The organism is Fontibacillus panacisegetis (genome assembly GCF_900102215.1).
Classification (GTDB): domain Bacteria; phylum Bacillota; class Bacilli; order Paenibacillales; family Paenibacillaceae; genus Fontibacillus; species Fontibacillus panacisegetis.
The window spans coordinates 1-112,328 of the sequence record NZ_FNBG01000017.1; the positions used below are offsets into that span (position 1 = coordinate 1).

The 112,328-nt window shown below is 40.2% G+C and carries 104 protein-coding genes, 6 pseudogenes and 1 riboswitch; of the genes and pseudogenes, 24 read left to right on the forward strand and 86 right to left on the reverse strand.

Annotated elements, in window-relative coordinates:
• Positions 1-312: transposase (locus BLS49_RS14520; RefSeq protein ID WP_245742440.1), on the forward strand; the 312-nt coding region annotated here is incomplete at its 5' end.
• On the opposite strand, the pseudogene BLS49_RS14525 reads toward BLS49_RS14520, so the two are convergent.
• The 4 genes and pseudogenes from BLS49_RS14525 to BLS49_RS14540 all read right to left on the reverse strand — a co-directional run.
• Positions 312-1,367 (reverse strand): annotated as a pseudogene (locus tag BLS49_RS14525) (DHA2 family efflux MFS transporter permease subunit); the annotation flags it as partial. The gene BLS49_RS14520 and the pseudogene BLS49_RS14525 sit on opposite strands and share 1 nt — an antisense overlap.
• Before the next feature lie 47 nt (positions 1,368-1,414).
• Complete coding sequence (locus BLS49_RS14530; RefSeq protein WP_091231806.1) at positions 1,415-1,984, reverse strand: TetR/AcrR family transcriptional regulator; 570 nt, start codon at positions 1,982-1,984, stop codon at positions 1,415-1,417.
• A gap of 219 nt (positions 1,985-2,203) precedes the next feature.
• Positions 2,204-2,599: a hypothetical protein gene (locus tag BLS49_RS14535; protein WP_091231809.1), complete on the reverse strand. Its 396-nt coding sequence runs from the start codon at positions 2,597-2,599 to the stop codon at positions 2,204-2,206.
• A 1,054-nt stretch (positions 2,600-3,653) separates the two neighbouring features.
• On the reverse strand, positions 3,654-4,250 hold the full coding sequence (locus tag BLS49_RS14540) for an HD domain-containing protein (protein WP_091231812.1): 597 nt from the start codon (positions 4,248-4,250) through the stop codon (positions 3,654-3,656).
• Between the two features lie 101 nt (positions 4,251-4,351).
• Here BLS49_RS14540 and BLS49_RS14545 point away from each other — a divergent pair, with 101 nt between their 5' ends.
• Positions 4,352-5,026: a tetratricopeptide repeat protein gene (locus BLS49_RS14545; protein WP_091231817.1), complete on the forward strand. Its 675-nt coding sequence runs from the start codon at positions 4,352-4,354 to the stop codon at positions 5,024-5,026.
• Positions 5,027-5,104: 78 nt separating this feature from the next.
• Here the strand turns inward: BLS49_RS14545 and BLS49_RS14550 are convergent, their stop codons facing one another.
• The 5 genes from BLS49_RS14550 to BLS49_RS14570 form a co-directional block, all read right to left on the reverse strand.
• Positions 5,105-5,536, reverse strand: a complete 432-nt coding sequence (locus BLS49_RS14550) for a GNAT family N-acetyltransferase (RefSeq protein WP_091231821.1) — start codon at positions 5,534-5,536, stop codon at positions 5,105-5,107.
• 11 nt (positions 5,537-5,547) lie between these two features.
• Positions 5,548-6,222, reverse strand: coding sequence for a ribose-5-phosphate isomerase RpiA (gene rpiA, locus BLS49_RS14555; protein WP_091231824.1), 675 nt, complete (start codon positions 6,220-6,222; stop codon positions 5,548-5,550).
• Positions 6,223-6,332: 110 nt separating this feature from the next.
• Entirely contained in the window at positions 6,333-7,532 is a 1,200-nt protein-coding gene (bcbE, locus tag BLS49_RS14560; protein WP_091231827.1) for a bacillibactin exporter BcbE, read from the reverse strand.
• 95 nt (positions 7,533-7,627) lie between these two features.
• On the reverse strand, positions 7,628-9,970 hold the full coding sequence (gene helD, locus BLS49_RS14565; protein WP_091231830.1) for an RNA polymerase recycling motor HelD: 2,343 nt from the start codon (positions 9,968-9,970) through the stop codon (positions 7,628-7,630).
• A 189-nt stretch (positions 9,971-10,159) separates the two neighbouring features.
• Entirely contained in the window at positions 10,160-11,182 is a 1,023-nt protein-coding gene (locus BLS49_RS14570; protein WP_091231834.1) for an aromatic acid exporter family protein, read from the reverse strand.
• Positions 11,183-11,310: 128 nt separating this feature from the next.
• On the opposite strand from BLS49_RS14570, the gene BLS49_RS14575 reads away from it, so the two are divergent.
• Positions 11,311-11,787 carry a hypothetical protein gene (locus BLS49_RS14575; protein ID WP_091231837.1) on the forward strand — a complete coding sequence of 159 codons (477 nt, stop codon included), beginning with the start codon at positions 11,311-11,313 and terminating at the stop codon, positions 11,785-11,787.
• Positions 11,788-11,866: 79 nt separating this feature from the next.
• Here the strand turns inward: BLS49_RS14575 and BLS49_RS14580 are convergent, their stop codons facing one another.
• Both BLS49_RS14580 and BLS49_RS14585 read right to left on the reverse strand, forming a co-directional pair.
• The gene (locus BLS49_RS14580; RefSeq protein ID WP_091231840.1) at positions 11,867-12,934 is read right to left on the reverse strand and encodes an AI-2E family transporter; all 1,068 of its coding nucleotides are present in this window, start codon (positions 12,932-12,934) and stop codon (positions 11,867-11,869) included.
• Positions 12,935-13,133: 199 nt separating this feature from the next.
• Positions 13,134-14,216, reverse strand: a complete 1,083-nt coding sequence (locus tag BLS49_RS14585; RefSeq protein WP_091231844.1) for a lactonase family protein — start codon at positions 14,214-14,216, stop codon at positions 13,134-13,136.
• 178 nt (positions 14,217-14,394) lie between these two features.
• Between BLS49_RS14585 and BLS49_RS14590 the strand changes: the two genes are divergently transcribed.
• Positions 14,395-14,757, forward strand: coding sequence for a hypothetical protein (locus BLS49_RS14590; protein ID WP_091231847.1), 363 nt, complete (start codon positions 14,395-14,397; stop codon positions 14,755-14,757).
• A gap of 104 nt (positions 14,758-14,861) precedes the next feature.
• Here BLS49_RS14590 and BLS49_RS14595 read toward each other — a convergent pair whose 3' ends face one another.
• Complete coding sequence (locus BLS49_RS14595; RefSeq protein ID WP_091231852.1) at positions 14,862-15,854, reverse strand: aldose 1-epimerase; 993 nt, start codon at positions 15,852-15,854, stop codon at positions 14,862-14,864.
• A 250-nt stretch (positions 15,855-16,104) separates the two neighbouring features.
• Here BLS49_RS14595 and BLS49_RS14600 point away from each other — a divergent pair, with 250 nt between their 5' ends.
• From BLS49_RS14600 to BLS49_RS14620, 5 genes are all read left to right on the forward strand, one after another.
• A complete protein-coding gene (locus tag BLS49_RS14600) occupies positions 16,105-17,013 on the forward strand; it encodes a C40 family peptidase (RefSeq protein WP_091231855.1) in 909 nt (302 codons plus the stop codon).
• 232 nt (positions 17,014-17,245) lie between these two features.
• Complete coding sequence (locus tag BLS49_RS14605; RefSeq protein ID WP_245742443.1) at positions 17,246-18,154, forward strand: molecular chaperone DnaJ; 909 nt, start codon at positions 17,246-17,248, stop codon at positions 18,152-18,154.
• Positions 18,155-18,235: 81 nt separating this feature from the next.
• A complete protein-coding gene (locus tag BLS49_RS14610; RefSeq protein WP_091231862.1) occupies positions 18,236-19,285 on the forward strand; it encodes a LacI family DNA-binding transcriptional regulator in 1,050 nt (349 codons plus the stop codon).
• Positions 19,286-19,404: 119 nt separating this feature from the next.
• The gene (locus BLS49_RS14615) at positions 19,405-21,846 is read left to right on the forward strand and encodes a glycoside hydrolase family 94 protein (protein WP_091231865.1); all 2,442 of its coding nucleotides are present in this window, start codon (positions 19,405-19,407) and stop codon (positions 21,844-21,846) included.
• Positions 21,847-22,102: 256 nt separating this feature from the next.
• Positions 22,103-23,353, forward strand: a complete 1,251-nt coding sequence (locus tag BLS49_RS14620; protein ID WP_091231868.1) for a methyl-accepting chemotaxis protein — start codon at positions 22,103-22,105, stop codon at positions 23,351-23,353.
• A gap of 429 nt (positions 23,354-23,782) precedes the next feature.
• Here the strand turns inward: BLS49_RS14620 and BLS49_RS14625 are convergent, their stop codons facing one another.
• The 15 genes from BLS49_RS14625 to fabF all read right to left on the reverse strand — a co-directional run bounded on the left by BLS49_RS14625 (position 23,783) and on the right by fabF (position 47,753).
• The gene (locus BLS49_RS14625) at positions 23,783-25,972 is read right to left on the reverse strand and encodes an alpha-galactosidase (protein WP_091231871.1); all 2,190 of its coding nucleotides are present in this window, start codon (positions 25,970-25,972) and stop codon (positions 23,783-23,785) included.
• 123 nt (positions 25,973-26,095) lie between these two features.
• Positions 26,096-26,722, reverse strand: a complete 627-nt coding sequence (locus BLS49_RS14630; protein ID WP_091231874.1) for a GGDEF domain-containing protein — start codon at positions 26,720-26,722, stop codon at positions 26,096-26,098.
• A gap of 46 nt (positions 26,723-26,768) precedes the next feature.
• Complete coding sequence (locus tag BLS49_RS14635) at positions 26,769-29,891, reverse strand: ATP-binding protein (RefSeq protein ID WP_245742445.1); 3,123 nt, start codon at positions 29,889-29,891, stop codon at positions 26,769-26,771.
• 1 nt (position 29,892) lies between these two features.
• Positions 29,893-30,540 (reverse strand): class D sortase, encoded by a 648-nt coding sequence (locus tag BLS49_RS14640; RefSeq protein ID WP_342707203.1) that lies wholly within the window; start codon positions 30,538-30,540, stop codon positions 29,893-29,895.
• Positions 30,541-30,560: 20 nt separating this feature from the next.
• Positions 30,561-31,634, reverse strand: coding sequence for a glycosyl hydrolase family 18 protein (locus BLS49_RS14645; RefSeq protein WP_245742447.1), 1,074 nt, complete (start codon positions 31,632-31,634; stop codon positions 30,561-30,563).
• A 25-nt stretch (positions 31,635-31,659) separates the two neighbouring features.
• The gene (locus BLS49_RS14650; RefSeq protein ID WP_091231878.1) at positions 31,660-33,429 is read right to left on the reverse strand and encodes a polysaccharide deacetylase family protein; all 1,770 of its coding nucleotides are present in this window, start codon (positions 33,427-33,429) and stop codon (positions 31,660-31,662) included.
• Between the two features lie 14 nt (positions 33,430-33,443).
• The gene (locus BLS49_RS14655) at positions 33,444-35,327 is read right to left on the reverse strand and encodes a glycosyltransferase family 2 protein (protein WP_425432152.1); all 1,884 of its coding nucleotides are present in this window, start codon (positions 35,325-35,327) and stop codon (positions 33,444-33,446) included.
• Between the two features lie 22 nt (positions 35,328-35,349).
• The gene (locus tag BLS49_RS14660; protein ID WP_091231884.1) at positions 35,350-36,663 is read right to left on the reverse strand and encodes a nucleotide sugar dehydrogenase; all 1,314 of its coding nucleotides are present in this window, start codon (positions 36,661-36,663) and stop codon (positions 35,350-35,352) included.
• A gap of 20 nt (positions 36,664-36,683) precedes the next feature.
• Positions 36,684-38,138, reverse strand: coding sequence for a polysaccharide deacetylase family protein (locus BLS49_RS14665; RefSeq protein WP_091231888.1), 1,455 nt, complete (start codon positions 38,136-38,138; stop codon positions 36,684-36,686).
• 207 nt (positions 38,139-38,345) lie between these two features.
• Positions 38,346-42,062 (reverse strand): collagen binding domain-containing protein, encoded by a 3,717-nt coding sequence (locus tag BLS49_RS14670; RefSeq protein ID WP_139173141.1) that lies wholly within the window; start codon positions 42,060-42,062, stop codon positions 38,346-38,348.
• 115 nt (positions 42,063-42,177) lie between these two features.
• A complete protein-coding gene (locus BLS49_RS14675) occupies positions 42,178-42,618 on the reverse strand; it encodes a hypothetical protein (protein ID WP_091231894.1) in 441 nt (146 codons plus the stop codon).
• Positions 42,619-43,126: 508 nt separating this feature from the next.
• Complete coding sequence (locus BLS49_RS14680; protein WP_091231897.1) at positions 43,127-44,269, reverse strand: response regulator; 1,143 nt, start codon at positions 44,267-44,269, stop codon at positions 43,127-43,129.
• A 116-nt stretch (positions 44,270-44,385) separates the two neighbouring features.
• Positions 44,386-45,195, reverse strand: coding sequence for a transglutaminase-like domain-containing protein (locus tag BLS49_RS14685; RefSeq protein WP_139173142.1), 810 nt, complete (start codon positions 45,193-45,195; stop codon positions 44,386-44,388).
• A 13-nt stretch (positions 45,196-45,208) separates the two neighbouring features.
• Positions 45,209-45,294: riboswitch (cyclic di-GMP riboswitch) on the reverse strand.
• Between the two features lie 116 nt (positions 45,295-45,410).
• Positions 45,411-46,394, reverse strand: coding sequence for a DUF4349 domain-containing protein (locus BLS49_RS14690; RefSeq protein WP_175471422.1), 984 nt, complete (start codon positions 46,392-46,394; stop codon positions 45,411-45,413).
• 120 nt (positions 46,395-46,514) lie between these two features.
• Positions 46,515-47,753, reverse strand: a complete 1,239-nt coding sequence (gene fabF, locus BLS49_RS14695) for a beta-ketoacyl-ACP synthase II (protein WP_091231903.1) — start codon at positions 47,751-47,753, stop codon at positions 46,515-46,517.
• 185 nt (positions 47,754-47,938) lie between these two features.
• On the opposite strand from fabF, the gene BLS49_RS14700 reads away from it, so the two are divergent.
• Positions 47,939-48,778: a helix-turn-helix transcriptional regulator gene (locus BLS49_RS14700; RefSeq protein WP_091231907.1), complete on the forward strand. Its 840-nt coding sequence runs from the start codon at positions 47,939-47,941 to the stop codon at positions 48,776-48,778.
• A 48-nt stretch (positions 48,779-48,826) separates the two neighbouring features.
• Here BLS49_RS14700 and BLS49_RS14705 read toward each other — a convergent pair.
• The 14 genes and pseudogenes from BLS49_RS14705 to BLS49_RS25900 all read right to left on the reverse strand — a co-directional run.
• A pseudogene (locus BLS49_RS14705) lies at positions 48,827-49,120 on the reverse strand (GNAT family N-acetyltransferase); the annotation flags it as partial.
• Positions 49,121-49,201: 81 nt separating this feature from the next.
• Positions 49,202-49,846, reverse strand: a complete 645-nt coding sequence (locus BLS49_RS14710) for an HAD family hydrolase (protein WP_091232127.1) — start codon at positions 49,844-49,846, stop codon at positions 49,202-49,204.
• Positions 49,847-49,901: 55 nt separating this feature from the next.
• Entirely contained in the window at positions 49,902-50,852 is a 951-nt protein-coding gene (locus tag BLS49_RS14715) for an AraC family transcriptional regulator (protein WP_091231910.1), read from the reverse strand.
• Positions 50,853-50,885: 33 nt separating this feature from the next.
• On the reverse strand, positions 50,886-51,401 hold the full coding sequence (locus BLS49_RS14720) for a hypothetical protein (protein WP_091231913.1): 516 nt from the start codon (positions 51,399-51,401) through the stop codon (positions 50,886-50,888).
• A 21-nt stretch (positions 51,402-51,422) separates the two neighbouring features.
• Positions 51,423-51,824, reverse strand: a complete 402-nt coding sequence (locus tag BLS49_RS14725) for a lipid II flippase family protein (RefSeq protein WP_091231915.1) — start codon at positions 51,822-51,824, stop codon at positions 51,423-51,425.
• A gap of 139 nt (positions 51,825-51,963) precedes the next feature.
• A complete protein-coding gene (locus BLS49_RS14730) occupies positions 51,964-52,275 on the reverse strand; it encodes an antibiotic biosynthesis monooxygenase (protein ID WP_091231917.1) in 312 nt (103 codons plus the stop codon).
• A gap of 201 nt (positions 52,276-52,476) precedes the next feature.
• Positions 52,477-52,815, reverse strand: coding sequence for a cupin domain-containing protein (locus BLS49_RS14735; RefSeq protein WP_091231920.1), 339 nt, complete (start codon positions 52,813-52,815; stop codon positions 52,477-52,479).
• Between the two features lie 121 nt (positions 52,816-52,936).
• Positions 52,937-53,155: a hypothetical protein gene (locus BLS49_RS25350; protein ID WP_245742449.1), complete on the reverse strand. Its 219-nt coding sequence runs from the start codon at positions 53,153-53,155 to the stop codon at positions 52,937-52,939.
• Between the two features lie 21 nt (positions 53,156-53,176).
• Positions 53,177-53,839 (reverse strand): HAD family hydrolase, encoded by a 663-nt coding sequence (locus BLS49_RS14745; protein ID WP_245742451.1) that lies wholly within the window; start codon positions 53,837-53,839, stop codon positions 53,177-53,179.
• A 29-nt stretch (positions 53,840-53,868) separates the two neighbouring features.
• Complete coding sequence (locus tag BLS49_RS14750; RefSeq protein ID WP_091231921.1) at positions 53,869-54,312, reverse strand: NUDIX domain-containing protein; 444 nt, start codon at positions 54,310-54,312, stop codon at positions 53,869-53,871.
• A 163-nt stretch (positions 54,313-54,475) separates the two neighbouring features.
• A complete protein-coding gene (locus tag BLS49_RS14755) occupies positions 54,476-54,886 on the reverse strand; it encodes a DUF2500 domain-containing protein (RefSeq protein ID WP_091231925.1) in 411 nt (136 codons plus the stop codon).
• Positions 54,887-54,948: 62 nt separating this feature from the next.
• Complete coding sequence (locus tag BLS49_RS14760; RefSeq protein WP_091231928.1) at positions 54,949-55,206, reverse strand: DUF2164 domain-containing protein; 258 nt, start codon at positions 55,204-55,206, stop codon at positions 54,949-54,951.
• Positions 55,207-55,218: 12 nt separating this feature from the next.
• Positions 55,219-55,575 carry a VOC family protein gene (locus BLS49_RS14765; RefSeq protein WP_175471423.1) on the reverse strand — a complete coding sequence of 119 codons (357 nt, stop codon included), beginning with the start codon at positions 55,573-55,575 and terminating at the stop codon, positions 55,219-55,221.
• Between the two features lie 153 nt (positions 55,576-55,728).
• Positions 55,729-55,848 (reverse strand): annotated as a pseudogene (locus tag BLS49_RS25900) (avidin-fold protein); the annotation flags it as partial.
• A gap of 220 nt (positions 55,849-56,068) precedes the next feature.
• Here BLS49_RS25900 and BLS49_RS14775 point away from each other — a divergent pair.
• Complete coding sequence (locus tag BLS49_RS14775) at positions 56,069-57,034, forward strand: LacI family DNA-binding transcriptional regulator (RefSeq protein WP_091231933.1); 966 nt, start codon at positions 56,069-56,071, stop codon at positions 57,032-57,034.
• A gap of 94 nt (positions 57,035-57,128) precedes the next feature.
• The gene (locus BLS49_RS14780; RefSeq protein ID WP_245742453.1) at positions 57,129-58,403 is read left to right on the forward strand and encodes an MFS transporter; all 1,275 of its coding nucleotides are present in this window, start codon (positions 57,129-57,131) and stop codon (positions 58,401-58,403) included.
• A gap of 30 nt (positions 58,404-58,433) precedes the next feature.
• Here BLS49_RS14780 and BLS49_RS14785 read toward each other — a convergent pair whose 3' ends face one another.
• From BLS49_RS14785 to BLS49_RS14800, 4 genes are all read right to left on the reverse strand, one after another.
• Entirely contained in the window at positions 58,434-58,916 is a 483-nt protein-coding gene (locus BLS49_RS14785; protein WP_091231937.1) for a GNAT family N-acetyltransferase, read from the reverse strand.
• Positions 58,917-59,270: 354 nt separating this feature from the next.
• On the reverse strand, positions 59,271-60,863 hold the full coding sequence (locus tag BLS49_RS14790) for a sensor domain-containing diguanylate cyclase (RefSeq protein ID WP_091231940.1): 1,593 nt from the start codon (positions 60,861-60,863) through the stop codon (positions 59,271-59,273).
• A 225-nt stretch (positions 60,864-61,088) separates the two neighbouring features.
• Positions 61,089-61,478 (reverse strand): Asp23/Gls24 family envelope stress response protein, encoded by a 390-nt coding sequence (locus BLS49_RS14795; protein ID WP_091231943.1) that lies wholly within the window; start codon positions 61,476-61,478, stop codon positions 61,089-61,091.
• Between the two features lie 70 nt (positions 61,479-61,548).
• Positions 61,549-62,121, reverse strand: coding sequence for a TetR/AcrR family transcriptional regulator (locus BLS49_RS14800; protein ID WP_091231946.1), 573 nt, complete (start codon positions 62,119-62,121; stop codon positions 61,549-61,551).
• Positions 62,122-62,322: 201 nt separating this feature from the next.
• Between BLS49_RS14800 and BLS49_RS14805 the strand changes: the two genes are divergently transcribed.
• From BLS49_RS14805 to BLS49_RS14820, 4 genes are all read left to right on the forward strand, one after another.
• Entirely contained in the window at positions 62,323-63,006 is a 684-nt protein-coding gene (locus tag BLS49_RS14805) for a response regulator transcription factor (protein WP_091231950.1), read from the forward strand.
• 3 nt (positions 63,007-63,009) lie between these two features.
• Entirely contained in the window at positions 63,010-64,014 is a 1,005-nt protein-coding gene (locus tag BLS49_RS14810) for a sensor histidine kinase (protein WP_091231953.1), read from the forward strand.
• Between the two features lie 117 nt (positions 64,015-64,131).
• Positions 64,132-64,893, forward strand: coding sequence for an ABC transporter ATP-binding protein (locus BLS49_RS14815; RefSeq protein WP_091231956.1), 762 nt, complete (start codon positions 64,132-64,134; stop codon positions 64,891-64,893).
• Entirely contained in the window at positions 64,883-66,829 is a 1,947-nt protein-coding gene (locus BLS49_RS14820; RefSeq protein ID WP_091231959.1) for an ABC transporter permease, read from the forward strand. The genes BLS49_RS14815 and BLS49_RS14820 overlap by 11 nt, the downstream gene beginning before the upstream one ends.
• A 151-nt stretch (positions 66,830-66,980) precedes the next feature.
• Here BLS49_RS14820 and BLS49_RS14825 read toward each other — a convergent pair whose 3' ends face one another.
• From BLS49_RS14825 to hemH, 3 genes are read right to left on the reverse strand one after another with little or no spacing between them, the layout of a single operon-like run.
• Entirely contained in the window at positions 66,981-67,862 is an 882-nt protein-coding gene (locus tag BLS49_RS14825) for a PhzF family phenazine biosynthesis isomerase (protein ID WP_091231962.1), read from the reverse strand.
• 18 nt (positions 67,863-67,880) lie between these two features.
• Positions 67,881-68,474, reverse strand: coding sequence for a nucleotidyltransferase family protein (locus BLS49_RS14830; RefSeq protein ID WP_091231965.1), 594 nt, complete (start codon positions 68,472-68,474; stop codon positions 67,881-67,883).
• Between the two features lie 40 nt (positions 68,475-68,514).
• Entirely contained in the window at positions 68,515-69,534 is a 1,020-nt protein-coding gene (gene hemH / locus BLS49_RS14835) for a ferrochelatase (RefSeq protein WP_175471424.1), read from the reverse strand.
• 233 nt (positions 69,535-69,767) lie between these two features.
• Here hemH and BLS49_RS14840 point away from each other — a divergent pair, with 233 nt between their 5' ends.
• The gene (locus BLS49_RS14840; RefSeq protein WP_091231971.1) at positions 69,768-70,307 is read left to right on the forward strand and encodes a DoxX family protein; all 540 of its coding nucleotides are present in this window, start codon (positions 69,768-69,770) and stop codon (positions 70,305-70,307) included.
• A 16-nt stretch (positions 70,308-70,323) separates the two neighbouring features.
• Here the strand turns inward: BLS49_RS14840 and BLS49_RS14845 are convergent, their stop codons facing one another.
• From BLS49_RS14845 to BLS49_RS14890, 9 genes are all read right to left on the reverse strand, one after another.
• Complete coding sequence (locus BLS49_RS14845; protein ID WP_091231974.1) at positions 70,324-71,013, reverse strand: hypothetical protein; 690 nt, start codon at positions 71,011-71,013, stop codon at positions 70,324-70,326.
• 35 nt (positions 71,014-71,048) lie between these two features.
• Positions 71,049-71,570 (reverse strand): GNAT family N-acetyltransferase, encoded by a 522-nt coding sequence (locus BLS49_RS14850; RefSeq protein WP_091231977.1) that lies wholly within the window; start codon positions 71,568-71,570, stop codon positions 71,049-71,051.
• A 20-nt stretch (positions 71,571-71,590) separates the two neighbouring features.
• The gene (locus BLS49_RS14855) at positions 71,591-72,223 is read right to left on the reverse strand and encodes a histidine phosphatase family protein (protein WP_091231980.1); all 633 of its coding nucleotides are present in this window, start codon (positions 72,221-72,223) and stop codon (positions 71,591-71,593) included.
• 92 nt (positions 72,224-72,315) lie between these two features.
• Positions 72,316-72,864 carry a GNAT family N-acetyltransferase gene (locus BLS49_RS14860; protein ID WP_091231984.1) on the reverse strand — a complete coding sequence of 183 codons (549 nt, stop codon included), beginning with the start codon at positions 72,862-72,864 and terminating at the stop codon, positions 72,316-72,318.
• A 46-nt stretch (positions 72,865-72,910) separates the two neighbouring features.
• Positions 72,911-73,315, reverse strand: a complete 405-nt coding sequence (locus BLS49_RS14865) for a DUF1801 domain-containing protein (RefSeq protein WP_091231988.1) — start codon at positions 73,313-73,315, stop codon at positions 72,911-72,913.
• Positions 73,316-73,330: 15 nt separating this feature from the next.
• Positions 73,331-73,543 (reverse strand): helix-hairpin-helix domain-containing protein, encoded by a 213-nt coding sequence (locus tag BLS49_RS14870; RefSeq protein ID WP_091231990.1) that lies wholly within the window; start codon positions 73,541-73,543, stop codon positions 73,331-73,333.
• A gap of 406 nt (positions 73,544-73,949) precedes the next feature.
• Complete coding sequence (locus tag BLS49_RS14880; protein ID WP_091232137.1) at positions 73,950-74,243, reverse strand: GNAT family N-acetyltransferase; 294 nt, start codon at positions 74,241-74,243, stop codon at positions 73,950-73,952.
• The gene (locus BLS49_RS14885; RefSeq protein WP_091231999.1) at positions 74,180-74,470 is read right to left on the reverse strand and encodes a hypothetical protein; all 291 of its coding nucleotides are present in this window, start codon (positions 74,468-74,470) and stop codon (positions 74,180-74,182) included. Before BLS49_RS14885 ends, BLS49_RS14880 begins: the two co-directional genes overlap by 64 nt.
• Positions 74,471-74,614: 144 nt before the next feature.
• On the reverse strand, positions 74,615-75,067 hold the full coding sequence (locus BLS49_RS14890; protein WP_091232139.1) for a GNAT family N-acetyltransferase: 453 nt from the start codon (positions 75,065-75,067) through the stop codon (positions 74,615-74,617).
• Positions 75,068-75,315: 248 nt separating this feature from the next.
• Between BLS49_RS14890 and BLS49_RS25805 the strand changes: the two are divergent.
• Positions 75,316-75,434: pseudogene (locus BLS49_RS25805) on the forward strand (IS3 family transposase); the annotation flags it as partial.
• An 87-nt stretch (positions 75,435-75,521) separates the two neighbouring features.
• Here the strand turns inward: BLS49_RS25805 and BLS49_RS14900 are convergent.
• The 3 genes from BLS49_RS14900 to BLS49_RS14910 all read right to left on the reverse strand — a co-directional run bounded on the left by BLS49_RS14900 (position 75,522) and on the right by BLS49_RS14910 (position 83,420).
• A complete protein-coding gene (locus tag BLS49_RS14900; protein ID WP_091232005.1) occupies positions 75,522-81,374 on the reverse strand; it encodes an S-layer homology domain-containing protein in 5,853 nt (1,950 codons plus the stop codon).
• A gap of 1,024 nt (positions 81,375-82,398) precedes the next feature.
• Positions 82,399-82,860 (reverse strand): GNAT family N-acetyltransferase, encoded by a 462-nt coding sequence (locus tag BLS49_RS14905; protein WP_091232009.1) that lies wholly within the window; start codon positions 82,858-82,860, stop codon positions 82,399-82,401.
• Positions 82,861-82,892: 32 nt separating this feature from the next.
• Positions 82,893-83,420, reverse strand: a complete 528-nt coding sequence (locus BLS49_RS14910; protein ID WP_091232012.1) for a hypothetical protein — start codon at positions 83,418-83,420, stop codon at positions 82,893-82,895.
• Positions 83,421-83,957: 537 nt separating this feature from the next.
• Between BLS49_RS14910 and BLS49_RS14920 the strand changes: the two genes are divergently transcribed.
• Positions 83,958-84,464: a TlpA family protein disulfide reductase gene (locus BLS49_RS14920; protein ID WP_091232018.1), complete on the forward strand. Its 507-nt coding sequence runs from the start codon at positions 83,958-83,960 to the stop codon at positions 84,462-84,464.
• Between the two features lie 2 nt (positions 84,465-84,466).
• Here BLS49_RS14920 and BLS49_RS14925 read toward each other — a convergent pair whose 3' ends face one another.
• Positions 84,467-85,186 (reverse strand): HAD family hydrolase, encoded by a 720-nt coding sequence (locus BLS49_RS14925; RefSeq protein ID WP_091232022.1) that lies wholly within the window; start codon positions 85,184-85,186, stop codon positions 84,467-84,469.
• A gap of 276 nt (positions 85,187-85,462) precedes the next feature.
• Between BLS49_RS14925 and BLS49_RS14930 the strand changes: the two genes are divergently transcribed.
• A complete protein-coding gene (locus BLS49_RS14930) occupies positions 85,463-86,290 on the forward strand; it encodes a MerR family transcriptional regulator (RefSeq protein ID WP_091232025.1) in 828 nt (275 codons plus the stop codon).
• A 36-nt stretch (positions 86,291-86,326) separates the two neighbouring features.
• Positions 86,327-87,346, forward strand: a complete 1,020-nt coding sequence (locus BLS49_RS14935; RefSeq protein ID WP_091232028.1) for a serine hydrolase domain-containing protein — start codon at positions 86,327-86,329, stop codon at positions 87,344-87,346.
• Here the strand turns inward: BLS49_RS14935 and BLS49_RS14940 are convergent.
• On the reverse strand, positions 87,338-88,069 hold the full coding sequence (locus tag BLS49_RS14940; RefSeq protein WP_091232031.1) for an SDR family NAD(P)-dependent oxidoreductase: 732 nt from the start codon (positions 88,067-88,069) through the stop codon (positions 87,338-87,340). The genes BLS49_RS14935 and BLS49_RS14940 overlap by 9 nt on opposite strands.
• A 111-nt stretch (positions 88,070-88,180) precedes the next feature.
• Between BLS49_RS14940 and BLS49_RS14945 the strand changes: the two are divergent.
• Positions 88,181-88,656, forward strand: a pseudogene (locus BLS49_RS14945) (DinB family protein).
• A gap of 102 nt (positions 88,657-88,758) precedes the next feature.
• Here the strand turns inward: BLS49_RS14945 and BLS49_RS14950 are convergent.
• From BLS49_RS14950 to BLS49_RS15050, 20 genes are all read right to left on the reverse strand, one after another.
• A complete protein-coding gene (locus BLS49_RS14950; protein WP_091232036.1) occupies positions 88,759-89,253 on the reverse strand; it encodes a GNAT family N-acetyltransferase in 495 nt (164 codons plus the stop codon).
• Positions 89,254-89,317: 64 nt separating this feature from the next.
• Positions 89,318-90,820, reverse strand: a complete 1,503-nt coding sequence (locus BLS49_RS14955) for a serine hydrolase domain-containing protein (protein ID WP_091232037.1) — start codon at positions 90,818-90,820, stop codon at positions 89,318-89,320.
• A gap of 50 nt (positions 90,821-90,870) precedes the next feature.
• Positions 90,871-91,296, reverse strand: coding sequence for a GNAT family N-acetyltransferase (locus BLS49_RS14960; protein ID WP_091232040.1), 426 nt, complete (start codon positions 91,294-91,296; stop codon positions 90,871-90,873).
• A 151-nt stretch (positions 91,297-91,447) separates the two neighbouring features.
• Positions 91,448-91,966: a GNAT family N-acetyltransferase gene (locus BLS49_RS14965; RefSeq protein WP_245742456.1), complete on the reverse strand. Its 519-nt coding sequence runs from the start codon at positions 91,964-91,966 to the stop codon at positions 91,448-91,450.
• 730 nt (positions 91,967-92,696) lie between these two features.
• Positions 92,697-93,365: a Type 1 glutamine amidotransferase-like domain-containing protein gene (locus tag BLS49_RS14970; protein ID WP_091232045.1), complete on the reverse strand. Its 669-nt coding sequence runs from the start codon at positions 93,363-93,365 to the stop codon at positions 92,697-92,699.
• Positions 93,366-94,000: 635 nt separating this feature from the next.
• The gene (locus BLS49_RS14975; RefSeq protein WP_091232047.1) at positions 94,001-94,627 is read right to left on the reverse strand and encodes a type 1 glutamine amidotransferase family protein; all 627 of its coding nucleotides are present in this window, start codon (positions 94,625-94,627) and stop codon (positions 94,001-94,003) included.
• Positions 94,628-94,740: 113 nt separating this feature from the next.
• Positions 94,741-95,703: a helix-turn-helix transcriptional regulator gene (locus BLS49_RS14980; protein WP_091232050.1), complete on the reverse strand. Its 963-nt coding sequence runs from the start codon at positions 95,701-95,703 to the stop codon at positions 94,741-94,743.
• A 251-nt stretch (positions 95,704-95,954) separates the two neighbouring features.
• The gene (locus tag BLS49_RS14990) at positions 95,955-97,337 is read right to left on the reverse strand and encodes an ABC transporter substrate-binding protein (RefSeq protein ID WP_175471425.1); all 1,383 of its coding nucleotides are present in this window, start codon (positions 97,335-97,337) and stop codon (positions 95,955-95,957) included.
• A 19-nt stretch (positions 97,338-97,356) separates the two neighbouring features.
• Positions 97,357-97,884, reverse strand: a complete 528-nt coding sequence (locus tag BLS49_RS14995; RefSeq protein ID WP_091232057.1) for a DinB family protein — start codon at positions 97,882-97,884, stop codon at positions 97,357-97,359.
• A gap of 107 nt (positions 97,885-97,991) precedes the next feature.
• A complete protein-coding gene (gene fosB, locus BLS49_RS15000) occupies positions 97,992-98,411 on the reverse strand; it encodes a metallothiol transferase FosB (RefSeq protein WP_091232060.1) in 420 nt (139 codons plus the stop codon).
• Positions 98,412-98,413: 2 nt separating this feature from the next.
• The gene (locus BLS49_RS15005) at positions 98,414-98,875 is read right to left on the reverse strand and encodes a VOC family protein (protein ID WP_091232063.1); all 462 of its coding nucleotides are present in this window, start codon (positions 98,873-98,875) and stop codon (positions 98,414-98,416) included.
• Positions 98,876-98,913: 38 nt separating this feature from the next.
• Complete coding sequence (locus BLS49_RS15010) at positions 98,914-99,243, reverse strand: low molecular weight protein tyrosine phosphatase family protein (protein ID WP_175471426.1); 330 nt, start codon at positions 99,241-99,243, stop codon at positions 98,914-98,916.
• A gap of 21 nt (positions 99,244-99,264) precedes the next feature.
• Positions 99,265-99,810 (reverse strand): GrpB family protein, encoded by a 546-nt coding sequence (locus tag BLS49_RS15015; protein WP_091232072.1) that lies wholly within the window; start codon positions 99,808-99,810, stop codon positions 99,265-99,267.
• A 202-nt stretch (positions 99,811-100,012) separates the two neighbouring features.
• On the reverse strand, positions 100,013-100,408 hold the full coding sequence (locus tag BLS49_RS15020; protein WP_091232076.1) for a RidA family protein: 396 nt from the start codon (positions 100,406-100,408) through the stop codon (positions 100,013-100,015).
• Positions 100,409-100,452: 44 nt separating this feature from the next.
• Positions 100,453-101,220, reverse strand: coding sequence for a class I SAM-dependent methyltransferase (locus BLS49_RS15025; RefSeq protein ID WP_091232078.1), 768 nt, complete (start codon positions 101,218-101,220; stop codon positions 100,453-100,455).
• Positions 101,221-101,323: 103 nt separating this feature from the next.
• The gene (locus BLS49_RS15030) at positions 101,324-101,887 is read right to left on the reverse strand and encodes a hypothetical protein (protein WP_091232081.1); all 564 of its coding nucleotides are present in this window, start codon (positions 101,885-101,887) and stop codon (positions 101,324-101,326) included.
• 145 nt (positions 101,888-102,032) lie between these two features.
• Positions 102,033-102,950 (reverse strand): TcaA NTF2-like domain-containing protein, encoded by a 918-nt coding sequence (locus BLS49_RS15035; RefSeq protein WP_091232084.1) that lies wholly within the window; start codon positions 102,948-102,950, stop codon positions 102,033-102,035.
• A 490-nt stretch (positions 102,951-103,440) separates the two neighbouring features.
• Positions 103,441-104,145, reverse strand: coding sequence for a class I SAM-dependent methyltransferase (locus BLS49_RS15040; protein ID WP_091232086.1), 705 nt, complete (start codon positions 104,143-104,145; stop codon positions 103,441-103,443).
• 125 nt (positions 104,146-104,270) lie between these two features.
• Positions 104,271-104,681: a GNAT family N-acetyltransferase gene (locus BLS49_RS15045; RefSeq protein ID WP_091232089.1), complete on the reverse strand. Its 411-nt coding sequence runs from the start codon at positions 104,679-104,681 to the stop codon at positions 104,271-104,273.
• A 171-nt stretch (positions 104,682-104,852) separates the two neighbouring features.
• The gene (locus BLS49_RS15050) at positions 104,853-105,440 is read right to left on the reverse strand and encodes a metallophosphoesterase family protein (protein ID WP_091232092.1); all 588 of its coding nucleotides are present in this window, start codon (positions 105,438-105,440) and stop codon (positions 104,853-104,855) included.
• Positions 105,441-105,921: 481 nt separating this feature from the next.
• Between BLS49_RS15050 and BLS49_RS15055 the strand changes: the two genes are divergently transcribed.
• Positions 105,922-106,842, forward strand: a complete 921-nt coding sequence (locus BLS49_RS15055; RefSeq protein ID WP_091232096.1) for a hypothetical protein — start codon at positions 105,922-105,924, stop codon at positions 106,840-106,842.
• 194 nt (positions 106,843-107,036) lie between these two features.
• Here BLS49_RS15055 and BLS49_RS15060 read toward each other — a convergent pair whose 3' ends face one another.
• The 4 genes and pseudogenes from BLS49_RS15060 to cysK all read right to left on the reverse strand — a co-directional run.
• The gene (locus tag BLS49_RS15060) at positions 107,037-108,983 is read right to left on the reverse strand and encodes a PTS fructose transporter subunit IIABC (RefSeq protein ID WP_091232099.1); all 1,947 of its coding nucleotides are present in this window, start codon (positions 108,981-108,983) and stop codon (positions 107,037-107,039) included.
• Positions 108,984-109,019: 36 nt separating this feature from the next.
• Positions 109,020-109,931, reverse strand: coding sequence for a 1-phosphofructokinase (gene pfkB, locus BLS49_RS15065; protein WP_091232102.1), 912 nt, complete (start codon positions 109,929-109,931; stop codon positions 109,020-109,022).
• Between the two features lie 14 nt (positions 109,932-109,945).
• The gene (locus BLS49_RS15070) at positions 109,946-110,707 is read right to left on the reverse strand and encodes a DeoR/GlpR family DNA-binding transcription regulator (protein WP_091232105.1); all 762 of its coding nucleotides are present in this window, start codon (positions 110,705-110,707) and stop codon (positions 109,946-109,948) included.
• 338 nt (positions 110,708-111,045) lie between these two features.
• A pseudogene (cysK, locus tag BLS49_RS15075) lies at positions 111,046-111,882 on the reverse strand (cysteine synthase A); the annotation flags it as partial.
• Between the two features lie 84 nt (positions 111,883-111,966).
• Between cysK and BLS49_RS15080 the strand changes: the two are divergent.
• Positions 111,967-112,328, forward strand: a 362-nt coding sequence (locus BLS49_RS15080; RefSeq protein WP_175471273.1) for a transposase, incomplete at its 3' end; no start/stop codon positions are given.

Below are 112,328 nucleotides of genomic sequence, written 5' to 3' on the forward strand. Positions count from 1 at the left end.
GAAAAAGTAGCAAAATACCGGCAAAGTGATGCAGGAAAAGCCGCTTACGCCATACGATGCCAAACTATAGAGCGAAGCTTCGCGGATGCCAAAGTGCTCCACGGGCTTCGCTATTGCCGGTTTCGGGGCAGAGAAAATGTACAGATTCAAGCGTTGCTAACCGCAACTGCACAGAACATTAAGAAGATAGCCCTCCACCTTTCCAGAAGGACTATCTCGAATATGCACAAGATTTCGTATAGTATTTTACATCTTCATTTTCATTTTTCTTTCGATACTAAGTTTAAAAGTAGGGGTATCTCAACAGCCTGAAGTACTGTAGTAATCACAAAACCCGGAATGACGAGATATTTCGGCCCATATTTGTCAAACAGCCGCCCAGTTATCGGTGACATAATTCCGTTGACAATTCCGCCGGGCAACAGGACGAGGCCCGCTGCGAAGGCTGTTATCAAAAGACTGCCCTTGAGGTACATAGGCAGCAAAATAGATACCGACAGAATTAACATCATACATAGAAATACCATAAGCAGCCCAATCGTGAACATCGAAAATTTAAAAACACGCAAGTTGAGCATAGGCTGCTCCATTTTAAATTGTCGAATTGAAAATAAAACGAGGCCGATCACACCAGCGATTAAAGGAACAAGCACACCCGGCTCCCCCCAAGCGCCTGCGCCCTCTCCAGCATTACTGAAACCAAAGACGATTCCCCCAAACCCAATGCTTGATAAAATAATGGATAAAATATCAATCCCCGGTTTTGTGATGGTTGATACGTTTTGCATATACACCAGACCAAAGCAGAACGTAAATATAAGCAGTGGCAAACAAATCCAAAATATTGCATTCCAGCTAAAGCTATCTACGATAAGACCTGAAAGTGTCGGTCCAATAGCCGGTGCACACATAATAACTAACCCCATCATTCCCATGATGGTTCCGCGCTTTTCAGGTGGAAAAACAATTAAAATAACGTTTGTCATTAACGGCAACAGCAACCCTGTTCCGATCGCCTGGATTACACGAGCAATAAGAAGAATTTCAAAATTAGGCGATAAAGCAGCAACTACTGTACCTGCAATAGAAAAAATAAGTGATGCGCTAAATAATTGCCTTGTTGAGAACCATTGAAGTAATAAAGCTGAAATAGGGACAAGAATGCCTAATACAAGTAAATAACCTGTAGTCAACCACTGCACGGCGGAGGCGTCAATGTGAAAATCCTCCATAATATTCGTGAAAGCCATATTTAGAGCTGTTTCACTAAAAAGACCGATAAATGATCCAATCATAATCGCAATAGCAATCGGTATAGGTTTGATTTGCTGCTGTTTTGTTTGTTTTGTCTGTGTGTTGGTTTCCAAATTAACACTCCTTTATGTCTGAAAAATATGTAAGCTCCTCTTTATCTCTATCTCTTTAATAAAACAGGAATACATTCCGCCAATTGCTGCAGCGGTTGACTATCTTTATTAATTAATGACCTTGTAACTGCTCCTTCAATCATGGAGTTTATTGTGACCCCTAATTTTTTTGCTAAGTCAGGTTCAAATCCATCCCCAATCAGCTTGCTGCAATAAAGCTCCTCCCATCCTTCTACAGCGGCTTTGCACGTCTCTCTAATCGATTCACTTATCTGGGCAGTTTCAGCAACTAATATACCAATGGGCACACATTCTAATTTTTCATCATTAGTAAAGTCCGCTGCAATTTTTTGAATATGAATTTGGATAGCTTCAATTGCGCTCTCGTATTTCTCCAAGCTGCTCACTATATCATTTTTGATCAAAGCATCCATACGCTTCACTGCTTCTATTGCGAGCTGCTCTTTACCATTAGGAAAATGATAGTACAACGAACCCTTTGGCGCTCCGCTTTCCTTCAGAATCTGATTCAAGCCTGTTGCGTGGTATCCCTGCAAATGAAAAAGACGCGTCGCAACTGACAAAATATTTTGTCTAGAGTCATTTTTACTACTCACCTTAATTGCACCTCAGTTCAAAAATATAACGACTGGTCTACATAAAAATAACAGCTTTTTTACTCTATACAATTTCCTCGTTAAAGTCAATCACCACTTTATATGCAAATTTATGAATAAAAGGGTCCAGTCGGCAAGATGTCAACTGGACCCTTTTATTCTATATCAAAGCCGTTATTTCTATTAGCAAAAAGCTTGTTTCAACGATGCATATTCCGTTTAAATATAAATGGGTTGTGCAATCAGCCCACGCTGCAAATCCAGTTCCTTCTTAGCAGAATCAAACACCTCAAGAAGGTCAGAGCTCCAGAGCAGATTCTCCTGTTTTATGTAAGACTGTAAATCTGCGCAGCTGCGATCAAATGTCTCAATGTACGTGCTCCCCGTCTCCACAAGAAAAGTTCTGGCTTCCTCGGCAATGATCATATAATCAGAGTACAATTTGATTTGTAGACATTTCAGATCCTCAGACAATTTAACCCAAGCAAAAGCGCCGCCTTCAACACATTCGGATGATCCTTGAATGTATTCAATGTTCGAATGAATACATATGAACTCGCGCACCCGTTCTTCTATCCATTTGTAATGTTCTTTCAAGTAATCCATCATCTTCATCGATACACTCCTTTCTCATCAAGTATGAATAAATACGCTCACATATTAAACGCATTTAATAATCGGATTGGAAATTGCATCGCTTAATTTACAGTTAAGTATAAGGGCTTTCAAAATCATTGTATATAAATAATGACAAAAAAGTTACTTTTGTATTAAGAAAACGTCACTTTTATAGGTCTATCATTCCTGTGCCTATCGTTCTGCCAACCAGGCCTATTTTCCCATTTCATCGGTATGAATTGCAGCACCTTCTCCCATCACCAATCTAAATAAAGCTGTACAACTCGGCATAAACAGGGTAACATATTTTCCAAATATTCTCAATATTTTAATTTCAATATTTTTCCAAACAAAAAATAAGAGGCTGCCCCAAAAGTTATCTCAGATAACTTTGAGGGACGCTTCTTGTTTAGCGGTGGAAAGGCAAGATATTTTTAGGAAAGCCTGCAAAAACAACTATGACTACCAGGCGTCACCACCTAGAATGAAAATATGAACCTCCAAATTTCCAAATTGCGCTTTATCGAAATAGTACAGCTAGCTTATTCGTGAGAAGTCAGAGGAGTGCAGCTCGAATACAGTAGAGGAAAAAATCTCCTTTATTTTCAAAAATGGGATGATTTTAAAGAAAATAAAGGAAGTATTTTCCCTTATTCTTACTGAAATTGCCCTAAAATGCCAAAAACAAGCGTTTATCACCAAAATAGAGGAATGAAGTTCCTTTATTTTATGATCTTGAGCGAATTCTGATGGAATAGAGGAACTTTTTCCTTTATTGCTACCGAAGTGCTGAGATAGGCTGAAAACGCCCAACTGTAGCCCATGATGCTTCTGTTTAACACGACACGATCCTAATCACGATTACTTGTGGCATACTCTTTATTTTCGTATAAAATGCAGGAATATGGCGGGATCAAGCGGCGCAGAGATCGTCTTCCTTGCACTGCTATTTCTAGTTTTGACAGTAAACCTACTTTTGGGACAGCCCCTTGTTAACTTAATCGTTTCTTCCTATCGTGTTTTACTGTTGGACATCCTTACCCTCACATTATCACTCTGCCAGGTATCCTTTGACCACAGCATCATGAATCAATCCTGAAGCATACTCATGAAGCTCAGGAACAACTTCGCTTAATTTGGAAATTCGGGCAAGCACCTGTGAGCTCTTAACACCGTGTTTTCTCCAAGCAGCTCCCTCTGTATAATAGTTATGCAGTAGCGGTTGCAAACGATCGATTGCTGCTGCGTAACGCGACTCTGCGGTGCGTTCACTTTCAAATTCTTCCCAGAGTTCAAGCATCTCTTCCTTCTGATCCAATGGCAAGAGACCAAATATCCGGTTTGCTGCTTGCTCCTCCCGCTCTCTTTTATCAAGATACCCTTTTTCATCATAGGCAAACGTATCTCCGGCATCGATCTCGACAATATCGTGAATGAGCAGCATTTTCAAAATACGGGTCATATCGGATAACGGTTCCTTTGCATACTCTTGCAGCAATACAGCCATTACTGCCAGATGCCATGTATGCTCGGCATCATTTTCCTGTCTCGAAGCATCCATCAGCAGTGATTGTCTCAATACCGATTTTAATTTATCGATTTCCCTAATATACTCAACCTGCTGTTGTAGACGCATTATACGATTCATTACTATATGCTCCTTTGCTTTTAAAATCTCTGTAACCATTCTATCGTACGATTTATTTTTTTTATGCTATAATTGGAAAAAATAAAAAAGTGGGGGACCAAATGAGTAAGATTATGTTGTTCTTTCTATTATCTTGGCTAACTGGTAGTCCGATAGTCGCCATTATAGTATTGCTCGTCATTGTGTATTTTCTCGATCGTCGATTTGTTGGAATATTTCCTAGCGTCACTAAACCCTTTCGGCGTTCACGACAAATTTCCAAACTCCGCCAACAGCTAATCGCCAGCCCCTTTGATGTTTCTTCCAAGCGTGAATTGGCTCGACTTCTTTTAGAGAGAAAAAAATTTAGCGAGGCGTATCATCTTCTTCAAGAAGTAAAAGAACACTCCGAGTCTTCAGCCGAATTTTGGAGTGATCTTGGTACAGCGTCCATCGGACTTGGCCGTATCGATGAAGGTGAGGAGCAAATGCTTCAGGCGCTTAGTTTGAATGAACGTGTAAAGTATGGTCAACCTTATCTGCAGCTTGCCTCTGCTTATAGAGACAGCGACACTCAGAAGGCGCTTCATTATGCTTCCAAATTTGGTGAAATACAATCGTCATCCAGTGAAGCATATTATTTGCTGGGAAGTCTGTACCAATCCCTGGGTCACAAACAGGAAGCGAAGCAGGCACTTGATGAGGCATTATCTGTCTACAGAAGTCTTCCGAAATACAAAAAACGTCATGAACGCAAATGGGCTTTACTCACCTTTTTCAAAAAGCAGACAATATAAATTGTCTGCTTGTTTTGTTGCTTTACACAAAACAAGCAGGCCAACAGGCCCGCCAGTTGAAACTGCGATAATTCATAACTACTCAGCTTCTTCTTCAGCTCGATACACACTGCGAAAAAGCTCTCTCCCGTTTTCTAGCCCCTCTGTAAAGCTAGTTACTTCAAAACCAACATTACGATAGAAGTCTGCTCCATCTTCATCTGTCACAGCAAATAGAATATCCGGGTTTTTCTTGTCCAAAATTTCCAATAACAATCCTCGACCGTACCCTTTTAAACGATCCTCAGGTCGAACTGCAAGATGTAAAATCTCCAAATCATTGGAATGATACCTGCACCCAACCACACCGATGATTTCCCCTTCATCCTCCAGAGCATAGAGCTCGTTATCGTTCGTCAATTTATACAAATTGCATACATGTTCCAATTGATCCGTATCAAAAAACACAGCGTATTCTAAAAGCTCTCGTATTTGAGAATCAGTAATTTTATCATTCACTTGCACTAACATGGTATTGCCTCCTACTTCTTCTCGATAACTTCGGTACGACCATCCTCATAGCCTACAACTACCGTGTGTGCTATATCTACGAATAGTCCATGTTCAACTACACCCGTCATCGCTTTTAATTCATCGCCTAACTGCCCAGGTGAAAGAATTTGTCCAAAAGCACCATCGACAATGTAATTTCCGTTATCGGTAACGTAGAGTTCTCCGTCACGCATACGCATTTCGAAAGCAACATCGTAACGGTTCTTCAGTTGCCCCAGCGTCCATTCGTAGCAGTATGGTACAAGCTCAATAGGAAGCTTGAATTTGCCCAAATGCGAAACCATTTTACCACTGTCTGCAATAACAATAAAACGATCACTATTAATCGCAACAAGCTTTTCTCTAAGCAGGGCCCCGCCTCCGCCCTTAATAAGAGCCATCCCGGGATCTACCTCATCAGCTCCATCGATAGCGAGATCAAGACGATTGACATCACCCGCCGTAATGAGCGGGATATTGTATTTCACAGCCAGCTCCTCCGATGCATTGGAAGTTGCAATAGCCTTAATTTTTAGACCTTGACTTACTCGTTCACCGATTTTTTCAATCGCATAAAAAGCTGTGGAGCCCGTCCCGAGTCCCACAATCATTCCATCTTTAACCCACTCCGCTGCACGGTAACCCGCCGCTTGCTTTGCATTCATGTTATACGCCTCCTGTAGGTATGTACTTCAAGTCTGTCAGGGAAACAATCAGCTTATATCATACCAAAAATGCACATAAAAAAGAACAGCGACCGATCCGGTATTCCCGATTACGAGGCACTGGACTGTGGCTGTACCATGAGTAGAAGCAACACAACAGCAACGATAGATACGCAAGCAAAACTAATAAACATTGTCATATGACCTGCGCCCATCAACAGCGACATAATTGGAGGACCCAGAGATACCCCGATAAAACGCATACTGCTATAGATTGATGTAACCGTTCCGCGAAGTCCCTTCTCAATACCTTCAGTAATCAGGGCGTCTGAGCTTGGAAGTACTGTCCCAATCCCAATCCCGCACACAATGAGACAGCCGATTACATAATAAATGTTATTAAAAAAACTAATTCCGAACAAAGCGGCACTAGACATAACAAGACCGATTACACCGCACCATTTCATGAGCAGTTTGTTTTTACCGATTTTTTTACCTGTAAAATAAGAGGCCAGACATAATGCAGCCAATGGGATTGCCAGCACCAGACCCTTTACGATTCCGTCCAGATGATGCTTCTTTTCCAGTGTTTCTGACAAATAGAACAGAACCCCAAAGAGCAGAAACATACAGATACCACCGATTGCAAAAATAGCGTACAACCAGCGGCCTTTTTCCTTGAACACTTCTTTGACCGAATGAATAAACTCTTTCAAGGCTAGTGAAGCTTTACGCTCCGGTTCTTGAACAAGGAAGCTGACAAGCAGCAGAGAAATCAAGCACAGTACAGGGATAGCCAGAAACGGCATATACCAAATCCATGTCCCGAGCAATGCACCAAATATCGGACTCAGTACCTTGCCAAACGTATTGGATGTTTCAATGATCCCAAGACTGTGACTTATCTGCTTTTCATCATCAAACATATCTCCAACCAGCGGTAAAACGATAGGAAAGGCTCCCGCCGCACCAATGCCTTGAAGGAAACGCCCGGCAAGAATAATCCAGTATACGCCCGTTCCATCCATTAACCATGATGCCGCTCCCGAAACCCCTCCGCCAATTCCTGCAATGATTAGGCTCGGAATAATGACAACTTTACGTCCAAATTTATCTGATAAATACCCCGCAACCGGGATCAACAATATAGCGACTACAGCATATACCGTAATCAACATACTAACCTGTAGAGAAGATATCTTGAGCTCCCTTGCAATTTCAGGCAAAATCGGAATCAGCATGGAATTGCCAAGGGTCATTATCAACGGGATTGATGCCAAGGCGAACATGTCGCCTTTTTTGTTATCCATAGTACTGCCACCCTTCCCAGTCAACTTATCTCTAGTCTAGGATAGTGTGGTTGTTTCTTAAAAAAATATTCTTTTCGTATCGTTCAAACATAACATCAATTTTCCTCATACGTTGACTGATCAGCCTCAGAAATGAAGCGACTTGGTAAGCCTAGTGAAAAAATATGAAGCAAATGCATTGCCCTTGTGCATGCAGTGTAGAACAGCTTACGTTCGGCTTCGCGTGTATATTTTTCATTAGAGCCATCATAAATAAATACTGCATCAAACTCGACCCCTTTGGCCAAATAAGCAGGGATGATATGCACCCCTTTTTCAAAGGAAAGCGTCGTCTTCTTAATCAGCTTTACCTGCAGACTAGGTGATAGTGCTTCGTATGCAGCCAGGCTTTCTGCAGCGGTCTTACATATGACTGCAATCATTTCGTAGCCTTCAGATTTAAGGTTGAAAATTTGTCGAATGAGCTCCTCATGCAGTTCAGCCGCATGATTGATCAGTTGAACCACTGGTTTTTCTCCATCTCGGTTAAAAGGTACAATCACCTCTCCCCCCGGTATCATGGAACGTGTAAATTCAACAATTTCCCGAGTGGAGCGATAGCTCTGTACCAGAGTAATCAGTTCGCTCTCTTCCTCGCCGTACAATTCACTCAATGTTGTTGATTGCTGCAGAACAGAGGCATGAGCATAAATCGCCTGATTGAGATCTCCGAGCGCCGTCATGCGTGCACGTGGAAACAGCTTCTTCAAGAAATACAGCTGGAAAGGAGAGTAATCCTGTGCTTCATCAATGATGACATGGCGGATCGTAGTATTGGAACGAAAGCCCAATATAAGCTCCTTCAGATATAGAAATGGAGTCGTATCCTCATAGAACAACTCTCCAGCCCGAATTTTCATAAGAGTCTGCTCACAAATGATATCCCAATCTTCCGGGAGATGCTCTGTGCTTAATTCCTGTATCAGTTCCTGATTTTGAAACAGTTGGCTGTACAGCTTAGTCACATCAACAAAACGCAAATACTTCACCCATCTGCGTAGCGGCTTTAGCCGGTCACTGACTACCATTTTAGCCAAAATTGTCTTCTCATCCTCGTAATCATTAAAGGAATCGCCTTTTCCTCTCTGTTTACGTTTCATACGCTGATATGCTCTCTGATACTCTTCAACATCGAGCAGTTGAATCTGCTCTTCAACCCATGGCTCATCAAGCTCGTTTCTGCCAAAAGCCACTAGTTCTTTTAGGAGCCATTCCTTTAATAATTCACAACGATTTGCCAACGTGATGGCCGGATCAAAGGCATAAAATTTGTGTGCAATCATTTCAGCGCTAACAACTTCCTTCCCTTGAAAACGCAAAGGTCTGAACTTCATTTCCTTACGCTCCAAAAGCCCCCTGTATCGACTTACTACATCCAAGTAGGAGGAAGACGACTTATACCGAATACCGCTAACTCTTGCAGCATAATCGTCATCCATTTCACTCGAAAGTACATATTCAATTTGAATAAACGGGTCCTCAAGCTGGAACTCCCGACCCAGACGATGCTCCAAATATTCCTGAAATGTCGTCTGCTGCATATTTTCTTCGCCCAGCTCCGGCAGAACGGTAGAAACATAGCTGTTAAACATCGGATTAGGTGAGAACAGGATCATTTGATCTGCTTGTAAAGTATCACGATGCTTATATAGCAAATAGGCTACACGCTGAAGCGCAGCTGATGTTTTGCCACTGCCAGCAGCACCTTGAACGATCAGCATACGGCTTTTATCGTTGCGAATGATCCGGTTTTGTTCTCGCTGGATCGTCGCTACAATACTCTTCATTTGAGCATCAGAGCTGCGACTGAGCACTTGCTGCAGCAATCCATCACCAATCGTTACACCTGTATCGAACATCAGTTTAATGTCACGCCCACGGATGACGAATTGTCGTTTTAACGACATCGTCCCTTCAATCGTACCCGAAGGTGTCATGTACGAAGTTGGACCAGGCACGCTATCGTAATACAAATTCGAAATGGGTGCGCGCCAGTCATATACAAGAAATGTCTCGTCTCCTTCTTCAAGAAGCGAGGCGATCCCGAGATAGATAGCTTCTGCTGGTTCACCATTCTCGGCAAAATCAATTCTTGCAAAATAAGGAGATTGCAGCAGTCGTTTCATTTTGCCTAATTCTGCAGATGCATGCTGATGGCTCTTTTCCCGTTCAGAGAGTACCTGGGATTGCTGGCGCAAGCTGGTTGAGGTCTCCCCCACGTCATCTGCCTCACTAAAGTTCATCGTAACCTCATCCCAGAAATCCTTACGCATGGAAACAACGTCGGTTCGAACTTTGCCGACTTCTTGCTCAAGTGTAGATATCTTTCGCAGAATTCGGTCATTAACATACTCTACCCGCAGCTGTTCTTCCTGCCATACTTTATCCTCATTACTCAAGTCGGATCGCCCCTCTTCATGTATCCCGAAATTAAATGTTGACAAATAATTTTGGATGTGTTATATTTATATTGATTGTTTTTTATCCAATTACCTTTGTCTGTTTTTATATTGTACCAATTTTCCATTCTAATTTCAATAAAAGTCCCGCCTCTTTGGCAGGACTTTTTTTTAGTTCTAAAAAGGCCGTTATTTATCCGATACTGCTTGAGAATGGTCAGCCAGACGATTTAATCTTTCCAATTGATGGCCGTATTCATACATTTCAGCCGAAACAATAGATAATCTGAGTACTCCCTCTCGCTGCTCTGCATATCGATCCAGCATTCTGCGCAAAAACTGATCATTTTCGGCTTCGAACTGCTCTGCTTCATCCAAATTTGGCTTTAGCTTATTGTCAAACTTTAGCATGATATGCTCATGGAATTTCGTTAACTTCTCCAGATGCTGGTCGAACTCGTTGTTAAGTTCCGGTGATCGTACCGCCTGAAAATAATGCTGCTCCACCGTATCCAATACTTCATAACCTTTTCGCAGCGTTTTTAACATTTGTTTATAAACAACAAGCTGTCTGCTCTCGCTAAACTTAGGTGTTTTTAGCTGCTTCTGATCCTCTTCCATCAGCTTGAACTTGTCCGCCAGTTTATTAATCGTATCCTCAAGCTCCCTCTTCTCATTCCGAAACACATTTTCCTTGATTTCATCAGATATCGCTGTCCGGAGCAGCAGAGATAATTGATCAAAAGTATCGTGAATTTGCTTCTCATACTGTACTTTTGGCTTTGGAGGATATACGACAATGTTTATTACGAATGCAGATAAAATACCGATAAGTATTAAAACAAAACGGTTAAGTGCAAATTCCCATTGTCCGGACGCTTCCATAATAACGACGACAGTAACAAGCGTAACTCCGATCGTCTTCCCCATTTTTAATCTTAAACAAATCATAATAACCAAAATGCAAACAAGCCCTACTGCTATCGGCTCATTAGAGAATAATGAACCGCCAAGCACCGCCAGTATGGCTCCTAAAGTGTTCGTTTGCAATTGATCCGTTAAATATTTCCATGACCTGTATATGGATGGCTGCATCGCAAATATCGCAGCTACTGCCGCAATGACGGGTGAGGGCAAATGAAGCCAAGTTGCAATATATAGAGCCAAGGTCACTGAAATTCCCGTTTTCAACATTCTGGCCCCAAATGTCATAATAATCCCCCTCTATCTTTCTGTCATCATTATTGATTAACCTAACAACCTGTTATCGTTTCATCTTTTTGTCCAAACTATAGAATGTAAGGCCCAAATAATTCTAAACGAAGAGGTGAAAAAAGTCTATGTATCATCTGAAAACCGCTGCTGTGGCAGGTGGTTTGGCCCTATTTCTAGCTATTGGCCTAACTCCTGCAAGCATCGCTTCCGCACACTCGCAGCTTGATCAGTTTCATCCTCAGCATCACCAAGGCCATTTTCGTGGCGGTCACATTATCAAGGACACTGCAGATTTGACAGGGATCGATTCCAAAACTATCGTAGAGGAAATGAAAAAAGGCAAAACCCTTCAACAAATCGTTCAGACCAATAAAGGCTGGACCGAGGATGAATACATGAAAAAATTGACTGAGACAGTCTCCCGAAATGTTGACAAAGCTTTGAGTGAAGGTAAAATTGATCAAACCAAAGCTAAGCAAATAAAGGCGGAACTGCCAGCAAAGCTAAAAAAAGTAATTAATCGTCCCTGGAAAAGCTCGCCTCCGGGTCATCCTGCAACGGAATACCAGAATAACAAAATCAACTGGTCACAAGCCAAATAAAATGAATAAAAGACGAGAGATTATCCAAACAAGGATACTTTCTCGTCTTTTTGTTCATAGATGCTTGCAAATCGAACGTTTACTCAACTATCGATTTCTTCTTAGTTTTTGATTTTGGAGAATCGGCTACAACAGGCACTTCGATAATATCGAGGAAAAACATAAATATCGGAACTCCGACAATCAATCCCCATACCCCAAGGAAATGCTCGGAGAACAACAAGATCAGAAACGTATAGAAGATCGGTAAATGCGTTTTATTCGACATAAATTTAGGATTCAAGAAATAAGTTTCTACCGCATGTACGACAGCGATCATAATGAGAACATAGATAATTTTGATCAGACCGCCGATTTTAAAAGCAATGGCACATAACGGAATTAATGAAATAATTACGCCCATTACAGGTATAAGGCCTAGAAGAAAGATCATGATCGCGAGCGCAAACAAATTAGGGAATCCAAAGATCCACAGAAAAATAGTCGATAATATCGAATTGACTAGTGCAATCAAAAACTGCACCTCAATTACTTTACCAAAAGAATGAACGAATTTTTTACCGAAAAATTCGAGTTCAACAAACAGGCCCGATAAACGGCTGGCTTTGAATTTGGAAGTGAAATTCGTTACCTTCTCTTTTTCCAACAGGAAGAACAAGCTAAGAACAATAGCAACAAACAAATTCAAGCTCCATTTGCCAATATCGGACACGGTTTTGAGCAAAAAGTCAAACCCTTGGCCAATATAACTCGACAGATCGATATCTTTGAACGAATCCACCAGGAAATTCAGTATCAAGTTATCAGGGAGATTTGTTGGTGGATTATCATAAAAAGAAAGAACCTGATTCACCAAATCGTTCAGTTCTGCAATTAAAACAGGTAAATAGTAATAAATTGCTGTCACTATCAAAGTAACTAAAATGATGTATATGAGCAACACCGTTATCGTCTTGTTTATTCGAACGATTTTATTTACTTTTCGAGTAATAAAATTATGCAGACGATTAATCAAATACGTCAAAATAAACGTAATCAGAACCATATTCAGCATACTTCGAGAATAGTACAGTAGGATTATGACAAACAGTAAAGCCAGAACTCTTCGAACACTGGGGATTTGAAACAATTCTCTGAAAAATGACATTATTAGCAACCTGCTCCTTTGTTAGGTAGACTCGACAATTCACCTTAGAATTTAATCTTAAGTCACTGTAGGAAACAAAGCAAGATTTAATGAAATCTATGCTGAAAAATGAGTCCCCTAAATGTAAAATCGGCGGAAACACCCAAAATAGCCATTGGGCATTCCGCCGAATACATATCTATTTGCTTCAATGACGTTTTTAATACTTAACAGGCTGAATGCATACAGGCTTGGATACTGATGCTGTTGCACCCGTAAACTTCAGCTTTCCGGTTTGTTGATCGACTGAAAACAATACAAGATTGTTGGAGTCGCGATTGGCGACAATCAAATAATCGCCGTCAGGAGTTAATGCAAAATGACGTGGATGCCCGCCTTCAGTGGATACACGCTCTACAAATGTCAGCTTGCCGTTCTCTGCATCAATAGTATATTGAGCAATGCTATCATGACCACGATTCGAAACATACAGGTAGCGTCCACCCTTTGAAATTGCGATTTCAGCTGTCGTATTCTCACCTTCAAAATCCTCAGGTAATGTTGTTACTGTCTGTACTGATGCGAGGTCACCTGTATTTGTATCGTAATTGAACAACGTAATTGTTGAATCCACTTCATTAATGGAATACAAATATTGGCCATTCGGATGAAAAGCGAGATGCCGTGGCCCTGCTCCAGGAGGAGTGACTCCTTCACCTTGATATACCAGCTTATCATTTGTTTCGTCGAGAGCGTACACCTTGATCTTATCCAGCCCTAGATCAGCTACTAAAGCAAAACGGTTATCAGGACTAAATTGTGCTGAATGCGGATGAGGACGATCTTGTCTTTCCGCATGTGGTCCGTGTCCTTCATGTTGCTGCTCATCAACGAGCTTAATCGATTTACCACCATCTGTAAGCTTTAGCAGACCTACGTTTCCTCCATGATATCCGGACACTACGAGATATTTACTGTTATGGTCTCTTTGAATGTGAGATGTAGACGGTTTAATTGAATCTGCGCGATTCAGCTCGGTAAGGCGTCCTGCTTCAGGATCAATATCAAAGGTTACTACTTGACCCATTTTACCGCCATCACCAACGTTTTTTTCTTCAATCGCATACAATTTATTGTTCACTCCATCAGTATTCAGAAATGTAGGGTTCTTAAGACCTGACACCTCGTCCAGACGACGCAATTGTTTATTGGTACGATCTAACTCATAAACATATATTCCGGTATTTGCAGCTTCAGCATATGAACCTACAAAGAGTAACAATCGTTGTTGTGATTTTGACAACTTATATTCCTCCTTAAATTGTTGGTTATTCCATCTCCTTATTTTTCCGTACTTTCTCTCAAAAGTCCAGACTCCATTACATATTTATTTTGATTTTTAATCAATTCCTCTACACAAACTTCATAAAATATGTTATACTGCAAGCGCTTCCACAACATCATCTAAAGGGGGATTTGGAATGATGCATGTCGGACTGAATTTGAAGGACGTTTACGAAGATCTTGATCCTTTAAGTGCGTATTTCTTCAAAATTGGAGCTCACGGGCTGGTTTGTTTTCACGGTAGAAATTACAGTATAAAACAGAGACTTACTGCCGAACAAACCTCAAAGCTGATCTCAAACCCTGTGTATTACCGCATCAGCACCAACTGCTACGTCAACCTGAACCAAATTTACGACATTCGGGATCATGTCATTTTGTTTCGGGATGAGACGCACGGTATTAAAACCATTAATGTCCCAAGACGCAATCTGGAACAAATTAAAACTCTGCTTCGCAGCTCTAATCGGCGCATTAACGGGGTAGATCAGGTGGTGTAAACCTGCTACACTGATCGCGGTTGATTACAGATTACAATGCAGAGATAAGCAGCCGGTTCTGTGCTCCTTCTGAGCACAAGACCGGCTGCTTATCTTTTGTATATTTATTTTACATAGAAGCGAGCTGTCTCTTCCCATACTTCTCCAGGTGCGAGACTGAATAATCCGATTTCATCAACAGGCAAATCAACATTTGGCGCATTCACCAGGTTTATTTGCGGTTCGGGGCAGAAGAAGTCTCCTCTAGCCTCATTGTTCCAAATCATCCACTGCTTATAGGAGGTACCCACATCGTACACAAAAGTAACTCCCAGCTTAGTATCTGTCAGCTCCATCCGGTTTCTCCCGTTTTGAGGAACTGCCGTATAGTGATTGTCCATCTCTTCGAAAAACGGATTTACACCTTCTCCTTGCAGCTTCTTCTCATCCTCCGAGAGGGGTTGGAAGGAACCTGTAGGCAACATACGACTATCTAATTCCCAACGTTGTCCGATCGTAGCCTTAACAAGATAATCCTTCTCCTCACTATCTGGAGCAAATGGCGCATTGATTGCAGTATGGAAAGCAAATAAACAAGGCATTTCCTTATCTCCGTTATTGTGCACGAACAGCTGTTGTAATAGACCGTGGTCGCTCAATGAATATTTCAGCTTAACAGTAAATTTAAAAGGTAAATATTTATAGGTTTCGCTATTCTCATCAATTACATTTTTGACTGTTACATAGCTTTCTTGTTTTGTTTGTCCATAATCCTCAACCTGCCAAGGGGAAGTATGTAAATATCCGTGCAGATGATTTCCTGTTTTTGCTTCATTTACAGGCAGGCGATATTCTTCACCCTTCCAAAGAAAACGTCCGTCCTCATAGCGATTTGGCGGATAAAGCACAGGGATTCCGAAGACGACAGGCGCTGCCTTAAACAGGTCTATTTTCCCTTCCTCAGGTTCTCTTAAAAAACGATATCCTTTTTCAGTATCACGAAACGCAATCAGATTTCCACCAATTTCGGGAATAATAGCTGCTTCATAACTCCCCCATCTTAGCCATACCGCATGTTCTCCTTGATACGTACCTTCAAATGCTGTGTTTTGTGTCATTTCGATGTATCTCCCTTCATGTCTCTAAAGCTCAGGCACAATCCCTCTGAATTATACAAAATATAGATTTAAAAATCATCTTTTATACTTTGAAGTCAATCTGTTGACTAGTTATTCCCTCTCATCCCGTAAAATTAAGTCCCATAGGAAAAAGAAAAAAATGTACTGCTCATACATAAAAATGATGCTTTTTTACATACTTGAAAATAATTAAAAATACGCAAGCAAACGAATGGAGTGTAGCTAAAGAATGCCCAGATTACTGAGTGTAAAGACAATTGTCATTATCTTTACGGGAATTTTGCTCATTACAACAGCAGTCTCCTGCAATCAGCGCAACCAAGGCCCTGAGGTAAAATCCCTTCCCAAAAAAGTTAATCCCCCTGTTCATGCGGAATATGTCAAGGAATCTGACGGAACAGTGTGGATTCCTCTTGATCAGGTAGCAAGATCCTTTGGCCTTCGTCATAAAGAGCAGGATCACAAAATCAAGATTGGTTATACTGATGTCATGCTCGAAATTGAGTCAGGCAGCAAAAACGCAAAAGCATTTGGCAAAGCGGTGACGTTGTCGAAAGCTCCGATTACCAGGAAAGGAATAGTCTATGTTGATGAAGCCTCCCTATCCAGATTGCTTAATACAAACGTTCAGTTTGACCATAAAAATCAGCTTCTGCACGTAGAGTCACTGTATTCACCTGAAGATGATACAGTTGTCGACCATTCCAAAGACAGCAAGCTGAAACGGTACAAACTTCTTAGCGTCGCAGATAATCAGGATCAGCTTGTATCCTTCGCTAAACAATATTTAGGTGTCCCCTATGAGTTCGGTGCCGATCCATATGAGCAATCCAAAACGTTTGACTGCTCCTCCTTCACCCAGCATGTATACAAAAGGTTCGGTCAAAGCCTGCCAAGACTGGCTCGGGATCAAGCGAAGCTCGGAAAAAGGGTCGAACGCTCAGAGCTGCAGGTCGGGGATCTCATCTTCTTCACAGTGCCAGGTCGATTTGAGAACGACAAAGTCGCTGGTCATGTAGGCATATATATTGGAGATGGCCGATTTATCCACACGTGGGGAGAGCCCGGAGTACAGATTAGCCCATTGGACAGTGGATACTGGAACAAAATGATTCTTTCCATGCGCCGAATAAGCTGATCAACTTCCTAACAAAATGCGCTCAGGGACATCCCTGGGCGTTATTTTTTTGTCAGAATTGTGTCGATCCAACCATGTTTCCCTTCATTACAAATACACAGTATAATAAAAGCAAGTCCTACTTTCCATACAATTTCTTAACATGATTCTTCAAGAAATCAACTAAATTTATGACAGTTTTGATCGTAGGATTATGCATGAATACTTCACAGAAAACTAGAGGAGAATTAGGATGGATGAATTAAAGAAAGCTTATGAACTGCTGGGTCTACCCGAGAACGCTTCCAGAGAGGAAGTTGAGAAGGCTTTTGACATTGAGCTCAGGAAATCAAGATCTCGGCAAAACACGAATAGCACTGAAGCAAGCGGTGAGTCTGAATTCGATCAAAAACTGAAGGCATATAAACTCATTACGGGTCATGAGGATCGTCAAAAGATTGAGACTATGAGCCGCGAGAGATTTGAAAAATGGGGAAAGCATGCTGGAACAGCGCAGAAATTGGATGATTTCTTCCGCATTTATAAATCACGCGTTATTATTGGCGTTTTAGCTGCTATTATCTTGATCGTTGGCTTGACCACATATTTGAATCATCGTGAAGAGCAGCAACGACTTGCTTCATTACCTCCGATCGATTTATCTATGATGTTCATAGGCAATTTCACTAGCGATCCAAAATATGAAAATGAAGAAGCATTAGGATTTGCTATGGCTGAGCCTTTCCCAGAATGGTCCAGATTTGAAACGACTATAACCTACCTTCCTTCAAAAACTGAGAACATGACCTCTGCAGATTTAGCTTACCAGCAAAAAGCAATGGCTCTATTGTCTACCGAGGAGCCAGACATCTATATCCTGGATCAAGCAAGTTTCGATTGGCTCTCTGATGGTGGTATTCTGGAAAATCTGGATACTGAGTACAATGACCAGCTTAAAACTCTCATCACTAACGATTCCGATGTTAAGAAAGCTCAAACTAAGGAGGATACTCAGCCCCATGTGTATGGTATTCGAGTAGCAGATACTACGTTGGCTGGGCAACTGCCTGTAGCCAAAGAGGATATGATCATTTCTCTACGAATCGGATCATCAGAAAATAAAAATAAGGCAATTCAATTCATAAAACATTTTTTTGAGTAATATACTAACTATTGATTTATAGATAATCATGAACTACAATAGGGCTATAAACGCGCGTTCATAGAAAGTAGGGAACTTAATATGCGCAGCGAAGATATTGCCAAGCTGGCCGGGGTGTCACGCAGTACGGTATCCCGCGTCATCAACAACTATTCCAACGTTCCTGAAGCTACCCGAGCGAAGGTACTGAGAATTATTGAACAGTATCATTACGAACCTAACAGCTTTGCAAGGGCATTAGCGGGCAAAAGAACCGATACAATCGGTCTGTTCGCCATCAGTATGAACGAGAAGGCAGACGCGAGTCGCATTTATCAGAACAGCTACTTTGCTCCGATTGTCGACCTCGTCGTCGACACGGCGAATGCCAGAGGATTTTATGTACTCATCCATACCGTTTATTCACCAAGTGATTTTCAGAAGATCAAGCAGGCTTTTCAGCAGAAAAGAATTGATGGAGGTATTTTGGTCGGAACTCAGAAGGATATTGAACTGGTGCGTGAATTGGTCAGTCAAGATTCTCCTCTCGTTCTCATCGACTATGACATCTCCGAGATTATGGCCGAAAGACTCAACAAAAATCACCTTGCCGTCATTAACTCGATGGACTACGAAGGAACGGTTCAGGCTATTGAATACTTGATCAAGCTTGGACACCGTGAAATCGGAATCATTAAGGGAAGAATAAACACTTTTTCAGGCCGCGAGCGGTATATGGCATTTGAGAATACATTGCAAAGCCACGGATTACCTGTTCGTGACGAGTTTATTCTTGAAGGTGATTTTCTTAAAGAAACTGCCTACCTTGAAACAGCCAAGCTGGCTAACAGCGGAAATTTGCCAACCGCCCTCTTCTGCTCCAATGATGACATGGCCATCTCTGCAATGGAAGCGTTCGCCGCACAGGGCATTAGCGTTCCGGATCAAGTGTCTATCATCGGCTTTGACGATGTAGAGCTCGCTTCTAGAATTAATCCAAAGCTGACCACGGTCCGCCTGCCGATTGATGAAATGGCTAAAGCTTCTGTAGAAAAAGTAATCAGCTTATGCGATGCTGTCGAGCCAACATTCAGTACGGTTAGTTTCCCTGCCCATCTCGTTATTCGGGATTCATGCAAGTCGCTTCTGTGAGATCATAGCGGCCATGACTTATTTACTTGGTTACAAAATGCCTTACTCCTTAAAGGATAAGGCGTATATTTTTCAATAAAATAAACGCGCGTTCACAAACGAAGGGAGAGCTATTATTTATGAAATTCGGACAATTCGATGACGTTCGCAAAGAGTATGTGATTAACACTCCACAAACTCCTTATCCCTGGATTAACTATCTTGGTAATGAGCAATTTTTTGGACTGATTTCCAACACAGCAGGCGGTTATACTTTTTACCGTGACGCTCGTCTTCGCAGATTGACTCGTTATCGGTACAACAATATTCCACTCGATACTGGGGGTCGTTACTACTATCTTCGCGACCATGATAACAACGATTTCTGGACTCCAGGCTGGATGCCTGTTAAACGTGAGCTTGATTTCTATGAATGCCGTCACGGCCTTGGATATACATCAATTACTGGCGAACGTGGCGGAATCTCCGTAAACCAGCTCGCATTTATTCCGCTCGGCTACAATGGTGAAGTACATCGTTTAACAGTTAAAAATACTAGCAATGCCAACAAAACGGTATCTCTCTTCTCTTTTGCTGAATTCTGTCTCTGGAATGCTCAAGATGATATGACCAACTTCCAGCGTAACCTTAGTACTGGTGAAGTTGAAGTACAAGATTCCGTTATTTATCACAAAACTGAATACCGCGAGCGCAGAAATCACTATGCCTTCTATTCCTTAAACCGTAAAATTGACGGTTTTGATACAGATCGTGAATCATTTGTAGGGCTGTATAACGGACTTCATGAGCCACAAGTTGTAGTAGCTGGTAAAGCTTCCAACTCCGTTGCAAGTGGCTGGTCTCCTATCGGCTCTCACGAAGTGAAGCTTACTCTTGCTCCAGGGGAAGAACAAAGCCTCGTTTTCATTCTTGGTTATGTGGAAGTTCCTGAAGAGGAGAAATGGGAGGCTCCTAGCGTAATCAACAAAAAGCCAGCGCTCGCTATGATTGAGCAGTTCACAACAGATGCTGATGTAGATCGTGCTCTTCAAGAGCTGGCTGCATATTGGGAGAACCTGTTGTCCAAGTATCAAATTAACAGCGGCGATGACAAACTGAACCGTATGGTGAACATTTGGAATCCATATCAATGTATGGTTACGTTCAACATGTCACGTTCCGCATCCTATTTTGAATCCGGTATCGGTCGTGGTATGGGCTTCCGTGACTCTAACCAGGATTTGCTAGGTTTCGTACATCAAATTCCTGAAAGAGCAAAAGAACGGATTCTTGATATTGCTGCAACACAGTTTGAAGATGGCAGTGCTTATCACCAATATCAACCACTTACTAAAAAAGGCAACAACGAAGTAGGTACAGGGTTCAACGATGATCCGCTCTGGCTCATTTTGGGTACAGCTGCTTACATCAAAGAAACTGGCGATACTAGTATTTTGGATGAGCAGGTTCCATTCGATAGCAATCCAAACAACACAGCGACCCTGTTCGAGCATTTGAAGCGTTCCTTCTACCATGTCATTAACAATCTTGGACCACACGGCTTGCCGCTCATCGGCCGCGCGGACTGGAATGACTGTCTCAACCTGAACTGCTTCTCCAATGAGCCAGGCGAGTCGTTCCAAACCACTGCCAACATTGAGGGACGTGTTGCAGAATCCGTATTTATCGCAGGTTTGTTCGTATTTGTTGGTCCTGATTTTGCTGAGCTCTGCCGTATGCGCGGACTTGAAGCAGAAGCAAACGAAGCGGTATCCCATATCGATAATATGCGTGCTACAACACTTAATCACGGCTTTGATGGAGACTGGTTCCTACGCGCGTATGACCACTACGGCGAAAAAATCGGCAGCAAGGAAAATGAAGAAGGACAAATCTTTATCGAGCCTCAAGGTATGTGCGTTATGGCTGGTATCGGGGTTGAAGAAGGTCTTGCCGATAAAGCGATGGTGTCTGTACAAGAACGTCTAGACACTAAATATGGTATCGTGCTGCAACAGCCGCCCTATTCCAAATATTATTTGAACCTTGGAGAAATTTCGACTTATCCTCCAGGTTACAAAGAAAATGCAGGTATTTTCTGTCACAACAATCCTTGGATTATGATCGCTGAAACTGTACTTGGACATGGTAACAGAGCATTTGAAGTTTACTCTAAGATCGCTCCGGCTTATCTGGAGGATATCAGCGAGATTCACCGTATGGAGCCTTATGTATACTCCCAAATGATCGCGGGTAAAGACGCAGTCCGTCACGGTGAAGCTAAAAACTCCTGGTTGACAGGTACAGCTGCATGGAACTATGTTGCCATTACTCAAGCTATACTTGGGATTCAGGCGGATTTTAACGGCCTGAAAGTAGATCCTTGTATTCCTTCAGCATGGGATGGATTCGAAATCACACGCGTATTCCGTGGCGACACCTATGTGATTAAGATCAGCAATCCAAATCACGTATCCAAAGGTGTTAAGAGCATTACTCTTAACGGAGCTGCCGTTGAAGGCATTGTAATTCCTCCAGTAAGAGATGGCGGTACACATGAGGTTGTTGTAGTACTTGGTTAAATTGACACGATATAGCTAGTTTTCAATAAATAAGTCTTGTTCTGGTGAATCTACATTTTTTTCTTCTGTAACTCTGTAGAACACAGGACAAGACTTTTTCCATCCAAACAATGATTAATTATAGTTGTAATTCCTGAATTAGTTATATTATTTGAATTACGTGATACTATTTTCATAATTCGATGTATCCCCTTTCTTCTGTCGATGTTATAATCATGGTAGAATTATCCTAACTTCTAAGGAGGTCGCATATCCTATGTCATGGTTCAACAGACTCCCTATTTCTACCAAGTTAACTGCTGCAAGCTATATTATTGCTGCTTTGTTCGCAGTTCCTGTTCTAGTAACTTTCATTGTAGTGGGGAAATTTCTAGTAGGCGTTATTTTGATCGTTCTGCTGGGAGCGCTTACTTATCCGCTTGCACGTTTTTTGCGTAACAAGCTGTTAGAATCTTTTGACGACATCACCAGTGCTTCTGCTAAGATTGCCAAAGGTGATTTCACTGTGAGAATGATGGAAACCGCTGGAATGGAAAGCTTGAATCGGTCATTTAATAACATGGTGGACAAGCTGCGTAAAATTTTACAGGAAACCTCAGACATCACTCGTAAGGTGATGGACTCCAGCCGATCGATTGCGGATCGAAATAAAGATCTCATTGAGGTAATGACCCAAGTAACACATTCCTCCAATGAACTTGCACTAGGAGCTAACGAAATTTCTGAAGATGTCGCTGACATGAAGGACTCTATTGAAGGTATTGAATTCAAAATCTCCAATTATGCTGAATCAACAAGAGAAATGAATTACCGCTCTGCAGAAGCTCTAAAGATCGTCGAGAAAGGCCTTGAATCTGTATCTACCCAAACAGCAGGAATGCGCCGTAATATTGAAGCTACGGAAAAAGTGGCTGATTCGATTAAGGCTCTATCCATCAATGCTCAAGGGATTACTAAAATTACAGCTACAATTTCTGAAATCGCAGAGCAGACGAACCTTCTCTCACTGAATGCCTCCATCGAAGCGGCTCGTGCAGGAGAGCATGGAGCCGGATTCGCTGTCGTAGCTCAAGAAGTACGCAAGCTTGCCGAAGAAGCTACTACTTCAACAAAAGAAGTATTTAGTCTGGTACGCGGTATTGAACAAGATGTTAAAAATGCCGGACAAAACATAAAAATCAATGAAGAGGTCGTGCGTGAGCAAAGTAAAATGATCTCGGAAGCCGAACAAATTTTCCAGGAAATCGTTCAAAGTGTACAATATATTACGGATCAGATCGCAACGTTCTCTCAAGAAATTGAATCTATGCTTGAAAGTGCTCGCAGTATCTCTTCTTCGATCCAGAACATCTCTGCGATTACTCAGCAATCTGCTGCCGGCACTGAACAAGTATCCGCTTCTATGAATGAACAGATTACTTCCATCAAGGCGATGGCTGACGATGCAGAAGCAATGAAGAACGAAGTGTTCCAACTGCAAAAAACAATACATATCTTTAAGATTTAATAAGGGGCTGTCCCAAAAGTAGGTTTACTGTCAAAACTAGAAATAGCGGTGCAAGGAAGACGATCCCTGCACCGCTTGATCCGCCACACATTCTATGACCGTATTTCATGTGTAATAGTGTCATGATGCGGAATTCCTGAAATTCCTGCAAATGTGCAGGCTTTGTTTATGTAAAGCCCCTAAATGCCCTAAATTGCTGCGAATGTGCAGGCTTTCTCTAAGGATTCTCTTCAAACTAGTCTATTCTGAACCATATTCCTGCATTTTTGCAGGCTTTTGTTCATCCTTTCATGGCCGCTTTTAAAAAACTGCATTTTTACATGTTTTTCCTGATATCTTGCCTTTCCACTGCTAAACAAGAAGCGTCCCTCAAAGTTATCTAAGATAACCTTGAGGGACAGCCTCTTTTTTTTGCATTCGGATAACTAATTATTTTACAGCTTTTAGTCGTATTAGGGTACTGGAGAAATCTCCATGCACAGAGGTTACAGAAAGACCTGCAGACATTAAGCGATCCCCACCGTAAATTCCCCCACGATCGATCATCTCATAGTCTTTATCTGGATCGAGCCCTTCCAGCTTAACATAACGGAGTGGACCGTTAGGTTCAGCGAGAACCCGAAAATAGAACAGCAGCGCTTCCTCCTGATCACGACTTACAAACATCCATGCCGTCTCATTGCCTTCAAACGGACTGAGCAGTCTGTACAAGTCTCCCTGCTGTACTAGTCCTCTGATTTGTTTGTACAGCGCGATTTGATCCTTAGCTGTAGCTCTCTCCCCTTCAGTGAATTTAGTCAGGTCTAGCTCATAACCAAAATTGCCTGACATCGCTACATCTCCCCGGAATTCAAGGGAAGTGACCCGTTCTACCTGATGATTAGGTACAGCGGAGATATGTGCTCCCATAGTCGAGACCGGGTACACAATACTTGTTCCATATTGAATTTTTAGACGTTCTATCCCATCCGTATCGTCACTAGTCCATGTCTGAGGCATGTAATAGAGCATGCCGGGATCGAAACGCCCACCGCCGCCGGAACAGCTCTCAAACAGGATATGTGGAAACTCGGATGTTATACGTTCTAGGAGTTCATAAAGTCCAAGCATATAACGATGTGCTGTCTCTGCTTGACGCTCAGCAGGAGCTGTCGCAGAGCCAATCTCCGTCATATTCCGATTCATGTCCCATTTGACATACGATATCGGCACACTTGAGAAGATGTCGCTTAATCGTTCATACAAATAATCAAGTACATCTGCCCGAGACATATCAAGAACAAGCTGATCACGAGCCAGCGTCCTGCGATGTCCGGGTACATGCAAACACCAGTCCGGATGAGTCTGGTACAAATCACTATCCGGAGATATCATTTCCGGCTCAACCCAAAGACCGAATTGAAGTCCGGTATCTTTCACCCGATTTGCAAGATCGTTCAGTCCTTGAGGCAGCTTTCGTCTATCCTCAAACCAATCGCCCAAGGAGGAATTATCTGAGTCTCTGTGTCCAAACCAGCCGTCATCGAGTACAAACAGCTCTACACCAAGCTCGCTTCCGGCTTTGGCAATCGCCTCGATGCTATCTGCATTAAAATTAAAATATGTGGCTTCCCAATTGTTGACCAGAATAGGACGTTCCTGATCTCGATGCTGACCTCTACATAAACGTGTACGATACAATTCATGGAATGTTCTGGACATGCCGCCCAGACCTTCTCTGGAGTAGACCATGACAGCTTCCGGCGCCTGAAAGGTCTCACCAGGCTCAAGCCGCCATGAGAAATCAAATGGATTAATACCCATTGATACACGTGTCATTCCATATTGCTCTACTTCCGCTTCAGCAATAAAATTGCCACTGTAGATTAAACTAAAACCATAAACTTCTCCTTGTTTCTCATTCGCTTCCGGTGCGAGCAGAGCCAAAAATGGATTCATATGATGGGAGCTAGCGCCGCGGCGACTACCGATCCCTGTAACCCCAGTTCCGAGACGTCTGCGCTGAACATGACGTTCTCTGGCCCAGGAACCAGACAAATATAAAGCATCGAAGTTGCTATGTTCAAAATCAACGGATGCGCTTAATGCACGTTCCAGTTGAAGCACCTGATCTCCTTGATTCAGGAACCTTGCGGATCTTGCAATAGCATCAAACTTCTCAAACACTGTGTAATTTAGCACAACAGTAAGGCCCGATACAGCATCAAACATTTCGAGCTCAAGGGTCTCTGCTTCTTTAGCATGCTCCACATAAAGTGCTGGAAGCCCTTCCAATTTGGGTTTGCCAGAAAAAATGCGATGCGATCTATATTGAAGCTCTGTCGTACGAGTTCCGTTAGCTAGCTTGACTTGGTAAGCTGGATTACGGTAATCACTTGTACCATATTGAGGATATTCTTGTGGTAAGGTGTCCAGCGAGAAAGTTTTCATTTCCGGAATGGGATTCGGACTGAAGGAAGGCCGTTCTTTAAGGTTAAGTAACCCTTCTAAATTCGCATGTCTAATCCTCGATCCGAAGTACACATGAGCAGCATATCCATGAAACACTTGAATGATGTAACTTGTCCGACGTGATTGCAGGTGGAATAGTTGCTTATCTTCATCAAAAACAATGGGCATATAATTGTCCTCCTGATATGTTCTTATCTGACCTCAATTTATTAGAACACCTATATTCTACTATTAATATCAGGAGGAGTAACGATAATAAAGTGATCTTATATATGGATTTTTGTGTCCTATTTATAACTCGGACTCACTATTATCTTTATAGTTGTTACTAAACACGCAATATCTGTTTTTGCCCAGTCTCTTGGCGTGGTACATCGCAGCATCAGCTTCCTTGAACATTTTTGTCCGGTCGACCCTAGCACCTTGACTCATGCTAATCCCTATACTTCCAGTGACGGATATATCTCTACCTTGAATGTAATACGGTCTACTAATATTATCTAGAATGAGTCCTGCAAGTATTTCTACTTTGTTGGCATCAAAATTTTTCATGATGAACAAAAATTCATCACCACCCATTCGATAAGCAAGCTGATTTTTATTAGTTACTTGTTTCAAATGCTTGCTAATCTCTCGTAATAATTGGTCCCCAGCCTGATGTCCGTAAGTATCGTTAACTTCTTTAAACTGATCCAAATCCAGACTCAACAAGGCCAGATTTTCTTTCTTCTTATAAGTGGACCAGAAAAAATCCAAGCCATGACGATTCAGCAGTCCAGTTACCGGATCGCGATAGGCAAGTTCATACAGCTTTGCTCTTTCAGAACGCAGCTTTCTAATATAGAAAGCTCCAATAATCAATACTGTAATTATGATTCCCCAAAACAGGTACATATAAATTGGATTTGTAAACGTCATTTGCTTATCACCAACCAAATTTCATACTATTGTTGTTATATTATCATCAGGTCATTTTTGGAATCCTAAAAGATACCGACGTACCTTCACCAGAACGACTTACTATCTTTAACCCTTGTCCAAAAATTTGATTAAGTCTTCGATCGGTATTTTTAAGTCCGATTCCTTTGGTATGGTAAGTATGATCGTCAAGCAATTTATCCAGCTTTTCCTTACTCATCCCGATACCGTTGTCTTGTATAATAACATCTATATGCTTCGGTTCATCTTTGAAAGTAATCTTTACCGTTCCTCCGCTAGAGCGTGGAAGAATACCGTGACTAACTGCATTTTCTACTATGGTCTGTATAGATAGAGGAGGCAGCCATATCGAAATATTGTCAGGTATTTCCCACTCCACAACCAGTCTGTCACCAAACCGCTCTTGTTCAATATATAAGTATGATCGCAGTAAATCAAGCTCATGTTCCAAAGGAACCAGACGTTGCAAATTCTTCTCACTAATGCTTATTCGCAAATAGTTTCCAAACTCTTCAAGTAATCGGAGCATTCGAGTTGGATCACTATCACTTAGCGAGGCGATAGAATTCAGTGTATTGAACAGAAAATGTGGTTGAATTTGTGCGTGAAGCCATGCAGCCTCCATAAGCATTCGTTCTCGAACAGATTGTTTGAGATTAATCAAAGCATGCACTCTTGATTTGAATTCAACATAGCTGATGGGCTTCATAACATAATCATTAGCCCCCGCTATAAAGCCAGCGTAAACATCCTCTGGACGGGTTCTCGCAGTAACAAGCAGAACGGGAAGCTCAGAGATCGTGAACTTGGAGCGTATTTTTTTTGCAAGCTCAAATCCAGAAACATTTGGCATCATAACGTCAGAAATGACAAGATCCCATTCCCCATCCTCCAGCTTCTTTAAAGCATCCTCAGCCTTCGTTACTGTAGTCAAATTAAAGCGCTCAGATGGCAGCATATTGCTAATCACCTTCAAATTAATGGGATCATCATCAACTGCAATTACTCTAGGTCTATTCTCTTGTGCAATCTCACAACGATACCACGCCTCATCCTCATCGTTTAATGAAGAATCCCACATAGGATTATCATTACTGGTTTGAGAAATAGCGGGCTCAAAGCTGGAATTACCTTGATCTAACATTAATGAATTTATCTCATTATGCTCCAAAGCCAAAGTAAACGTAAAAGTAGAGCCCTGATAGACCTTAGTCTGTACTTCGAGCCTTCCACCATGGAGTTCAACAAGCTGTTTGCAAATACTCAAGCCAAGTCCTAATCCACTAATAGAACCCGTTAACCCGACATCTCCTTGCTCGTAAGGTTGAAAAATGCGTTGAACCGTCTCTTCATCCATACCAACCCCGCTATCCTTAACATGAACAAATGCTATACCTTGCTTGATCTCGGCATCCAGCACAATTTCGCCTTCGTGGGTATATTTAATAGCATTATGAATTAAATTGAACAGAATTTGAATCAAACGATTTTCGTCTGCCATCACGCGAGGAAATGAAGCTGGTACATTCATTACAAGCTCAACCTGCTTGCCCTCTGTCAAATAGCGAAGCATGTCCAATACACCAGTTGCAACCGCTTGTAGACTCAAGCCTTGCTTATTTAACCTGATCGCTTTTTCTTTTAATAGAGTAACATCAATCAGATCATTTAATAGCAGCGACATTCTCTGTCCTACGGTAATAATTAATTTCAAATCCTTTTTCTGCTGAGACTCCAGCCTATCCTTTGATTCATCCAATACATTTTGAGCAATATTGATCATCCCATGCAGAGGATTTCTTAATTCATGCGACGTATTTGCGAGAAAATCATCTTTTACTTTATCAGCCTGTGTAAGTTTGGTCGTAAGCGTTTGGGCTCGGTAAGTCACTTTAAAAAACTTTAAAATCCAATAGGAAGCTAAACAGATTAATGAAATAATTAGATCAAACGGATAATATGGCATGTCAAACCAGAACGAGGTTTTAATAATACCGCCAATGGTGAAATTCATCGAAAGTGCGAAACCAGACAAAAAAATTAAAAAAGCTCCATCTTTGCCTTGAACAATTCCTCGTAGCGCAAATAAAGGAACATACAGAATAGGGACCAGCACAACAAACAGTAAAAAATATCTTAAATATATAAAGGCATCCAAAGAACAAACTGCAATCACTACACAATAAATGCTGCAGATTATCGCAAATAGTCTATCTTTTTTACTTTTGGCTGTTTCGAACATTGCTTTATAGCAAAGTGTTAAAAAAAAGCAAACTCCCACATAAGCAATGATCATGATCTTGGATGACCACTCAAAATCTATAGGAATCCATGTGAACAGAAGTTTATCATCATCACTTAATACACAAACGATCGTGCAAATAAAAGCAGCTGCAAAATAAATAATCTCGATTTGACGAAAGCCTAGTATGTAAATTACACATGAGTATATTAAGTGAAGTAATATAATGAAACACACCAAAAGCTGCATCGACTCTGACAAATATTTCTCTTTCATCACTGCAGAAGTCGTACCAAACTTAATAGAATTAGTAAATCCGCCCGCTTCTGAAGCCTGAAAATTAGACACATGAAGCATGATGTCTATTTCTTTCGAATTTGTATGAAAAGCAGCAGTATAAGGTATACTTGCTGCTTTATTGAGCTCTTTTGTTTCAGTTGGATGGCCCATTTCATGCAGTAATTCCCCATTTATATACAATCTGAACGAGGTATTAATATTTTTAATGCGTATACCATACAATATTGAACTATCCTTAACTAACACTTTTAAACGATAAGTTCCATATCCGTATGGAGAGTCCATGACGTTCTTATCATTGTGCCAAGACCCAGGAACCTTTACGAAAGAATTATGAGACAAGGCCGCTTCTGTCTTATCCTCATTCGGATCAATAAAAATGCCGGGATAGAACTCCCAATCTCCATTCAATGAAATAGTACGTTTGTCGTCCAATCTCCATTTCTGAAGATCCATAACTCCTTGCGTAACCTTAGGCTGGCCTAGCTCTACTCTATAGCTGATCCATATTAAGCGGAAGCATAAAAGCAACAGCACAAACAGCACAAAATACAGCAGCATTTTCTTTTTTGACATTGTCTTAACTGGGGGTTTAAGTAAGTTCATTTCATTCCTCTAATTCTGCTTGTACAATCAGACGGTGAGTAGACTTGTTTAACGGAGTACAAGTAATTAAAGTAAGCCACTTATCATTATTGTTGCTGTTCAATACTGAAATGTCCGTTGGTTCTACAACCGATATTTTAATCACCTTATAGGTGTATTTTTCGCGTTTAGTAGTTATTTTGACCAAATCTCCTAGTTCTACTTCATCCAGCCGATTAAATAAACGACCTTCTTTTCGAGCTCTGTGCGCTGCTATTGCCGCGTTACCTACCTCACCTAAAGGCGTTGTATCAGACATATGTGTAGCTGCATGCCGCATGTTCTCTTTTGTCGCTCCTTCAAGCACAGGGAGCTTCAAATCAATCTTATCTATTTCAATAACTGCTATCGGTGTCTCGCCGTTAACCTCTTCTAATGGTTCAATAGCGACCGATTCCTCTTCTTCACCCTGATCGAGCAATGTAGAAACTTGCGCATAGCTCCTCTGTATATCGGTATTAGATCTTACAGATTCCTGTGTCAGCTCCAACTGTTCGGCATCCTCTAACAATTGATTCTGTTCGTAATCCGCTTTCCATTCCAGAAGTTTGGGAGTCAACATAATCAGTAACCCTAGTAAAATTAAAATGTACGGAATCTTGTTACGCACTATGCCACTCCCTCTCTTCATTAAGGACTCAAAGTCTGTAAAGTACCTTCGCCAATCTCGCCTAATCTCCAAAGCGCAATGTTATAAATTCCTGCTTTCGCCGCGACATTCATCCATTGCGTCAACGTCTCGTTATCTGCATACCATACAGTATGCTGAGTTCCGTTTTCATCCTTATATTTGTAATATAAGGACCCGCTTTTTTTATCGCGAGCCGGAATTGAGAGAGTAGACTGTACAAGCATGGAAGCCTGCTTTTCTGTTAATGCCTTTACTTCACCGTTAGCAGACCAGTCAAATCCACCTAAGGACAAGGCGATCATGTGATTGCCAGGGAGCTTTTTCATCTTTTTCGCTAAATCAGTAATCAATGCATTGTCCGCTTTAGGTCCAGGACCACTATGTGTTCCATACAGATTGTAAGCCATCATGACATATACAGGACCCTTCGGTAAAGGGAGAGATCCCACTTTCGCCTTTGGTTCAAGCACGATTCTTAAGGTTTTTCCCGAGGCATGCAATCGTTGGTACAATTCCTTATAGAAAAGGCACACATTTTTCCAATCTTTATCAGAAATCTGTTCATAGTCGATCTCCAAGCCGCCAAAACCGTAATTATTGACCGTTTCCACCAGTTCATCAATATGCTGTGTCCGACTTGTTTTCGAAGATACCAGCCTAGTTACAAGATTGGGATCTTTCTGAACCACTTTACCTTGACTATCAAAACGATCATTAACCACAGTTAGCGTTACGTCGGCCAGCCCGTTATTTCCAGTAGTAACCAGAATCTGAGGCATGCCTTCAATCATTTTTTCGGTAAAATACAACTTATCCTGATCGTTAAAATAAGCCGCAAACAACTGCAAACTATCTATATGGTCGCCCAGCTGCTGCAAGTCCTCTAACCCCGATTCCCATTGCCAATCCGTTATCCAAGCTGATAATTTCGGCTCAGGTGTCTTTGTCATAGGCATATCCTTCATATATATATTGTCTTTCTTCACAATAGATATCAAAATAGCACCTAAAATAACAAGACTTAGTACAGCTGCGACTGCGATCCCGTTTCGTGTTCGCCTTTTTCTTGGCACTGCGTACAGTCCCTTCTATCCATGATTAGAACGTATCCATCGTCCAGTTTACAGCAGTATTCACAGCCTTTTTCACACGACTGACCACACCTTCAATCCCTGAAAGCTTCAGGCTGTACTTAAAGGATGAATCGTCACTTTCATTTCCAGGTGACGTAACCTGTAGATCCTCAAATACCCCATCATAAATATCATCTTTTTCGTTCTGTTCATTATATTTAGCTTCAAGAGCGATTCCACCGATTGATATAGAAGGATCAACCTGCAGATTCTCAACCAGCAGCTGATCGTCAACAATGATTTTCAAGGATTGTCCCACAAGCTCAACTTCGAAATTTCTCGAATTGCGAATGTTAACAGGGTAATCATGCTTATCACTCGTGACGCCTGATGCTGTCTGTTCCTTCGTGTAGACGGAAGCCTTGTCAAATGCCAAATCTTCTTCCTTCCATTGTAGCTCATCTAATGGCTGACTGAATACTGGCTTATCCGTTGATCCTGGCTTTTGTTCCTCTACAATAATATTGTTATTTTCTAAGTAGACGTGCAGTGATGTTTTCTTAACTTTATCATATCGTAAGTAAACGCCCTGTTTACCTATAACATTACCGGAAGCTTTAAATGACACCTTGACATCGCGCTGATCGCTGCTTCCATTAAGATACATTTTACCTGATCCTGCAGGCGGTGATGTTAATATGATCATATTCTCGTCAAACTCGGCTACACCGCCAAGCATATTCCATTTCCCGGCTTCATCTTCATCTCCACGAACAAATTGCATCGTATTCCCGGTATCCTTTCTTATTTTCATAAGAAGGTGATTGGTAGACCAGTAGGAAGCGGGTTGGATTCTGGTCAGGTCATAAATATCATCATCCTTGCTGTTTAGAGTCTGACCCTCCCGATTAAAATGCATCTGGAACATGTTGTGAATATTACTCGAATTCGCATTCAGCACAAGGGGATTCATTCCTTCTCCTAGTGCATTGGAGTGCATTATCATATAAACCGATGGAACATATCCCAAAGTATCTGTATATATATCCTGCATCAATTTATAGTCACCCTGAATACGTGCTTCCATTTCATCACGATCCTCAATCGGAATCATGTTCTCATCACGAATAAAATCCATTAGATAGTGGTTGTAATACTCAATGTTTTCTTTGTCCGTCAGCTCGTTCTCATCCTTGACCCCAATATAACGCCCTTCTTTATCGAAGACATTAATGTAGGTTAGACGATACCCATTCGTTCCGAGCTCCCAGTACCCGGTCTTGGCCATCTTCAACATGTCTTTCGGCTGCAAAAATTTTCTGTCGCTGTTCCCCATTTTATTCGCGTAAGACAAAAAAGTTGCTTTATAATTATATTTTTCTAGCAAGGGCTGCGCAAACAAACTGGAATCATTGCGACCATCTTCAAAAGATAAAAATAATGCTTTTGGCGGCAACGGCTTTCCCTTCGTATAAAAATCAGTAATATCTTGTTGAGAGATCGTACGATATCCTTGATCATACAATGCCCCCAGTTGTTCATCCAACTGATTCTTGGCAACGAGCTTTGAGCTCGCACTGCGCCCTACTCCAAAATATGAGATTGCAATAAAGCCCTGATCCTCCTGCATCCATGCAGTCTTGTCCGGCTCCTCGTATCTCTGCACATCAAAAACCGCATCAATTAACAAGGCGATCAGCGCGAGCAAAATGACGGTTTGGATAATAGTTTTGATTACTTTATTAATATTTTTCTTCCGCACATTCAAGGCAGAATTTGTTTGCTTTTTTACCATTTCTGCCATCCTCACTATATCGAATTCGTTCGATTTTTATTTCGTTGTTGCTTTCTGGCTTCCTTCTTCAGTCTTGCCTCAATATCCTGCGGCGTTTCTCTAGTACCCCATGTAGACTTCCAGAAGGTAACCCATGCTACTGGCATTTGCCACAACAATACAAACTCATAGAAAATACAGAAGACAAAACCAAATACCCACAGCTTACTTTTGCGGAAGAGCAAATGTGCCAGACTCATGAGCAGCGCCATCAACAAAAGTCCCATGAGAAAAGTACCTGGAAAAACACCATAAACTAACGGAACAAAAACGAGATTATACAACACGACAACGGGTGCTGCGATCGGTACAATGAGACCAATGTAGAAAAACAACGCCATAAACGGCTCTTTTTTCCAAATAAATCCTGCCGCTCGAAGTGATTCTCTTAGCCATGAGCGTTTCCAACGCATCTGCTGTTTTAAGAACACTTTGTTATCCGAAGGAACAATCGTTGAACAGATCGCCGAATCTTGATATCCGGTACGATGCGTCTTAAGGATAAAGTTCGTCATACTCCGATCATCACCAAAGGTAGCAGGCTGACCAAGGAATTTCTGGTTCAACCAAGCATCTTTATGTTTAAGAATCAAATCTTTGCGGTAACAAGATAACGGACCAGAGAGACAACTTACACTATCGAACCAAGACTCTGCAGCCTTCATAATACGAAATGCAATATAATATCGCACAGTCTGAAGTTTCGTCAATGAATTGGTATATTTGTTCTCTACATCGGTACGACCAGCAACACCGCCCATTTTAGGATCTTGGAAAGGTTGTACGAGATGCCGGATTGCATCCGGCTCAAGGAAGCTGTCTGAATCGACGAATACGACCAAATCATGACGGGCTACTTCTACCCCTTTGACCAAAGCTTCGCGTTTTCCTGCATTTTGCTGCTGAACAATAACCTTGAGCCGATCTCTAGTGTTATAACGCTCCGCTTCATTATGAATGGTCTCAATCATTCGCTCAATCTGTTCGACAGAACGGTCAGTTGATCGGTCATCTACAACGATAACTTCAAGCTTATCAACCGGATAATCCTGATTCATGCAGCTTAAAATGGTTCGGTGAATCCATTGCTCCTCATTAAAACAAGGGATAACTATAGATACACCTGGAGTATAATCCGGATTCACAGGAACATCCCTGAACAATGCTCCGAATAAATATCGGGTCAACAGAAACAAGGCTGCAATCAGACTATACAGATACAAAACAATATTGTACTTAAAATAAATAATGCTCTCGATACGCATGAGCATGATAAAAAGCACTGAGAATAACAAGAACGTACTTGCTGCATACACAGAATAACCCCAGCGTTTCTTCTGAAAATACTCCGTTAACGGCTTAACAAACTCTACGGCGATCATTAGTTGTTCTTTGTGATCGCCTTCCTCAGTCTCATGTTGCTGCATAAACAAACGGACAACAGTTGCATCAGTCTGCACCAATGATTCGAAACCTTCCGGCATTGTGCCCGGTGGAATGCGAAATTTCACCTTTATTTTATTACCGACAGTCAATTCAGGAGATGGCTCGTTAACAACAACCAATAGCCCAGTAGACGAAATATCCGCTGCCTTGCCCTTTATCCCATTTTTTTTGGTGCGTCCTTCAGGGATAATATGCACATCAAAATCGGCAACGTATCTGAGACTAAGCATTCTCATTTTGTTGAGGTATTCGGCATCCAATGTGGCCGAATCCTGCTCAGATCCCCGAATACCTCTTCGGTCTGCAACGTGACGAATTTGTTCCGGATCAGGTACATATGACAGCGTCCGCCGATCTGGTCGCGTAACGGTCAGTTTCTCCTCAGTAACTTTTTTATTTTTTTTTCTGAACACGATCAAATCCCCAATCCTTTAATTACAGACTCCAGTATGTGTAGCCTTGACTCTCATACTGTGATTTGGAAAATGCACCCTTGATATCAAACAAAATTTTTGATTGTTCGCGATGGAACATTCCGTCAAAATCAGAAATGCCCATTTGCAAAAATTGTTGATGAGCAACAGCGACTACAACAACGTTAAGGTCCTTCAAGGATGACATCTCGGTCAACTCTATTTCATATTCATGATGAGCTTGTTCAGAATCTACCAAAGGATCAGCTATAAGCGGAGAAATACCGTAATCCTGTAATTCTCTCACGATGTCTATAACTTTAGAATTGCGTATGTCAGGACAGTCTTCCTTAAAAGAAAGTCCCAGAATACCGATTCTAGTATTTCTGAAATCAAGTTGTTGCCGCACAAGCATTTTTATAATGTGCTGTGCAATAAATTTACCCATCCCATCGTTAATATGTCGACCTGCCAAAATGATTTTGGAATGATATCCCGTATCTTCAGCTTTATAAGTTAAATAATATGGATCGATTCCGATGCAATGTCCTCCAACCAGACCGGGTTTGAAATTCAGAAAATTCCATTTTGTTCCTGCGGCACCAAGCACAGCGTTAGTATCAATATTCATTTCATGAAACAACATCGACAATTCATTCATAAAAGCAATATTAATATCGCGCTGTGCATTCTCAATGACTTTAGCTGCTTCAGCCACTCTGATACTGTCCGCTCTGTATACACCTGCTTCGATGATCAGTTCATAGATTCGGGATACTAGATCAAGTGCTTCCTCATCATTTCCAGATACAATCTTGACGATATTTTCAAGGCGATGAACTTTGTCCCCCGGGTTTATTCGTTCCGGCGAATACCCAACCTTAAAATCCTGCCCACACTTTAGCCCAGATTCAGCTTCCAAAATCGGGATGCACACTTCTTCCGTTACTCCTGGGTAAACTGTTGATTCATACACAACTACTGATCCCTTGCTTAATTTGCTGGCAACTACCCGGCTTGCGCTCTGTACAAATTGCAGATCCGGAACATTGCCGCTTTGCACAGGAGTAGGAACAGCAACGATGAAGCAGCGCACTCCCTGAAGCTGATCTGCATCTGCAGTAAATGATACGTTACAATCCCGGATAACCTCGTCACCAACATCACCTGTTACATCAATACCGCTGAGATATTTATTAACCTTTTCCTGGCTGGCATCATAACCAATTACGTTCAATTTTCTCGAAAATGCTACAGCTAGTGGCAAACCGACATATCCCAGTCCGACTACCCCTATTTTCTCCTCATGATTTGCAATACGATCATACAGATTCATATCTATTCATCCCCGTTTTTTTAAGAATCCTGTTCCTTGATCAATTCAGACATTTTCACAAAGGTGAACCCTTTGTCCTCCAAGCCATCCAGCACACGTGGTAAAGCCTCAATAGTGTGGATATTATCTAACATATGCAACAAAATAACACTTCCATTTTCCGTTTTTTCCATAATTTTATTCACAATATCATCCGCAGTATTAGATACATCCCAATCCAGTGTAGTAACGTCATACATGGCAATCACCGGATACCCGACAGCAGCGACAGCCTTCGCTCTTTCATCATCAATGACTCCGGTTGGTGGACGAAACAGCATAACCGGCTGCTCTTGAATCGCCTCTGTGATTACTTGATGCGCTTTTACCACATCTTCCTGCAGCTCTTCTGGAGTAATGGTCGTAGAAACAGAATGGGCATAGGTATGATTCGCTACCTCATGTCCCTCCGCTACCATTGCTCTTGCTAGATTCGGATTATCTTCTACGCCTTTAGCTCTTAGGAAGAATGTTACTTTTACATCATGTTCCGCTAAAATATCAAGAATCTCCGTTACAGTCTTGTCACTGCCAAAATCATCAAACGTAAGTGCAATATGACGTTTCTTGGTATTCACTTTATAAATCAACTCATAATCTGCATTCTCATAATCGTTGTTAAACTTGGATGCATCGTAACCTGGAATTTGCTCTAACGGTTTTCTTACCCCGCCATTTTCAACCAATTCATCCAGTGTGATCAGCTTATATCCAATCTCCTTGGCAGCACTTGCAATGTACTGGATGGAAGAAATTACTTCTGGATTTATATCCGTATTTAATGTGATGATGCCGCCTCTGGATATATACCTCTTCACATAATCTCCGATTTCCTTGGCAGATTTCATATCGCGGTCCTTCGGATTAATGTTATAGCTTACTACAGCTTTCATTCCTAATTGTGCTGTAACGAGAAGAAGATCATCTGAATGATCGCCCGATTTACTGCGAACATATTTGGGGCGTTTTCCTGTCTCTTTTTCAATGACTTCATTACTTAACTTTATTTCTTTATAAATTTGTTGATAATCCAGATTAGTCAGATCAAGCTGATTCAGCGTGTTGTTCTCAATTTCATGGCCTCTTGCTACAATGTCATTTGCAATATCCGGCTCCTCTGCAACTCTCATTCCTGGCAGAAAAAAAGTAGCCTTGATTCCATACTTGTCTAGTTCATCTAATAGCTTGGTCATTGTTTCCTTGTCACCCATTCCATTAAAGGTAAGTGACAGTTCTTTTTTAGCGGTATATACGTAAGTAATCTCTCTACTTTTCTCTCCGGTGTATGTATCAACCTTTTGCTCAGTAGTCTTATTGGTGGTGTTTTCATTACCAGATTCGCTTTTTCCTCCAATCCAGCCACAGCCTGAAAGCATTGAAATGATGAGAATTAATATCCCTACTCGCAACAACCTATCCACACGATACACTTTCATTACTTAACTCCTTCAACTAGTATAGGAAAAAAGCCTTGATTTTCTCAAAATCTACTATAACATACCATTTTTATAATTTAAATTCTAGACAATTGTACTAAGTTGTTCTTAACAATTTCTAAACAAGAAATTTGTAATCGCTTTAATTGAAAAAAGCGTTCTCCAAGACCAATAAAGTCTTAAAGAACGCCTGAAATACAGATTAAACTACTTTTTGTTGATTAGAAATTTTCTTCTCAACATGACTGCTCCAGCTACGATTAGCACAGCTCCAACTACTTGCACAAGCCAAGGGCTATTTTCCCCAGTTTTTGGAAGAACAGGTACATTAGTACCATCTTGCTTAGCCTTGTCTCCTTTAGAACCGCCTAATGGATTACCGTTCTCATCCAATTCAATATCAGATGGATTAGAAGTTTTTCCTGGTTTAGTCTTGTCTCCATTGGTTCCGTCTGACGGAACCGGCTCTTCCGGAGCAGTATACTCTTCATCCTTCTCAACCGGTTTTGTCGGAGTTGGTACTTCTTCCTTTGGAGTCACTGGATTTGTTGGTGTTCCTGGATTTGTTGGTGTTCCTGGGTTACCTGGGTTACCTGGGTTACCTGGGTTACCTGGGTTACCTGAATTATCTGGGTTACCTGGATCAACCCTTTTGGAATTTGTTACTGTAATACCCAAAACTCCTCCGGTCAACTCAACTCCAGAATCAATAGTAATGGTTTGATTCGGACTGTCTATTGTATATCCTCGTGGTGCAGCTGTCTCTGTCAAAACATACTCACCATACAGCAGGTCTGTAAACACTGCTTTACCGTCTGCATCTGTAACCACTGAAATTGGAGCTCTCAAGTTGCCTTTGTCTTGCAGAACAAAAGTAGCTCCTTCCAGCGTCTTGGATACATTGGCTTTATCAACTTTGGTTATTTCAAGTTGACCTTTAGGTGTTACAGGAGTAGTAGATTTTTCATTTACTGCCGTAACTTTCTTGACACCGCTCGTTTGCTTGATAGAGCTATCAATTACGATAGAAGTTCCAGTTTGATCAAGGTCATATCCTTGCGGAGCTTCCGTTTCAATTAACGTATAAGTACCATATAGCAATTTCGTAAAGGTAATCACACCATTAGGATCCGTCACCTTTTCCCCTATAAGGGTACCGCTACTATTAATTAATTTAAACTTAGCACCTTCAAGCTTGTTACTATGATCATCTTTATCAACCTTAGTAATTTCAAGGTTACCAAGTACGCCTGTACCAGTACCCGATCCTATAGTCGATTGAACTCGTACAATTTTTTCATGCTCTAATGTACCCTTCGTAATTCCATTACCTTCAAATTCAACTCTATTTGTTACATTCTCATCATCTGTAGTCACAGCGATCTTTGAAGAATATTCCAAAATATAAGCTTCTTCAATAGGATTTAAGAAGGTCAGTTCAAACATCTCTTTATCCGTTTGAGGATCAGTAGTAAGTACTAGGCTGTAATCAACATCCTTCGTTTGCAAAGCATCCTTTGTTAGAACCAATACATTTTGGTTCCCTGAATTAGATGCCTTAGCTAGATAAAGCTTAAAGGAACTAGTATCGAGGATCTGATTCGTGCTCGGATAGTCGATGATCTTCGCACCTTCAACGTAGGATTGACCTTCATTGATCTTGATCGTCCAATCGATATTTGAACCATTCTTTGTACCCGCTTTGTCAACGTAAAATTCACCACGCGGGATAGTTAATGACTTATTCCAGCTCCAGCTATCATCAGTATTGCCTGTCAAAGTCGCTTCGTTGTTTACTTTGTCTACAACTACTGTTTTGTCAAGCTTTGTAACAAAGGTAACTATATGCGGTACAGTAATATTACCTAAATCAATCGAAAGTGTGTTATTAACATAAGTAATTTTACTAGGATCGATAGTGACTGGACTACCTTTAATTACTGCTCCTGATGAGTTAACAGATGCTTCATACACTTCGACTGTAACCGGTACTAATGTCTGATGATCCTTCAGTTCATCAGTAAATACAGCATTGTTTACTGTATTACCATTGTAATTGGCTACAATCTCCCAAGTAATCTCTTTCTTGCTAGCGTCGTATTTACCATCTTTACGACCGTTGTTCTTAGTTTCATTATTAGGATTGAAATCTTTCGTCAGGTTAATGTTGCCACTATACTCTGTCTTTTTCTCATCCCAAACAATGTTAGCGGTATTTCTATAACCCGCACTCTCTGGAATGAAGTTGGTTTTATAAGTAATAGTATACGTATCTGTGAACTGTCCTTGGAATTCTATCTTAAGTCCTTTTGTCAGATCACTTTGGTCAACAGTATACGGTATTACTGTTCCAGATGAGCTAGTTATTGTGTAGGAATCTTTAATCAATTTCAGACCACTGCCACTAAATGTGTCAGTTACAATCAAGTTAGTCATTGGTTTTTTGTCGCTATTGACTACAATTTCCCAAGTATTGGTCTTTGTACTATAGTCAACAGACGTATCACGTTTTACACCAATGTTGCTGTAGAAGTAGCTTGTTGCCGTCCTATCGATTCGATTCCCACTATAAGTGGTATATACATCATTAGTAACTGTTGTATTTTGGTAAATTCGGTTGTCCGTGTAGGTCTTATATTCAATATCGTATTTGGTATCCGCAGGAATCGCTGCATTAAAAATCAGATCGTATCCACTTTTACCATCTACTCCATTAATATAATTTACCGTGTAATCTTGACCATCAGTTAGTGTTGTTCTACTACCCTGATCGGTTACTTTATAGACTACAAAGCTGTTCGGAACAATCTTCATGTTGTCATTAAACCGATCGTGAACTACAGCTTCTGCTTGAGTAATTTCTTTCCCAGCATAATTGTATTTCACTTTCCAAGCAATGTTCTGATTAGTTCGATCGCTACCTGAAGCCGCGCCTTCTTTTGTTAAAAGCTCTTCACGAACAATATTGATGGTTTTCTTGTCAGTCTGAGTTGTAATATTTGATCCCGTCAATTTAGCATCGTTTGTGAAGCTGTTCATGGCTTCGTTATCAGTAACTGCTGTAGAATACTGAATTCGGTATGCTTTAGACAGCGTCGTCTCCTTGAACAGAATCTCAAACCCTAGTCCATCAGGCTGAAAATTTACTGTATAGACATTATCGGTTACTGAAACCTCAGAGCCTAGTGTAGGTGGATGATCCAGATTCACCTGAAGATTAGAAACCCTAATTGAATTCGGATCTAAAATCAAGCCGTTAGGTAAAGTATCAGACAATACTGCACCGTTAATCTTCTGTAACGATGTATTAACATCAATTGTCCAGTCGATTTTCTTAGCCTTGTCAGCTACACCGTTCTTCGTAAGCAATTTTCCATCCTTCGGTGTAAAATTAACGATAACGACTTGTGTTCCACCGCGAATTGGGAAAGGAATCTTCACTTCTGTACTACCGGTGATCTTAGTCTCACTGAACTTGGTGGTTAGTTGCACCGTACCAGAAACCTCTGAATACTGTTCAACATTGCTATTGAAGGTAATGGTTACATGACCATTAGTATCAACAACAAAATCACCGACATCTGTAAAAGAACCGCCGTCCACATTAAGTTTTCCATCTACTTGATTGAAGATTTCAAACTCCTGGGGAACATTAAACTCAACAGTATCACCGGCCTTATAAGCATGACCATTCTCCAAAGCCCAATCATACTTGATAACAACTTTGTCTCCTAGCTTAGAAGTATCGACTCGATCAGGCTTATACACAGCATCAATCACATTCCCTGCTTCATCTTCAAGAGTAACTTTCGTAATGATATTATCGCCAGGTAATGAAGCTGCTAGTGCCTGAATCAATCCTGTCCCAAACACCCCTTGAAGGACAAGGATTAAAGCTAGAAACATTTTTAAGTTTTTCTTCATAATTTGTTTTCTTTCACCCTCTTCCAATAAGTTTTAGACCATCAAATAATGGTTCTCCGAACATTTGCTAGACCAAAATTCACCAAAAACAACAAGAATAGATTATTCTATCTGACTATACAAATTCTCTACAAGCTGAAGACTGCTCATGAAGTGTGTAGAAAGCATAGAACTTTTTCTTCTTCACAGCGTTGGATAACCAGGCAAAAAAATCATTAACCCGGTCATCCTCCCATTTTCCTCCCTCACGATAAAGCAAGCGGTAATAGGAAATTTTATATTTTATAGTACCGTTCCATGAAAAATAAAATATATTTTTATCACGATATTGTTGAATGTAACAATCAAAATTACTGTTCTGCAGCGGGAATAAATTATCGTTATAAAAAAATAGCGGTCCATTGACCGTCGCAATTATTCCAATCTTATTCTCTTGATAATCTATATAAAAACCTCTGCAGTACTGTTGCTTATGTTCTTTGCTCAGTTCAATTTCCTCATACGTGCTCACATCAATTCCTTTGGATAAATCACCGAAGTTTCTGAGTATAATCATGACACCTGAAATCCCCCATTCTTCACAATCTAACTTAAATATAATCAGAACACCTATACAATTTCTGTACAATTGTTCTCAACTGAGGGGCTATCCCAAAAGTAGGTTTACTGTCAAAACTAGAAATAGCGGTGCAAGGAAGACGACCCCTGCACCGCTTGATCCGCCACATATTCTATGACCGTATCTCATGTGTAATAGTGTCATGATGCGGAATTCCTGAAATTCCTGCATATGTGCAGGCTTTGTTTATGTAAAGCCCCTAAATGCCCTAAATTGCTGCAAATGTGCAGGCTTTCTCTAAGGATTCTCTTCAAACTAGTCTATTCTGAACCCTATTCCTGCATTTTTGCAAGCTTTTGTTCATCCTTTCATGGCTGCTTTTAAAAAACTGCATTTTTGCATCCTTTTCCTGATATCTTGCCTTTCCACTGCTAAACAAGAAGCGTCCCTCAAAGTTATATTACATAACTTTTGGGACAGCCTCTTCCTGTTAATCCTGGTTTTATTAATTTTGCATAGTAGTTTTCTTCGCCCAAAGCTCATACCACTCGCTTATGTGATTGCTTGGAGAAACACTTACTTCTTCTTGTAATGAATTCAAAAGTAAATTGAACTGTCTTTCAACCATTGAATGACGATCCATACTTGCGTACATTTTCATTAGTGAAAAATGTGCCTCTTCCTCAAGCGGGTATTGATTGCAAATATTAACATAACATATGATCGCTTGATCAATAAGCTGCTGTTGTTGATACCAATCCGCAATGGAGTAGGACGTAAACAACCACATTCCTTTGAGGCGCTGGCGTTCACTTTCAGTCCACCAATAGTCAAACTCCTGCAAGTAATCACCAGTATACAGCTTCATAGTTTCTACATATTCATCTATAAATTCCTCATTAATGCGCGGCAGTTGGGTAAGCTTGTCCTCCCATTCCACTATATCCAGAATGACATTATTCATGTTAAGTATATACCCTTCAGTCGTATTGGAGATTTGAAATCTTTCACCATAAGGCTGTAAAGTCTTCCGGATATGATAGACCGCTGTATACAATTGAGAGTACACTTTGTCAGATTCATATTCAGGCCATAATAGATCAATAAGTACGGATTTACGCACAAGCTGTCCCCGATGCTGCAGCAAAAATAAAAAAAGCTCCTGTGCTTTCGAAGTTCTCCACTGCAAAAGAGTAAATTGACCCTTAGGCAACTCTACCGAAACTTGCTTTAATAGATGCAGACGAAGATCATGATCCTCTTCAACAGCTTCATCCTCCACGATCGAATGCTGTAACTTTCGAATCCGATCTACGGTTTTTGTTAGTCGTTCAGCTCTAGTTGGCTTCACGATATAATCAATTGCATTAAGTTCAAAGGCTTTTATCGCATATTCGTTATATGCTGTTACAAATACGATATTCAACTGAGGTTTGAACCCAAGTAATTGATCAGCAAGTTCAATTCCATTGATTTCAGGCAAACTTATATCTAAAAAAACAGCATCTACATCCTTGCGAAGTATTTCTTCTCTCGCTACAAGCGGATCAGAGAAAAGACCTACAATCTCAATATTGTCAAATTTAAGAAGTTGACGCTCTAAGTATTCCAATGCTAACCTCTCGTCATCAACCAGAATGACTTTCATTTCGGCACTCCTTTAAATAATTATTATCTAATATATCTTATTATATAATCGGCATTACAATAAAAAAAATAAGCCTCGAACTGGTAAAGTTCAAGGCTCACAGACCTAAATCCCTATTAATATTGTCTAGCAGGTGTGTATTTCGAAGCTTCTTTTATCATTTCAAAAGCAGTTGTAGTACCTTTCCATCCTGAGTCAACCGTTGTATCGATAATCACCCACGAGCCGTTCAGGTAAACCTCATTCCAAGCATGATAAGTGGTTACATATTCCGTGTTCCCCATGACAAGCTTGGCAGGAATATCGACACTCCGCAGCATAGCTGCAAAAAGTGCAGAATATCCATAGCAGATATCTTTTTTCGTAATAAATGTACGCTCGATTTGCGGTATATAATCATTTGGTGATTTTACTGCCAGTTGATTATCGTATTTGATATTGCTAATTACGAAGTCGTAAATAGCTTTTACTTTTTCAGCATCTGTTGTCTTATTTTGAGTGAGCTCTTTCGCTTTAAGAACTGCTTTGCTGGAATCGTTCCAGCTTACATTTTGTACAGAATTAAGGAAAACAATTGAGCTGTCTTTAAGATTCAGATTCACAGTTTCCTTATGGACCAATCGATATTTATTTCCACTCGTTTGTTCCAGTAGACTTATCGTGTAATCACCATTACCAAGCTGAAGAGAGAATGTATTATCCTCACTGTCAGCTAATAAATTATAGGTATATTGCTCTTCGCCCTTCACAACTAACAGCTTTGTCTTCAAATCAGGATTGACTTTATATTGAATGCTAACAGAGCCATTATCAATGTTCCCTAAATCCAACCAATCCTTGCTATCCGCCGCATAAGCAGAATTAGCTCCAGTAATCCATGGCAATAGTGTCATGAACGCAATTACAACAATAATAAATCTACGCACATATAAAACCCCTTTCGGTAACTGGCTACCATCTCTGACTAAGAGGAAGGCCCTTTAGCTTTGCGTCACTGTCTTTCGACAGTTTTGCCATTGTCGTATAAGTTCTATGGATGTATATATTTCTTTATTAGATAACAATTGGATGGTTCTTAATTACTAGATTCAGGTTATCATAGATCAAAGTATTTTTAAAGTCTCAATTTTAGAATAATACATTATTCATTAGATGACTTACCCCTATTTTTTCTTCTTCGAAGCACCCATACGATACCAAAAGCTACACCTGTGATTAATAGGATCGGAAGAGCTGCAGATAATACAATGACAATCCATTGGAAAAATATACTAATCACATTCATACTTCCACTTAATGCATCCTTAGCTCGTTCGAACAGAGAGGCATTCGTCTTCTCAGTAAGAATTATGGTATCTGGTTGATATAACCGAATCTCAATGGTTGAGAAGGATACACTATTATCGATAAATCGCATTCTCCCCCGAATTTGCTCAATTTCAGTCTGAATTCGTTCAAGTTCATTAACGAACTCCACGATCTGATCTGTCTTGGTAGCCTCATTTAAAAACTTCAAATATCTTTCTTCCATCGCCAGCTTTACTTTAAGACGCGACTCTAGATCAACGTATTCCTCGGAGACGTCCTGACCTTGAATGCTGCGCTGCATGTCTTCATGATCAAATTTCTCCAATCGATCCAAAAAGGTGGAAAATCCGCTGGCAGGCACTTTAATTGTAAAATCACCCCCTTTTTCGTTGTGAGAGAAACCTTCGGAGAACTCTACTATATATCCACCTGCTAATGTAACCAAATTACGAATATCGGATTGTGCCTTACCATAGTCTTTGACCTCCATCGTAACGTTGGCTGTATAAATCAGTTTCTTATTCAGTCCGGCAATACTGTCAGCTGCGCTGAAGCCCGTACTCGTTATGAAATTTCCACCTTTTGATTCAGAGCTTGGTAAAGCTTCAGTTGTATTTGCGGATGCACTATCAAACTTAACTTGTTCTGTAGACTCCTCTTTTGCGCTCTCACTTGTACCTGTATCTGACGCAAAATCGCTAGTACTGGAGCTGTTGGCCATAGGTGCACTATTACTATTGTCTTTCGCGCTTCCACACCCACTCAGTACTAAAAGAAAAATCATGCTTACTACCAGCCAATTCCCCCATTTGTTCATAAAATCAGCCCCCATAGCTCTCATTATTTAGGGTCATTTTTATTTTTTTCGCTTTCCAAATGCCCCATATCATAATGACGTTGCCAGAGTTTGGAAGGTTGCTGTAGCCTGGAATATTTATTACTCGCTATATTTCTTCAGAATAATAGCCGCGTTATGACCGCCGAATCCAAAAGAATTAGACAAGCCGATTTCGAGATCTGCTTTCCTCGCTGTATTCGGAACATAATCGAGATCACAAGCTGGATCGGGATGTTCCAAATTAATCGTTGGCGGGATAATCCCCTCCTTTAGAGACTCAACCAAAGCGATAGCCTCAGCCCCTCCTGACGCACCGAACATATGACCAAGCATCGATTTGTTTGCGGTAATTGGCACCCTCGGCGCATGATCTCCGAATAACCTTTTTAACGCTTTCGTCTCCGCGAGATCTCCTACCTCGGTGCTTGTAGCATGAGCGCTCACTACATCGATATCGTGAGGGGAAATACCTGCCGAATGAATCGCTCTTTTCATCGCTAAAAGCGCCCCGTCTCCTTCCGGATGAGAAGCAACAATATGATACGCATCTGAGCTCGCCCCGTATCCGATCACTTCACCGTGAATGTTTGCTCCTCTTGCCAGGGCATGATCCAATGATTCCATGACTACAATTCCTGCGCCTTCCCCCATAACAAAACCGTCACGCGTTGCATCAAATGGTCGGCTTGCCTGCTCCGGGGCATCATTGCGTCTAGACAATGCAGTAGCATTGCCAAAGCTTGCCAACGACAATGGATGGATTGCTGCTTCGGTTCCTCCGGCAATGATTACATCGGCTTCTCCGGTTCGGATCATCCGAAACGCTTCTCCAATTGCAGTATTTCCAATCGAGCAAGCTGTAACTGGAGATAAAGTCGGACCTAAAGCGCCAAAATGGATGCTGATTTGTGCAGCCGCCATATTCGAGATCATCATAGGCACCAAGCTAGGACTTACTCGACCAGGCCCACGTTTAAGATATGCGTCATAATTATCTGTAAGCGTCCCAATACCGCCAATTCCTGTACCGACATATACACCAAAGCGTTCCCGATCGATTCTGTCCAATGGAAGCTCAGCATCTTCAACAGCCTTCTTAGCCGCGTAAAGCCCAAATTGGCAAAATCGATCCATCTTCCGTGCATCCTTCCGTCCAAAAAGTGCTTCAGCATCAAAGCTGCGAACCAATCCTGCGATTTTGGTTCCGAATTCCGAGACGTCAAATAAATCGATAATTGTAATTCCTGATTTCCCTTCCTTCAAGCTGTTCCAGAACAGTTCAATTTCATTGCCTAGCGGGGATGCAATCCCCCTGCCAGTAATCACAACTCTCTGCATCATGATTCCTCCTTCTTTTAGTACCAAGTATTAAAAATACGTTTTCCTATATTCTACCCTCAAGTTATCCTATTACCAGTTTTCAGTTATACTAGGATAAGGAGTAATATGATATTTAAATTTAATCCCTTTATAATGATATTTAGGACCAGATCTTAATGTCTAATTTCTCTTTGGAGGTAAGCATGAAGCAAGAGCCAAGACTAAAGGCGCTATCAGACTTTTTAAAAACTCATCGTGCCAAAATTGATCCCCAAAGTGTAGGAATGCCCGTCGGTTCCCGCCGCCGAACTCCTGGTTTACGCAGAGAGGAAATCGCTCAATTGGCAGGGGTTAGTACTAGTTGGTATACATGGCTTGAGCAGGGACGAGACATTAAAGTATCCGCTTCTGTATTGGATGCCATATCAGGAGCTCTTAAACTGAACAGCGACGAGAGAAAATATCTGTTTGACCTCGCGTTAGACAACGCTTTTCATCCAAATTTTGCGGTTAAAGAACCTACCGTGATCAGCCCTTCCATGCTTAAAATATTGCAGGAGCTTAAATATTGCCCGACCATTATTTCAGATCGTCATTGCAACATTGTTGGCTGGAACGAAGCAGCATGCCATGTATTTATCGATTTTCGGCAAATTCCTGAACAAGAACGAAATATGATCTCTCTTCTTTTTACGAAAAAGGAATTTCGCGCTCTTGCAGTGAATTGGGCACATTTCGTCAAAGGGTTTCTTGCGATCTTTCGCGCCTATTACGGACAATATGTCGCTGATCCTTGGTATTCGGAGTTCATTTCACATATGGAGCACAATTATCCTGATTTTAAAGGCCTATGGAATCAGAGTGAAGTCAGTGCTGCACCTGAGGTTATGATAGAATTTCGCCATGCCAAGGCTGGTAAAATGCTCTTTAATCTGTTATCCCTTCAGGCACAGGGTGATGCAGACTTGAGATTAAGCATCTATACGCCGGTAGACAAATCATCAACGGAAATGAAACTGCAAAAACTGCTTGAAGGACAATAAAAAGGCGGAAAACCGTAATATACGGAATTCCGCCATGCTACTACACAACTATTTTTGGTTAGCCCGATACTCTTCTGCTAAAACGCTCATTACAATGACATCGCAGTATTTGCCGTTTTTGAACATTTTTTGCCGCAGCCGTCCTTCTTCCTTAAAACCGCAGCTGGCGTAACATCGACGACCTCTCTCGTTAAAATCATAAACCTCCAGCTCAAGACGGTTTAGGTTCAACGTTTCAAAAGCAAATTTCTGCAGAAGGGAGAGAGCTTCTCTGCCGTAGCCCTGTCCGAGCAAATTCTTGCGCCCAATCACGATTCCGATAATAGCTGAACGATTCAGCCAGTATCTTCCTTCCGGTATTCCCGTAAAGTAATTCTATCCCCAACGATATGCGGCATAACTGTCAGCTGCCTTTCTAAATGCTTAAACCCAATTTTCCAATTTAATATCTGATATTTTCTTAACAACTTCATCGGCCTGTGACAGATCCTGATTGCCAGAGTTTAGATTCACATAGCCTATACATCCCATCCCCGCTGCTTTGGCAGCTATTATGCCATTACGGGAATCTTCAAGCACGAGGCAATCCTGAGGCTCTACTCCAAGTTGAAGGGCTGCTTCGAGGTATACATCCGGCGCCGGTTTACCTTTTGCCACTTCCTCACCGCTCACAATGCAATCAAAATGTTCAGCAATCCCGAACTTAGAAACAACTTCCTCTATGAATATTCTAGGAGAGGAGGAAGCAATACCAACTAACAATTCCCTATTTTTAATATTCTGAATAAGCTCCCTGATACCTTCAATAGGCTCGATATCTAGTAAACGAAGACCACTAATTTTACGGGCAAGCTGATATTCAATAATTTCTTCCACACTCTGCATTACCTGATACTCTACTCTAATCGATTTCCACATCTCAGGGTTCGTCATGCCCACATATTTATCAAGCTGCTCGTGCTCTATAACATGTCCAAAATAATTCATCGTCTCTATGTCTACCTCATAGTGGAGCGGTTCACTGTCAATGATGACACCATCCATATCAAAAATAAAAGCTTTCAGCATGATCTCTCTCCTCTCCTCATCCAATAGGATCTCTAATTCAAATTGTTGTATCTCCTTATCCATGCTCCCTGATCGGTACATATAAATCAATCTTGCATTTCCCCTCTGGATCAGTTGCCGGATCATTCATGCAAAATTCAAGACAATATCTATCATCTGGATCGTACTGACTGTTTGGCAGCCATTGACCGAATAAGCTCGAATAAGCAATCGCTAGTTGATCTGCCTTATCGTAGAATGAATACAGTGCATAAGTTCCTCCCGGTAATGTTGCAAATTCAATATCTCCGAGGTGGTCCGAATTGTTTTCACCAGTATTATACTCTTTTCGAAAGCCAGGCGGTAGCGTTACACATGCATCATATCGACATTCAAATTCATCGACGGTCGATGGATCATCCAGAGAAGTTCCAATAAAATACTGATCAGGTGAAAACAGCCCGTTTTTTGCGGCCCACTCACCTATTTTACCCCATGCATGATAAGTGTCCAAATAGCTACCGACGTGTCTTACATAGGCTACCTCATAATTTGGCAGTTCATGAATCGAAATTTTCATATTCCAAATCCTCCTCAGAAAGTTATTGTTACTTCCTTCAGCATATCGATTTGGATTCGCTGCTTCTTCGTTTTTATTGCGATCAACTAATGAGTAATTGCTATAATTGCAATTCTTAATCAAGTCATTTCTAATCTCGGAAGGAGTTGAGTTAAAGTACTTTTTAAAGGCGGCATTAAAGCTGGACAGGGATTCAAAGCCACAAAGCAGAGATATCTGCAGAATGGCGAGATCTGAATTGCCTAAATAAGATACAGCTTTCTCTAAACGTATTCGAGTCAAAAACACGACCGGAGTTACACCGATAATCGAGGTGAAAATCCTGGAAAAATGATACTTGGAAAAGCTTGCGATCCCAGCCAGATCATCCAGTGTGAGCTTTTGCGAAAAATGCTCCTCAATATATGTAATCACTCGATCTATTCTATTTCTATATTCCTGATTCATCCTCAGACCCCCTCAGCCTCCATGAAGCAGTTGCTAGACCAGTTCAATAAATTCATTTAAATGCTGACTCACATAGGCATTCATTATCTCGATGAGGCGCGGAGACGCAGTTACATATTTGTCGTAAACCGCTTGAATCGCCTGAGACAGACCTTCATCCTGCTCCAAATCAGAAGGCTTTGCTTCACACCAGCTTCCATCCTCCTTCCGGTTTCGTTGTACAACAATCCCTTCAGCTTCTTCCAATATATCAGACATTACCTGGTCACTATAAAAGCGTACGCCAGCCTTGATAGCGGGCCAAGCCTTAATATCAGTAATGTAATACTGAGTGAACCAATATAGCTCTGCCGCGGACCCAATATGATTATGATAGACGTAGAACATAAATGTAGATAATTGGGCCTCATTTAATTGATCAACCAATGCCTTCTTTACTTCAAAATTTTGTCCTCGTACTTGCATCGTTAACGGTTGCACACATTGCCAGCTTATGCTTTGCTTATCCAACGTACGAAACTCAGCAAAACTCATTTTAACACGTATCAATCATCCTCAGCCTCCTCAGATCTATCCAGATAATATTTGTACAGCCATACCAATAAAATAAGCAGCTGGAACTATAATGACTTGAGCCAGCATAGTACCAAAAAATCGAGAAATCATTAATAGAACATATATTTTTCCTAACAGAGGTTTGGATTGATCTTGATGGATCGCTTGATCAGTGATAAGACCTAATTGAGGATCAATAAAAATAGTTAACAGAATAGTAGCAATCCCGTTAATTAGGCCAGAGGCTTGTGAAGCTGTTGTACTTAAGTGTGGCAAGAGGTGTGCCGCATATAGTGAAGAAAGAACGCCAACGGTGTATATTGCGGTAACCAAAACATTCAGAAAAATAAACCTTTTGGAAATGCCCAGATACCTGAATTGCCGAAGGTTTAAGTTAGGATAAAGTCTCAGCCGTATGTATAACCATCGTTAACACGAATACGATGATCAGATTGGTCATCATAACGATTCATCTCCGTACTTCTGTCATAAGGGATGAAGCAGCCCATTCAACACTGAATGTACTGCTTCATCTAATTCATAGCCTCAGCTATACTTAAGAAACTGAGTGAGATACAACCAATTCGTATTTATTTAGTGACGCTCCTAGCATAAATTCTTTCGTCTCCCCGCCCCCACGATGAGATTCCCGGAATGCTTCACTCGAAGTCCAGCCTCGGAATGACTCTTCGTTCTCCCACAGGGTAGACACTTTCAATTCTTCTTCTCCATCTTTACCTTCGCCAAGCCATACTTCCAAACGAATAAATCCAGGCATTTGCTGAACCCCTTTAGACTCTGCAAAACGAGCAGCCACCTGTTTTCCATGACCGGCTTTAATTCGAATCGTGTTCGTTACTACAAGCATCTCTGCTCCTCCTGTTCAGGTGAGATTATAATTGTCCTTATATTATTATAAATGAGTATCATGGCTTCACCAAATGATGTTCAGTTAGACAGTACGGTATACGACAGTTATCTTTTGTGACCATAAACATATAGCCACTTACTTTGTTCAATCACAACTACTTCGTGAAATCCCGTTTCTTTAAGCAAACTTCTCACATTTCTAATTTACCAAAACTCTATCATTTCTAGTATTAGGTTGTGAAATTACTAAAAACTCTGTATCCTGCTGCGAGGAATTAAATGCTCTATGAGCAACAAAAGGTGAAATTTCAATCCCTTCTTGTTCTCTAAGGGTGTGCTCCACCCCATCAATTTCGATGTTTAGCGTGCCAGACAATACAAAGAAAAACTGAATGGATTTCTGATGATAATGTCTTGCCTCACTTGTTGCTGCGGGCATCTTCTCATGAATAATGCTTCTATTCTCTTGATCAACTAGACGCCATCCATCACAACGCTCACCCCAAATGTAATGCTCCGCGTTATGTTTACTAATCATTTCCTATCCTCCAAAATATTTGATAAATCCCGTCTTTTTCCCCTTCTCTAGCCCACATGCCTCGTAAAACCTCAAGGTCTCTTCTTTTTTAGAACTTGTCATTAGCATCACTTTATAACAGTTACTCTGTTCCGCTATATGAATGGCCTCTTTTTTGTCCGTCCTGCTCAAGAACAATGATTTTCATTTTGGGGTCATCAAGCATTTCACGCCAAAGCGATATTATCTGTACGTCTGTAGTATTCAGCTCAGAGTCATCAGGCTGTAAATACTTATACAGATGTAATAAGCCCTGTAATTCATGCTCTTGGATTAGCCGTACCTGATCGTTGTTCAACATTCCCTTATCATCCTCATCGTTTCATATAAATAAAGCGTACAGCTCCTCAACTGATTCAACATAATATTTAGGGCTGCTTTCCATCAGTTCATTCTTGCTACCATATCCATACCCTACGGCGATTGCATCAACACCTTGATGATTTGCACCGATAATGTCAAATTTCCGATCACCAATCATAACGGCGGCATCATTACCGATCTGCTGATGTTCTAGAATATAATGGATGATTTCTGCTTTATCAGACCGTGTACCATCCAATTCACTTCCACATACAACATCAAAAAAAGAATCCATATGAAAATAAGATAATATCTGCTCAGTAAAAACGGTTGGTTTGGAAGTCGCGACCACTAGCGTCCGATTCTGCTTTTTCAATAAACTCAACAATTCTATCATTCCATTATACAATTCATTCTCGTACATACCTTGGTCTTGAAAATACTCTCTGTAATAACGAATGGCCTGATTCGCATCACCTTCTGTGAAACCATACAAATCCCGAAAGGAAAGCATTAGAGGTGGCCCGATAAAAGAGTTCAATTGATCCAAATCATTCACTTCAATCCCGAATTTATGCAGAGCATATTGCACTGACTTCGTTATCCCAAGCTTCGGATCTGTCAAAGTTCCATCCAAATCGAACAATACATGTGAATAAAATCTATCCAGTGTCGTTCTCAAAATGCTGGACCTCCTGTTTTTGGTTACTGTTATAAGTATCCCGTCTTCTTTAGTACATATTCTGTTGAGGGGTTCAAATTGGGTAGAGCCGTTTCAAGGCAAAAAAACTTACATTCGATGCCTTGGTCAACATGATTATGGAGTTCACCTTCTACTTCCTTGGCCACAAAAATAGCCCTTACATTGTACACATCTTCATGGGGATACTCATCATTCGTAGCATTACCCGATAGAACTGTCACTAACTGATACGTTTTAGCTCTTAATCCGGTTTCCTTAAATAACCCTCTAGCTGCGGTCTCTTCCAAAGATTCTCCTGGCTCCATAACACCTTCAATAAGGCTCCAATCGAGATTTTCGTTCTGTCTTTGAAGTAATAGATGTCCTAAAGAATTAAAAACCAGCACACATGAGCCAGCCATTATTATCGGCTCCGTTCCGACTTTCGTTCCTAAACCCGTAATGGTTCCCATGAAATTAAAGAATCACCCCATCATGTGGTATGTATTTCAGATTATACCATTATACTCCAGTCATTTAAAAATTCTCATCATCTCCTCCAATAAAAAAAGAAAACAAACCTCTTAATTAAAAGAAGTTTGCCTTATAAAATCTAATCTATTGAATATCAACATATCAAATAAACCTTACATTTCTCGACTCTATTCTTCGATGAAAATCTTTGAATCTGGTTCCTTGATAGGTTAGCGTCCCGCGATCACCAACAGATATTAATCCATAATGGTTGTATTTAACATAAAGCTCAATACGGGAACTATCATCCTCGAATTCAAAAGTAATGTAGTAGTTCGTGTTGGTACTTGAATCATCTCCGCCGCCCCATATTTCAGTCCTCTTATCAACCACTTTACAGCTCTTTTGGACAATTTCAGCAGCGTTATTCGACATCCAAATATACAAGCTCTTAATCGTTATATAAATTAATACCCCTAATACAAACAAGATAAGTAATACACCAAGTATTATAAAAAATAATGGGACCTCACTAATAAAATCAAAGAAACCACCTGGTCCACCAAATGCCATTCCAATCAATCCCCTTATTGATTGATAAAAACATTTATGCTCCCTCAATGCTGACTGGTTAACTATCTCTTCCGATTTTGAGTTGGTTTTTCAAGCACATACAATTCATCCTCTAATTGAAGCATTTTTTCGTTAATTACTTGCCGAGAGTCATCTAGTGCCTTGTTATATATGAAAGGACCTAGCGCTTCAATCATAAAATCAACAAGTTGATCAGCGGCTAGTTCACCAATACTCTCTGACCGCTCTTCCTCAAAATAAGCCTGAACACTGCGGATAATTTCTGCTTTTTCTTCCTTTGGCAATTTAATAGTCAACATTATTTCTATCTCCTAACATTTGCAGAGCATCAGATGATTACCGTCGGGATCTTTAAAATTGAACCATTGTCCATCCTGAATCCCGGTAGTAGGCTCTATGTTTTTACTTTTTATAAATTCATAAGCGTCTTCTATATTATCCGTATCAAAATGAAAAACAGGCTTTTTGAAAACAGTATCCTCTGCATAAATTTTACTATCCAAAACAATATTCAATCCATTCAAAGGCAATACATACAAATGACCGTGAAAAATTTCGCCATCAGTTGGTAGATCTAAAAGATCACAATACCAATCTCTTGACTTTTCTAAATTGCTAACAGGTAAAAAAATACTTCCTACCTTTTTAGAAAACGGGTTATTTATCATTACTACCTCCCAACAATCGCGTTATTTTCCCTAATTATACAATTATACCCATTAAGTATCCATATGAAAATTATGTTCCCGTGTCTCTCCTTATCGTATACTAGCACTTTATTGCTATCATTCCATAATTCTCCGCAACTGCCTGAAATCCCTCTATCCAATCTCTTCAATGATTGAATATCCTTTAGAATCGTCTTTGCAGGTCCACTCCCATTCCTCATGTATTCTTAATCTGCCATCTGCCAACAATTCCGGCTTGGAGCTACAAATTCCAGATGTTAAATTAGTAGTTTAAGTTGTGCATACAAAAAAAGAGACCACCGTTTCAAGGCAGTCCCAAAAAATTTTGGAAGAAATGTATAAAGAAACAGATTTTCTTGAATTGATCATATTCGAAACGAAGGAAGTTCTGCTGTGACATAATTAACGCCCTGTACAAAAAAATCATTTAATGCTAACCTAATGCAAAATATACATTTAGGGTGACTTGACTTTGAAAAAAACAACCATGAAAGATATAGCTCAAAAAGCTAATGTATCAATCGCAACCGTAAGCTACGTGCTAAACAGTGTAAATAATCAGACCATTCCAGAAGCAACACGCAAGCATATTTTACAAATCGCCAAGGAGCTTCATTATATCCCTAATCTTACGGCTCGCTCCCTTGCGAAGAAAAAAACAGGTCTCATCGGGATTCTTCTGAACAAATCATCCCATACACCTTACTGGAAACGGCAGGGTTATTTAGCTGTTGTGGAAAGTCTGGAAAAATTGCTGACTGCTGCCGGTTACCATACCCTTCTTCTTTCACTGAATGCCGAGAAACCTTCGCTGGATATCATTGTAGAAAGAGAGCTGGACGCCGCCTTCCTGATCGATGTAAGGGATGAAACCTTCTACTCCATTTCTATCAACTTCACAATCGGTGTTCCGTTAATTCTAATCGACAGCAAAATTAAGGATAAGATGTTCAAACAGATTTTTTACAATTATCAGGAAGCCATACAGGTCGCCTTGACTAAAGCTGATGATACTAATAGCGATGCTCTAAAAACTTCTTCAGAAGAAGTCTGTTTCATTATGGAGAATTTCAACAATCAATCGCTAGTTGCTCATATTTTGCAGGGAATCCATGATCTTGGTTTTTCTAGAGATCATATCTTTATCATCGATGACCTTCACCAGTTGGATTCAATTTCACAATCGGGTTCCTACAAGAAAGCGATCGTGATCAATGAATTCTTGGGAAATCATATTGAAAAAATGAATATGTTCGATAAACTGACTGTCATCTGTACCTGCAACTGCCCGGAAATTCTTGTGAATAAGAACACTCAGGTAATAACCTTCAAGGAGGATAAATCAACCAGTGCTTTTAGTATTATGGAAAATTTGATAAATCATATTGACTTTTTTAAACAATCAAATAATATATATAGTATCGGAGTAAAGCGCTAGAAAAAAAACTAACAGTTCGCTGTTAATTTTTTTTACCGTTAACTTAAGCGCTTAAGTTAATAAGCCTGGATCATTTTTCTTATAGGAGGTTACTATGTTCGATACACCAATGTCAGCTACAGCAACTGAAAACCAAGCGGTCATACGGTCATACCCTAGCGTCTGGAGGAATAAACAATTTCTCATGCTGCTTGCTTCATATTCAGCCTCTATTTTCGGCAACACCTTTCATAGCATCGCGCTGAATCTATGGGTTCTACAGACGACAGGCAGCGCCAAAATGATGGCTACTCTCGTTATCACAAATCTAATACTAAGCTCAATATTAGGTTCAATTGCAGGAACATATGCTGACCGAATCAACCGCAGACAAATTATGCTTATTACGGATTTGATCAGTTTTGCGCTAGTTGCTATTATTGCTTTTCTCCTTACGATGTCTGTGACTCCATTTTTTATCATTGTCATACTAACCGGACTTGTCACGACATCAGGACTGTTTAAATCCCCTGCTTATCATGCATCTCTTGTTAATGTAGTTGGCAAGGAGCATATTCAGAAGGCTGTCAGCTTGGTAAATTTATCAGAAAATATTTGCAGGACGATAGGCTTTTCGGCAGGCGGTATTTTTGTTGCTGCATTTGGAATATCCAGTGCCATTTTTTTTGACGGACTAACGTTTCTAGTCTCCTTTGTTTTGGTTATACTTGCCGGAGCCTTTCCTTCTCCAATGAGAGCGAATAATTTGTCTAAAGAGAAAAGAAAATTTACCCAGGATTTGGCCTCCGGAATTTCATTTATTTGGAGGGACCCTTTTGCGAAATCAGTTATTATGATGTCTCCTACTCTGGCGCTTTTTTTTATGCCTTCGCTAATGTTAACTCAAGTAATGGCTGTTACAGAATGGAACTCCACTCCCTTTGAGTTCGGGCTTATGGAAGCTTGCATTCCGCTTGGATACATGTTCGGTTCTGGGCTCATTTTCATTTTTGGGTCCAGAATTAAAAAACGCGGCCACCTGATCATGTTCAGTCTTCTATTGCTTGGGCCTATGAACGTAGTGTTATCATTTATGACGTCAGCTACTGCAGCAATTCCGTCTATTCTGATTATTGGATTCATGTTCTCCTTCTGCACACTACTCATTAACATCATTCTTCGGCTCGAGGTGTCTGAAGAGCTTCAAGGACGAGTATTCGGCGTGATGAGCTCAATCATGAGTGTTGCACCTTCCGTTGGACTTGCTATCGTATCGTATTACGCAGATGTTTTTAGCCCAGGTGCAGTGATGTCGGTTAGCGGCTGCCTGCTCTTCTTATTCGCCATCTTTGCATTTTTTAAGCTTAGTGTCATCAGAAAATATAATTAGAGAGTGAGAAGCTCACTCTCTAATTATGATTTATTTATCGATGTTATCCCTAGACATATGCTGCTTTTCCAAATAGATCATTGTTAATTGAGGATTAACTTCAAGCTCTCTGGTTCTTTGATAGCCTAGTTTTTGGTACAAATAAATATTTTTCAAGCTTTTTTCACCAGTAAACAATTCGAACTTATTGCAGTGAACAAACCTGAGCTCTATCTCGTTCATCAGCTTTGAACCAATTCCTCTATTCTGGTAGTCAGGATGAACGATCAGCTTTCCTATTTTGCAAATATCCCTGTCCTCGTACGCTCTAACAGAGCCTACAATCCTGTTATCCGCCACTACCTTAAGTATTATTTGTTTTTCAAATTCATCTTCTAAATCAGTGATCGTTTGTTTAAGAGGAGGAATATTATAATCATGATACATCTCAGCTTCGCTCTGATATGAAAGATACTGAAGCCGCAAAATTTCGTCTAAATCAGCCTTTTCTGCTAGCGCAATATGTATGTGCATCGTTAAATGTACCTCCATATTCAATTCGGTCTTGATCTTCATTCCAATATTATACATATTGGCAGAGATCGACAATAGTTTGATTCGAATATCTTTTACTCTTGTACGTATGTCTGTATGTCTGTATGTGTATGTCTCCATGTGAAGCTACTGTAATACCTGCAAAAGTGCATCTTTTTTGTTGCTACATAAGCTCGTTCCATTTAATACCTGCAAAAGTGCATCTTTTGAAGTCCTAATCAACCATTCTTGCGTCTAATACAGTCAAAAGCCTGCGCTTTTGCAGGCTTTTGCTCAACTTGAACTGATATCATTGAAAAGGCTGTATTTTTGCATTTTTTTCAGTTGGCGTTTTTAACTTTCAGCGACCACCGTCCTGTTTCTACCTCTGCTTTTGGCCAAGTATAATGCCTGATCAGCCTTCTCTAGCAGCCCCTCACGCTCCAACGCATGTAAAGGATAATTTGCGATTCCCTGCGAGACCGTAACTTTTGTTGGAATGGGGGCCTTGCTTTGTTCCAGAGCCTGACGGACTTTTTCGGCTACGTCGAAGGCATCCTCGGAACCTGCACCGCCCAGCAAAATGACAAACTCTTCCCCACCGTACCGATAACAACTTTCGTCCGGACGAAGTGAGGTCTCTATTACCTTGGCAACATGTTTCAACACTTCGTCACCGATGAGATGACCATAGGTGTCGTTTACGAATTTAAATTTATCTACATCCAGCATAATGAGCGAAAACGGGAGACCAGAAGTTATCCATTGACTTATCGTATTTTCGAGAGACCTCCGGTTCATCAGGCCCGTTAGAGCATCTGTCGTGGCCTCATGGGTCAATTGATCAGTTTGCTTCTGAATATTGGCGACAGCAAGCAATACAGCTCTCGATAGCAAGTCGGCCTCACGGCTCCAATGCGGCTTAACTTCAGGCAATACAATCTTTTCATTTCCCATCTTGCTGACCAGATTCGCCAGATGGACAAATGGCCAGGCAAATCTTCGCGCTATGACAATGATGCTCATCAACAGTATTATGAACGGAAGCAACGAGTATCCGATAATTGTCCGAATGTAGCTCATCAGTTCATTATGAATTAGACCTATCGGTGTGACAACCACAATTCCCCATCCGTTGGCTGAGACACTAGAAAACCCGGCAAGCATCTCGACGCCACGAGTGTTGCGGACCTGCTGTTCCCCGCTTTCCCCCTTCATCAGTTTCTGCACAACCTTATTGCTGCTGACGTCATTCCCAATGAGATTCTTATCCGGGTGATAAAGGAGACGTCCTTCGGAATCCACAATGTAATAATAAGAACCTGAGCCATCCACGTTGTTGTAGCCAAAAACCTCAGAAAGAATATTGTTCTTCTGGAGATAAAGTGTACCGCTTAAAATGCCGAGATATGAACCGTTACTGCTAAAAATCGGCTGACTCAAAAATACGATTAATCTCTTCGTATTTGAAGTCTTATAAGGAGATGAAATGTAGGGCTTTTGGAGTGACAAAGCCTCCATACTAGCTTTAGATGTGATATGCCTACCAGCTGTTCCCAAGCTTGCCGGTGCTACATTACGGATCACCCTGTTGGATTCAACCACTGCGATAGAATTAAAGAAATTGCTGCTGTTGCGCATCAGTTCTAAATAATCATCCACTTGCTTAGGTGTCATAGCTTTAAAATCAGAGAGTTTATCGGCACCGTGCTTCAAGCTACCGCGCATAGACTGAAATAAGGAATCCATCGTCTTGGACATGCGATCAGCGCTGATGTAATTTAGATGGAGCGTCGTCTTCGTCAAGGATTGTTTTTTGGACTGATAGGAGCCAACCAGAAGAATACTTGAGGTAAGCAGTACCACCAGAGTCACCAAACCCGTAAGCAGCCATGTAAGACTGAGCTTTTTACTTTGACGAAAACCATTCCCTTTCAGTTTAAACAAACTCTAACCCTCCTTGATTCTATACACTTGATACCTCCATATTACTTCAATTTTTGATATTATTCGACAAAAAAATCATTACATTTCATGTTCTCTTTACAAAAAAAAGAAGACCGGGAAAGTACCGCCTTCTTCATTCATCCGAGCATATCATGATATCTCGCCTGTATGCTGCTAAACAACAGATATTCACCTAATTTAACGCAGAACTCTTCTTGCTTCCAATTAGAATTGTAATTGTACATTTAACAGCTTTTCTCTGGAATCTCGCTTTTTATTTAATATATTCTGAACCTTGACGTTAACAGTGCTGATAGATAACCCGGCTAACTTTTCAACAGCCTCTCTTACATTGTGCTGCAATTCCCTGCAAACCTCATGCATTTTGACCCCATAATATACGATAATTTTTAAGTGGATCTCTAGTCCAGATTCTACTATTCTAAGCTCAACTCCGTTTTGCAGGCTTTTTCCGTTTACCTTATTGGAAATTCTCTCGATGATTCCAGTTGACATGGAAGCAATACCGTTGGTAGAGATGGTTGTAAGTCCAATGATTTTAGATAAGACATCTTCAGATATTTTGATACTCCCCAGAACATTTTGAATTAACATACAGTTCTCTCCCTTCACCTATCCGCAAAGTACTTTTTGAAATAATTTAACGTTCTTTCCTAACAAGCCGTTAAGAGTCGTGTGCTAAAACCCCGTGATAAAACGTATCCACAACGAGAGCAGCTGCGGAGTTTATAGCAATATAACCCTTCTGTACCTGCTCCCATGTCAAAAACAGCAGCGAATAAAGCACATCTACAATCCACTTTTTACTGACCATGGACTGGAAATAACCCTTCTGCTGCAATAGTCCGATTACGTGTATCACCGGTTCTCTCAGCCGCTTATCGGCTTCTTCAATTTCCTGATTATAATTTACTGATGCATCATGGGCGAGAAAATATATTTTATCACCCAAAGGGATCAAGGCTTCGATCAGTTCTGGAATGTAGGCTTCGCAGTTTTCCTCGTCTAAATGTATCTGACCCATGGTTTCACCCACTACCTGAATAGCCCGGAATCCCAATTGAACCATCAATTGCTCCCTACTCTCAACATACCGATGCAAGGTAGCAATTCCAATTCCAACATACTCCGCAATCTCAGACATTGAAGCACCGGGGTTCTCAATTAGAAGGGATGTGGCCTGATCAAGTATGGTATTAAGTTTCATTTGCTTCTTCTCTGACATGTCTTTATTCATATAGCTGACAAGTTCCTTTCATTTATGATATGTAAAAATATCATATGAGATAATAATATCATTATTATTGGCATTTCAACAATTATCAGAATACCGTCATCCCTTGTCTGCACTATTTTTATTTTGCCTGATCACAGCAAGACGTTTACTATATAATGAGTTCAGTTAATAATTTCAATATAAATTAGTGTGGTGAATCTATTGTTCAAGATAATGTTAATCGAAGACGATGCAAGCCTTTTTGGAGCGATCAAAGAAAGATTCCAGCAGTGGTCTTATGACGTATACGGAATTACCGATTTCAATAAAGTGTTTGGAGAGTTTACGAATGTAAAACCAGACCTGGTGGTCATTGATATACAGCTGCCAAAATACGATGGTTTTCATTGGTGTCGGATGATTCGCTCTCATTCCAATGTCCCAATTATCTTCCTGTCGTCACGCGACCATCCGACTGATATCGTGATGTCCATGCAGCTTGGTGCGGACGACTATGTACAGAAGCCTTTTCATTTCGACGTTCTAATCGCTAAAATTCAGGCCGTCCTGCGCCGCGTATATGATTACAACACCGAAGCTATTTCACTTCGAACCTGGTGCGGAGCTACGATTGATTATGAAAAAAATATCGTTACCAGCGAGAAGGGAACAATTGAGCTCACCAAAAACGAACTCTTTATTCTTAAGCTGCTCGTTGAACAGAAGAATAAAATTGTGTCCCGTGAAGAGCTGATCAAAAGCCTATGGGAGGATGATCGTTTTATTAGCGACAATACGCTCACCGTTAATGTAAATCGACTGCGGAAAAAACTAGAGGCGCTCAGTCTTGACACTATGGTAGAGACCAAAGTCGGACAAGGCTACGTAGCGATTGAAGAGGGATAATACATGATAATAAAATATTTGCGGGAGCGTCTTAGCTGGATAATGCTCGTTATTTGTTTGCAATTGCTTACTTTTTCCGTAGCATTTTTAGATCCGGAGATTCCGTTTCATTCCCTGCTGTACATCGTTTTTTTATCCACCGTCATCTTTGTGATCTTCCTCGTCCTGCGCTACCAGAAGGAAACTAAATTTTATAAAAGCTTGGCAGAATGGGAGCCCCATCTCGATTTATCGAGCCTTGCTACGGCAGACAGCCCCTACGAGGAGATCATTAGTGAAAATCTCCTGCACCAGACCAAACGACTTAAGGGGGAAGCTGAGTATAATCGAATCATGCTGGAGGAAGAAAAAGACGATTTGCTCTCCTGGGTTCATGAGGTGAAGACCCCGCTAACAGCGATGCATCTCATGATAGAGCGTCTGGATGATGAGACCATCAAGACACAGTTAACCTACGAGTGGCTGCGCATCCATCTCCTGCTGGATCAACAGCTTCATCAAAAACGGATCGTCTTTATCGAGAACGATCTGTATGTCGAGCAGGTTCAATTAAAGCCGCTCATCTCTCAGGAGATTCGCACTCTGCGATCCTGGTGTATGCAGAAAGGAATTGGCTTTGACCTGGATCTTCAAGAGACCGAGGTATTAAGTGACGCCAAGTGGCTTGCATTTATCGTCAGACAACTGATAACGAATGCTGTGAAATATAGTGAATCAGCAGATATTTATTTAAGGAGCTATTTTCAGGATGATGGAGTGATTCTGGAGGTACAAGATTACGGTCGCGGAATTGATCCCAGAGACCTCCCTCGCATTTTTGATAAGGGGTTCACTTCTACACTCAACCATCGTGAACATATGGCAACCGGAATGGGCCTGTATTTGAGTAAAAAGGCTGCCGATTCGTTGATGATACATATCGATGTACATTCGAAGCCTGGAGAAGGAACAACAATGCGGCTCATTTTTCCCAAACGTAATGACTTCGTGCTCATCAGGGAATCATAATCTATTGGAGGCATGTGACAACATTGTCACATGCCTCACCCATTTGTTCGGTGAATCGAAGGAAAGACTAAACTAACCCTTATATAATGAAGCTACCGAATGAAGGAGTGTGTATAAATGAGTATACTAGAAGCGATAAAAATTCATAAAAGCTATGGTAACAAATTTAATAAGCAGGAAGTGCTCAAAGGTATTGATTTCAGCATTGAGCAAGGAGAATTCGTCAGCATCATGGGCGCCTCCGGCTCAGGGAAAACAACGCTGCTGAACGTCCTCTCTTCCATTGATCATGTTAGCCACGGAACCGTGATTATCGACAAAAATGAAATGACGGCTATGAAGGAAAAGCAGCTAGCGGAATTTCGCAAGCATCACTTAGGCTTTATTTTTCAGGACTACAATCTATTAGATACTTTAACGGTTAAAGAAAATATTCTCTTACCACTATCCATCTCAAAAGTAAGCCGCAAAGAAGCTGAGCAAAAGTTTCAGGCTGTTGCATCAGAGCTGGGGATCTACGAACTGAAGGATAAATATCCGAATGAAATATCCGGTGGACAAAAGCAGCGAACCTCGGCAGCCAGAGCTTTTATTCACGAGCCAAGCATTATTTTTGCCGATGAACCGACAGGAGCGCTGGATTCCAAATCCGCTTCAGACCTGTTGAACAAGCTGAGCGATCTCAATGAGAAGCTTAAGGCAACGATTGTTATGGTCACTCATGATTCGGTAGCCGCAAGCTACTGCAGCAGAGTTATTTTTATAAAGGATGGTCAAATCTACACTCAATTAAACAAAGGAGAAGAGTCGAGACAAGCCTTCTTTAAGGACATCATGACCACTCAAGGGGTTCTGGGAGGGGTTCAGGTTGAGCATTAATTATATCATTCTCCGGAATCTCAAGAAAAACGCCAAAAACTATTATTTATACGTATTCGCGCTTATTTTTAGCGTTGCCCTGTATTTCGCTTTTGTCACGCTGCAATATGATCCGGCTATGGATGAAGCCAAAGGAACAATTAAAGGCGCAGCTGCCTTAGGAGCTGCCTCGGTACTGCTTATTGCTATCGTAACCATTTTCCTGTTGTATGCCAACAATCTGTTCATCAAACGGCGGAGTAAAGAAATCGGGCTGTTCCAATTAATAGGTCTGACGAAGAACAAAATCTTTCGTATCCTGACGGCAGAAAATTTCATCTTGTACTTTTGCTCGCTGATGATCGGAATTGGGCTCGGTTTCTCGGGTTCCAAGCTGCTGCTTATGATCCTGTTCAAAATAACAGGGGTTGATACAAACGCAACACTAAACTTCTCAACAGACGCGTTCAGACAAACCATGATTGTATTTCTTGCTCTTTATGTTCTGATTATGCTGATGAATTACCTGTTTATGAAGAGACAAAGCATTCTATCTCTATTTAGAGTGCAGTCATCAACAGAAGAACAAGTAAAGAAAGTATCTTTTGTAGAAATACTGATCGGTATTTTGGGCATATGCTTGATTCTTGGTGGGTACTATCTCTCATCTAAATTGTTTGGCGGCGACTTCACAAGTATGCCAGAGCTGTTAATGGCCATGATTATAATCCTTGGTTCAGTCATTATCGGCACGTATCTTTTTTACAAGGGCTCTGTTCGATTTATCTTTTACCTCATTCGCAAGCAAAAGTCGGGTTACCTGAATATTCGAGAGGTATTATCTCTCTCCTCGATTATGTTCCGGATGAAGTCAAACGCCTTGATGCTGACGATCATTACGACGGTATCTGCACTCGCGATCGGATTGCTCTCCTTAAGTTATATTTCTTACTACTCAGCCGAACAAAGTGCGAAAAACAGCGTCCCATCCGACTTCACCTTTGCAAGTGATCAGGATGCGGAACAATTCAAACAAGCCTTAACAACAAATCAAATTCCGTTTGACGAAACCCGAATTGATGTCATTCAGGTAGAAACCAATTTCAAGGATACGCTGGAGGCAAGCTTTACAGGCACCGGTTCAGAGTCAAATACGATGATTATTGGTGTTATTAGCGACTCTGCAGTAGAGGGGCTCGATTTGCCTGAAGGAGAAGTAAGGTTGAGCGGATTCAGTGATATATTAAAAACCTTCCTATCCTTTAAGGAAAGTGGAGCGATCGAATTCAAAGGCCAACATGATGTTATTCCTGGGCAGATGGTAGGTATTGAGAAAGATTATATCGTATCCTGGTACTTCACCAATGGCAGCTTGCCAATAGCTATCGTGGATGATTCCGTTTTTGAACACCTGAAAAAAGATCTTAATCCAGAAATTCAGAAAGAATCTAACACTTATATTGGAGTAGATATTGCAGATCAGGATAAATTAATCACTGCAAATGATATTTTTCTAAAGCTCCCACTCAGTCAGGATAGAGGAAACGATTCTCAGCTGCGCGACCTTAACTCTCAAAAGCAAACCATGGGACTTATCATGTTCATCGTTGGTTTCCTTGGATTAACCTTTCTCGTCACATCAGGTTGTATTTTGTACTTCAAACAAATGGATGAAAGTGAGGAGGAAAAGCCGAATTATACAATTCTGCGCAAGCTCGGCTTCACGGAAGGAGATTTGTTAAAGGGCATTCAAGCAAAGCAAATTTTCAATTTTGGTATCCCGTTAATCGTTGGGCTGTTCCACAGCTATTTTGCTGTAAAATCCGGTTGGTTTCTCTTCGGAAGCGAGCTATGGACACCAATGATGATCGTTATGGTGGTGTACACGGTACTTTACTCCATCTTTGGTTTCCTCTCCGTGCTTTATTATAAGAAAGTGATTAATGGAGCGCTGTAATAAGTTATCAACAAAAACTGTCCGGCATGCCGGACAGTTTTTTACATGTATATGCACGTATGAAATAAAGCTCCGTTATTTTTAACCGCAGCGATTGCGATCACAACAGGTTTCATGCACATGTTCCCCCTCTCTCACCTGCTTAATCGTCCTACAATAAAAACTCACGAACAAAAACAGCTGTTCCAGAAACGTATACATCTATGCTGCTTTCGCTTCGGACAGCCTGTACATAAATTTTCCCATCCCTGTTTATTTCATGTCCTTGTTCAACTATAAATTCCACAGATGATGCCTCTTTATTAACATAGGTTAAGTAATACGCTCCCATAACACCGGATGCTGTACCTGTTGCTGGATCTTCAATGGTTCCTGAATATGGAGAAGAAAAATGCCTCGCATGCATCATAGCATTCTGATCTGCGGCTTTAAAGCTGAATGGATGTACCGAGGATTTTGGATTCTCGCTCAATATTTCAGGAAACATATTATTCTGCGGAATCATTTGTGAGAAGCTATGCAGGTTACGGATCGGTACTAGCAAGGTCCAAGTACCTGTGCTTCCGTAAACGATTGGCTTGGATAAGTCCAGATCCTCCTCAGATAGAGACATACTTTGAGCCAGCCTGCTCACATCTCCTTGAAAAGGAATAAAGCGTGGTTGATCTTGCTTCATTTTTATAAATAATTCTCCACCTCTAGTATCAAAGGAAACGGGCAAAATGCCAACATTCGTCTCAATAGTTATTTCCTTGTTATTCCCTAACAGTCCTCTAGACTTCAAGCAAAATAATGATGCAACCGTAGCGTGTCCACACAAATTAATTTCATGGCCTGGTGTAAAGTATCGTAGTCGCAAATCGGCCGTATCCGATGGTAAGACAAATACCGTCTCATTAAATCCAACTTTTTCGGCTAATGATTGCATCTCTTCTTGATGTAAATCATCAGCATTTAGTACTACTCCAGCTGGATTGCCTTTATGTGCAATGGATGAAAATGCATCGTAATGTAGAATGGTTCTTAGAGTCATGTCAAGAGCCTCCCCCTATTAAGTGGACCATGAATGAACGATTAACTCGGGCCATTTTGATTTCCACTTGTTCGCTTTTTTCATAAAAATCTGTTCCGTGATCAACCTCTTATTTGCTCTTACCGTCAGATTAAATAAATCACTTAGTCCGAACGGCGCATAGACCTTCCAAATGTTGTTTTTTTCGAGCCTTACTCCCAGTGAGGTTGCTGTTGTTGGCCAAGAACAAATACCATCCTCGACGGATTGATAGGGTTCTATCTCAAAACCAAATTTATCGCCATACCATAAATGAACTCTAGCCTGATTTTTTATATCGATTTTATATGGAATATCGCTAAAAATGTCTTTACCCGTTTGAATAACTTCATCTTCAGCCTCTATACTTAAGTCCATCCCGTTAAAATACACAATATCAATATCCTCAATTCCATAATTCATATCACGATTCGTCAGTTGATTCCATACCGTTTGTACGATACAGCCTGCACCAATATAATAATGATCTAATTCTAAATGCTGAGCTTTTTCAAAAATCTTCATTAATAAATCGCTATTAGTTATTCTCGCTATTAATTCCTGTTCCAAAATCTGTTCGGCACTATTATCCATTCTCGCTCTCCTTAGCTGATATGTGGAAAATTTCTGATTCTCAATTCATCCATCCCAATGCGTTCTTTTTCACCTGATTAGCCAGAAATAGAAGCCATTCTTCATTACTGTTCAAGCAAGAGGTTACGAAAAACTGCTCTTCTTCCCCTCCCCCGGCAGCAAATTGCTCTCGTCCTTCAATAGCAAGCTCATGCAGCGTTTCCAAGCAATCTGTTACAAGACCTGGTGAGAAAACTAAAGGCCTATGGATTCCACGTCCAGCCAATTCACCAAGAACATTACTTGTAGCAGGACCGATCCACTCCTCGGGACCAAATCGTGATTGAAAGGTGACCTGCCACTGGCCAGAATCCCAATTCATAGCTGAAGCAAGCAGGCGTGCCGTCTCCATGCATTGCGCCTCGTATGGATCTCCTGTCTCTATATATCGTTTTGGAATCCCATGAAAGGTCAAGACATAATAATCCGGCTTTATGTCTAGGTTATCTATTTGGTGAACTAAGTGCGACTTCATAGCTGAAATATACCCAGGCTCATTATAAAAGGCTTCCATAAATCTGAGCGTGGGAACAAAACGTTTTGATGCAGCTCCGGTGGAGTTGTTTCTACCGAGCGCAGCAAAACACGCCTGATCGTACACTGAAGCGCTGGTGGTTGATGAATATTGGGGAAACAGCGGTACAACAATAATTCGTGTAGCTCCAGCGTTCTCCAATTTTGAGATTGCCTGTTCCATGCTCGGCTCACTATATGCTAATCCTAACTCAACATGATAATCAGAACCAAGCAATAATTGCAGCCCTGACTGCTGAGCTAATGAATGAAGCAACAGGGGTGATCCTTCCTTTTCCCATATCTGGCTGTACAGCTTTGCTGATCGTCTTGGACGAGTGCGCAAAATAATCCCTTGCAGCAAAGGCTGCCAAAACAGCGGCGAATAATCGACGATCCGTCGATCAGATAAAAACTTTTTCAGATACGGACGAACCGCTTTGGCTGTTGGTGCAGATGGTGTTCCTATTTGAGCGAGTATTACGCCGATTGGAGACAGTTTGTTCAAAGCACAGGCTCCTTTCCATGTTACCGAATCCAATTAGGTTATCATAGCAGCTCTGAGCGCACAATTATTGTGATCACTGAACCTTCATTTCCCACACATGTTTAAATTTTAATAATTAAAATTTTATTAATTGTGATTTTAATCACATGTATAGTGAAAAATATCACATATAATAAAGACATCAAAGATTCCTCATTCAAACAAAAAACACAACAATGGACGGAGTGGTAAATATGTTTAACAACTTCCTTAGAACGAACAAAGTCGCAATGTGGTTCCTAACCTTTATCAGAATTTATCTCGGATATAAATGGATTACAGCCGGATGGCATAAATTAACTGGAGGATTCGACGCCGCAGGTTTCTTACAAGGAGCGATTGCAAAAAGTACTGGTGATGCCCCTACTGTACAAGCCTGGTGGGGAACATTTCTGGAGCATGTTGCTCTTCCGAATGTAGGTATCTTCAACTACCTTATTCCTTTGGGTGAGTTTCTCGTAGGGCTTGGATTAATACTCGGAACATTGACTACCTTCGCTGCTCTTATGGGTCTGGTAATGAATGCTGCGTTCCTCTTCTCGGGTACAGTAAGCACCAATGCCCAAATGCTTCTTCTTGAAGTGCTGATCGTTGTAGCGGCTGCTAACGCTGGCAAAATCGGACTTGATCACTACGTTCTGCCTTATCTTCGCGGATTATTCCACAAAAAAGATGAAATCAGACCCGTGAACCCTACTACAAAACAAAATTTGAAAACCAAACATACAGCTTAAGCAACAAGAAAAATAATTAAGGAGTTGTCCATATGGGCAGCTCCTTTATTGTTAAGTATTTAAATTTATTATATCGTTTCTTAACTCCATCCATTTCAACTTCAATTCCTACGCCTTTGAAATATCCCGACCCCGACCAGTCAATTTCATGACCTTCAGCAATAAATTCTGCCGTTAAGCTGACTTTACTGTGAGGAATAATGCTAACGGTACTTGCTTCGAAGTTCAGGTCACCATAACGATCTTCAAAAACAGGCTGAATGGTTATGCTATTCTCTGCACCATAATTATAAAAAGTAAACGAACATTTGGCTTTGGCCTCATTGTCACTGGTTTTAATGTGACACTCACTATTTTCCACCAAATAATCTATGGAATGTGTTCCATTTGAATTATGCTTGAGAACAAACATAAGCTTTTCTGATGCCAATGGAAAAATGAGCATAAATGCAACACAAGCTATGATGATCCTGCTTAAAATTTTGGGGTATCTGGGTTTATATATTTTTACGGTTCCGATCATTCCAATTAGCAATAAAATGAAACCTAAAATTACTGGTAGATGAAACCTAGTATTCTTCCCAAGCCATGGAGAGATGCCTGCTGCACTAAATATATTGTCGCCAAGCGAGACGTGTAAATGACTTCTAACCAACATCAATACACCGACACATAGAACGAAAATATATATTAATCCCTTCTTCATGATCTCCTCCTTCAAACAACGCTATGTTTTGGGAATCATCCTTCAGTCAGCTTTAGAAATTCGTCTCTTAAAATTCCCATAATGATTAGCGATTCATAAGTATCATTTTTTTTGATGCATTCTCTCAATAAACCCTCAGCAATAAAACCATTGCTTTCATAGACATGTTTTGCCCGGTCGTTAAAATCCTTTACATCAAGCCATAGACGATGTGCATTTAAATGATGAAAAACATATTTCTGTATCAAACGAATAGCTTGTTTCCCATACCCTTGCCCTTTATGACTAATATTTATCCTTGTCAGTTCGATACAATCATTGTCATTGGTTAATCCCGCGAGAATCATATAGCCAATTTTTACTCCAGCCAGATCCTCAATTACAACATGAAGCTGATCTCTGCGCTCAATAGCCTCTATATGCTTTTCTCTAGTCCATTGTGCAACAAATTTACGACTTTGTTCATCATTTTCCGCCTTAATGACATAATCAAGATCCGCAAGAATGGTCTTTCTAAACTGAATGCTTCGAGATTGAATCAATACTTCAGAGTCCAAACAGGATCACCTCCGTTATTTTACCCCTCCACTGCATCTTCCTGGTAATGGCTGATATCTCCATGCAAAATAATTTTATATTCGTTATCGGTAATTTCTACTTTACATAAGCAAGCTGGATGAATATAAGGGAGATCCCAAAGCTTGTTCATAGGCCGTTTTTCAAAATACGCCATAATCAGCTTGACTACCACAGTGTGCGTTACAATTAAAATCGACTTCCCTTGATGATCAGCAATAATCTGATTTAGCTTACGAACTGCCCTGCTCAATACCTCTTCATATGTCTCTCCAGCGTAAACCTGAAACTTCTCAGGATCACCCCAAAAATAATCATATTCCTCAGGGTATAATTCCATAATAGCTTCCTGCTTTTGTCCTTCCCAAATGCCCAGGTTCATTTCTCTTAAATCATCGCTCTCATGAATATCTATTTCTCTATTTCCTTTGATGATTTCTGCAGTCCTACGAGCTCTATTACTGGAACTGGAAAAAATAGCATCGATCCACTCATTCTGAATGGACTCCCCTAACCAACTAGCTTGTTTAACACCCAGCTCTGTTAATGGAGAATCCTGATGCCCTTGAAACCTGTGTTCGACATTCCATTCTGTCTGTCCATGTCTTACTAGGAATATTGTAGTTTTGTTCATGCTCGATCCCCCTGCTTCCTGTAATCTATGATTTCGCCATCCTGTCGCCTTATATTAATGGATTTCATTTATTCTTGGATGAAGTTCAGTATTCATGCCTCTTCCCCTTCATTTAGCAGCACCATATGTATGTGATCTTCCCAGACCCCATTAATTTTTAAATATTTCCGTGCCAAACCTTCATTTTGAAATCCTAGCTTCTCTACTAATCTTAAAGAGCCCTTATTTCTTGGCATGATGTTAGCCTCTATACGATGTAAAGATAACTCTTGAAAAGCGTAATCAATAATCGGTCTTAACGACTCGGTCATGATTCCTTTGCCTTGTTCCTGTTCATCCAGCTTATATCCCAAGTGACAAGATTGAAAAACGCCCATCACAATATTACTTAATGCGATCGATCCAATGATCTTTTCGTTCATCATTATCCAAACCTTGTATAAGCTACCTTCTAGAATTTTATAGTATTCTTCATGCAGTAGATTTTCTTGATAAGGTACAGTATAGAAATCGGAGTTGCGTTCCGGTTCCCATGGTTTTAAGAAATCTTTATTTCTAAGATTATATTCAGTCACCGCTTGTGCGTAGGATTCATCAATAACTTGTAGTGACACTTGATCCGTCTGAAAATGATGCTTCATTATAATCACCTTTTTATTGATATGTTGTTAATTATTTCCTTTGTTCTTAGCTTGTCATTTGTAGCCATCTGGTTACTACCTCTTCAAGCTTCTCTTTCTTGTCTTCTATATCACTTAAACTGTAAATTTTCACGATCGCCCTGTCGTTAGTAGCCCATTCCAACAGTCCCGTAGCATCTTCAAAAATAGTCCCTGCTTGCCCCACAGCCTGAAACTTTTTCTTGACGCCACAGTGAAAGACAATTCGAAAAAAACCTTTTCCCTGCAAATTAAAAGTCACTCGATCATCCCCATTAAAGCAGAAGCTTGGAGCGTTCCATTTAATATGCTCTGTGATCTGTTCATTAACGCCTAAAATGATCCTTCTTGCTTCCTCAATTTCCTTCTTTAACGGATGATCAAGATGGTTCAAATAATCAACTACTTGCTGGTGACCATCCAACTTAGGCATGGTGATCCCCTCCGATCATTTTTTAGAAAAGGTCCATCCCTTAAGCTCAAGAGCCTTTCGTAATTGTTCAAGCGCATTAGGACCTATACCATGGAGATTTTTGATTTCATTTTCACTAAATTTAGACACCTGCTCCAAGGTAGTGATTCCGAGGTTGTTAAGTGCACGCAGCGCAGGCTTCGCCAGTTTAACTTCAAGTTCTAGGCCTTGCTTGCTATTACTTTGCATTCCAGCATCCCTCCAGCTTAGTGGTTTTATATGGGAAAGATTTAACGCATAAAAAACAAGATTACTACTCCAAACAATCCTAGAAAAAGAACATCAAATGGATGCTCGGAAAGTGTTCTTTCCATCGCTTTTCCTTCTACACTTGAGTTATGAGGTTCGCCATGCAGAATTCCTGAAATTCCTGCAGAAGTGCAGGCTTTTTCTAAAATCCTCTTCAAACTGGACACTTACGAAAAAAATTGCTGCACATTTGCAACCTCTTGCTCATTCTTTCATTTCTACTTTAAAAAAACTGTATTTTGCATACTTTTCTGATCTTGTACCTGTTTTTACTAATGACGTCGTTCTTTCTTTAGTTCAACTTATATAGTACCATATTTAAAAACTATCCTTTAAGCACCTAACATCACAGCTTCTTTTCAAAGCATAAAGATGAAGGACAGCTCGTATATTCCCTAAACGAAGCTATGTGGTAATATCCATTCTTTTTATAGAAACTGACCGCTTCATTCTGCCGATCACCTGTCTCCAGCTTAATAAAATTGTATTTCCTGTGCCGCGCTTCATTTTCTAATTGGTTCAGAATAAGTCCAGCGATTCCACGGTTTCTATACTCTGGTTCTACAAAAAAACGTTTTAATTCTGCACTTTGTTCATCAAGTTCCCTAATAGCGCCACATCCAACGGGTGTCCCCTCCAGATATCATTAGGTTCATAGTTTAATACATCCCATTGAGTTCTATTAATTACCCCTATTATAGTTGATAACATAAATTCTTTCATTTCAGGAAAATCATCTTCTATCCATGGCATCTCATCCAGATCAAACCCAACCGTTCCACGGCCGACTACATTTTGATCCCGCTGAGCCAGCCAAATAATAATTTCCTTTTCTCTGTTGGCTTTAGCTAATTCTGATCCGATCAATACTAATGTTTCTATATGAATACTTCAGTAGATGTATTTCTCATTCTCAATAATTTACATATAGATTGCCGAATCCCATTCAGTATCTATGTATCCACGAAAACCCCGGCCTTTTCTATGACTTTGCGGCGTTCCCTTGAATCCTTATATATCGAAACTTAATCTAATCATATCTCTACATTGAATGCCATTCTCATAAATTTCCTCATCGTAATGTCTAATGAAAAAATCCCTATCAATTCCCGTTATTCGAAATCCACATTTCTGATAAAGCAGCAGCTGTCCGATACTTGAATTTCCTGTACCTATTTCAATTGTTTTTATTCTCTCTTCTTTTGCTTTTTCAATCGCATTCCATACTAGTTTTTTACCTATTCCTCTTCCCTGACAGTCTTCTCGTACAGCTATATTTATAATCTCTATTGTTTCCGGTCGTGTCTGAAGCAGTACAAAAGCTCCGATGATTTCATTGCTAATCGCAGCTACATAACATTTACCTCTACTCAAATATTCCCTTACAATGGCCTCGGAGGGATCTGCAAGAAGCAACAATTCTAAAGGGGGCTTCTCGGTAGCTTTTAATAATCTGATTTCTATATCCATGACGGTCTCCTTTCTTTAACCTTAAGCAATAATTTCGATTAAAGACATAATATCACTCACAAAAAAACAAGCAACTACACGATTGATGTTTGAGTATCACGGTAAGAAATCTTTTGAAATAGCTATACAGCCTACAGCACAATCCTAGAAAAAGTGGTGTCCATTAAACGGATAAACTCCTTCCCCATTCGGATCTACGGTGGCACTATCAGATGAAACAGTATCGGTATGGATCATTTCAAGCATTAGCAAAATATATCACTATTATAATCACAAACGTATCAAGTCAAAATTAATGGGCATGAGCCCAGTACAGTACCGGACTCATGCCCAACAGATTGCCTCAAAAATACGTGTCTAACTTTATTGGGGGCACTTCATTGCCCCCGATGCCGCCTTTTGTTTAATGATGCTCAGATCAGCAGAAAGAGGGTTTCCAAATTCCCGCTTACTGAACCAATTCCGAGATAAATCTTGCAAGGATGGCAGATACCTCTGCTCGTGTAGACATTCCCTGAGGATCGAATACATTGCCGGGCTTACCGGAAATAATACCGGCCCTCTGGAAAATACCTACAGAATCCGCCGCCCATGGGCTGATTGTACCGGAATCGTTGAATACCCCGGTTTCAGCCTTATTGTTTAAACTAAATCCTTTATGCTGGATATAATGATGGAGCATGACTGTCATCTGCTCACGGGTAACGGATGTATTGGGAGCAAATTGGCTATTGCCTACGCCGCTTACAATTCCATTCTCAGCCGCCCACTCCACATATGCCTTGTACCACTCATCTCCCTGAACATCGGTAAACCTCGAGCTTGTATATCGAGAGACATCGGCGCCGTCCAGCCTTGCAAGTGCCGTAACGAACATCGCCCTGGTCATGGTTCCATCAGGTGCAAATGTTCCGTTTCCTATCCCTTGAAAGATTTCCCGAGCCGTTACAAAAGTAATATCATTCTCGGCCCAATGGTTCTTTATGTCTCCGAAGCTCTTCAAATTATAGCTGATGTCATACGTTCCAGGTGAGGTGATATATGCTAACACCGCATTATTATTGAAAATACTGAGCGGAACCACAATATTCCTGCCTTTTCCCTTCATTACTGCCACATAGGCGTTCCGGTTTTGCTCCGATTGTTTTGCTGCCGGCAGTTCAAGGACAAGCTTGCTCCCTCTGTAATCTACAAGATCAGCTTCATTCAGGGTAATGCTACCGTCAGCATTTTGTACCGCCTGAATCGGCTTGCCGTTGATTTTGACCTCAACGGAGTTGGTTACCGGCGGTTTCGGAGCTTTCGGGCTGGATGGACTGCTAGTGGAGCCGCCGGAGCTGCTTCCACCAGAGTTGCTTCCTCCGGAGTTGTTCCCGCCATTGCCGGTCACCTTGGCTGTACGGAATACATTGACCGGCGTCGTGCTAATGCCGCCCTTTTCGTTGGTTACTTTTGCATACCAGCTATAGGGGGAATCCGGGCTCAAATTTTTCCAGAGCACTTCCGCTTTGTTAGAGACATTTTCCGCACTTCCGATGGACTCCTGCGTATAAATGCTTGCGCTGAAACGGTTGGTGCTCAAGCTTTTGGCGGATGTATCGAAATTCACGTCCAGTTCGTAAATATCATAGTCTGTTTTTTGCAGCCCTTCCGAAAAGTCATCCACCTTAGGCTCATCATAATAGTTAAAATCATTTCTATAAGGTGAATAGGAATTCATGTATACCTTGTTATTCTTCAAATCAAAGTATAAAAACTTGATATATTGTGAGCCGCCCTCTGCATCCGACTGGTAGTCGGTCAGGATTTGGTAAACCAAACGTTCTTTGGTGCCGTCCCCATTGTCGTCGAAGGCATCAATCTGAATGCCAGCTCCGTGATAGTGCCCGTTGAGTACCGCGAAAACATTCGGATTCTTCGCAACAACCTGCTCGCGCAGCACATACCCCTGGTAATCAAGCAAGCCGTCAGGATTGCTTGCCGTGTATTTGGCATTGGTATAGCGATGTGTGGCGATGATGGCTTTTCTGTCCTTGTATTTCTGCAGCACCTCGTTCATCCAGTTGATTTCGTCCGTATAGATATCCCAGCTCATGTACAGGATGATGAAGTCCTGTCCGTCTTCCGTCAGCAGGTCATAGTGGCCCAAGTTATTATTGAAGGAGCCTCCGTAGTTAGCCTCGTTCTCAAAACGCTTGGAACCGAAATATTTCCAGTAGTTGTCGTAAAATTTAAGTCCGGCGCCCACATCATGGTTTCCACCCAGCACGCCGTACCGCATCCCGTTGTCTTCAAAGATTTTCATTGCCTTGTCGGCAACCTGCCATTGGTAATCCATGTCCCACTCATCAACCAGGTCTCCCGTGTGGATCGTATAGCGAATATTCCAGTCCTTCACATTGTCCACAATCCATTGGTTCTGCTGAAGAAAATGGTGGGGCCAGCTTTCCGTATAATACTGAGTATCGGTAATCCATGCGAAGGAGAAGTCGTAGCTGTCCGGACGTCCGGTGCCGTCCCAATTGGACGCCTGGGTACTCTTCACCGTTGCTTGAACCTCTTCGCTCTGAAGGCTGGGATTGTCATCTGCACGGCTTTGCACCAGCAGGACGGCATTTCCGTTCTCCACATGATCCTTGGCGCTAAAGGATGCGTCAATATTTCCATTGTCATCTGCGCGAGCCAGCAGCTCCCACTTATTGTTCGCCAGATTCAGAACATACATGGAAAGCGCCCGGGACGCATCGGCATAGCTGGCTGTACCGTTCCAGTTGGCGGATATGCGGTCATTTTCATCAAGGCTCCCGACCGTAACGTTAAACAACTGGTAAGGCAGGTCGCCATCAGGTGAAGTGACGGTTATATTGGAGCTGCCGTTTACAACTTCAACAGGACCTTTGCCGGCACCTTGTTTGATGGTGATTTCTCCATTTTCTACTGTCAGAATACGTCCCTTTAAAAATTCTACCGCAGCGCTGGAGCCATTGAGCTCCGCCACCGAGACCGAAAGCTTAGCCTGGTTCTCTGCAATTTCGCCGGTTTGTGCAGTGATGCCGCCGGGGTCCTTCGTGTCTGTATAGAAGGTAACCGTCTTCTGCACTTCGTTGCCACCTACATCCATAGCGGAAACATGGAGCGTATGCGCACCTGCTGAAAGTAGCCTCGTAGGTATCGAATAGGGCGCTGTGATAGGCACATTGTCAAGTGCAATGGTAAGTCGGGAAATGTCAATGCCATTGTCATCGGCAATTTCCGGGTCTATGTTGAGGGTTCCCGAAATGACCGCATCCGGCTCAATTCCTAAATCAATGCTTGGTGCTGTGTTGTCCACAATGATTTCAGCGGTTTGGGAAAGCGCGCCTGAGGTCGCTTTAATCGTGTGCCTGCCATCCGGCAAGGCGGTGGTATCCAGCTCATAGCCCACGGCGGTCAGCTTTTCCTTGGGGATGGTAAAATACAAATCCAGGCTGGGAGCCATTTTCCCGTTTTTGGTGTCCCCTACACTATATACGCGGTTAAATGCGGGATTCTTCACATCCAGCCAGAAGGTATCGCCGGAATACCGGTAATCCTGCGCCGCCCTTGCGGGCAAGAACTCCTCTCCATTGACCAGCACCAGCTTTACATTGGTTACCGTGAAGTCCTCACGGTTTACATCGGGCAAGTACATGTCTTCGAAAGTGGTTCCCTGGCCTCCTGCCCATACAGTCAGCTTAACCAAATAATTGCCGTCCGCATCCGCCTGGAAATACTTATTGTCGATTAAAATGGCACGTGAATTCAAGTTTGTCCATCTGCCCAAATACGAAATGATCTCCCGATCATTTCCACCATACGGCGCGGTCACGGCATTCTTGAAATAGTTATTCTGATCACCGGCGACCAAAGACAGGAAAGCGCCGTTTTCCAGTACCCGGCGGGTGTCGGCCTCATTGTCATTCACAAAAATTTTGGTATCCGCATTTTTTTGGCCATCGTTGGCCGTGATGGTTTTGATGCCCGACACCACCTTGCCGTTTCCTACATTCAGCCGCAGTCCATCCGCATTTAAACGGTTTACAGTGACCGTATAAGTCTCGGTTCTGGTTTTGCGGTACAGGTTATAGCCTTCCACATAGAATTCAATCTTGCTGTGATTTAGAATTTCATTAGCCGGAATGCGGGCAAAATACTTGCCCTTCACTCTCTGTGTTTTTTCATATACCGTCTTGAATTTACCTTCGCCATCAAAGCGGTAGCCGATGGTCACTCCGGACAGACCGATGGTGTCGACAACGTCAAAGGTGGCAAAATATTCTTCTCCTTCATTCAATGAAGCAGGGATGTTGACGGCTGTTATTGCAGGTGAAGTGCCATTATCAACGTACCCAGGATACCCTCCGAAGTGCACCCTGTTATTCTCCGAAGGAACCTGCCATTCCTCCACACTGCCCGGGGAAGGAGCCAGCTGATTGGTTACCTTCAGGCTTTTGCCCGACCCGTCGTGGGGATAGGTATATTGTACCGACCGGTTGCTGCTGCTGGTTACATCGGCGACATTGTTTTCGTTGAATTCCACGTGGGTAAATGCGGTTTCCAGTGATGTCCCTATGCTCAGCCGACGCCAGTCGGAGGCATGGAACCCGGAATAGTCGATCCGCACAATATCCTTATTCTCCACAAGGCTTGTATTAAAGATATCATTGAATTGGTCCACTGTCGTCCCGTTGCTGCTCAGCCAGAGCACCAGAGTATGGCCCGGTTGAAGCAGAAGCTCCGGCGTGGAAATCGTCCAAGTTTTGGGCGCAGTCGAGCTGTTCAGATATTGATAGTACAAATTATAATATCCCATATTAATGGGCGCGTCCGAATTGTTGTAGATTTCAGCAAAAGTGGCCTGTGTGCCTGATTTGTATACAGGCACGACCTCTGTAAAAATCAGCGGAGGCTGTTTTTCATAATCAATCCCCAACTCTACAGTACTTGTTTTCTCCGCACTTTTTACACGGCTGATTCCATCAAAGGCCTCTACATACCACGTAAAGCTGTCTGCCCAGAGCAGGCTGCGGTCGATAGTAGCCGAATAGGTGTCATTCAAAGCACCGGACATTTTGAGCTTGCTGAATCCGCTGTTCCCCTGCTTATAGTACAAATCGGCTTGTATGGCGGCTCCTGCAGCAACGCCTGTAAGCTTGGCTGCAATCGTAACATCATCGTTTACACCATATGCCGCTTTATAAGTCAGATCCCCGTCAGCAATCGGGTTGAGTCCGCTTCCCGTATCATCCAGATGATAAGGGCTGTCGGGAATTTGCCAGCTGTCCACAACACCGGGACTTGGCGGTGCAGTTTTTGAGAATTTATAGCCGATTGTCCCATCCAGACGGTAGGTGTACTGGTTGGAATATTTTGTATTCACATTGCGATCCGGATTATCTTCAATATTGCTGTTATTGCTTACACTGGTTGCGATAATGGAGTCCAGACTTTTACCGATCCGGAAAGTGCGCTGCTCAGTGGGGCTAATGCCGCCATGATTCACCTTAACAATGTCATTTTTTGTAAGGCTGGTACCATAAAAGTTGTTAAAATCGTCGATGGTATGCGCATAAGTTGTCGGCCAAAGAATGATGGCTTTGCCTGCCGGCAGCATGATGCTTTCCGCCGGATGGTAGCCGGTTTTCCATGTATTACTTTTGCCGTCAAAGCTCCACTCCACCCCGTTGCTCCCTGAAGGATATGTATTGTAAACCGTATAGTCCTTCAAATCAATCGCTTTGTCGGAGTTGTTGTATATCTCCAGATAAGTAAAATGGTATCCTTTTGTAGCGGTAGGAACAATCTCTGTGATCAACAGCGGCGAGGAGGCTTGTCCGTCCACAGCTGATTTGATTTTTGTTCCCGTCAGAGGTGTGGATGCTTCCCCGCTATCCGCGTATTTCACCTTCACCTGCCAGTTGAGGGAATCTGTCCATATGTCTGCTCTGTTAAGCTCGGCAGCAAAAACGCCGTTACCATTATCGGCCATGGTTTTCTCCTCATAAGCCATGAAATCAGCCTGACTATACGATAGATACACGCTCTCAACAACAGAATGCGCAGGCGGCGTTATCGTTACCTTAATATCCTTGCCCGCCTCGTCATACCCGGAAATATCAGCGGAGAGATCGCTTTCACCAAGGGACACCATACCCGCCGATCCGTTTTCTTCAGGATAGGTTGGCAAGTCCTCCGCCAAGGCTGTGATACGTAGCGTTGGCATACTCGATGTAATAATGAAAATAGTCAATACAAGCGATATTACTCTTTTAAGCCGGTTCATTCTGAAACTCACTTCTCCTTCACTAAATTAATACAATTCTAAACTCCCTACCATAGTAGCAATCTTCCATGGAAACTATCTATCGCATTACGTAATACCTGTGTAAAACTTATGTAATATTATTTCTCTAAATAAACACATATAATTAATAAATAACCATAATTGTATTCTAATAGTATATGCAACAGCTTGACCTCAGGGCATAATTGGGTGTTCATGGTGGCTATGTCCAAAATCGACGATTATAATCACAAGCGTATCAAGTCAAAATTAAGGGGCTGTCCCAAAAGTAGGTTTACTGCCAAAACTAGAAATAGCGGTGCAAGGAAGACGCTCCCTGCACCGCTTGATCTCACCACATTCTATGACCGTATCTCAAGTGTAATAGTGTCATGATGCGGAATTCCTGAAAATTTCCTGCAAATGTGCAGGCTTTGTTTATGTAAAGCCCCTAAATGCCCTAAATTGCTGCAAATGTGCAGGCATTCTCTAAGGATTCTCTTCAAACCAGTCTATTCTGAACCATATTCCTGCATTTTTGCACGCTTTTGTTCATCCTTTCATGGCTATTTATATAAAACTGCATTTTTGCAGCTTTTCCTGATATCTTGCCTTTCCACTGCTAACAGAAGCGTCCCTCAAAGTTATCTTAGATAACTTTTGGGACAGCCTCAACAGATTGCCTTAAAAATACGTGTCTAACTTTAGAGGCCACTGAAGAACTTATGGTTTAAGCGCGGGCTTCGCCAGTTTAACTTCAAGTTCTAGGCCTTGCTTGCTATTACTTTGCATTCCAGCATCCTTCCATCTTAATACTTAATAAAATTAATATCGTTATGTAGACTACAAAGTGAAAAAAAACGAGATTACTACTCCAAACAATCCTAGAAAAAGAACACCAATGGATGCTCGGAAAGTGTTCTAGAACCCACATCAAATCTATGTAACTTATCTAGTACCATATTAAAATTTTAGATTTCATTGAGGTTAAATCATTAAAAACTATCCTTTTAAGCACCTAACATCACAGCTTCTTTTCAAAGCATACAGATGAAGGGCAGCTTGTATATTCACCAAATGAAGCTATGTGATAATATCCATTCTTTTTATAAAATCTGATCGCTTCATTTTGCGGATCACCTGTCTCCAGCTTGATAAACTTGTATTTCCTATGCCGCGCTACATTTTCTAATTGGTTCAATATTAACCCCGCGATTCCACGGTTTCTATACCTTGGTTCAACAAAAAAACGTTTTAATTCTGCATTTTGTTCATCAATTTCCCTAACAGCGCCACAACCAACAGGTGTCTCATCCAGATATGCGATAACAAAGTGTATATCATAAGCATATGGATCATTAAGATCTACCCCAAATACTTCATCTGCTGGATAGAGTTCATACAAATATTGATCCAACTTGGAAATAAGAGAAATGAGATCAGGATCATCTGGCAACACTTGCACAAAATTAATGTTCGAATTCATGATGTAGCACTCCTTTGTATGGAAGATATTGACTAACTAATAGAGTTACAAATTACGCATCCTAAACACGATAAATATACCCCATGTTCTTTGCATTTCGGGTAGCCTTGAGGAACGGTTGGTTCATCATCATCTTCATCAAGGGATATCCATTCCAAATAATGTTGTGAAATGATATGTTCCGCCTCAAATAATTGAATCATGCGGGCAAAATGTTCAAATGTATCTCGAATCCACTCTTCATTAGGTTCATAGTTTAATACATCCCATTTTACTTTATTAATGACTCCTTTTATGGTTGATAAAACAAATCCCTTCATTTCAGGAAAATCATCTTCTATCCATGGCATCTCATCCAGATCAAACCCAACCGTTCCACGGCCGACTACATTTTGATCCCGCTGAGCCAGCCAAATAATGAATTCCTTTTCTCTGTTGGTTTTAGCTAATTCTGATCCACTCAACACTAATGTTTCTATGAATACTTCAGTAGATGTATTTCTCATTCTCAATGGCTCTATTACATTTTCCAATGATTCCGGCATGGATATTTGGTTCATATCTGGGCCCTCCTTGGTTCAAACCCCACATGCTATACTTTCTACTTATGCGTTACATTTTTTCCTTAACTGAATCCTCACCAGCGTAATAATCCACTTTATCATCCTTTTGATATACCTCTTGGTACGGTAAAATATTGATCTTGCCGGAGTCAGGGTACTATTGCGATGAAAATGATACGGGTAAGAATATTTTCCAGCATCTAATGATCTTATGTCGAATACTAGATATTTGGATTTAACCATTTCAGTCAATTTTTCGCTTGTATGCCAAGCAAATTCGGAAATTGGTGATTGTCTTTGTTTAAAACTTACATTCTGATCATTAAAAATAGTAGCCATCATAACACCTCAATAATTAGAATTAATCTTTGCAGGGAGAGTTTTTCAAATCCGATAAGAGGGATTTCCGACACAGACATTGGTTTTAATTCGATATTCATTGTTTTACACCTTATTTAATCTTTATGACCAAACTACTATATTGTATACTAATGTCATTCCATCATTAACCAAATTGAGAGGTATGTATAAGCCATGCGAACTAAATCTATTGTAATCACTTCTGTTATAATACTGCTTATTACTTTGAGTGCAATAATCTATGCCGTCTTGAATAACTCTTCAGCGGGCTCTGGTGATATCGTGTTAAAAGAACTCAAATCCTCGTCTGCTGTACATATTAATTTCTCTGAAAAGCCCACCATTTTGTTAGCCTTTACTTCCTGGTGTCCATATTGCAATGAAGATGCACCTAAAATCGTCTCTTTATATGAAAAGTACAAAGATAAGGTTAATATTTACGGAATAAACATGCTTTATCGAGATGATCTGGATGAGGTTATTAACTACGTTGATATACATAATATTAAGTATCCAATTCTTCTTGATGAGACAGGTGACACTCATAGATATTTGGGTGAACCAGCCTTTCCAGCATTACTGTTCATGAACTCAGAAGGGGTAATCATAGATGAAATTATTGGATCTACCGATATTAAAATTATTGAGGATTCATTTATAAATCTAATGGATAACTTCTAATTTCATACATCAATACACGGGTCAACCAATGTACATTGCCACATTGTTTTCTTTAAATATCTCTGGCAGTCTCGTGAAATCATTTTTTTAATATCTCTCAAATCCCTGATCGTTAAATGATCGCTTGACGGCCTATCAAAAAAGGAATCTTCCTTCCATACTCCTTTCATTCCTGCATTGACACTCGCCTCCACATCATTCACAGGATGATCTCCTACAAAAATAGACTCTTGAGGCTCTATCCCCAAGCGTCCTATTGCTCTTTGAAATATTTTGATGTCAGGTTTTCTAAGACCTTCAATTTCTGAAATTAATATCGCATCAAAATAATGATCGATGTTTAAGCCTTTGATATTATTCATCTGGAATCTACCGTAACCATTAGATATGATGCCTAGCTTTAATTCCATTCCCTTCAAATCATCAAGCATTTCGATTAAACCGGGAAAACCGATACAATGATTGTGAAATGACTCCACGTAGTCTCGTAATAACTCTTCCCAATTTAAATCAATATTCAATTCTTGAATAAGCTGTTGATAGACTTTATCCTTCCAAACATATCCCTTCTGATCCAATTCAATGAATCTCTGAACAAACCTGTTTTTTTGAATACATTGAAACGCTGGAATACGATCATATTGATTTTCAATAAAAGCAACCAGTGATTTATCGCGATCAAGCAATGTTCCATCCAAATCAAATAAAATTCCTTTTATCATGGTTACTCCTTAAACTCGTAATTTTATCTAAGCCAGAACCGAAGCTTCTTGTAGATGATCCTTCATAATAAAAACTGAATTAGAATTACACCCCAGCCCTAGATCGCTCTTATCTTAGGCCGAGGTGTACGTTGTTTGAGCTTCTTCCATGATTATACACGTCTGTTTTATTATTTCAATTGACTTTGCCCTTAGGGTAAGGTGTATAAGTAGAATTGAACAAAGCGATTATGAAGCATTTAGCCCATATACAAACTGATAATTGGAGGTGGCCTATTGCTATCGATTGGAGAATTCTCGAAGATCTGCGAAGTATCTACTAAAACGCTTCGATACTATGAAGAGATTGGTTTAATTCATCCTGATGAGATCAATCCCGATAACGGTTATAGATACTATTCCATCAAGCAGCTAGAAAAGATGCTATTTATTAACCGTTTGAAGTCTTACTATTTTTCACTCGAAGAAATAAAAGTCATTCTGGAATTGGAAAAGGATCAATCGGAAGAAAAGCTTCATACTGCCCTGAACCGCAAGAGAAGAGAAATAAATGAGAAACTGAATGCTTTTGAATGTACTCTTAAACAAATGAGTACAGATATTTTAAATCTGGAAAAAGGCATCCCTATTATGTCGTACCTTAACCGTATAGATGTGCAGCTAGTAGAAACCAAACCAATGAATATCCTTTTTATGCGGCAAATGATGAGTAGTGATGATTATGCTTCAGGATACGGAACATATTTTAGCAGACTATATGAAAAGATTGCTTCAGAAAAACTCACCTTGCTTGGAACTCCAATGACGATTTATCACAGCCCTGAATACAATCCTGTCGGCAACGATACAGAGTTTGCCATCCCGATAGAGGAGACTATAAAAGGAACAAGAGCATTGTCAGAAGGATTTTGCGCGAGGTCTGTTGTGGAAGGTTCATATTCAGAACTAACTTCGGTGTTCGTTAAGCTAAGAGAATGGGTGGAAAAGGAAGGCTATGAAATGGTGAATTCGCCGTACGAAATCTATATCACTAATCCAAATCAAGCAAATATGGATACAGATATGATTACTGAAGTGTATTTTCCTGTAAAGAAAAAAATATAGTTAGACTTGGACATTTTATAAAAGAGAGGGATTACTATGCAAACAAAATACTGGCCAACCACTGAATGGAAAACTGCCGATCCGGCAATCCTGGGAATGAACTCTAATATGCTTTCCGAGCTCGAACCTGTCATAAATTCCGATTACAGCAACATAAACGGTATTGTTATCGTGAGAAAAGGATATATTGCTTATGAAAAATATTTTAACGGCTATAGCCTTGAGCATACACACCATGTGGCTTCTGTAACAAAAAGCATCCTATCTGCCCTTATCGGTATTGCTATTGATGCACAATATATAAAAGATGTTGACCAGAAAGTGCTGGATTTTTTCCCCGATTATACTCAAGGAAATGCAGACAAGCAGCATGAGATTACTATTCGCCATCTTCTCACTATGACAGCCCCCTATTCATTTGAGGACTGGCACGAACCGCTGGACAAGATGTGTATGCATCCTGACTGGATAAAATACACTCTGGATATGCTGGGCAAGGATGGAGTTATTGGTAATTTTAAATATTCCACTGCAGGAGCGCACCTGCTATCAGCCATCATCACTCGCAGCACTGGAAAAAGTGCCCGTGATTTTGCCAACGAACACCTTTTTAAACCCATCGGTATGAAAGAAATCCCCGATTATGAAATGATATCTTTTGGGTTTGATGATTTATTCGGAAAAAACGTACGAGGGTGGGTTAAAGATCAACACAACAACTCCACAGGAGGATGGGGGCTTACACTAAATCCCCGTGATATGGCACGATTTGGTTTTCTATATCTGAACCACGGTATCTGGGACAACAATCAAATTATTTCGGAAAATTGGACCCTTGAATCAACAGCTATGAACTCCAATAAATATGGGTATCTATGGTGGCTGCGAGAAGAAAATGGGTCATTTGCATACTCAGCGCTAGGAGATGGCGGTAATGTCATTTGCTGCATTCCAGACAAGGACCTGGTCATAGCCATTGCATCCGAATTTATCATGAATCCTCGCGATCGGTGGACACTTATTAATGAATGTATTTTATCAGCTGTTCTATCTTAAATAACATCCATTATTAATATCGAAGGTTGCTCCTGTGTAATGTTTAGATTTCTCCGACAATAAAAATATAACCGTATGTGCAACATCTTCTGGTAGTAGAGGCTGTTTTATTAATTGATGATTTGTATATTCTTCTATTCGCCACTTAGGAATATTGTCCATCATAGAAGTTTCTACAATAGTTGGTGCTACAGCATTTACCCGTATGTGAGGTGAAAAGTTCATCGCACAACTTTTTGTCAGACCCAAAATTCCCGCCTTGGTTAATCCATAAATTGCATCAGAACTTCCTTCTATACCGGATACTGATGACATATTCACAATAACTCCCAAATTATTTCTACGAATAATAAATTCTCCGAATAATTGAGATAGATATACATAACCCTTTACATTTATATCCAACACTTTATCTATCTCATCTACTTTATAATCAAGTAAATTTTTGCCCAAATAAATTCCTGCATTATTAACCAATCCGTTTACATCTGGATGCTCTTGTTCAATATAAGTAAAAAGCGAAACTACCTCATTATAGTCACTTACATCTAGTTTATAGGTATACAAATTATCCGATCCTACTGTTTGCTTTAAACTGTTTAATGAACCATCATTCATATCACAGGCAACAACTTTTGCTCCTTCTCTCAGACAATGTAAAGCTACTTCCATTCCAATCCCAGAAGCTGCACCTGTAACAATTATTTTCATATTTTTTAACATTAGAATCACACCTCAACCTGTAGTCTCTTTTAAATTTTTAATTTCCAGTTGATTTCTGTTATTATTTTCGGGGTATAATCTACCTGTACTAACAATAGGGAGGACATCTTGATGAATGCAAATGATTTAATAGTACTAAACTTTGAAGAAGTCAGACGTAGAAGTATAAAAGTGTGGGAAGCAATACTTAACAAATGTTAAGTTGGAAACCGGACGAAGATGCTCTTACATGTGCTGAAATGATTAGACATTTATTAGAGAGTGAGTTTTTTTATCATCAAATGCTTATAGGAAGAGGCAGCAAAGCATTAGCTAATGTATCTAATCCATTTGAAACAATAGAATTCACAACAGTAGATAATGAGCTTAGATTTGCACAGCCTTATCGGGACCAATTTTTGAGTTATATTAAATCAATAAGTTCAAGCGATTTAGAGAATATACAAATAGACCGCTCTGACGTTGGTTATGTTAGAACACTTGGAGATATGCTAATGCGTATTGCTTACCACGAGTCGGTTCATACAGGTCAACTGCTAGACTATATGAGAACAATGAGGATTGATCGACCTAAAATATGGGATTGATTTTTAATGTGGCTGTTCCAAAGGTCTAAAAACCTAGGAGCAGCCTCAAAATATAATACTTCACCTCATTCGTATTGTCATAATGTCCTTTCCAACAGTTTCTCACAAAATCTTCTGAAAGCTCCCAATATCCAGCTTTTTATTAAATTTACATCCGATCTCCTTAAATAAAGCACATTGTTCATAACCGTTCCTTTCAAACAATGCCTTACTTCTTATGTTCTCCATACAAATTGTTGCAATTAATGTATGAAACCCTTGTTCTTTTGCCACTTGCTCGATGAAACTCAGTGCGATCCCTCCAATTCCTTTACCCAAATAATCTGGAGCTAGGTAAATCGTTACTTCTGCACAAATGTCATAGGCTGGCTTATTCTTATATTGAGTAATCAAGATATATCCGATAATTTCAACATTATCTCTAATTACAAATGACTTATATCTCTTATTCTTATGGATAACAGTCTCCATGATCTGATCATGGTTCAAAGGTTCAGTGTGGAAGGAAATGGTTGTATTTAGAACGTAATAATTGTAGATACTTCTTACAGCTTCAAGGTGAGCATCATTTATTTCTTCAAAAACGAATGTAGTCATAGTAAGACTTCCTTTATGTATGATTTTTCACTTACTGAATTTCATCTAAATATAGTTTAATGTATTACACCATTTGACTTCTTCGTAACTTACTTAGCTTTTGACCATGTATCACAATCGCTAAAATGCAATTAATCGCAGCAAGCCCCATCCATAGATATAAGGAGTACGACATCCAAACGCTTAACATATAATAATTATTATTTAGTAGATAAGGCCAAAAAATGAGCAATCCCAAAAGGATAACTCTCAAGCTAAGTCCGATCCAGCTACCCATCCTCTTCCTCACTCTTGTTTTTTCATCTTTAATTACCAGTGCTATCCCTCTAGCTAGTTTCATTACCTTAAGGAACAAGTTAACAATTACTATTATGACTAAGAAAGAAAATACCAAATCAATTAACACATAAACATCATCATAGCTAAATTTATTCATAGGCATGCCATTCATATTCGAATATAAATTATCCGCAATTTGCGATGGCGCAGTTGAATTCAAGTTTGTCAGCACGAATATAGCCTGCTGCTTTTCCAGATTAATAATAACCTGTGAAGAATAATTAGGGTTACTTCCAGCATGATTAATTATTCTATTGTCCTTACCATTACTCCATCCGAATGCATAGTATAGATTTTCACCTTCAGACCCAGCTGTTTCTATGTCGACTTCATGAGATTGTTGAATAGCATTTTTAAGCTTCTCCGGTATATCACCTACCCCCATCTGGGCATTAATCCAGCGTTCTAAATCCTTCAAATTAGATACTAAATATCCTGCTGCTATATTTCCATAATATCTTGGAGCATCATATTCTAAGCTCTTCCCAAAAAATCCACGATACCCTTTGGTAAGTTTATCTGATTCCTTTTCCTGACCTGTTGAAAAATAACTATCTTTCATCCCTAATGGAAGCAGTATATTTTCATTTACATAATTCTGATAACTTTTACCTGTCACTTGTTCAATAATTGCTGCTAAAATATCATAATTAATGGTTGCATAATTATATTCTTTTCCCGGATACGTATCTAACGAAATGTCTGAAATATTATGTATCGTTTTTTCAAGCATATCATCTGTAGTACCTTCGGGAATCAAACGAATACTCCAAGGAGGAATCCCACTGGTATGAGCTAACAGCTGATTAATCGTAATATTAGCCTCCTCACTCTTAAAGATTGGCTCAAACCCAGGAATATAATCTGCAACAGAATCTGAGTAAGAAAGAGCCCCCTCATTTTCCAGCAAAATCACAGCCAAAGCCGTAAACGCCTTGGTTGTCGAGCCCAATTCAAACAGCGAATCATCAGCAACCTTTTTCTTTTGATTTACATCTGCATATCCGTACACCTTATATTCAGTCTGTCCCTGGTTTGACACTATCGTAGCTACTCCTGGAGTCGCTGTTTTGGCCATTATGGTTTCCACCATATTATCCTCATTATCAACTTTACCTGCAGTAAACAATGTCCCAAGTTCATCCCAACAAACAACAGTAGTAATTATCACGATAAGCAAAATAACACATGATGTTAATGAACCTGTTCTACTTAGTAGTTTCTTCAATATTCTAAGTCTCCCATTTATCTGTATTGGCTACATTAGCCCCATTGGTATTAGGGTTGTGGTATCCATTGAGGAGGTCGCCTCATAAATCGATCACCGTCTCTTATGAACCCGTATTTTTCATACAATCCATGAGCATCTCGGGTACCTAATAATCCCATTAATCCTTCAAGCTCTGCTACATTCATAATCGCCTCAATTAATTTTTTGCCTATTCCCATACCTCTATGTTCTTCTTGAACAAATACATCACAAAGATAAAAAAATGTCGCCCAATCCGTAATGACTCGTGCAAACCCGACTTGTTCATCTTTATGAAATACACCAATACAGTACGAATTTTCTATTGCTTTTTTCGTCCGATCATTAGGCCGTGAATTTGCCCAATAGCTTTTAGATAAAAACTCGATAACAGCATCAACACTAATCTTTAACTTATCATCACTAATGAGATAATCATTATACATTACTTCCATTAGCTAACCCCCTACTAACTGATAATCCCACTATTTTTGAAACATTGATAATTTTATTATCCTGCAACTTATGTGCAAGTGTTCTGTGAAAATAAAGCATTAGACTGGAGCTGTTGTTGTTAAACTAACGTTTCCCATCAGTTTAACAGTATTATGTCAGTTTTAGAGTATATGTAGGGTGTTCAAGACCAGTTGCATCATAGTATTCATAATGTGAAAAATGAAAACCGAGCTTTCTAAGCAATTTTGCGGAGGCAACATTTTCCGGATGATGTCCTGCCACAACATATTCTGTTTTCAGGTTATATCGGGCGTGCTCTAGCACAGCTAATGCTGCTTCAAAAGCATATCCTTTGCCCCAGTAATCTTTTTTGAGATGAAAACCTAATTCATACGCTTGTATTACCTTGTTGTATGGTCTTAATCCACAACAGCCTATCATTTCACCACTTTCTAATTCAAACAGAGGCCAGTATTGAACTTGGAAATAAATACCATTTTTAATCTCTTTAAATAATCTCTCATTGACCTCTTCTACAGTAAATTGACCTTTTCCACTAATGAATCGAGCTACTAATGGGTCTCCCCACAAGTCTATAGCCAATTCGAAATCACTTGATTGCCATTCTGAAAATCCTAATCGAGTTGACTGAAAAATAAATTTTCTCAAAAGAACCATACCTTTATGCGCTATATTAAAATACTCTTATTTATTTTATCAGTGAATCCCAAATGAGCGAAGCACAACAATGGGCCCAATGTAGCATGTCAGGTTTTAGATTCGGTGCATTACCCATAATAAACTGAGAGGTCGAGTATCCGCCTCAATAACTTTAAAGGGCTTCTGTTAAGTTCTTTCGACAGGTTGAATAATCATCAAATGTGCAGCGCCAAAACATGGAGCGCCTCATTTCTGTTAAAGAAGTCCAGGAGGATGTCCTGCCGGCTCCAAACCTATTCTGAGCGGTTGTTCCCTGAGAGGTCACTGCACAATTATATATACGCCTATTAAGGGCTAATTCCTTCTAATACGGTACCATTTACCACAAATACTTTATAGAAGTCTTTCTAAGCTCCACATTAGACTCAGAGGTTAACTGGTACTAAGGTATTTTAGCATGTTGCTCAAAAGTGGTGAAAGCCTATTTATTGAACTAACGTTCCCCGTTAGTTCAATAAAATGAGCAGCTAGCATCCGCCGAGCATAGAAAGACCGCCATTGAAGGCGGTCTAAAAAATTTATCATTTCTGCCCGACAATAAGTCCTGGGGATATTAAGATTGCATCTGTTTACAAACAGTATTCCAATCATAGAGAGGAGACCTGAGATATTCGCTGTAAGCCTTGATTTTATACATCAAAAGGAATTAATTCTGTTAGGTCACAGCCACTCTCCCTAATTAGAGCGTCTCAACCAATTTCTGAATCTTTGAGTGGGAAATTAAATATACAGGACCCATTATTTCTATTTTGCCGTCCTTTACACGTATAGCGCTCTCCTGTTCTGCCGCATAAACATCAATCTCTTCAGACAAGGGGAACAGGTAGCCTTGAACAAACGTGGCGTAGTCGCGTTTAGAATGAGATTCATAGGCAAAATGATCAAAGCCAATACCATCATAAATAGTACTTGTTTCAACTTCATAGCCAGTGTTTATCAAGCTTAACCATTTTGCAGCCATGTTTATCGCACCGGCGCTGGCACCCATTATAACGGCATTGCTGTTCTTAATAACATCCGATAATTCATATTCCGCCAAAAAATCGTTCTGCAAAACAGGATCTCCACCGCATAAAAAAATGACAGAAGCGTTTTGAATTAATCGCTGGGCATCTTCCTTCTGCATGCGGTAATCAATGAAATGATATTCATTAAAAATAATGTTAGCCTGATTCAACCATGTCCATTCAGAAATATCATCAATGTTAATTTTCTCACCTGTATAACCAGACGGTGTAGCGCTAATCATAACAAGCGATTTTCTGTCTTGTATATCCTCATGCAAACATTGGACCAGCTTCTCTGGAAAAAAATCATTAAACCAACTGAGATAGTAGTGAGTTTTCAAACTTAATTACCTCCATATGTACTATTTACATTCATCCATTCTTAACGATAAAACATATTATACACGCTAGAAAGATGAACGGTTCTTCAGCCATTTCGTTTACACACCCTTGTACACTTTTCATAAATCCAACTCTATATTACCATAACATGGAAATGAAGTATGAGAAATATGTTTCCACGTTAACCTGCCCGTTAGTTCAATAAAAAGAACGCTCCCGCACCTTCGCTTGGGCTACGTCCTCCTCATTATATTCCATTTCCAATCATCTATTAAAGAACGTACGTGGGTAGCATGTAGTGCTTAAACAGGGGACTTATCTTAACCTAAGCACTAAGAAAATACTTTATTTTCTCAGTTTATCAAGACCTAGATTTAGGAAAGTCAGATATAATAAAGGGTTCCACATATTATACATGACTAATATGTGGAACCCTTTATGCTTAACTATCGTACTCCGTTAGAATTCCTGTGGAACGAATATTTTAAGTCACATTGTTACTCATGTGGCATCTTGTCACACACTGTTATAAATGGTGAAAGTCGTTGGGTGTTCCATTCTTGTATATTTACCTGACACTCCCATATCTTTTATGCTTTCAGTCATTTTTACTCCTCCTTAAATGCTGATACCTTCATTGTATTGAATTCATCAACTCATAGTAATATTTAGAATCACTAGTCTTATTAAGGCTATACCAGGCGTCTAATGTTTTTGGAGAAAACACATCCAAAGCTTTCAAGATGTGTGCAGAAAATTCCAACGGAGCTATTCCAGATGCTGTGATCAGTTTTCCATCAGTTACAGCAGACTCCATTTTGTAATACTTTTCTCCTGTATAAGTGGGACAGATCATTTTAAGGTATTCCAGATCATTGCTTGTATGCCCACGTGAATTCAGCAATCCTGTCTGGGCAAGTCCCATTGTAGCACCACAAATCGCTGCAACCCATATACCTTCCCTTAAACACCTCTCAGCGATTTTTAAGAGGGGGTGGTGAATGGTTTCTGTCCATGTATCTCCACCGGGTAAAATCAATAGATCTGATCTTTCAATGCTGCACTCATCCAATTTGATGTCAGGCAGTATTTTCAATCCGCCCATTGTAGTTACTGGAGTCTTATCAATTCCCACGGTAACTATTTTTGATGGGGCCAGCCCCTTTTTATAATATCTTCCCGAGTTCAGTTCGGCAGTTAAGTAGCCTACTTCCCAGTCTGCCATTGTGTCAAACACATAAAGATATACCGTATTATTCATTTGCAAGTTCTCCTTATTATACAATTCATCAAGTGATACCAACCATCCATCGGTAATCAATGATAATCATCATTATAAAATGACTTCACTGACATCCGCTGTCAGTGAAGCTATTAAAGTTGATAATATTCCATTAACTCCGACACAACACCAACAAGTTTTTCCTTCAAACTCTGTGGTTCGATTACTTGAATGGATTTCCCGTAGGATAAGAGAAAATAAGGAACATAGGTATGAATTGATTTTTCCTCAAGTAAAAAGATTGCTTGATTTGATGTACGCTCTTTCAGATGATGCCCCAAAAACCAATGCAGGCATAAGTCATCCAACGCCTCTGACCTACCTTCGATAATTAAAGCAATTAACCCGTCCTTGCCGACTAAATCAGGTAATAGATTTCTCAAAAAAAATTCCCGAGCCAAAAAAGCTTCGGAACGCTTAAATATGTTTTGAGTACGCTTGATTTGTAAAATCCGTTCTACCCGAAAGCTGCGGATCTCATTTCTCAGGTGGCAAAATGCAACAATATACCATTTATTGTTCCAGTAAACCATTCCATAGGGATCTATCACCCTAGTCTTGGGTTGATCATCACGGCGTGTGCGATAATCAATTTCTACAGAGAATTCGTTTGCTACAGCTTGCTCCAATTCCGCCAATACTGGCTGAATAGAAGGGTCTCCCATACGGTTTATAACTTCAAATCCGGCTAAATGACGGCTGAGAACACTTTCCTGTTCCTGATTCGAATACATTTTCAATTTGGATGTCGCATTACCTAATGCCTCACTCAAAGGGTATCCGGCTTCTTTTGCAAAAACAGCAGCATGAAGAAGTGCTTTTTTTTCTTCAATATCAAATAGCAGAGGTGCTCTGATAAAATTATTCAGCAAGCTATACCCGCCATTATGACCAGTGTCGGATATTATAGGCACTCCACTGGCACCTAGCGCATCAATATACCGATAGACTGTCCTTATATTTATTTCTAACTTTTCGGATATTTGTTTTGCGGTCATTTTAACGCCCGAATTCAGCATCCATAGGATTGCCAGCATATTATCGTTTTTTGGCATCACATATACCTCATCTTTTATATTGTTTGGCAACTTCTATCATTTTTGAGGTTGATTGAATATGAATTTCGTACTTAGGTACGTCCATTTCAGAGAGACCTACAGCTAAATCTTTACAAAGGCTGCCGCCGTTACAAGTCAAACAAGCTCATATAATGAACTAACCATCCTCTATTTACGTTACTACAATTAACCTAGTCTAGAACTTTATTTTCTCCTGACAGCAAGCTGTTGCTTGCTAAACTTTAGTCTCACTTTTTTTTCGATTCTTCCTTTAAGGCTTTGTCCATAAGCTCCTGCCCATCTTTCTGGGCAGTTTGCAACGCATCATCAATGGACTTTTTATTTTCTCTGACTAACGCTATTTCTCTTTCCATAATCGGAATAAATCCTATATTAAATGCAGCGGGAATCCTTTTAAATTCCTCGTAATAATTAAAACGATCCATATTAGGTTTTAACTTATAAAACACATCCATACTGTAGCCTTCAGAATCTTGATAAGCCCCTATTCGGGACAAGAGGAGACCGTTACTCATGCTTTTGGATTTATTCTTCGCATACTCTTCCCCATTAGCAAATTTGATAAACTCCCATGCTGCTTCAACATTAGTAGAATTAGCCCGGATCGTCATAATTTGATACAAAAAAAAGGTGCTGCTTCTCTCAGGATCAGCAGAATTGACAGGACCCGTTACCATCCCCAACTCAAATGGCTTGTAATTTTGTACAGAGGTTTTTGCCTGCTTTATTTGCTCAAGGGTATATGGACCGCCCACTACCATAGCAAAACGTCCCATTATAAACGGTTGATTTTTTAATTGATCTTCTGGGGTAACAACCCCCTTAGATCCATTTTGTTCAGGGATGTAAACCGTATTAGAATTCAATCCGTCCAAAACAAGCTGGTACATCTTTCTCCAGGATTCCGTATTAATTGTTACTTCCAAGGTATTGGGGTTAACCATCATGATACCTTCATTATTAGCTATATTTTGAACTATTCTATTAAAACTCATAGAGAATTGTTCACCATAACCATACACTCGAGTATTTCCATCACCTTCAGTTGGAAAACGGCGGGCTAAATCGTAGATGTTCTCCCACGTCATTCCGTCATGCGGCAGTTCTATTCCATATTTCTTAAATAAATCCGCATTATAAAAAACAACAGCCTGGCCAAAAGTAGGTGATAAACCATATAACTTCCCATTCCCGTCCTTTTTGACCAGTTCGAGCAGTGCAGGGTATATGGTCTCCGTATTATATTGATCTCGTTCAATTAATGAGTCTAGTTCCATCAATTTTTCTTCGGCGGCATAGGCTTTAAAGTTGCTTGAATTTAGCAAAATGACATCTGGTTGTTCCTTTTCTATAAGCTCATCAAAAGCTGCAACCGGATCGGAGGCTTTAGATAGAGATTGGGTACTTACAACTTCTATTTCAATATGAGAGTTTTTCAGCAGAAATAGGTTTCCATAATCCTGGAAAAACTGATCTTGGTTATAGTACATCACTTTTAGATTCATAGGTTCATCATCTTTTAATACTGTGTTTCCATTAGTACAGCCTGCAATCACCATACCGCTCATAAGTAAAAGCAGCAGTAGCTGTTGCAATACTTTCACCCTCATTATGAACCTCCTGATCAAGTTATACATTTAGTCTTTTCTTTATCATTCTAATTTGACCTCTATGATTGATTTCATCTTCAAACACATGGAACCACATAAAGTAATGATTAGCTTGCTTTTGATACCAAAATTCCTCCTCTTGATACAGCCAATCATCATTAACGGTTCTAAAAAATTCGTAGGTCCGATTTCTCACCTCATTTAATTTATCTAAATAATAATTGAGATTATTTCCACGAATCTTTCTCCGTCCTTCTTCACCTAGCTCCAATGCTGCTCCCCAGATCAACATTTCTTCATCATTTAATTCTCTCTTCTCAAAGGTTCCAACTTGATACGCATATTCTACTGCTGCGAAATGCATCAATAATGCACCTATTGAATTGCTTTCGGAGTCTAATAAAAAGTCTAACTGATCTACAGTTAAGTTTTCTGTAGTTTCTAATGTTGTATACCTTACATAATTCATCATGGACAATAAACGACTTATTTGAGGAGTATAACCAGGTATGTCAGTAATTAAATAAATTTTATCCATATCGATCATGTCTTTTCCTCCAATTTCTATTTGCTTCTCTTGTAAATAAATCTCTCTTAATCTCTGGCAACTCCATAAAATTCACTTCACATGTGTCAAAGTTTTTGCTCTTCTATTCATAAAAATGTCATATGATTTTTATCTTCTTTATAATATTCTATTCGGTCTTTCAACTGCCCTGTATGGAACTCAAACTTATGACCATCAGGGTCTGCGAAGTAAATTGACTTCTTGTCTCGCTCGTCTCGTTCTCTTCCAGGCAGAATATTAACTTTTAACTCCATCAATTTTTCTTTATAGGCTTCAAATGCTTCATCATCTATTGTAAAAGCAATATGAGTGTACGAGTAATGAATTTCATTTCTTTCAATATCCGGTTCTTCATTTAATGCGAGCCATAGTCCATTTAAATCAAAATAAGCTAATTTCTTACCCTTGACTAAAAGGTTGGCCCCAAATACTTGCTTATAAAAATCGATAGAGCGTTCTAAGCTGGAAACAGAAAAACAAATATGATTAATACCTTGGATTTGCAAAATTATTCACCCCCAAGTAATTGCTCCCATTCTTCAATTGATAACTTGGCTGTTATGTTCTTCAATCTATCCGGGACCTCAATAAAACACATCAATTCCAAACTGTTGCCATCTGGATCATTAAAGTATACTGATGCATTTCCTTGATTGGGCCGTACAAAAGGTTCGATAGAATCTCTTGATCCAAATGGCACAGGTTCTATTTGAATCTCTTGAAGCCAGTTCAAACTATTTTTTAAATCCTCATAACTTACTCGAAATGCTACATGTCTTAAAGATGGATGATATGGTGTTAAAAATTCCTTACCCTGCCACAGACCAATCCAACTTTTCTCCTTCTCAATCCAAAAGAATGCAGTATCTTCATCTCTCCATGCAAGCTCTAAACCTAACTTAGAGTAAAATTCGATAGATTCCTTCATGTTCTTTACAGGCAAATGAGCTTCATATAAACCTTGTATCATCAACGCATTTTATCTCCTTTAACTATTACTGATAACGTTCAGATATTTATATTGATATGTTCAGATACTCTGGATATCAACAAATCAATGAGTTCCTCATCCATATATTCATATTCATCTGGAATGTCTAACCTTATTACTCTCTTGTCTTGTAGTTCTTCTCTATATCTTTGTTGTAATTTTGCTTGATGCTTCTTTTCCATAACAAAAATGATATCAGCCCATCCAATATGTCCTGCTGTAACCTTTACTCTAGCATTTTCTTCTGTTCCCGCCGAACGCACTTGATAGGCTGCTAATCCACTAAAAATTTTCTCTGCGGTTAAGCTACGCCATTTATTTCTGCTGCACACAAACAATAATTTAATATCTGTCACCCCGCAGATTTTTTACACATTCGATTTATCTAACTTCCATCCGATCTCTTGACTCCAGCGATTTGCCTTTTGCATAATATTCCATACTATTTCTGTTTTCCCTTCAACATACAGTTCTCTGCGATTTCCATATTGCTTTGCAAGATCATGCTTAACCTGGGCATATTCATTTCGTTCATTTTCATGTTTTCTTAAATAATCCCTAAATAACAAATTAAATTGTTCTGACCAACTTCCCGATTCCCTTACGTGAATATGAGTTCTTCTCATTCCTTCTGATTCTCTAAAATATCTTTTAGTTAAGTCTGGATTATCTTGTCTATAAATAAACCCCAAAGATTCCAATCCATTCTTGACTTCTTCGATATTAGCTAGATTTAACACAGATATTTGAATATCAATAATCGGTTTAGCAGCTAATCCAACCACGGCCGTTGATCCAATATGATCCATTCTTACTATATAATTTCCTATTACATTTAAAATTTGACTACGCAGCTCCTCAAACATCACAGACCACTTCTCATTGTAAGGCTCGATAATTATTACATCCTTCATTTTCGACCTCCAGGCGAATGAAAAAATATGTTGTCTCCCTACACTTCAACTATTCCTGCCACAGTATATAGATAATCAATTAAAAATCCATGCAAGACAGTAGCGCACAGCGAAAAATGTGAATGTTTAATAAAACGACCCAGCCCTAGATGCTCTTATCTTAGGCTGGGTCACTTGTTGTATGAGCTTCTTCGTCAGCTTACTATCCATTTTCATTTAATATTGCATGTACTTCTATCTCAACCAATAATTCTGGATCAATCAAACTTTTAACCTCGACCATAGTTGCTACGGGCCTAATATCTTTGAAATATTCTCCATGTGCTCTTCCTATCTCTTCCCATTTACTTATATCTGTTACAAACATCCTTGTCCTAACAACATCCGACATACTTGCGTCCACTTGATGCAAGGCTCCATTAATCATCTCTAAAATATATTTTGTTTGCTCATATGCGTTACCTTTACCTACAACCTCTCCATCTTTCATTGAAGTTGTCCCTGCAACTTCTACAATATTTCCAACTCTAATTGCCCTGCTATATCCTACAACTGGTTCCCAGGGTGATCCGGTTGATATTTTTATTCTCTCTGTCATTTTACTCTCTCCCCCAAAATATATATATTTAAAATCTTATCAAATCATTTTTTTGCTAAATACAAATCAATAGTATCATAAACGTATAATACATCGCCAAAACGTAAAATCGCTTCTTTAATCTCGTTCTCAAATAATACTTTAGTAGTTGATGGCATTGTTCTATGATCTGAATATGTATTTAATAAGTCAATATAGTCAGACGACGAGAATGTTCTGGTTAAATGATACAATTTGAACACAATTTCTCTAAATCCATATGCCTGAATTGTTTTCTTTCGACCTTCATATCTTTCAGTATCATACTCCATAATTTGGGTACTGGAAGGTCTATATTTTTGATATATCCTTTGAATATTCTGATGTAACTCATCATTTTCACGTGATACAAATGGGCGGTTCCATAATAATGCTAGTGTTCCACCTGTTTTTAGTAATTTGGAGACTTTAGGATAACCAATTTGTTCTGGAATCCAATGAAATGCAGTTGCTGAATAAATGATATCAATACTGCCATTTGGACATTCAAAATCTTCAAACGCAGTATTGCATACTGTAAAATTTTTATAATCTAGAAACTTCAATTTTGAATATTCTGCAAGGTCTTTTCCTAATTCAATTGCCGTTAATTCACAGCCTGTTTCTAAAAAAGGTCTTGTTGCCTGTCCTGTTCCAATGCCAATTTCAATTGCTTTTTTGCCTTGCTCTATATGAGAATACTCTATAATATCTTTGAATAATTCATCACAATATGTCGGTCTCCATTTTTCGTAATTTTCCACTTCCTCATTAAATGTTAATCGTTTATCCATAATGTTCTTCATCCTTCCGAAAATCGTTACCACGATCAGTCCGTAAACTTCAGCAGAAATATAGAAACCATATGCAATAGTAAAACCAGTAAATTGTTTTCTTTTAAATCGGGTACCACTTCAATTCATCCAATTTTGTAAAGTTTGGTTCAGCAAATCTGTATTCATATAGAAGTTTTCCTTCTTGGTTCAGAGCATTTGGAGTTAAATCAAACCAATTGATAGTTTTATTCCATGAAAAAGTAATAGGTTCCCCTAATACCACATTTTTTCTTTGCCTCTCTCCTTCAGGTCCAACTTCTAACAAAGTCACTTCAGGGTCGTTTACTATTACACTAAAAACGGTTGCCTGCTCTTCCTCATCCGCTATAGTAGTTCCACCAATTGTTTTCACAGGATCGTTATTATGAAAGAAAAATGTCGAAGCTCTGGAAACCCAAAGAAAACCAAGTTTCTTATTACTAATAGCTGTTATAGGTTTCTCGTTTGAATTAAAAATATAGACTGAACCCCAGTTATAATCCACCTGATCAAGAAGAATTGAATCTTTAGGTACAAAACTATTCGCTCTTGCAGCACTTAACCCATTAATTCTATACCCACCCCAATAAATACAGACAACCACTAGAAGAGCAGCAATAACTAACAAAACTAATCTGTTTTTCATCTTTTCCCCCAATGTATTAATTTCGTATAACGTTAGTTATTTTCTGATGCCATTGCCATCTACCAATCACATTCAATGATTTAATTTCATTGTCGTAAAGTTGAACGTAATGTTATCAGAAGTCGAGCTTCTTAGAAACATCGTGTTACTCATTTATTTCCTTTAAATTCTTAATCACTGCATAACCCTCGTATGTAACTTCATCTCGAATTTCATCAAACTCGAAAGAATATTTTCTTCTAAATTTTCCCTGCTTATTTGCCTTATTTGTGTAACTTATGGTTAATTGCCCAACATTAATATAGTCCACTTCTCCATAATCTAATATTGTCATTTTAACAGAGAATTCAGACCCATTATTTAATAGACCTGTCATTATAGATTTTTGTTTATTTAATACTGTTTCGTTAGCTGATATTCTCTTAATTTCAGTTATATCTAAAGTATTCAGGCATTCTTCTAGAGCTTTTGGGTAAGATTCAAGAAGTTCATCTACATAGAAGCCATCAGCTTTGACTGCTCCCATCCGTTGTTCAATATCTTGCTCAAAATTAGCCCATTCCTTAATGTCACTCAGAAAATAAGACTCTCCAACTTTCTCGACTGAATATATCCAATGATATTCCCTAAGTATTCCTTCCTTGTCTGGGTAATTAATTTTAATGTTTTCAGCAACTTCAACATCGAACTTATTAATATCAATGTAATAAGTCCTATAGATTTCCGAATTTTGGAACTCCTCTGTAATCTTTCTGGTGAATAAGTTATTTACAAGCTTCTTTTGTGCTACAAACAGATTACTATCTGGCAAAAGATTAGGTTCAACAAATGAAAATGTACCTTTATTTATTGCTTCAATAAGATTTTTTTCATAATATTTAATTAATTTGCTTATTTCATCCATCGTATTATCAAGCTGTCTTTCAGTAAAAATTATTTCGGTTTCTACTGGAATATCTGTGTTGGTAATTTGATCAGTGTTGTTTATTTTATAGCTAACGCTCTCACTATTACATGCGGTTAGTATGAGAAAGGCTAAATTTAATACTAAAATCTTCTTCACTCAAGTTCCTCCGATTTATCTGCCATTTCTGATAACGTCTAACATATTCCGCGATGGTTTATTAAAATAACCACTCCCTCTGAATTACTAGAAATGCATTCTATTTCATTACCTTGATTGCAGATAATGTTCGTTCTAACGGCTTAAGTCAGCATAGCTAATTTGTAGTCTGATTTTTATTGTGACTTCCTATCATTTATTTGATTTTCTTAAATCGTTGATTAACATATCCAGTCTTTCTATAATGCGTTCGTCATTTTCTATCTGTTTCTTAGAAGATATCTCGACCCTCATTAAAGTAACTAATATTCCAATCATTAATATTATCAATATGATAATCATGATTCCTCCCTTGTTAAGATTTAATAATTACAGGGATATCGCATAATATTCTTGCATTCACGAACCCACACCACCTTAAGTCTCTATGAGCCTGCCATAACATGAATGCGGTGTTATACTGTGCCGAGCCTTGTTTGATTAATTTTCACTATGTATTTTGCACTACCCACGTCACTACATCACTTTCAAGCAAGACTCTACGTCCATCTCTTGTAATCTCTACCTCAAAAGGTTTTACCGTGTGTTTCAATGTCTTCCAATTCTTATACATCTTCTCGAATTTTTCAGATAAATATGTAGTCTCAAACATCAACTCGTACATTGGCTCGATTATTTCACCTGTATCAATTATTTTCTCTCTAACACCTGTGCTGATAATTATGCAATTTACTCCCTGTGTTTTCGTACCACGGATCATATTTTCTATTACATAATCAAATCTCTCCTCCGATTCCAAATGCTCAAGTGAAGATACTGAAAAAATCAAATGAAAATACTCATCAGGAATCACGTAATTCGAAATATCTGATAACACCGGGCTGATCTTAGCACTCACTCCGTATTTCTCACTATATTCCTCTAAATTTGTTATAGCTGATTCCAATAAATCAACGCAGACTACTTTCCCTTCTTTGTGTTTTAAAATCTCTGCTACTGGAATACTATTTCTCCCAACACCACAGCCTAAATCCAGCACATTCACTATATCCAAACTTTCGAAATTAGCCATTAATTCCATTACTGTCTTCACAGGTTTATGTAACCATGAACCTGGTTTGAAAAGCTCAAGATTTTCATAACAATCATCATGATACTCTTTTTCTTTTTTTCTGATTACCTGAAGACGATTCATTTCATCAACTCTCTTTCAAATTCTGCTCAAATTTCGTATTATCGTTCCCAATTTTCACGAGTCCGAGAGGCTTAGAAACGATGTTATCCGATGCCGATTTGAATTAACTTTCACTCTGTTTTTTGTTAATTTGTATATCTCATTCCTGGAGCTTCATCTGCCTTTTTTTCAAATCCATGTTTTATATAAAAATCTTCTTTTCCCCATGCTGAAAATAACTGTATCAACAAAATATCATATTTTTTACATTCTTCTATTAGCCTTGTAATAATTAAAGATCCTATTCCTTTTCTTTGAAATTCTGGTTTTATAATCACATCACATATCAATGCTTGCAACTCACCATCTGACAATATTCGCCCGTAACCAATAATCTCATCTGCTTCATTGTATACACTTACGCTAAACCAATTTTCTTTTAAACATTTTTCAAGTCTTGCTTTGCCCTTTTCTAGGATTCCATCCCACCCTGTACTAGCTATCAATGTCATATATTCATCTACCGATGGATTGCTTTCAATTAGCTTTAGCTTCATTTAGCACCTTCTCTTTCATTAATTGCTTCCAGTTTTGGATAATGTTTTATGTATTCTTGAAACGACCCAACCTTAGATAGCTTTTAACTTAAGCGGGGTCATTTGTTGTCTAAGCTTCTTCCATGATTATACATCTTGTCAACCAACGGGCGGTAGCCCTGAAGCGTTACCCTAAATTTCTATGATGTAGTATCCATATGCGTTTATTACATTTGTGTTTTTATACTGATTAATTCTTTCGTTTCTTCCATAGTTCAAATGTTGGTGGCCGTGCAATAAAAATTTCGGATTATATTTATTCATAAGTTCTATAAAACATTCAAATCCTCTATGACATACGTCTTCACCGTCACCAATCTTGTAAGCTGGGGCATGCGTAACCAAAATATCTATGCCTTTACTTAGCCAAAGTTTAGGCTTCATTTTAGCTATTCTCCAACGCATCTGTCTTTCTGTATATTGATATTCCCCACGGTTATATCGATGGCTACCGCCAAGGCCCATTATTCGAAATCCTTGATAAGTTATTATCTTGTCTTCTATACACTCACACCCTTCAGGTGGAATCGATTTGTATTCAGTATCATGATTGCCATGCACATAAAATAATGGAGCATTAATCATAGTTACTAGAAAAGATAAATACTCTGCCTTAAGATCACCACAAGATATAACTAAGTCAATATCTTTAAATTTCTCAGGTTCAAAATGATCCCAAATATATTTTGACTCTTCATCGGAGACAACTAATATTCTCATTTGAACTCCTCCAGTTTTGATCTTATTAACGAAATGACCCAACCTTAGATAGCTCTTATCTTAGGCTGGGTCGTATTTCCTCTAAGCTTCCTCCATGATTATACATCTGAGAACCGAAGGGCGGTAGCCCTGAAGCGGGAACATATTCATAATCAACATTATCGACTGCAAATAGAATTCCCCCATTAGACAGATTCGGCTAGTTTATGATCTCATTTAACTATTCCTTAATAAGTATAATAGACGCATAACACTTCTACTCTTTTCCCGACTGTATGAATCTCTCCAGGATAATATGATACCCGTGAACTATCAGAAGCCTTCTCAAATTCACCAAAAAATGAACCTTCGCATTAGTCCAAACAGATCATTCGGTACAATCTATTATTATGATAATCTAGTTTTTGATAGTTTATTTCGGTTAAATGGGTAATTTTTGCTTAAAGTGGAGGAAATATATATAGAATGGAGTAGAAACCAAGTGAAAACCAAGGCACGCATATTATTTTTAACAGTTTGTTTATCGATAATGATCGTAATCCCTTCCCCAGCTCATGCGGCTAATGAAACCACCAAAGCATTATGGGTTTGGGATTTTTATGAAGCGGCATCCGATTCCAACCAGATTACACAGTTACTTAAGTTTTCAACTGATCAAGATATCAACTTATTGTTCATTGGGACAAGGAAGACATTATCGGATCAACCCGCAACGTATGAGGAACTAATCACAAGAGCGCATGAAAAAGGGATTCGTGTATTTGCGCTTGTTGGAAGAGCGAACTGGGCACTGGAACGTTATCATCGCGACGCTTTAGAAGAACTTCGTCAAGTGCTTTCCTTTAATGAGTCCTATCCGTCCAGCAAATTTGACGGAATACAATATGATATTGAACCGCATACCTTGCCTGAATTTAAAACCAAAAGAGGCTCCGTTAGCTATCAATATATACAGGTTCTGAAGAAAATCGCAAATAAAATTGCCTCCAGTGATGATCATCTTGAATTTAATGCAGCGATTCCGTTCTGGTTTGCAACAGGTGAGAACGCGTTCATTGTAAATACTGGCGGGATGAAAAAACCGCTAAGTTATTTTGTACTAGACATTGTGGACACCGCAACCATTATGGCGTATCGTGACACGGCCGAGAAACAAATCCGCTCATCATTAGCAGAAATCAACTATGCGGCGAAAAAAGGCAAGAAAATTTACATTGGCGCAGAAACTAGTCCTCCCAACGGCAACAGCATCCCAAGTGAGATTACGTACTATAACAAAGGCTTGAATTATATGAATAAGCAATTGAAGACGGTTGAAAATTATTTTTCGAACCATGACGGGTTTAGCGGTATTGCAATCCACAGCTATCCTACACTTAAAAAAATGGTGCAAAACAAGTAACAAAACAGCCTTTCTACGATCTTACGAAGGGACTCGGCACAGTCATAACTTCATCTTGGTTTGCTAAAGACCCCAATTAACCCCAGCCTCAGCTCTTAGCTTAGGTTGGGGTTAATTGGGGCTTGTGAATCACCGGCTCTTCAAGAGATGAAAAGCCTGGTAAGTAAATACATTGTTATGCGTTATTTACTCCATTACTTAACGCTCTTTGGTCCAATACTTTCCAGTGGCTTCTTCCACAACCCAAGAATCAGTCCTGAAATGATTGATCCAATCAGAACAGCCAGTATAAACAGTACTGCATGACTCGAAAGAGCAGCTACGAAGATTCCTCCATGCGGTGCCGGAACGTTAATATTCCACAGCTGAGTGAGACCTCCCGCAACGGCCGAGCCCAGAATACATGAAGTCAGAACTCGAAGCGGATCAGCAGCGGCGAACGGAATTGCCCCCTCGGTAATGAACGACAAACCTAATACGTAATTTGTTAACCCTGATTTACGTTCGGATTCTGTGAATTTATTCTTGAAAAACGTAGAAGCAAGCGCGATGGCAATTGGGGGAACCATGCCGCCAGCCATTACAGCCGCCATCATGAAGCCGTTCGTGTTCCCACTGGTAGTAAATACCCCTATTGCGAACGTGTACGCCGCTTTGTTGAATGGGCCACCCATGTCAATGGACATCATCCCGGCGAGAATCATACCCAAAATAACCGCATTAGTGGTTCCTAGATTATTTAGCCCATCCATCAGCCCGATATTAATCCAGCTAAATACAGGATCAATCAGGTAATACATAATTCCTCCAGTAATCAGCAGACCGAATACTGGATAAAGCAAAATCGGCTTCAAGCCATCTAGCGTTTTAGGAAGACCAGCAAATACTTTACGTAGACCGACAACGACATAACCAGCCAAAAAACCTGCGGCAAGGGCACCAAGGAATCCGGCATTGGAATTTAAGGCCAAGTAGCCACCAACCATTCCCGGCATTAAGGCCGGACGGTCACCAATACTAATTGCGATAAATCCGGCAAGAACCGGAATCAGAAAATGGAAGGCACCATCCCCACCACCAATCATTTGCAGCAGCTGGAATAACGGGTGATCTTCGCCTCCAATCTGTTCGATCAGAAAGGAAATGGCCAATAGTATACCGCCACCCACCACAAACGGCAACATATGAGATATTCCGTTCATCAAATCCTTATATATTTTACCGCCTATACTAACAGATTTCTCGGTTGGCTGTTCATCACCTCTGTGTCCTTCACTGCGGTAGATCGGAGCCTCGCCATTTATCGCTTTTAGAATTAATTCTTCTGGCTTACGGATACCATCGCTCACCGGTCTGATCAGCACTGGCTTTCCTTCGAAACGGGCCATCTCCACGTTTTTGTCAGCTGCGACTATGACACCGTTTGCACGTCGGATCTCATCAGCAGTCAGTACGTTTTGAGCCCCTTCCGATCCGTTTGTTTCCACTCGAATGTTGATTCGCATTTCAAGCGCTTTTTTCTTTAGCGCGTCCTCAGCCATAAAAGTATGGGCAATTCCCGTAGGACAGGCAGTAACTGCTACAACGAAGGCTTGTGAATCCGGATCGCCTACAATTACACGTTCCGAGTCGGACGTAGTGCTAACATTTTCATTATCCTTTTCTTTCTTCCCTTTGTTTATACTTTCCTCTTGCTTGGCATCAAACAATTCTGATACTTCATCCGGTGTACCGGTAGCCATCAACTGCTCAATAAATTCACTATCGACCAGCAGTCTGGACAATGCGGCCAATGTGCGAAGATGCATAGTACCCGCCCCTTCAGGAGCAGCTATCATAAAGAAAATCCGAGCAGGTTCACCGTCCAGCGACTCAAAATCCACACCTTGCGCACTCTTTGCAAATACCACAGTCGGTTCATTAACTGCCTTGGTTTTGGCATGCGGCATGGCGATACCACCACCAATCCCGGTGCTCGACTCTGCCTCGCGCTTTAATATCATTTCTTTAAAAAGCACAGGGTCATTAATACGACCGTGCGCCACAAGACTTTCGATCAATTCATCAATTGCTGCTTCCTTCTTTGAAGCCTTTAAATCCATGATCATGGTATCCTTTATCATGAGATCCGTAATTTTCATATCGTACAACTCCCCTGAGTTAATATTCTGACTTATTTATACTTGTGATATTCGAATCAACAGCTGCAGTTGCTCTATGTGCTCCTGATCTGCCAAATCGTCAGAGAACGCTGTAGCACTTCCTGAAGCAACCCCTGCACGGAAAGCCTCAAGCAAATCTCCGGTCAGCGATAGGGTGCCCACAAAACCGGCAATCATAGAATCGCCAGCACCTACCGAATTCTTCACAATACCCTCAGGCGCATTTGCGTGGTAAACCTTGTTTCCCGTGATAAAAAGAGCTCCTTCACCGGCCATCGAGACCAGCACATGCTTCGCACCGGCTTCCAGCAGCTTTCGTCCGTAAACGATAATCTCTTCCCTTGAATTAATCGTTACGCCAAACAACTCAGCCAGCTCATGATGGTTCGGCTTTACAAGCAGTGGCTGATGGATCAGAGCCTTTTGTAACGCCATGCCAGTGGTATCTATAACAAATTCCGCCTTATTCTGCTTGCATACAGAAATTAACCTCTCATAAAAATCTTCGCCAAGCGATGGAGGTACACTGCCGGACAAAATCACAATATCGTCTGCACTCAACTTCACCAGCTTTTGCAGCAAGGCTTCAGCTTCAGTCTCCCGAATGATTGGGCCAGAGCCATTGATCTCGGTCTCCTGTCCGGATTTTAGCTTAATGTTAATCCGTGTATCGTCAGCGACAAATACAAAATCGCTTAAAATCGATTCTTTACTTAACCAATCATTTATATATCGACCAGTGAACCCACCAAGAAAACCAATCGCTTTATTCTGAACCCCAAGCTGATTTAACACTCGCGAAACATTAATTCCTTTTCCACCCGGAAGCTTTAAATCGCGTGTCATCCGGTTCAACTCACCTAGTTTTAAATCCTCAACCTCCACGATATAATCAATGGAAGGATTAAGTGTAACTGTATAGATCATGATTATCCCTCGCTTCACACTAAAGTAACGTCAACGCCTGTCTCTCTTAGCTTCTGAATGAAGCTGTCCGGCGCACCTGAATCCATAAACAAATGATCAATTTCGGTAATATCTGCCACCTTACAGTAAGACACCTGTTCTATTTTGCTACGATCTGCAAGTAATATGACTTGTTTTGCAATCGCGATCATTTTTCGTTTCGTTGCTGCCTCTAACATATTCGGAGTAGAAATACCTTGCTGTAAATCAAGGCCGTTCGTGGCAAGAAATGCTTTATCCACTCTCACCATATCGAGTGAATGCTCGGCCATAGGTCCGACAAAAGCCATCGTATCAGGACGCAGCATCCCGCCAGTTATTGAGACTTCAATATTGCGGCATTCCTTCAGCTCATTCAGAGCCATGATCGAGTTGGTAATAACCTTGATGTTTGAGAAACTTTTTAGTTCTTTGGCAATTTGCAGTGTAGTCGTTCCTCCATCCAGCAGGATCGCATCACCCTCTTGAATCATCTGTACAGCTTTGCGTGCAATCCGCCGCTTCTCTTCCAGGAAACGATCTTCCTTATCATAATAAGGCGCTTCAAAGTTAACGCTTTGTAGTGACACTGCTCCACCATGCGTACGTTTCAGCAGCTTTGCTTCTTCTAGCTCCTTAAGATCCCTGCGAATGGTAGACTCCGATACACCGGTCTCCTGACTTAGCTCCTGTACCGATCCCCTTGTATACCTTTCCAGAAACTGCACGATCCTTCTTTTTCTTTCTTCCTCAAACATCGTATTTCACTCCTTCACTTCAAGCGCAGCCAATATCCTTCAAGCATCTATCTTTTTGTTATATATCATCACTAAATGATCACAAAACGATCAATGTCCATATTAAATTGATTGATATTGACCATTTATGCTCATTTTTGATTATAACAGCGTTTTCATTATCTGTAAATGAGTTGAGTTTAGCATATATAGAAATAGCAAAAATTAGTCAGCTGATCATGCAAAAAATCCATCCACTTCATATCGCATACGATAAGAAACGGATGGATCTCTTTTATCTAATTCCATTGAACGAAGCTTGCTCTCTTCTATGGGATTAGTCATGCTGCTCTGTTGATCTATACCTCGGGAAAAAGAGGCGTCGATAAATATCTCTCCCCTGTATCCGGAAGAAGTACAACTATATTTTTATTTTTATTTTCCGGTCTTTTTGCTATTTGGAGCGCAGCATATACAGCCGCACCGGATGAGATCCCAACTAAGAGCCCTTCCGATCTGGCTAATAAACGAGCGGTTTCAAATGCATCCTCATTTCTTACTTGGAAAATCTCATCAACAACAGACCTGTTAAAATTATCTGGTACAAAACCTGCGCCTATTCCCTGAATCTTATGAACTCCTCTTTTCCCTCCAGAAAGAACCGGAGAATCAGAAGGTTCAACCGCTACAATCTTAACTGCGGATTTTCTTTGCTTCAGGACTTCACCAACTCCTGATATCGTTCCTCCTGTGCCAACACCACCAACAAAAATATCTACTTCCCCTTCTGTATCTCGCCAAATCTCCTCAGCTGTGGTTTTCTTATGTACATCTGGATTGGCGGGATTTGTAAACTGCTGGGGAATATAAGAATTAGGAATTTCTGAAGCTATTTCTTCAGCCTTCTTAATCGCTCCTGCCATACCTTCTGAAGCAGGCGTTAATACCAATTCTGCTCCCAGAGCAATTAATAGTTTTCTTCGTTCAATACTAAAGCTTTCTGGTAAGGTGATGATTAATCTAAATCCTAAAGCAGCTGCTGCAAACGCCAGCCCAACTCCTGTGTTTCCACTAGTAGGCTCAATGATCACTGAGTTCTGATTAATCAGCCCTTTTTCTTCCGCGTCTTTTATCATGGCAAAACCAATTCTATCCTTTACGCTTCCGGCAGGGTTAAAATACTCCAATTTACAGACTGTTGAAAAAGTCATTATTTCACCAAATCACCGCGTTAATATGGTATAATATCTATATAATATATGCCAGAGAGCGGTGATTTTATGTTGTTTACAAATGATACAAACCCTCAATTAGAGTATGAACTGGTCTGCTTGGAGCAATTAGTTCCTCAAGATCATCTTTTGCGCAACATCGACAAATATATCGATTTTAATTTCATTATTGATCTGGTTAAACCTTATTACTGTGAGAACAATGGGCGTCCCTCCCTAGATCCCATCGTATTCTTTAAAATGCTACTGCTTGGCTATCTGTACGACATTCCCTCAGAGCGTAAGCTTGAACGTGCCGTGAACGATACGTTGTCCTTTCGCTGGTTTTTAGGATTAGGGTTAACCCAAAAAGCACCGGATCATTCTACTTTGAGTGAAAATCGAAAGAATAGATTCAAAGATTCAACAGT

What these genes read in the sequence shown, in the direction of transcription:
- BLS49_RS14535 (WP_091231809.1), bottom strand. Translation starts at nt 2,599, where the DNA reads ATGAAGATGATGGATTACTTGAAAGAACATTACAAATGGATAGAAGAA.
- BLS49_RS14540 (WP_091231812.1), bottom strand. Translation starts at nt 4,250, where the DNA reads ATGAATCGTATAATGCGTCTACAACAGCAGGTTGAGTATATTAGGGAA.
- BLS49_RS14545 (WP_091231817.1), top strand. Translation starts at nt 4,352, where the DNA reads ATGAGTAAGATTATGTTGTTCTTTCTATTATCTTGGCTAACTGGTAGT.
- BLS49_RS14550 (WP_091231821.1), bottom strand. Translation starts at nt 5,536, where the DNA reads ATGTTAGTGCAAGTGAATGATAAAATTACTGATTCTCAAATACGAGAG.
- rpiA (WP_091231824.1), bottom strand. Translation starts at nt 6,222, where the DNA reads ATGAATGCAAAGCAAGCGGCGGGTTACCGTGCAGCGGAGTGGGTTAAA.
- bcbE (WP_091231827.1), bottom strand. Translation starts at nt 7,532, where the DNA reads ATGGATAACAAAAAAGGCGACATGTTCGCCTTGGCATCAATCCCGTTG.
- BLS49_RS14570 (WP_091231834.1), bottom strand. Translation starts at nt 11,182, where the DNA reads ATGACATTTGGGGCCAGAATGTTGAAAACGGGAATTTCAGTGACCTTG.
- BLS49_RS14575 (WP_091231837.1), top strand. Translation starts at nt 11,311, where the DNA reads ATGTATCATCTGAAAACCGCTGCTGTGGCAGGTGGTTTGGCCCTATTT.
- BLS49_RS14580 (WP_091231840.1), bottom strand. Translation starts at nt 12,934, where the DNA reads ATGTCATTTTTCAGAGAATTGTTTCAAATCCCCAGTGTTCGAAGAGTT.
- BLS49_RS14590 (WP_091231847.1), top strand. Translation starts at nt 14,395, where the DNA reads ATGATGCATGTCGGACTGAATTTGAAGGACGTTTACGAAGATCTTGAT.
- BLS49_RS14595 (WP_091231852.1), bottom strand. Translation starts at nt 15,854, where the DNA reads ATGACACAAAACACAGCATTTGAAGGTACGTATCAAGGAGAACATGCG.
- BLS49_RS14600 (WP_091231855.1), top strand. Translation starts at nt 16,105, where the DNA reads ATGCCCAGATTACTGAGTGTAAAGACAATTGTCATTATCTTTACGGGA.
- BLS49_RS14605 (WP_245742443.1), top strand. Translation starts at nt 17,246, where the DNA reads ATGGATGAATTAAAGAAAGCTTATGAACTGCTGGGTCTACCCGAGAAC.
- BLS49_RS14610 (WP_091231862.1), top strand. Translation starts at nt 18,236, where the DNA reads ATGCGCAGCGAAGATATTGCCAAGCTGGCCGGGGTGTCACGCAGTACG.
- BLS49_RS14615 (WP_091231865.1), top strand. Translation starts at nt 19,405, where the DNA reads ATGAAATTCGGACAATTCGATGACGTTCGCAAAGAGTATGTGATTAAC.
- BLS49_RS14620 (WP_091231868.1), top strand. Translation starts at nt 22,103, where the DNA reads ATGTCATGGTTCAACAGACTCCCTATTTCTACCAAGTTAACTGCTGCA.
- BLS49_RS14625 (WP_091231871.1), bottom strand. Translation starts at nt 25,972, where the DNA reads ATGCCCATTGTTTTTGATGAAGATAAGCAACTATTCCACCTGCAATCA.
- BLS49_RS14630 (WP_091231874.1), bottom strand. Translation starts at nt 26,722, where the DNA reads ATGACGTTTACAAATCCAATTTATATGTACCTGTTTTGGGGAATCATA.
- BLS49_RS14635 (WP_245742445.1), bottom strand. Translation starts at nt 29,891, where the DNA reads ATGAACTTACTTAAACCCCCAGTTAAGACAATGTCAAAAAAGAAAATG.
- BLS49_RS14650 (WP_091231878.1), bottom strand. Translation starts at nt 33,429, where the DNA reads ATGGTAAAAAAGCAAACAAATTCTGCCTTGAATGTGCGGAAGAAAAAT.
- BLS49_RS14660 (WP_091231884.1), bottom strand. Translation starts at nt 36,663, where the DNA reads ATGAATCTGTATGATCGTATTGCAAATCATGAGGAGAAAATAGGGGTA.
- BLS49_RS14665 (WP_091231888.1), bottom strand. Translation starts at nt 38,138, where the DNA reads ATGAAAGTGTATCGTGTGGATAGGTTGTTGCGAGTAGGGATATTAATT.
- BLS49_RS14670 (WP_139173141.1), bottom strand. Translation starts at nt 42,062, where the DNA reads ATGAAGAAAAACTTAAAAATGTTTCTAGCTTTAATCCTTGTCCTTCAA.
- BLS49_RS14675 (WP_091231894.1), bottom strand. Translation starts at nt 42,618, where the DNA reads ATGATTATACTCAGAAACTTCGGTGATTTATCCAAAGGAATTGATGTG.
- BLS49_RS14680 (WP_091231897.1), bottom strand. Translation starts at nt 44,269, where the DNA reads ATGAAAGTCATTCTGGTTGATGACGAGAGGTTAGCATTGGAATACTTA.
- BLS49_RS14690 (WP_175471422.1), bottom strand. Translation starts at nt 46,394, where the DNA reads ATGAACAAATGGGGGAATTGGCTGGTAGTAAGCATGATTTTTCTTTTA.
- fabF (WP_091231903.1), bottom strand. Translation starts at nt 47,753, where the DNA reads ATGCAGAGAGTTGTGATTACTGGCAGGGGGATTGCATCCCCGCTAGGC.
- BLS49_RS14700 (WP_091231907.1), top strand. Translation starts at nt 47,939, where the DNA reads ATGAAGCAAGAGCCAAGACTAAAGGCGCTATCAGACTTTTTAAAAACT.
- BLS49_RS14710 (WP_091232127.1), bottom strand. Translation starts at nt 49,846, where the DNA reads ATGCTGAAAGCTTTTATTTTTGATATGGATGGTGTCATCATTGACAGT.
- BLS49_RS14715 (WP_091231910.1), bottom strand. Translation starts at nt 50,852, where the DNA reads ATGAATCAGGAATATAGAAATAGAATAGATCGAGTGATTACATATATT.
- BLS49_RS14730 (WP_091231917.1), bottom strand. Translation starts at nt 52,275, where the DNA reads ATGCTTGTAGTAACGAACACGATTCGAATTAAAGCCGGTCATGGAAAA.
- BLS49_RS14735 (WP_091231920.1), bottom strand. Translation starts at nt 52,815, where the DNA reads ATGATTAGTAAACATAACGCGGAGCATTACATTTGGGGTGAGCGTTGT.
- BLS49_RS25350 (WP_245742449.1), bottom strand. Translation starts at nt 53,155, where the DNA reads ATGTTGAACAACGATCAGGTACGGCTAATCCAAGAGCATGAATTACAG.
- BLS49_RS14750 (WP_091231921.1), bottom strand. Translation starts at nt 54,312, where the DNA reads ATGGGAACCATTACGGGTTTAGGAACGAAAGTCGGAACGGAGCCGATA.
- BLS49_RS14755 (WP_091231925.1), bottom strand. Translation starts at nt 54,886, where the DNA reads ATGGCATTTGGTGGACCAGGTGGTTTCTTTGATTTTATTAGTGAGGTC.
- BLS49_RS14760 (WP_091231928.1), bottom strand. Translation starts at nt 55,206, where the DNA reads ATGTTGACTATTAAATTGCCAAAGGAAGAAAAAGCAGAAATTATCCGC.
- BLS49_RS14765 (WP_175471423.1), bottom strand. Translation starts at nt 55,575, where the DNA reads ATGATAAATAACCCGTTTTCTAAAAAGGTAGGAAGTATTTTTTTACCT.
- BLS49_RS14780 (WP_245742453.1), top strand. Translation starts at nt 57,129, where the DNA reads ATGTTCGATACACCAATGTCAGCTACAGCAACTGAAAACCAAGCGGTC.
- BLS49_RS14785 (WP_091231937.1), bottom strand. Translation starts at nt 58,916, where the DNA reads ATGCACATACATATTGCGCTAGCAGAAAAGGCTGATTTAGACGAAATT.
- BLS49_RS14795 (WP_091231943.1), bottom strand. Translation starts at nt 61,478, where the DNA reads ATGTTAATTCAAAATGTTCTGGGGAGTATCAAAATATCTGAAGATGTC.
- BLS49_RS14800 (WP_091231946.1), bottom strand. Translation starts at nt 62,121, where the DNA reads ATGAATAAAGACATGTCAGAGAAGAAGCAAATGAAACTTAATACCATA.
- BLS49_RS14810 (WP_091231953.1), top strand. Translation starts at nt 63,010, where the DNA reads ATGATAATAAAATATTTGCGGGAGCGTCTTAGCTGGATAATGCTCGTT.
- BLS49_RS14815 (WP_091231956.1), top strand. Translation starts at nt 64,132, where the DNA reads ATGAGTATACTAGAAGCGATAAAAATTCATAAAAGCTATGGTAACAAA.
- BLS49_RS14825 (WP_091231962.1), bottom strand. Translation starts at nt 67,862, where the DNA reads ATGACTCTAAGAACCATTCTACATTACGATGCATTTTCATCCATTGCA.
- BLS49_RS14830 (WP_091231965.1), bottom strand. Translation starts at nt 68,474, where the DNA reads ATGGATAATAGTGCCGAACAGATTTTGGAACAGGAATTAATAGCGAGA.
- BLS49_RS14840 (WP_091231971.1), top strand. Translation starts at nt 69,768, where the DNA reads ATGTTTAACAACTTCCTTAGAACGAACAAAGTCGCAATGTGGTTCCTA.
- BLS49_RS14845 (WP_091231974.1), bottom strand. Translation starts at nt 71,013, where the DNA reads ATGAAGAAGGGATTAATATATATTTTCGTTCTATGTGTCGGTGTATTG.
- BLS49_RS14855 (WP_091231980.1), bottom strand. Translation starts at nt 72,223, where the DNA reads ATGAACAAAACTACAATATTCCTAGTAAGACATGGACAGACAGAATGG.
- BLS49_RS14860 (WP_091231984.1), bottom strand. Translation starts at nt 72,864, where the DNA reads ATGAAGCATCATTTTCAGACGGATCAAGTGTCACTACAAGTTATTGAT.
- BLS49_RS14865 (WP_091231988.1), bottom strand. Translation starts at nt 73,315, where the DNA reads ATGCCTAAGTTGGATGGTCACCAGCAAGTAGTTGATTATTTGAACCAT.
- BLS49_RS14870 (WP_091231990.1), bottom strand. Translation starts at nt 73,543, where the DNA reads ATGCAAAGTAATAGCAAGCAAGGCCTAGAACTTGAAGTTAAACTGGCG.
- BLS49_RS14900 (WP_091232005.1), bottom strand. Translation starts at nt 81,374, where the DNA reads ATGAACCGGCTTAAAAGAGTAATATCGCTTGTATTGACTATTTTCATT.
- BLS49_RS14905 (WP_091232009.1), bottom strand. Translation starts at nt 82,860, where the DNA reads ATGAATTCGAACATTAATTTTGTGCAAGTGTTGCCAGATGATCCTGAT.
- BLS49_RS14910 (WP_091232012.1), bottom strand. Translation starts at nt 83,420, where the DNA reads ATGAACCAAATATCCATGCCGGAATCATTGGAAAATGTAATAGAGCCA.
- BLS49_RS14920 (WP_091232018.1), top strand. Translation starts at nt 83,958, where the DNA reads ATGCGAACTAAATCTATTGTAATCACTTCTGTTATAATACTGCTTATT.
- BLS49_RS14925 (WP_091232022.1), bottom strand. Translation starts at nt 85,186, where the DNA reads ATGATAAAAGGAATTTTATTTGATTTGGATGGAACATTGCTTGATCGC.
- BLS49_RS14935 (WP_091232028.1), top strand. Translation starts at nt 86,327, where the DNA reads ATGCAAACAAAATACTGGCCAACCACTGAATGGAAAACTGCCGATCCG.
- BLS49_RS14940 (WP_091232031.1), bottom strand. Translation starts at nt 88,069, where the DNA reads ATGTTAAAAAATATGAAAATAATTGTTACAGGTGCAGCTTCTGGGATT.
- BLS49_RS14950 (WP_091232036.1), bottom strand. Translation starts at nt 89,253, where the DNA reads ATGACTACATTCGTTTTTGAAGAAATAAATGATGCTCACCTTGAAGCT.
- BLS49_RS14960 (WP_091232040.1), bottom strand. Translation starts at nt 91,296, where the DNA reads ATGGAAGTAATGTATAATGATTATCTCATTAGTGATGATAAGTTAAAG.
- BLS49_RS14975 (WP_091232047.1), bottom strand. Translation starts at nt 94,627, where the DNA reads ATGAATAATACGGTATATCTTTATGTGTTTGACACAATGGCAGACTGG.
- BLS49_RS14980 (WP_091232050.1), bottom strand. Translation starts at nt 95,703, where the DNA reads ATGCCAAAAAACGATAATATGCTGGCAATCCTATGGATGCTGAATTCG.
- BLS49_RS14990 (WP_175471425.1), bottom strand. Translation starts at nt 97,337, where the DNA reads ATGAGGGTGAAAGTATTGCAACAGCTACTGCTGCTTTTACTTATGAGC.
- BLS49_RS14995 (WP_091232057.1), bottom strand. Translation starts at nt 97,884, where the DNA reads ATGATCGATATGGATAAAATTTATTTAATTACTGACATACCTGGTTAT.
- BLS49_RS15005 (WP_091232063.1), bottom strand. Translation starts at nt 98,875, where the DNA reads ATGATACAAGGTTTATATGAAGCTCATTTGCCTGTAAAGAACATGAAG.
- BLS49_RS15015 (WP_091232072.1), bottom strand. Translation starts at nt 99,810, where the DNA reads ATGAAGGATGTAATAATTATCGAGCCTTACAATGAGAAGTGGTCTGTG.
- BLS49_RS15020 (WP_091232076.1), bottom strand. Translation starts at nt 100,408, where the DNA reads ATGACAGAGAGAATAAAAATATCAACCGGATCACCCTGGGAACCAGTT.
- BLS49_RS15025 (WP_091232078.1), bottom strand. Translation starts at nt 101,220, where the DNA reads ATGGATAAACGATTAACATTTAATGAGGAAGTGGAAAATTACGAAAAA.
- BLS49_RS15030 (WP_091232081.1), bottom strand. Translation starts at nt 101,887, where the DNA reads ATGAAAAACAGATTAGTTTTGTTAGTTATTGCTGCTCTTCTAGTGGTT.
- BLS49_RS15040 (WP_091232086.1), bottom strand. Translation starts at nt 104,145, where the DNA reads ATGAATCGTCTTCAGGTAATCAGAAAAAAAGAAAAAGAGTATCATGAT.
- BLS49_RS15045 (WP_091232089.1), bottom strand. Translation starts at nt 104,681, where the DNA reads ATGAAGCTAAAGCTAATTGAAAGCAATCCATCGGTAGATGAATATATG.
- BLS49_RS15050 (WP_091232092.1), bottom strand. Translation starts at nt 105,440, where the DNA reads ATGAGAATATTAGTTGTCTCCGATGAAGAGTCAAAATATATTTGGGAT.
- BLS49_RS15060 (WP_091232099.1), bottom strand. Translation starts at nt 108,983, where the DNA reads ATGAAAATTACGGATCTCATGATAAAGGATACCATGATCATGGATTTA.
- pfkB (WP_091232102.1), bottom strand. Translation starts at nt 109,931, where the DNA reads ATGATCTATACAGTTACACTTAATCCTTCCATTGATTATATCGTGGAG.
- BLS49_RS15070 (WP_091232105.1), bottom strand. Translation starts at nt 110,707, where the DNA reads ATGTTTGAGGAAGAAAGAAAAAGAAGGATCGTGCAGTTTCTGGAAAGG.